Genomic DNA, 115,343 nt, shown 5'->3' on the forward strand with positions numbered 1-115,343 from the left:
GGTGGAACAATGTCTTTGTCTGTTTCTGGTGACTCGCGCAATCCCTTAACTCGTGCTTTTGCAGCTATAGAAGGTGATGAATTTTCTGGTTTCGAGATAGCGAGATTATCCAAAGGCGAAATCGTGGGAGAAACACCTTTTATCGATGGTCGTTTACCCTCTGCAACGGTCAAAACCCTTGAAGACTCATTTGTGTTGTCGATTTCCCGACAGCAATTAGCAGCAAAATTGCTGCAGGATGTCGGTTTTGCATCCCGCTTTTATCGAGTGATTGCAACTTTGCTTTCACATAGATTGCAAGGAATGCTCAGCAGCCTTGGTTATGGTAGGCGGGTTTATAGCAAAGGTCAGCCATTGGATGAAAATGTTGAATATGAGGATGAACTGGATGTCAGTGTTTTAGATAGTCTGGCGCTGGCTGGAACTAGATTTGATTGGATGCAGAGACGCTTAAGAGTCAGTTGAATTTCTCTGGATTGTCAAGCACCAAATGTGCAGATTTACAAAGTCGTGAATCAAAGGCGGCAGTAGGCGATCGCCACAGCGGTCATTTCTGCCACCTGTTTGCCAAATTTACTGAAAAAATCCCCTATCCCCTTCTCTAAGGCTACGAATTAGAGCATTAGCATTTGGGTGTACGCCAGTTCTAGCCTTGATTTGGGCACGTCTTTTTAAGATACTCTGATGGGTAGCAATAGCCTGTCGTCGTTTGACCTCTCGTTCCACTGCTTCAACCACAAGCTCATTGAATGACTCCCCGCCATCTTTAAGCTGTTTTGCTTGTTTTAGCAGAGCAATAGGAAACCGGATTGTGACTGCCTCACGTTCCATATTCACTTTTTTGCGATCATGTTGTGATATCAAGTGATGTAACCACTTTTACGGTAGCGTAAATTGTAGAGTTGTGAAAAAAGTCTGATGATTGCGGCAGTGGGCGAGGCTGTTGCCGCCTGCACTCTATCGCGGGGCGTGGTCATTTCTTAGCATCCCGATGCATGCAAATATACACCCAGTAGGCTGACTGCTTAGGACTATACAAATTCAGCTTTTACTACCTATATTTCAAGGCTGCTTTGGCAGCCTTTTTTGCGTTACCACAGTCCTAAGGAGGTATCAGCTACAAAAGTGGACTATACAATATTTCTTTTACTTCATCTCAGGATAATTTGCAGCAAAAAAAATGCGATTATTAAACTGAAAAAAATGCATTGTATCCAGAGTTTAGACTTCATACACTATTAAATGTAAAGCTTAATTCAAGGAGCCTTTCATATGTCCAACCAAACATCTCAACCACAAAGCAGACATGAATTTGAATCGAACCTAATTGCTAAAGCTTGGAAAGATGAAGCGTTCAAGCAGGAACTGATTGAGAACACTAAAGCAGTTTATGAAAGAGAGTTGGGTCAACAACTTCCCGAAAATCTTAAAATTCGAGTAATGGAAGAAACTTCAGATACTCTCTATCTAACGCTTCCTAAAACTCCCCAAGTTTCTGAAGAACTATCTGAAGAAGCCTTGGAAGCTGTAGCAGGAGGAAGAGGTCATGTTGTAACTCCTAGCTTCTTAGTAGGTTGGTAGATTAGCGCCAAAACGTATTAGTTTCGTTTGTAATCTACTACCACAATTAGAGTAGTTTTGTTCAAATCGGCAGGTGTTTATATAAGTTTCCTACTCCTGCCGTCTTTTTAAGACTAGTTCTCAGGTTGCTTTGATAATTAAGCAATAGTTACTATTTTCGTATTTACATCAAACAAAAATTTACATATTTATAGTTTCGTATAATTGTAAATTAGCTTAAAAATCATTGAAAATAAAGGGTTTTTCTTATGTCTAAACCAATTCAAAACTCTAGTGCAGAACTGGCAAATAGATTAATTACTCAAGTTATTCAAGCCTGTAAAAATAAGACATTGAAATTAGAACAACCAAACAATATTGAAACAGTCTGTGTCAGTCATATAAAACGTTTCATGGAGAGATGGACTGCAGATCCGGAATTTCAAAATCAGGTAGCTGTAGAACCATACAAGACTATCGCCCGTTACGGTCTAAAAGTGGATCCTGAAGAAATTAGACCGTTATGGGATCTAAAATTTCTTAAAGAAGTTGGTGAACGAGTTCCAATTTCTGCATCTTTGAGGCAATGGCACGAATTTTTTGATGAAAGCAGAGTATGTGAACTCATGCAGTCTATTGCCTCTTCTTCTAGTGAGCCACGCTTTAAAGCGTGGCGAGAGCGACAGATTGCTCGTACTAGGAGTCAGTTTAAAAAGTGGCTTCAAGATACACTAGTACATGCTCCTGTTTGTTTTGAACTGAGTAAGGGGTGCTCTGTAGGATGCTGGTTCTGTGGTGTCTCTGCACCTCGTTTGGGCGATATTTTTATTTACAACCAAGAAAACGCAAAATTGTGGTATGAAGTACTTGAATTAATGAAAGAGATACTTGGACCTGCGGCAGGTGCTGGCTTTTGCTACTGGGCATCAGATCCACTTGACAACCCAGACTACGAGAGATTCTGTAGTGATTTTCACGAAGTCCTGGGAATTTTTCCCCAAACCACTACAGCTCAACCCCTGAAAGATCCAGCTCGCATCCGAGCGCTTTTGAAACTATCAAGGAAGAAGGGATGCTTGCTCAATCGTTTTTCCATTCTCTCCCTAAAAATGCTGAATCAAGTGCATGAAGAATTCAGTGCTGAAGAGCTAACTTTAGTCAGCTTAGCACTCCAAAATAAGGAAGCTAACAAGATTAAAGCTAATGCCGGACGAGCAAGAGAGCGAAACCTCAACAAAGGAGAGGAAGATAACGAATTCCCTGAGCAAGGGACAATTGCCTGTGTATCAGGATTTTTATTCAACATGGTTGACCGGAGTGTTAAACTCATCAGTCCTTGCAATGCTAGTGACAGGTGGCCATTGGGCTACATAGTTTATGACGAAGGAACTTTCTCCGACGCTCATGATCTAAAGATTCTCCTTGAAAGGATGATAACCGATAATATGCCTCTCACAGTTAGACCGAATGATTTAATCAATTTCCGTCGCGACTTGAAGTACGAAAGCCTTACTGATGGTTTTCAACTCTCAACCAAATTCAAAACTTTTAAATTTCGCCATGAACCCTATTTAAAGGAGTTAGGTGAGGTTATACATAAGGGTGGCAAAACTGCTGAAGATATTGCTTCTATCTTTGAAAAGCATGGAGTCTCACCTGCTTATACATTTCACAATCTTAACCTTATGTTTGAGAGAGGGGTTTTAGACGATGAGCCAAAACCCAAGGTTGTCAAGTCTTAATTTAGAACCAATAAGTTCTAAACAGTCTAAACAGGTTTTGGTATAAGGTGTAGGTTATTGAGTTTAGCATAAAACCTCACACCTGATATTCATTACTTGAAACCCAATTTTCATATCAGTAACGTGAGCGTAAATGTTAGACCAAAAGCGCAGCCTATTCCGAAAAGAATCAATTGAGCGTTTATCTTCTCCTGAAAGACTAGACCAGCTGATGCAGGTGGTCAGTCCTAAAAGCTGGTTACCTCTAACCGCCTTAGGTTCCTTGGTGGCAGTTGCTATCGTTTGGAGTATTTACGGACGCATTCCCATCACCGTGGAAGGTCGAGGGGCACTGATTTATCCACGTACAGTTGTACCGCTGCACTCAAAAAGCGCAGGGCAATTACTGACTCTGAATGTCAATGTTGGGGATGTCGTCAAGAAGGGAGACGTACTGGCAACAGTTGACCAGGTTGATCTACGCAAGCAGTTACAATTAGCACGCGCCAAACTAGTCCAACTAGAAGAGCAGGATCGTAACGCTAGCTCGCTCCAAGTGCAGCGTCAGCAACTTGACAGAAAAGCAATCCAAGAGCAACGCTTGACTCTTGAGCAAAGACTAAAGATTGTGCAGGATTTGACACCTATCTTGAGAGAGAAAGGGCTTGTGTCAATCCAGCGCGAGCGTCAGAACTTACAACAACGCTTGCAAACACTCCGGGGGCTGCTCCCTACTTATAAAAAGAGATTGGACAACCGCCAGATGCTATTCAAACAGGGAGCGGTTGCCGATGATACTGTGCTACAGGCGCGGCAGCAATATGACGATGCCCGCGTAAACATTGATGAAGCTGAATCTCAGCTCAAGCAACTCGATGTTAAGGAAGCAGATGCACAACAGCAATACCTCTCGAACCTGAACGAAATCAAAAACATCCAGGCTCAGTTGCAAGAACAGAAAAGTAAGGAAGCCAATCTCGCTCAACAAGACCTACAAACTTTAACGACCCGGAAAAACGAGATTCAAGAAGTCAAGCGAGAGATTGCCAAACTCGAACAACAACTAGGCAATAACAGCCAGATTATCAGTCAACACAATGGACGCGTTCTAGAACTCACTGTGACTCCCGGACAGGTCATCAATGCGGGAACCCGCTTGGGGAGCATAGATGAGGAGAATTCATCCAAGAAGCTGGTTGGCATAACTTATTTTCCGGTTGCGGAGGGTAAGAAAATTCAACCGGGTATGACGATCCAAATTACCCCCCAAACCGTCAAGCGGGAACGCTTTGGCGGCATTGTGGGAACTATCACGACTGTCTCACCATTTCCAATTACAAGAGAAGCAGCCGCTAGTGTGGTGGGTAATCCAGAAGTGGTCGCAGGTTTGGTGGGTGAAAAGCAGGAGGGAGTTATGCAAGTCTTCGCTGACCTAGAGCCAGATTCCACGACCCGCAGCGGCTACAAGTGGTCTTCTTCCGCCGGACCACAACTGAAAATCTCTTCTGGAACTACCACTGTTGTTCGAGTCAAGGTGGAAGAACGCGCTCCCATCACCTTCGTTTTACCTATCTTGAGGTCTGTCAGTGGTATCAACTAATCCGACTTTAGTAACACCTATTAATCCTTTGCAGTACTTGCAAAAACTGCTGCAAAGTCGAGGTATGCGGGTAAAAACCCCCACTCTCCTACAAATGGAGGCAGTTGAATGTGGTGCTGCTGCTTTGGGAATTATTCTGGGTTACTACAAACGGATTGTGCCACTGCCAGAACTGCGTCAAGAGTGCGGAGTATCCCGCGATGGCAGCAAGGCTTCTAACGTGCTGAAAGCTGCCAGAAGCTACGGACTTCAGGCGAAAGGTTTTAAAAAGGAACTGAAGCAACTGCAAGATTTGCGCCCTCCGTATATTGTCTTCTGGAACTTCAACCACTTCCTTGTAGTAGAGGGATTTGGCAAAGAACGGGTTTATCTCAATGACCCCGGCACAGGACCGCGAACTGTATCCCAACAAGAATTTGACGAGGGGTATACTGGAGTGGTGCTGGTCATGGAACCAGGCACCGAGTTCACCAAAGGTGGTCGCAAACCCAGTATGGTAACAGCGCTGTGGGAACGGCTACAGGGCGCTGCTGGTGCTTTAGTTTACTGTTTAATTGCGGGTTTTTTCTTAACCGTTGTCGGGCTGGCGGTACCCGTATTTAGCCAAGTGTTTGTAGACGACATCTTGGTTGAGCAACGACAGCACTGGCTGCGTCCACTGCTTTTGGCAATGGCGATCGCAACCGTACTCCAAGGGTCGCTAACGCTACTGCGGTTACGCTACCTACGCCGCCTGAAAACTAAGCTAGCTGTCGGGATGTCTAGCCGTTTTCTCTGGCACATCCTGCGTTTACCTGTTGGTTTTTACGCTCAACGCTTTGCCGGAGAAATTACTAACCGCACCAGTCTCAACGACGAAGTTGCTGATGTCCTTTCGGGAAAGTTGGCGACTACTGTCATCGATGCGGTCATGGTCATTTTTTACGCCCTAGTTATGTGCCAATATGACTGGGTACTGACATTGATTGTGGTTAGCTTTGCTGCCGTGAATGTTTTAACGTTACAGTGGATTTCCCGTCAACGCGTAGACGCCAATCAACGATTGATACAAGAATATGGTAAAGCTGCTGGCGCGTCGATTGCCGCTCTTCAAAGTATAGAAACACTTAAAGCATCTGGGTTAGAGTCGGATTTCTTTTCTCGGTGGTCAGGTTACTACACCAAGGCTATCAATTCCCAGCAGGAACTAGGGGTAACAAATCAGACTTTTTCAGTTTTACCTACCCTCCTATCCGCCCTTTCTTCGATGCTCTTATTGATTGTAGGCGGTTTACGGGTGATGGATGGACACCTCAGCATCGGGATGCTCGTAGCCTTTCAAGGTCTGATGCACAGCTTCCAAGAGCCTGTGAACAATCTCGTCAACTTTGGCACTACCCTCCAAGAACTAGAAGGCAATTTGATTCGCCTGGATGATGTGCTGGACAACCCGATAGATTCGCAAGTAGAAAAGAGGAACAGCGCAGATGGGACAGTAACATTCTCCTCATCCCCCTCATCCTCCTCATCCTCCTCATCCTCCTCATCCTCCTCATCCCCCTCATCCCCCTCATCCTCCTCATCTTCCTCATCTTCCTCATCTCTTCTGCCAAGATTACAGGGCTATGTCGAGTTGCGAAACATCACATTTGGCTATAGCCGCCTAGACCCCCCCCTCATTGAAAACTTTAATCTCTCAATTAAACCCGGACAGCGAGTAGCGTTGGTAGGTGGAAGCGGCTCTGGTAAGTCTACTGTTGCCAAAATCGTCAGCGGGCTTTATGAACCTTGGGCGGGAGAAATTCTATTTGATGGTAAACCTAGAGAGCAGATTGCCCACCAGCTACTTACTAACTCTGTCGCAATGGTGGAACAAGATATTCTGCTGTTTGGCGGAACTGTGAGGGACAATTTGACCCTCTGGGATGCCACTATATCAGACAAAAACCTGATACGGGCTTGTGAAGATGCAGCGATCGCCGATGTGGTTCTCTCAATGTCTGGGGGGTTCGATGCAGAACTGATAGAAGGTGCTGCTAATTTAAGTGGAGGTCAGCGACAACGGCTGGAAATTGCTCGTGCTTTTGTGAACAACCCCTCTATACTCATCATGGATGAAGCTACCAGCGCCCTGGATGCAGAGACGGAAAAAATCATTGACGAGAATCTCCGGCGACGCGGATGCACTTGCATTATTGTCGCACACCGATTAAGCACGATTCGAGACTGTGATGAAATTATCGTCTTGGAACGCGGAAAGGTGGTACAACGAGGCACTCACCAAGAATTGTGGCAAGTTGAAGGTGTGTACTCGCGGTTGATCCGCACGGAAGGAGAAGCGCTCTAAAAATTCAAAATTCAAAATTCAAAAAAATAATTTTTAATTGGAGCAAAGCGACAATGCAGGGGCAACTTTATATAGTTAAGGGCAATGAGCCAATACTTCTGGATGACCCTTTTAAGGTTTGGGTGATCCAGTCTGGCTCTATGGCGTTGTTTGCCGTCACAGTTAAAAATGGTGTTATAGAAGGTACTCGCCGTTATCTATTCAGTATTAAGCAGGGGGAGGCACTTTTCGGAACTGCTGCTGCGTCTGGCAATCAGCAGCGCCTGATTTTGGCAGTGCCGATGGGAGAGACAGAATTGCTACAAGTAAATCAGGAATATTTCAGTGAGTTAGTAGCCAATGCAGATGCTAGGGCGATCGCCGCTTTGGAAGGTTGGCTTGAGCAACTCGGTACTGCACTCTCCCACTTTGCCACACCAGCGATTCAGGTGAGGGCTTCTGGACAAGCACGATTTTCTCTGAACAATGGTCAGACTTTCCAGCCTGAAACGGGTGTTGTCTGTTGGGTACACCTGACTCAAGGAACTGTTCGCTTGATGGGGTTTGAGGAACTCACCCTGACAAGTACAGCAGGAACTTTTCCCCTGAACGACAGAATTTGGCTAGAAGCTGTAGAGGGGGTTCAGCTTGTCACTCTTGCCACTTCAGAAATCCGCAACTCAGATACTATTCTTGCAGGGCTGTCCCAGCTTCATACTCAACTTTTGCACTACACTTACCTGTTGGATGAGCAAGAAGCGCAGGAAGAACTACAACGGTTGCGCGATCGCCAACGTCTCAATCGTCAAGTCACAGCGGAAGCTCTAGGGGAACTAGCATCGACCCTGAACTACCAAGACGGGGACTTTTTCCTAGAAGGTACACCTTTGTTGGTTGCTGCTGGTGCAGTGGGAAGGGCTATGGGTGTGAAAATTCGCCCTCCTGCTCGTTCAGAAAACCTCAAGCGGGTCAAGGAACCACTAGAGGCAATTGTGCGGGCTTCGCGCATCCGGATGCGGCGAGTGCTGTTACGGGACAACTGGTGGGAGAAAGATTCCGGTCCAATGGTAGCCTATACTCAGGAGGATAACCGTCCAGTGGCGCTGTTGAGCGTTTCTGCAACTTCCTATGAAATGTTTGACCCCATTGAGCAGACCCGCGTGAAAGTGGATGAGCAAATAGCTGTAACACTAGCTCCAGTTGCCTATATGTTTTATCGGTCTTTGCCCGATAAAGCACTCAAAGCTTGGGATCTAGTCCAGTTTGCACTTAAAGGACGTGGAAAGGAACTGCTTGCCATTTTAATTACAGGCATTGCCGTGACATTACTAGGGATGGTGACACCTCAAGCAACTGCAATTCTGATGGACAACGCGATTCCAGATAGCGACAGGGGCTTATTGCTGCAAGTTGGGCTGGGGCTGCTGGTTGCTGCTTTGGGGACGGCTCTATTTCAGCTAACTCAAGGGTTTGCTATCCTGCGGATGGAAACGGCTAGTGACGCTTCCACTCAAGCTGCTGTGTGGGATCGGCTGCTGAACCTACCTGTATCTTTTTTTCGTCAGTACACAACAGGCGACCTTCAGTCCCGCGTATCATCAATTAGTACGATCCGTCGTCAACTCAGTGGCAGGACGCTGATAAATCTCATTAGCAGTCTCTTTGCATTATTTTACTTGGGGCAGTTGTTTTACTACAATTTCAAATTAGCTCTAGTTGCTGTTGCTGTCGCTGTAGTAACGATCGCTATCACTACACTCTCTGGCACACTCCTCGTCCGTAAGGTTCGTCCACTGCTGGAATTGCAGGGAAATATTTTTGGACAAACGGTGCAGTTAATCAATGGGATTTCTAAACTGCATATTGCTGGCGCTGAGGATCGCGCCTTCGCCTCTTGGAGTAAAAACTACACTCGGCAAATTAAGCTTGAACTCAGCACGCAGCAAGTTGAAGATGTTGTTGCACTTTTCAATACAGTGATGCCCACACTAACTTCTGGAGTACTCTTCTGGTTTACCATCAGCCTGCTTGAGGAGGCTAAGACTTCAGGAGGTATCGGATTATCCCTTGGCACTTTTTTAGCTTTCAACACAGCCTTTGGCAACTTTATTAGGGGAACCACAGACTTAAGCAATACAGTTACTGAAGTTTTGCAAGTCATCCCTCAGTGGAAACGCACCCAGCCAATTTTGGCAACCGTACCGGAAGTGGATCTTAGTAAAGCTGATCCTGGCAAGCTTATAGGCAGAATTGTTGTGGATCATGTTACCTTCCGTTACCGGAATGATGGACCGCTGACGCTAGATGATGTGAGTATCTCTGCACAGCCTGGGGAGTTTATTGCTTTGGTAGGAGGCTCTGGAAGTGGTAAATCGACTATATTCCGATTACTACTGGGGTTTGAAACTCCAGAAGCTGGTACCATCTACTACGATGGTCAAGACTTGTCTGGGTTAGATGTTGACGCAGTGCGCCGACAGTTGGGTGTCGTCTTGCAGGGTGGTCAACTGACAGCAGCTTCCATTTTCGACAATATCGCTGGTGGTGCTCAGATTACACTAGATGAAGCTTGGGAAGCAGCTCGGATGTCTGGGTTTGCTGACGATGTTGCAGCCATGCCAATGGAAATGCATACTGTGATTAGTGAAGGAGGTGGGAATCTTTCTGGGGGACAACGACAACGGCTCCTCATTGCTCGGGCTTTGGCATTGAAACCCCGAATTTTGTTATTCGATGAGGCGACAAGTGCTTTAGATAACAGAACCCAAGCGATTGTCAGTGAAAGTTTGGAAAAGCTGCAAGTTACCCGGATAGCGATCGCCCACCGCCTCAGCACTATCCGGAACGCTCACCGCATATATGTTCTTCAAGCAGGTCGAGTCGTGCAACAAGGAAGTTTTGAGGAATTAGGTTCTCAACAAGGGCTGTTTGCCCAATTGATGGCTCGACAGATGGCTTAGACCGAAGTAGGGGTATCGCCAATTTAGCCGGACTTGATATGATTTGTTGGAACGCTTGACCGATACCTTGGGCTACGCCGCCTAAATGGATAAAGTCGAGATAAGGACGGGGCTTTAAACCCAATTTTTCGGTAAAATCATGCAGATGCACCAACAGTCGCTGGCTCAGGAGAAGCTGCAACTGTGCTAAACTTGTTTGCCGGACGGGGTAGTCCAAGATTCTCGCGTAGGGTTCGACCTTCATACTCTGTACGGAACAGTCTCCGGCGCTGTAGTTCGGGAATCACCAGTTCTACAAACTCATCCAAACCACCTGGTAAATAAGGCGGCATGATGTTGAACCCATCTGCCCCACCGTTGACAAACCAATCTTCAAGTTGGTCGGCAATCTGTTCTGGTGTTCCCAATATCGTTCGATGTCCACGCGCACCAGCGATCGCTAAATACAACTCCCGAATAGTTAAATTTTCTCTTCGGGCGAGGTCGGTCACCAGCTTCAAGCGGCTTTTTGCAAGTTCGGTTTCTGGTAGCTCTGGAAGCGGACCGTCTAGTGGGTAACCGGATAGATCAACTCCGCCTACCAGCCCTGAGAGTAGACCCAATCCAACCTGCGGATGGATCAATTCCTGAAGCTGTTCGTATTTGTCCTTGGCTTCCTGCTCAGTCCTGCCAATTACCGGGAACACACCGGGCATAATCTTAAGATGGTCGGGAGAACGTCCGTATTTAGCGAGTTTTCCCTTCACACCCGCATAGAAAGTCTGAGCTTCCGCAAGCGTTTGCTGGGCAGTAAAAATAACCTCCGCTGTCTGTGCTGCAAGTTCCTGCCCGTCATCAGAAGACCCGGCTTGAATGATAACCGGATACCCTTGGATTGGACGTGCTACATTCAGCGGACCGCGCACCGAAAAATGCTCGCCTTTGTGGTTCGGAATGTGCAGCTTGTCAGGATCGAAGTAAATCCCTGATTCCTTGTCGCGTAAAAAGGCATCATCTTCCCAACTATCCCAAAGCGCTGTCACCACATCCACAAACTCTTTGGCACGTTCATAGCGCAGTGTATGCTCCATGTGCTTTTCACGGCTGAAGTTTTTCGCTTCGGCAACGGTCGCGGAGGTCACGAGATTCCATCCGGCGCGACCACCACTCAGATAGTCGAGCGACGCAAACTTGCGGGCGAGATGAAAAGGTTCGTTGTATGTAGTTGATACCGTCGCCGTCAATCCAATGCGCTCGGTCACCACAGACAGAGCTGATAATAAAGTGAGAGGTTCAAAGTGTACGACCGAGTTGCGGCTCAAAGCTTCAGTTCCTTTACCACGGTCGCGCACAGCCACACCATCAGCGAAGAAAATCATGTCAAATTTTCCCCGTTCTGCCGTCTGCGCGATTTGCTTAAAATGCTGGAAGTTCAGGCCACCATCTGCTCGCGCATCTGGGTGTCGCCACGCCGCCACGTGATGACCAGAACTCATTAAAAATGCACCTAGTCTCAGTTGTCTTTTCGTACTCATTCTTTTATTTTAGAGATATGTCGAATGCTAACTAAATGAACTGTTTTACCTGGTAGTATGTCTGAATCGGTATTAAGCAGTGACCAAGCTTGGAATGTATGCTGAAGAATTCCCCTTGATTGCCTCACTATGTTTACCGTCAATGCCAACTGGGAGGTCGCCAGCGATAGTCACTCGCTGAACGTGGCGGGGTTGGTCGCCGTAATCGTAAATTGCATAATGTTGAGTAGCGCGGTTATCCCAGAATGCCACGTCACCAACTTGCCAACGCCAACGAACGGTGTTTTCAGGACGTGTCACATATGACTGCAACAGTCGCAGAATGTCGTCCGATTCAGTCGTTGATAGTCCGCGAATCTGGCGAACAAAACCACCAATGAATAGTCCCCGCTCTCCAGATTCTGGATGGACGCGCACTACTGGATGCAAAGTTTCATATACAGTCGATGTGAAGACTTTCCGGTAAGCCTTAGTCTCTTCAGAAAGTTCTACTGCGGCTTCTGCATAGTCATAGGCATTACTATGTACAGCCCAAAGCTCATCAGCGAGATTACGCAGATGCCTTGGTAAATCTTGGTATGCACTCACCGTGTTTGCCCAGATAGTATCGCCTCCTGATGGCGGAATAACAAGCGCCCTTAAAATAGAGCCGAGTGGCGGGCGGTCTACAAATGTAACATCAGTATGCCAGTTGTTTGCACGGGTAGCGGTTCGACCGTAATTCAGGTCAAGGACTTCTGGGTGTCCTGGAAACGATGGTACTGTGGGGTGAGCCGTGGTAACTTCACCAAATCGGCGAGCAAAAGCGACCTGCCCATTAGCATCGAGTTGCTGGTTACGGAAGAAGATTACCTTGTATTGAACTAGAGCCTTGCGGATTTCACTGATAACGTCATTGTTGAGGTTAGCACTCAAGTTAACACCTACAATCTCTGCACCGATGCGTCCTGCAACTGGTTGAATGTCAAAGTTTTTAGTACTCATGTGTTTATCTCTCCAAGGTAGAATGTGTGATCCAAAATTAAAAAAATGCAATTTATGGGTGCGACATCTGACAAAAAATAGCTACGGAGAATATTTGAAGAATTTGGCAGATTGTTCTGCTTGGGCTGCTGGGGTGCGTCCTCGTCCCCATCCCAACTTTTGGCGATAGGTTCCGAGCAATCCAGACTGGACTAACATCTCCTCATCGACCGCAACTGATTCGTCTGCCTGAGGGGCAACAAACAAAGCATCGACCGGACAATACAGTTCGCAAAGATAACAGGTTTGGCAATCACTTTTACGAGCGATTTTAGGGGGAGCATTGGGTACTTTGTCAAAGACGTTGGTTGGGCAAGCGGTTACACAAATATTGCACTTGATACAACGAGATTCACTGACCAGTTCAATCATTGTTTTACTAACTGCCTCACTGAAATATCTTGTTCAGGCTTGACCCAAACATGATCTAGTCCACCACTGATCAAACGATGATGTTGTTTGGCATCTAGTTGCGGATAGTTTTCGTGTTTGTGCATCCCGCGAGATTCTTTGCGTTCTAAAGCAGTGGCGTACATCCACCGTGCTGTTGCGACCATTGATGCAGCTTCCCTACCTTGTATTGCTTGCTGGTTTGACAGAAACGATGTGTTGCGAATTTCATTCCACAAATCGTGCAGTCGATCAAGTGATTCTGACAGACCTTGTTCTGTGCGGAACAGGTTGCGATTATAAGGAGTCACTTCTGCCTGCACTGCTCGAATCACTTCTATAGGGTCAAAGGTAGTGTTGCTGTCAGGATGGAGCGCTGCGCCATCAATTCTCTGCACTGAGCGCTGATTCACCCTATCCCCTAATTGACGAGCATAGGAAGCAGCTGCCTCGCCTGCCCAGTAACCAGAAGCAGTCGCCCATGCCGCATTCGGACTGCCACCTCCCGATCCACCACCGCAGATGAGTTCTCGCGTTGCGGCATCTCCAACCGCATAAAGACCGGGAACAGATGTGGCGCAAGTTTCATCAACAATCCGCAATCCACCTGTGCCGCGCACGGTTCCCTCGAAACGTAGTGTGACGGGGAATCGTTGCGTGAAGGGGTCAATCCCAACTCGTTCAAAGGGTAAGAAGAAGTTATGTTGAATTGTTCGCATCCAACTTTTTTCTTCTTCAGAGGCTTTATCGATACAAGCGTAAACAGGTTGGGTCAGCAATGTACGCGCAATAACTCGGCGATCGACGCTTGCGGCGCTGGCACCTGTGCAATCACCCTCAATGACAGTACCATCTTCATAAGTAAAAGTGGCATAGCGGTAATACGCGCCCTTCGTAACGGAGGCAAAGGCGGGAGTCAGGGCGTAGGCATTGGAAAACTCCATGCCCGATAATTGAGCACCCACCTCGGCAGCCATGAGATACCCATCTCCTGTGAGGACATTGCAGCCCAAGGCTTTGCTGAGGAAAGCACAACCCCCAGTAGCAAGAATCACCGCTGCCGCTCGGACTGTCCACAGTTCATCCGTTTGCCGAGAAATCCCCTTTGCTCCCGCCACGGCACCGTCTATATCCACCAGCAGTTCCAGTGCAGGGCTATGGTCAAGGATTTTCACCCCTGCCTTTTTCACCTGTTTTCGCATCAAGCGCATATACTCTGCACCTTGATGCAGTGAAGGAAGATAAACATCCCCATTGTCATCGTGGGAAAAGGGATAGCCCCACTCAACTAGCCGATTTAGGTTAATCCTGGTTTGATCCAAGACGCGATTCATCCAGTAGCGTTCAGAGAGGAACCCGCCTAACGTTTCTCGTCTGGACAACTCCGCCTCGCGGTTCGCTTCTTTTGAAATATACCAAACAGTTGTGCCAGCAGCAGCTGTGGCTCCGCTGGTTCCGCAATAGCCTTTATCTACGAGGATGACCTTCGCCCCTTGAGTTGCCGCACTCCAAGCTGCCCAAGTACCTGCGGGTCCACCTCCAATGACGAGGACGTCCGCTTCCAAATCTAGGTGAGAACTGGGAGTAGATGCTGGCTCTGAATGATGAGTACTCACGGTTGCTGATTCTGCTCCATAAAACTTATACAAATCGCTCAAGTCTGAGCAAATCGATGTTTACTTCCCGTTTTTACCAAGACAGTCGGCTGTTCCTTACAAAATACATAAACCAATAGGCTTACCGTATTTTATAGCAATCAAGGGAAAATGGCGTGATAGCAAGTCCGCTTAATGACTTATAACTCCTGCGTTACCTCACCCCAACCCTCTCCTTACTAAGGAGAGGGTGCCGCAGGCGGGTGAGGTTCTTCGTTTTTTATAAGTGTTCATTCGGACATGATATAATACATTGCTCTACACCATCCTTGAGTCCCAGTAGTGTCATAATGCTATTTTTGACTGATTGTTGGTGGAGTAATTGCTGCATATTGTTCCGACGTCAGCATGGCTTCCCGAACATTGAGAGGTTTGGGAAGCAAGCCATTTTTATAAAAGTAATCTGCAATCCGCTGTTGCTCCTTGATTAAATCTGGGGAAATGGCTCTCAATCCATAGCCGCGACGGCTGATGAACAACTCCATCACATCGGTCGGTAGTTTCTGATACGGTGCAATGAGTTTTGCAGTCTCTTTGGGATGTGTCTGTGCCCAGCGCTCGATTTTATCAATCTCCTCAATGACTATTCGCAGCAATTCCGGATTATTGATTGCAAACTGCTTTGCCCCAATGTAGTATCCACCAGGGGAATCAAGCCCTACGGCATTCTTGATGACCCTTGCCTTACCCAATTTTTCAGCGCGAGCTAGATGGGGATCGCCTGTCACCCAAACAGGAATTTTCCCTTCCAAAAATGCACTACTAGCATCTACATTAGGTATACTCAGGACTTGAATATCGCGCTTATTTAAACCCACTTGTTCCAAAGCTCTGAGGATAAAATAGTGAGATGCAGAAGCTTTTTGGAAGACCACTTTTTGTCCCTTAATGTCCTTGAGCGTCTTGATGGGAGAATTTGGCGGGACGGCGATCGCACTCCTTCTACCATCACTTCGCCGACCAACAACATAAGCGATTTGAGCGCCAGCCGCTTGGGCAAATATAGGAGGGGTTTCCCCAACATTACCCAAATCTATTTTGCCGACATTCATCGCTTCCATCAGCTGTGGACCTTGGGCAAATTGCGCCCACTCCACCTTAATACCCAAAGGTTCCAGACGCTTTTCCAATACTTTCGTTACCCTAACCAAATCCCCAGCTTGTTGATACCCCATGCGGAGGGCTTTAGTCTTAATTCTAGATGTTTGAGTGTCTGATACTTGGTTAGTAGAAGATTGGTTTTCTTGCGTACAACTGACTAATGTCAGCGAAGTTGCTATGGTTAACAATCCTGGCACTAAGTGCAGCGTAAAGCGGCGAAACATTTTGAGAGACTGAGGTTTGACTGCAGCAACCATAGCTTTTTTCTTAATTAAGAAGTATTGCAACTATCAATCGAAACTCCAAATATGAGGTGACTTTTGCGGGGGCATGCAAGACAATTGATCAAGGCAAAATTCAAAATTCTAAGAAGGAGTCAGGTGGACAATGCCCACCTAAACTCAAGTAGCCCTAATCGTTCGTAAAATCAAATAAATTTGTTCTCTTAGCGACCAACACTCGCCAGATATTCTTCTGCTTCTGTCTCAATTGCCGTACCTTTGAAGAAGTCACGATTGAGACTGGTGTACAACTCCAAGGGATGGATAGATAGGAAGTAGCGCAAGTCTTCTTCGCTGAGAATCCCGTTTTCGACCATGCTGTAAGCGTTGGACACAACAGCTGTAATATCAGGTACATCCCAGTGACCGGAATCAGAACCCAGGAATGCTTTGACTCTGTCGCCAAATGGATTCGCTTTTTGATAGAAGGCGTAGGCAACGCGAGTGTCGTCTGATTCTGTACCGAAGTAGAAATGATTCAAGAAGCGATCGCGTACATCTTCTGCTTTTGTAATCCCAGCAGCAGCAAATTCATTGAGATCACCAGGATCTTCAGGTGCAAAGTATTTTCCGTGGAAGCCCAAACCACTACCAAGTTGCTCAAAGCGGTCTTTGACTTCTGGACCAGCATAACGAGCGAACAGTTCGCGCAATTCCTCCCGGTTTACGTTACCAGGATGATTATTCTGGAGAATATCCGGATTGCGGGTTTCCCAGTGCCAAATAATATCAGCATAGAGGCTAGCACCCCAATCCGAACCACCTTCTAGAAAAGCAAACTTCAGGGTGGGGAAGCGATGGGTAACACCACCAAAGAAGAGGGCTTTGCAGAATGCTGCGGCTGCTGAAGCAAAATGACCAATGTGGTTGTATTGGTAATTGGAAATCGAGCGCCGCTGTGTCCAACCCATACTAACCGCGTGGGTAGTAGGGACAACTTTCAGTTCTACGCACTTTGCCCAGAAAGGATCGTAATCGTAGGCACTATCCAAAGCGAAGGTATCAATCCAGGTTGCTTCTCGCTTCACTTCGTCGGGGTAATTCTCAAAGGCAGGAATGACGCGGGTCACGTAAGCAGGAATTTGAAGAGCTTTTAATCCCAGTTCTTTCACCGCATATTCCAATTCCTCAATTCCTTCTTCTGGTGTGTGTAAGGGAATCGTAGCAACGGGAGCTAGGCGATCGCCATAAGCACGGAAAATATCTGCATGGTAAAGATTAGCTGCTCGACAAACAGCCCGCCGCATTTCTTCGTTCTTGATTTGCGGTGCCAAGGTTGCCAGGTTGGGGTATAATACAGCAAAGTCTGTCCCGGCTTCTTGCAAGCGCTCATGCAGTAGTTTTGGCAAGCTGACAGTGGCCAAACTCAAGGTATCCTTAGTGGGACGACCCCAGAAAGGAGCGCGGATAGTGCGATGAGTACGGCGTTCTTCCAAAGTTTGCTGATGTCCGCGAAACAAACCTGTTCCGGGTAGATGCTCCCGGAAGAGATCAACAATCTTAGAACCACCCACCTGCTCTAAATAATCGAGAAAAGCAGGTTCAAACTCCTGAGTATGCACGTCAGTGTCGATAACTGCATACCCCAATTTTTCGCGAATTTCTGCAGAGCGAGTCTTCTTTTTGGGACGTTCCAATGCAATGGTCATGAGAAAGTCTCCTTAAATTTGCAAAACCCTGATACTAAGAAGAATTATTAGCGACTAACTAGCGACCAACACTCGCCAAATATTCTTCTGCTTCTTTCTCAATTGCCGTACCTTTGAAGAAGTCACGATTGAGGCTGGTGTACAACTCCAAGGGATGGATAGAGAGGAAGTAGCGCAAATCTTCTTCGCTGAGAATGCCGCGTTCCACCATGCTGTAAGCGTTGGATGTAACGGCTGTAATATCCGGTACATCCCAGTGACCAGAATCGGAACCGAGGAATGCCTTAACGCGATCGCCAAATGGATTCGCCTTTTGATAGAAGGCATAAGCAACGCGAGTGTCGTCTGATTCTGTTCCGAAGTAGAAGTGATTCAAGAAGCGATCGCGCACATCAAGAGCTTTCGTAATCCCAGCCGCAGCGAATTCATTGATTTCACCAGGATCGTCGGGTGAGAGGTATTGACCGTGGAAGCCTAAACCACTACCAAATTGATCAGCACGACCTTGGAATTCTGCTCCACCGTAACGGCGGAAGAGTTCTGCCAATTCTTGGCGATCTAAATTAGCAGGATTGTTGTTTTGCAAAATCTCTGGGTTACGGGTTTCCCAATGCCAAATAATATCAGTATAGAGGCTAGCACCCCAAGCCGAACCACCTTCTAGAAAAGCAAACTTGAGGGTAGGGAAGCGATGGGTAACACCACCAAAGAAGAGTGCTTTGCAGAACGCTCCACCTGCTGAGGCAAAATGTCCAATGTGATTGTATTGGTAATTAGAAATTGAACGGCGAGCAGTCCAACCCATACCAGAAGCGTGGGTTGTGGGGACAACTTTCAGTTCTACACACTTTGCCCAAAAAGGGTCATAATCGTAGGCACTATCTAAGGCAAAGGTATCAATCCAAGTTGCTTCTCTTTGTACTTCTGAAGAATATTTCTCGAAGCCAGGGATGACACGGGTAACGTAAGCAGGAATTTGAATCGCTTTGAGTCCCAGTTCTTTGACCGCATATTCCAATTCTTCAATCCCTTCTTGGGGTGTATTCATTGGAATGGTGGCAATTGGGGTGAGGCGATCGCCATAAGGACGGAAGATATCTGCATGATAGAGGTTTGCTGCACGGCAAACAGCCCGACGCATTTCTTCGTTCTTGATTTGAGGTGCAAGGGTTGCCAGGTTGGGGTATAGTACAGCAAAGTCTGTCCCGGCTTCTTGCAAGCGCTCATGCAGTAGTTTTGGCAAACTGATAGTGGCAAGATTTAAGGTGTCCTTGGTGGGACGCCCCCAGAAGGGAGGACGAGCAGTACGATAAGCACGGCGTTCTTCCCATGTTTGCTGGAACCAACGAAAGCGACCAGCTCCAGGTAGATGCTCTTTGAAGCTATCGACAATCTTAGAACCACCTACTTGAGCTAGGTAGTCGAGAAAGGCAGGTTCAAATTCCTGGGTATGTACATCGGTGTCGATGATGGGATAACCTAGTTGCTCCCTAATTTGTGCTGAGCGAGTCTTCTTCTTGGGACGTTCAAGCGCAATTGTCATGATCGTTTCTCCATGGTTATGTCACTCGTTGACTTTCACAAGTCGTAAACCCTGATAAAAATCAAAGCTCCACGACGGAGTAGAAATCCAAATTTCAAACGTATAGCTCAATCTCAACCTCTGTTGCCCTGTGGTAAGGGCTAAGGCGAATTGCCTGTTGGAGTAAAACTCTAGTTTTCGCTCTTGTATGCCTGCTCTTTGACTGGCATTGCTTGTATGAGCTATCTGTACTTGACCCTCAACTTGCCTGAATGATTTCTCTATGTGGTGTTTACACCGGAGTCTCAAAAATACTACTGTTTCTTGACTGGTTTATCGATGATTTAATTTAGTAGTATTACATAGCCCCAGCTAAAACACAACTATTTAGCAAACAAACTTTATGTAATTCAAAATTTTAGATTAACTAATTATTAGCTAATCTAAATATACAATGAGCGTATGTGGCTATAAAAAAGCCACAATCTAAGTGAATTAAGTTGACCGAACAAGTTCTCTTTCGGGTGGGCATTGCTTGCTGATATCTCAAATGTCCATCAGGTAAGCTTTTATGAGCAATGCCCCGAAGTTCCCTAGGTTGGGAAACCCTTTCGGCAGTCGCCTGCTGCGGGAAACCCTCCCGCAGCGCTGCCTCACTGCAGGACTTCTCTCCACCTTACGATTTGTGGTCTAATCATCCCAAAAGCGCTGTAAGTTGACATCCTCTTAAGTCTGCTTTGCAACACCTCCATGACGGCGATGCCTAAAAATTCAGAGAGCTATAAATCTGAATATTACCGTTCTTGCTGAGTCGGTCGGATAAGAATTTCATTCACATTAACGTGCTGTGGTTGGGTGACAGCATAGATAATCGCCGCTGCAATATCCTCACTTTGCAGTGGTGTAATTGACTTGCGTCGTTCTTCACTGATTTGTTTTGCGACTGGGTCAGTAATATGATTGTTAATTTCCGTGTCCACCAAACCAGGCTCAATAATAGTAACGCGGATGTTATCTTTTAACATTTCCTGTCGTAATGCTTCGGAGAACGCATTCACGCCCCATTTGGTCGCATTGTAAATACCAACCCCCGCCCGTGCAATTCGACCAGCTACTGAGGAGATGTTGACAATGTGTCCCGATTGTTGCGCCTTAAGGATGGGTAGGACAGCGTGAGTCGTGTAAAGCACTCCCAAAACATTAACATCAAACATCCGTCGCCAGTCTGCGGTATTTCCACCATCAATATTACCAGTCAACGCCACACCTGCATTGTTGACGAGGATGTCCACTCGCCCCAACTCTTCGTTTGTCTTTTGCACCAGGTTGTTTGCCTGCGTTTCGTCAGTTACATCAGTAACGATGGGTAATGCCTTGCCACCACTGGCTTCAATACGTTTTGCTAGAGCTTCCAGACGTTCAGCACGCCTTGCAGCAATTGCTACTTGCGCCCCCTCTGCCGCCAAGGCAATTGCGGTAGCTTCACCAATACCTGACGAGGAGCCAGTAATAATTGCAACCTTTCCGTCTAATTTACCAGCCATATCTAACTCTTTTTGCAGATTTGTCAGAATTACTACATCTTCTAAAAGCTATAGCACTTCTCATTTAGATGAAGTAATTATTTATCTGTGTCCATCTGTGTCCATCTGTGGTTCTCCTAACTTGATGTATTGCAGTCAATTAAGAACCGCTATAATGCCATTACTCTATAGAGGTGTAGATATTCTAGCTATGCCCCAAGATGGGGTGAGGTTTGTAAGGTTCCTCAAGCAACTTTCGCTCATCATCAGAAAGTACTAAATCCACAGCCTCAACCGCATCCTTAAGATGCTCTATCTTACTAGCACCAATAATGGGTGCTGTTACGCCTGGTTGGTGTAACAACCAAGCTACAGCAATTTGTGCTGGTTTAACGCCGCGTTTTTGAGCCAAGTCTACGACGCGATCAACAATTTGAAAATCCGACTCTTGATAATAGAGATTATGGGCAAACTCATCAGTTTTTGCCCGCACAGTCTCACCATAGCCTTGCTTTTGTCGATTTCCAGCAAGAAAGCCACGCGCTAGAGGACTCCAGGGAATAATCCCAATTCCCTCAGCGCGAGATAATGGCAGTACCTCTCGCTCTTCTTCCCGATAGACTAGGTTGTAGTGATTTTGCATGGAAACAAAGCGAGTCCAACCGTATTTATCTGCCGTATAAAGGGCTTTAGCAAATTGCCAAGCGTACATACTTGAGGCACCAATGTATCTCACTTTACCAGATTTGATGACATCATGCAGTGCCTCCAAAGTTTCCTCAATAGGTGTCTCGTCATCCCAGCGATGAATTTGGTACAAATCTACGTAATCTGTTTGTAGCCGTCGCAATGAAGCATCGATGCTATCAAAAATATGTTTGCGAGAGAGTCCCCTGTCATTGGGTCCATCACCTACTTTATTGAAGACTTTAGTAGCAATAATGACCTGATCTCTTTTGGCAAAGTCTTTGAGTGCCTTTCCTACGATTTCTTCGCTGACTCCCAAGGAGTACACATCGGCTGTGTCAAAGAAATTAATTCCTAACTCCAAAGCAAGTTTGATAAAGGGGCGACTCTCTTCTTCTTCCAGCACCCATTCCCTCCACTGGCGAGAACCATAAGTCATAGTGCCAAGAGATAGGCGGGATACTTTTAGTCCAGTTTTGCCAAGATTGACGTACTTCATAAAGCTGATTTAAGGATATTTGCTTCGTACAAAACTACCAATTTGCCAAGAAAACAACAGATTGAGATACAGCTTTTTAAGGGTGATTGGGCTGCTTAAGTAACTCTGGCAACAATCTCATATCATTAAATACAATACATGCACCAGCTTCTCGTAGTTTTTCTGGGTTCATTAGTTCTGCATAACCAAATACTGTCATACCTGCGTCAACTCCAGCCTTGACACCCGTTGGTGTATCTTCAATAACCACACACTGTTCTGGAGAAAATCCCATTTTCTCAGCTGCATATAAAAACACATCTGGAGCTGGTTTGCTGCGTGCCACTTCTGTAGCACTAAATATTTTACCTAAAAAGTAGGGAAGTAAACTTGTTTTACTTAAAGCCTTCTGTAACCATTCATAATTGCTATTTGAGGCAACACAGTAAGAAAGTTTCAGCTGACTTAAAACATCATGTATTCCCTGTACGGGATGCAAGTCTATCATAAAAGCTTGTATCGTTCGTTGCCTAAATTCAATAGCAAAATTGTCTGGTACAGATTTACCAAACATATCTTTGATAATTTCTAAACATGTAGCCATGGATTTGCCAACACAAATATCAAATATCTCCTCTAAAGTCAGAGATAGTCCTATCTCGTTGAGCATTTCAGCAAAAATAGTATATGCAATTAGCTCGCTATCTACAAGAACACCATCACAATCAAAAATAACTAAATCGAATTGATCCATTTATTTCCAACCAACTCCTCAAACAAGTTACTCAATTAAGGATACTTACACTTTCGTCTGAAGTTCCTTTTGGAACAGTTCCTTAACTTTGACCCAGGCATCAGCAGCAGCTTCTGCATTATAACTACTACGATGGTTACAGAAAAAGCCGTGATCTGCAGGATAGCGAAAGACTTTATGAGGAATCTGGTATTTCTCTAACTCTGCTTCAATTTGCTGTGTTTGTTCTTGGGGAATTCCTGCATCTTGAGTGCCAAAGAAGGCGTAAAGAGGAGCCTTAATATCTGAGGTACGGGTAATAGTAGGCGCACCACCACCAAGAGTAGAGTTAGTGATACCACCACCGTAGAAGGAAGCTGTCGCTTTGATTTCAGGTAGCGTTGCTGCTAAATATACAACGTGTCCTCCAAAGCAGAAACCGATAGAACCAATTGCATCACCATTCACATTTGGCAGAGTTTTGAGATAGGCGATCGCTGCTTGAATATCGCTCAATAATTCATCTGCTTTGGTCTGTTCTTTATATTTTCTGCCAATCTGGATGTCTTCGGGGGTGTATCCAGCTTCAAAACCAGGAGCAATCCGTTGAAAGATTGCAGGTGCAATCGCCACATACCCCTCCTGGGCTAGTCTTTGTGTCACTTCCCGGATATGAATATTCACTCCAAAGATTTCCTGAATCACAATCACACCGGGAAAAGTTCCCTCAGCCAGAGGTTGGGCTAAGTAAGCATCTATTTGCAAATCGCCATTAGGGATAGTGATGTGAGCAGTGCGAATTGCTGTCTCTGTTGCTGTGTTTGTCATCTTCGTGATGCGTTGGGATATCTTTTTTAGTATACTACTGTATATCGACCGAATAACCGTCTTTAATCTGAGGCATTGTATGCCTCGAATCTCCGATTCGAGGAGAGGTTTTCTGAAGCAAAACCTCTGGGTATGTGCAGGCGATGCGGAAGCCGCCGTTAACGCGATGCTCCCAAAGGGAGCCGATACGCGATTGCCCTCGTGCTTCCCACCGCGCTGAGTCCCTTTGGGACACGCACTCGCGTATGCCTGCGGCACGCTTTGCGCGAACGCGCGATTGGCTTTGCCACTGCCCCTTGGGCAATCGCCAGTCTTGGTATTCTTGTTAGTTTATATTAAGCGTGCTAACTTTATGACTATCTAATTTTAAGCTTTTCAAAAAAATTAGAATCAGCGAAATCAGCGAACTTTTGCTCGGCAAGTTTGCGAAATCTCCCTAAAGGAAGATACTGATGCAACAAAGTAATCAAGAAAACTCTAAACCTGGCAAAGTATTGTTTGGTTTTTTGCAGATTCCACCTGCTCTTAAATCCTCGAATGTCTGTTGTTTCGTCATAGGAGAAAGTGTCTCTTTCTTTGGGTCTTGGATGACTCAAATTGCTTTGATATGGATGGTTTATCAACTAACTAATTCAGCCATATTAGTTGGTATCGCAGGATTTACCAATCAAGCAATAGGTTTAGTTATTACACCTTTAGTAGGAGTCTTACTTGATCGTTGGAACTTACGATATGTCTTACTAACTACCCAAGTAGTATCTATTTTGCTATCTTCTAGCCTCACTTTTCTCACTCTTAACGGTCACATTACCGTTACATGGATTATCATTATCGGAATGCTTCAGGGAATAGTAAAAGCTTTCGATCTACCAGCACGTCTAGTAATGATTCCTAGACTAGTAGAGCATAAAGCAGATACTTATAGTGCAATCTCTATCCACTCCTTCCTGATTAATACAGCTAAATTTGTCAGTCCTATGATTGGGGGATTACTACTGAGTCAATCCGGAGCAGGTGTCTGTTTTTTAGTAGATAGTATTAGTTATATACCTTTTATATCTGCTATTATCACTGCCAAAATAAAGCCGATTTTCAATATTCCCTCACCTCAAAAGTCTTCTTTTTGGAAAAACTTAAAGGAAGGCTTTACTTTTGCATATGAATCCTTACCTATCAAATATGTTTTGATGTTACAATGTTCAATTTGCTTTCTGGCAATGACTTATATAAATTTAATGCCAATTTTTACCAAACAAGTTTTGAATGGTAATGCTGAAATCATGGGATTTTTGATGACGGCTTCGGCATTTGGTTCTATCGTAGCAGGTCTTTATTTGCTGCTGCGGAAACAAGTCACAGGCTTGGATAAAATTATAGCCCGTTCTGCGATGATTCTCGGTTTAGGTTTGATAGTTTTTTCTCGATCAACCAGTTTAGAAATTTGCCTAGTGTTAATTTTTATTGTTGGCATGACTAATACTCTCACTCTCGCAGCTATTAGCAATTTTATTCAATTAATTCTTGTTGACGAAGATAAACGAGGTAGAGTCACAAGTATATTCACTACAGGTTTTTTAGGAATACTACCTTTTGGAAATTTATTTTTTGGTGGATTAGCAGGTCAAATTGGAGTTGCTAATGCTTTACTCTTTGGTGGTATTTCTTGCTTTATAGGAGCTTATTATTTTGCTAGAAAATTGCCTGAGATAAAAAAGAGAGTATGTCCCATATACAAAAATATGGGTTTAATTCCACAATCAAATAAAAGCTGATGAAGGAAAGTGATAATCTTACAGCAACAAATAAACTCAAAACACTAAGTAAAAAGAGGATAACATAATCATGTGGTTGGATGCGATCGCTCATATTCAGGTAACATACTCTGTGGAAGTAGAAGATGCAATGCTGTTTTTCTACAATAAAATCTTAGAATTGCCTGAAATAAACAAGCCTGAAGCCATCAAAGCTTATGGAGGTGCTTGGTATGTGATAGGAGATATTCAAATTCACCTCAGTATAGAGAAAAATCCAGATAACGCAGTATCTAGACGACATATTTGTTATTTAGTACAAAATTTACAGGAGTTCAAAAAACACCTGCAAAAACATGGAGTAGAAATACTCCCTGATCACAGACCAATACCAGGAGAAAATCGCTTCTTTCTGCGCGATCCTGCTGGGAATCGCATAGAAATAGCAGAAAAGGATACTGTATCTTCAAAAAAATTTGTCAGCCAAGTAAATGATTTTTAACCAAGCAGAATTTGACCTACGTTGTGAGTGGGGTGTAAAAGGAGTTTCTCAACTCGCACCCATCAGTGATGTCATTGTAATAGTCGATGTTTTATCTTTCTCAACTTCTGTAGAAATTGCTACAAACAATGGTGCTATCATTTATCCTTACCAATGGAGAGATGATTCTGCCCTTGATTATGCAAAGTCTGTCCAAGCAGAATTGTCAAGAGGTCGTTTATCTAAAGATGGCTATTCACTTTCCCCTGCATCTCTAACTAAAATTCCTGCAGGAACTAAGCTGGTTGTACCATCTCCCAACGGTTCTTCTCTAACATTACTGACTGGAAAGACTCCCACCGTAGCTGGTTGCTTGCGAAACTGTGAAGCTGTGGCAAAATTTGCCCAAAAATATGGTTCAAGAATTGCTGTAATTCCTGCAGGTGAAAAATGGGAAGATGATACATTACGACCAGCTATTGAAGATTTAATTGGTGCTGGAGCAATCCTCAGTTTCTTGAATGGTAGTCTATCACCAGAAGCAGAAATGGCTGTAGCAGCATTTCATTCTTTTGAGAAAGATTTGCTAGCAAAATTAAAAAAATGTAGTTCTGGAAAAGAGTTAATTACCAAAGGTTTTGAGTTAGACGTTGAATTAGCAGCAGCCTTCAATGTTAGTGATTGTGTACCCTTGTTTACTGAAAACGCTTACATCAATAGTAAGGATATTACTTCTTAGGTTTACATCCCAACCATTGAAATGCTCTAGCACAGTTACTGTTCATTGTTACAGCATCAAATTCATCAAATCTTACCTCTTCAAATCCTGATGTCAGGAATTCCATCCAAGTCCGATCATGATGTCGAAGAACAACACCTTCTGGTAATTCAAAAACACCATAGATTCCATACTTATTTTGGAAGCCATAATAGCGTTTCAAAAATGAATGGAGTAGAACGCCGGGCATTTATGAACAGGAACTATTCAATCTATGGCTAAACTTTTTGAATCCATCACTAAAGAACTGCTGCCACGCTATCACTCCAGCAATTATAAAAGTGACTATTGCAAAACTATCAGTACACATTATCATCAGCACTTTTAGAGCATTCATCTGATGAATATTCTTGATGCCCAGTATCCTTAAAGTTGCTAAAATTAAAAAGCTGATGCCCAAGCCGTAAAAGCCTCCGTAAACGCTGATCAACAACTGGACGAATGATGCTTTGATCTGGAAACACGAAGAATTCTGAGCAGTTTCTTTAGGAGCAATCTGTAACAAAGTTGAGATTGAATTACCGAAAGTGAACAGTACTGTAGCAAGCAACAATAGATAAGGCACAAGCTGATCGAACACAGAAGCTGGGGTGTGAAGCAGTAATACTGCACCCAACATTCCGCCAACGAGACTAACACTGCCAAATAACCAAGATAGCTGCTGCTGTGCCCACAATTCGTTACGATAGGCACTAATGCTGGCAATGTATCCAGGACATGAGGCAAGCGTACTTGTCGCGTTAGCGCTGATAGCTGGCAAACCAGTGACTATAAGCGCTGGAAAAATAATTAAGCCACCTCCCCCAGCAACAGAATTCAACACTCCACTCATCCAAGCGGCGAAAAAGAGAAAGCAAGCCTGCATGAAACTCATATTACGCGTTATGAAGATTTCCAGATAGCATCTTTCACTTGAAAGGTTTTTCGAATGAGTTTTTGAGTGTAGAACAAATCAACCACTTGCTGTTGTTCGCTCACAAATTCATCTTTGATATCGAATACACCGAAGTAAGGACGCCGCTTTAAAGCAAATTCCCATGCCTCTGGCTTGTATTTGGTTTGCTCTGCCAGCACTTTAGCAACCTCATTAGGATTTGCCTTTGCCCACTCTTCTACCTTGCGTTGCTCTTCCAAAATCACTTTGATCAGGTCAGGATGATTCTTGGTGAAATTTTGCGTAGCAATATAAAAGGCACGTTGAGGTGCCACATCCGAACCTCTGACTAACACACGCACAGTGTCATTTAACTCTTTAGAGGCGAGATAGGGATCCCCAATAGGTAAGGCATCAACATTGCCGCCTTCAAAAGCAGTAGTGCTATCCGGAATCGTCAGGTAAACAGGTTGAATATCCTTCAGCGTCAGTTTTGCACTCGCTAAGGCTTTCAGCGCAAAATACTGCAGCGCTGTTCCTTTTTGAATTGCTAATTTTTTCCCCTTCAAGTCAGCAAGGGTTTTAATTGGAGAATTTTTAGGCACAATAATTGCCTGAGCGCCTGCGTTAGAACCCGTCGCAGCAACATAGACTATCGGATTGCCCGCAGCCTGAGCGAAAACAGGTGGTAAGTTTCCTACGTTTCCAATATCAATACCACCGGCTGCCATTGCTTCCATCATAGGAGGACCGCCTTGGAAAGATATCCATTTGACCCGGATGCCCTGTGAGGCAAGTCGCTTTTCCAGCAGCCCCCGCGCCTTCAGTAAATTGAGACCGGGTGTACCGTTCTGATGACCAACATTAATCACCTCTAGCTTTGATGAACTACCAGAGGTTTGTGCAACCTGAGAACTATTGCTTTGTGAGCTATTTTGGGAGTTACAACCTGTTAGGGAAAGGAGCCACGTTAATAAGCAGGTAGCGATCGCCAGTAAGACATAGCTACGGGTTTTCATTTTTTCCAGTTTGGAATGCGACTTGGTACCAACCTGTCACCGATAAGCATTAAATTAAGCATTAATAAACAGATGCCAATACCTTATCTGCAGCCGCCCGAAATGCAGTAGCAGCACCAGCACTCATATCCCGTGGCGCACAGATACGATTTCTTACATAAGCAAGAGTGATGGCTCCGACAGCAGCAAAAATGGGATCAATGCTTTCTTTTCCACCTGTCCGTCCACCAGCTAGAGGCGCGCTATTCCCATTGATAAGATAGTCAGCTAGTAGTCTGAGGTGAAAATCAACAGCTTCTTTGACTGTTGCAATGTCATCATCTTTCGCTAATGCTTGCACTCCAGAATTTTTCAGGATATCTCCAATAGCAGCTTCCCGGTTATCACTCAGTCTCTCGGCGGCTTCTGCCCGGTATTGAGTGGACTGGCTGTCTGCTGCATCAAGAGGCAAGGGATTTCCGATTGGTTCCAAGCCGAATCTGCGACGCACGAGTAAATTGTTGGTAATGTCATCCGATTTGACCCTGTTATAGGCGGGACGCTGATTGAGTGCTTCAAACCAAGCATTGATACGGGGATACCGTGGATTTCCCTTGATGTGATAGCCCCGGTACACCGGTAAGTTAGCCGCCAATCTATCTAAATGAGGGCTATACATAATGTCTACCAAGCTAAAACTTGAGACAAAGTAGGGACCAGGATATTTTGCTAAAGCTTGCTCAAGTTCGTCTAATTTCGCTTCAAACGCTGTCTGTAATTTTGCTAGTTCATCAGCATCTACAGATGTTTCTCTCAGAAATTTGTAGCCAATATCTCTAAAACCATTGGTTTCAGCATCTTCAACCCACTGCCTAGCAATAGCGTTTTCCTCTGGATTTTCAGGGAGTAGTGGTGGACTACTAAATTGTTCTTCTAAAGCGTATAGAATATCTTTGGACTCATAGACTAACTTTCCCTCAATTTTTGCAGCAGGTACAAGGGTTGTGGGAACTCGGTCAGTATACCACTTAGGCTTGTTACTCAGATCAATAAACTCTGTCGCAAACGGAATTTCCTTTTCTTCTAAGGCGAACCAAACCCGTTCACAGAAAGGACACCAAGAGTTGGTATCTCGGTAAAGGAGGACTGGTGGTGTTGTATCAGGAGGTAGTTTCTCAAGACTACTTGGGATTGGCGCAGTAGAAGGGGATTGCCCTGGTCTACGCACCCGTCGAGCCGAGGTATTTTTCTGTGCGATCTCAAACAATTGCTCCCAACTGGATAGTGTGTTTTGAATAGACATTTTTTACCTCGCTTGACTTGGAACGCCGGAAAACACAAATAATTGTTGCTCTTTGGGGAGAGCCAAATTTTCACCAAGGTAACGATGAATGCCTACCCCCATGTCTCCTGTAGCAGTGAGTTTGAAGTTCACTTCTTCAAATCTAGATTCACGCAAAACTTTACGGACAGTCTCTGAGTAGGGGATACCATTAGAATGTCCGCGAGTCCAGATTGCAAAAGCACCTTGTTTACTCAGAAAACTCAGGTTCCCCAGGAAGCGACTAAGTTCAGCTTCATCAGCAAGATTGCCGAAGATACCACACACAATGACAATGTCTGCTGGTACTGCTCCTACATAGTTAGACCAGAGAGTTGCATCACCATTGATAAACTCAATTTGCTTTGTCAAACCCAATGATTCTATAGTTGCTCGTCCACGTTCAACTAGCTGCGGATTTAACTCAACGAGCCGTGCATAGACATCTTTTGCACGAGGGTGGTTTGCTAACGTCGAGAGTAAATCTCGTCCATCACCAGCGCAAAGACTAACTACACGAATTATTCCTGGTGGAGACACATCCAAGCTATAAGAAATGTATTCTCGCACGATTTCCAGGCGTTGCTGCAATTTTGGTTCAGTATTATAGAGGTCGTGCCATTCAAACCAATCTTTTGGCATAAGGGGCGATTCCCATTTTTCATGCAAACTTTGGCTTCGCAGAGTGACAAGCGCACTGTGCCGAACTAAACTACGGTTATTTTATCAGGTAATAGATATTTGCAAGTGAACGTAGGCTAACATAGAAATTCATACAAAATCAAGTGTTGTTCTTTAACATGATTCGCCAAAAAGTCCCCCAATATACCGCAGATTGATGGCGTTAATGCGATCTGCGCTTCTCCCAAGGGGAGACGCCCGCCGTAAGATGCCCGTAAGCGCAAAGCGCAGGCTCCGCCAACGCGTAGCGTCTCCTTTAGGAGAAGGGCTGTAGGGCAAACGGCGCAGCGCTAGCTCGCCTCTGGAAACCGTTACGCGTTAGCCCGATTCGTGCGCTTACGCGATCGCGCTCATTGTTTAGATAATCTAATAATTAGTTTTACATATTTTTTTGGGCAAAAGACTATATAATGATTTCAAGATAAATCACGAAAAGTTGACCGATTAAGTGTAGTATAGCTACGCTGGTCTTTAGATACCTAGCAGTTAGATTATTTGACCCCTACGAGTCAACTCAGTTCGTTTCTGAATTGGGCTGTCATTTGAGTCGCGCACTCCCCACACCCGAGTGTAACTCCAAAGAGTATGCAAAACAGTATGCGATCTGCGCTCCGGGCAGCAGCAAAGCGATCGCCCAAAAAACAGTGCGAGAAGGAGAAATTGTTTGGGAATATATCAATCCCTATTTTGGAAATCAAAATGCTCCTGGAGAATCGGCACTTGTAGCACGTAGCGAGCAAAATTCTGTGTTTAGAGCCTTCCGTTATGCACCTGAACAAGTACCTTGGCTCTAGTTGAGTGAGCTAACAATTGATTACGAGGAAATCATTGCATGAGTACCATACAACTTTACTTTGCCAAAGCCTCTACCTTCTCCCAACGCACCCGTGTTGTGTTCTTGGAAAAAGGAATTGATTTTACCCCCATAGAAATTGACTTACAAAACAAACCAGATGGATTCACGCAGATTTCACGCTATGGCAAAGTCCCTGCTATCAAACATGGAGATGTAAAAATCTACGAGTCTGCCATCATAAATGAATATCTGGATGAAGTTTTCCCGGAACCACCCTTGTTACCACGTGATCCTGGAACTCGTGCGAAGCTCAAAAGTAGGACACGGGGATGTGGAGATGGGGAGTGAGGGAAGAATGACTAACTCTTGACTATTGACCAACAATTCACCAAAATCCAAAATGGTATAACCTGTCAATAACTCCGCCCTAAAAGGGACGGAGCTTGTAAAGAGCAAACTTTACGTGTTTGACTAGCCCACCGAGACTAACTGCGGTTAAAACTTCCGGATACTTCCCCAGTTCGGACACACTTTAAGACCATTTGCTTGGTCGTTGGGTAATGCCCTTACGGGTTCGCCAGTTGCCTACGGAGGGAAACCCTCCTTCAGCACTGGTCTCACCAAGACATCTGTAGTTAGTTGGGCGAGGGGACTAAAAACTTTACTCGTAAGGATTATCTCCATGCAACGAGTTCCAGTATTAACACCATCAGGTAAGCCATTGATGCCAACAAAAGCCAGTAGGGCGCGTCGTTGGTTAAAACTTGGGAAAGCAAAAGTTGTTTATAACGACCTTGGGATCTTCCAAGTTCAATTAGTTAGGTGTCCCAGAGCAATAGACGCTCAACCAATTGCGGTTGGTATTGATCCGGGTAAATTATATAGTGGCGTAGCCATTCAATCTGCCAAGTTTACCTTGTGGACTGCTCACTTACAGTTACCCTTTGAAATCGTCACGCATCGGATGGAGCAACGCGCCATGATGCGGCGTGGTCGTAGAGGGCGACGAATCAATCGCAAACTACCTTACAATCAACGCGCTCACCGCGAGAAACGTTTTAATAATCGGCGTCAATCCAAGTTACCCCCTAGTATCCGAGCTAATCGCGAGCTAGAGTTACGAGTTCTTGACGAACTATCTCTGATTTACCCGATCACATATATTGCATACGAAATCGTTAAGGATTCGCCTTTAGTGCGCATCATAGCAGTGTCCGCGACTTTTACGACGAAGACGAAATACGTAACGTCTACTACCCGGAAGCTGAGCAATTATTAAAAGAGGTGACGGGTGCAACTAAGGTAGTGATATTTGACCACACCCTCCGTAATTTGCAACGGTTCAAGCAGGGTGAGAATGAGATTAAGGAACCAGTCAAGCGCGTACACAACGACTTCACCGCCAAATCCGGTTATATTCGTGCGCGTAAGGAGTTGGCGGCGCAAGAGATAGATGATATTGATACGCTACTACAACAACGGTTTGCCATAATCAACATTTGGCGGGCGATCGCCGCACCAGTTCAAGAGTCGCCATTGGCAGTATGTGACGCGCAAACTATTGCACCAACAGACGTTGTGGCTAGTGACCTCGTGTACCGCGATCGCGTCGGTGAAGTCTACGCAATCACGTACAACCCAGAACATCAGTGGTTCTACTTTCCGCAAATGCAAACGGACGAGGCACTATTTATCAAGTGTTTCGACTCCGCAGAGGACGGACGCGCACGTTTTGCAGCTCACACAGGGTTTGATGACCCAACAAGCCCACCGGACGCTCCTCCACGGGAGAGTATCGAACTGCGGACGTTCGTTTTTTATCCAGAATAGATAGATGTCGTCACAGAGGGGTGATAGCCGTGGATACAGCTATCGCTCCTGTTTAGAAGTCTCTTTTCATTTAGAAGTTAAACAATAATACTTACAAAAAATGTGATAGCAAAATCCAATGTTACTAAACTAGTCAATGACAGTTTTTACTACCCTCGAACCACAGCAACGTAAAAACCTTCTATTGCTCTTTGCAGTAGGTATACTGCTTTGGACTAGCCATAGTTCAATACTTGCAACCTTGCCTCTTTACATAAAGGATATAGGTGGTACACCGCAACAGGTTGGTTTTGTCATGGGGGCATTTGCTCTCGGGCTGATTTTGAGTCGTCCGTGGCTAGGAAATTTGGCAGATCGACGCAGTCGCAAGCTAGTTATGCTGATTGGCTTAGCGATCGCGTAGCGCGCCCTAGCCTCCAACCGCTCTCTGAGCGGTTGCCCTGTCCCTTCAGGACAGGGGGCGGGTTCCAAAAAGGAACCCGCCGAGGCTATACGGGCGATCGCAACCGCAGCACCTCTAGGTTACTTTTTTAACTCGATTCTATTATTATTCTTGATTCGAGCGTTTCATGGAATTGGTGTTGCTGCGTATGCTCCAGGCAACAATACTCTCATTGTAGATTGGTCGCCAATACGTCAACGAGGTGAAGTCATTGGTTATATGAGTTTGATTAATCCGATCGGCTTGACGATTGGACCTGTCATTGGAACCTTTCTTCAAGAGCAAGTAGGTTACGTTCCATTGTTTGTCTTCTCTGTTGGACTGGGGCTAATAGGTTTTTTATTTGCGTATCAGGTTAAAGATCCCTCTATTCTTCATCAACTTGACAGACAAAACTCAAACCTTAAATCTTCACCAGATTCAGTTGATGACCAAAAGAATCGATTTTGGAAGATGTTAGACAGTCCTCGCGTTTGGGTTCCCACTTTAGTACTACTACTTACAGGTTTGATTCGGGGGACAGTCACAACATTTATCGCCCTGTATCTTAAACAGACAGAGCTTGATTTGAATGTTGGGTGGTTTTATACAGCCACTGCTGTGTCGAGTGTTGGAATTCGTTTGCTCACTGGCTATGCTTCTGACCGTTATGGTCGAGGGTTATTTATTACAGTCAGTCTAGGTTGCTATGCTCTAGGGACATTACTACTTTCCCTTGCTCAAAATACTGGCGATTTTCTTCTGGCAGGTTTTTTTGAGGGTGCTGGTGGTGGAACACTGATTCCGTTGATGGTTGCCCTAATTTCTAACCGTTCTTATCCTCATGAACGAGGACGAGTCTTTTCTCTGTGTATAGGTGGTTTTGATTTAGGGCTGGCAATTTCCGGACCAGTGTTTGGTACTTTTGCTCAAAAATTGGGCTATCAAGGAATCTTTTCGCTCTGTCTTGGTTTTGCTTTGCTCGCTCTGATTATCTTCATGACGCGAAATGGTCAAAATTTACGCTATTCCCTACGATTTGCTACAGGTTTTGCACGGGATAGCTATGCTCTGCCTTCTGAGTTGAAAATAGAGAGTAGGGAGTAGGGAAAAGCCTATTTTTATGGGTTCTAATGTATAGAGTTTATGATGGCTACTTATAAAATTTAGGTTCAAAACTAAAACTCAATCAATCTGGAAACAATAACAGTTCAATTGATCGCCTGTTACGAAACTATTGCTACCTTAAAAGAACTTATTTTCACAGGAAGATATATTCCATGAGCAAAATACGTGCTATAGTCGTTGACCCTAACGTGCCAGGACGTTTAGCATTGCGTGAAGTCGCAGCACCGACCCCAGCCCCTGACGAGACACTGGTCAGGGTGAGTGCCATTTCCCTCAACCGGGGAGAAGTGCGGCGTTCTACTACTGCTGATGCAGGTTGGCAGCCTGGTTGGGACTTAACTGGTATAGTAGAAACTCCCGCCGCCGATGGTTCGGGACCTTCTCAAGGAGCGCGCGTGGTAGGCTTGCGCCGCTTTGGTGCTTGGGCGGAACTGGTATCCGTTCCTACCCATTCCTTAGCACAATTACCAACTAGTGTATCTTTTGCACAAGCTGCTACACTACCTGTCGCTGGTCTGACTGCCTATCACGCTTTACTCAAAGGTGGGTCACTTTTAGGTCGTTCAGTACTTATTACAGGTGCATCAGGTGGCGTTGGTCACTTCGCTATCCAGTTAGCACGGCTGAGTGGAGCGCAAGTCGTGGCACACATTCGTCAACCAGGCTATGAATCTCTGGTGAAAGAAGCAGGAGCACAATCAGTCGTTATTGGCGAAGATCTTCAACCGAATGAATACGCACCTTATCATTTGATTGTAGACTCAGTAGGGGGAAATACGCTCTCGGCAGCCCTTGGCTTAGTGGCACAAGATGGAGTCATTGTGCTGTTTGGAACGTCAGGAGGGTCTGAAGTCACATTTAATGCGCAGCGTTTTTACGGAACTGGTGGTGCAAGTTTATATGGTCTGATTCTGTTTCATGAATTGAAGCGGGAATCGGCATCTGTGGGCTTGCAACGACTTTTGCGTTTGGTAGAAGCAGGTCAATTGCGTCCTCACATAGATTTGGAAGCATCGTGGACAGAAGTGGCTGACATAGCGCAAAAACTGCTCGACAGGCGCTTTCCTGGTAAAGCTGTATTGCACATCGACAATTGAGCGCTAAATAATCAAACCTAGTAGTGAGGCAGTAGCTATGGAACTAGAACTATCTGGTAAAACAGCGATTGTGACAGGAGGTAGTGCTGGCATTGGGTTAGCCACTGCCAAAGCTCTTTATAGAGAAGGTGTGAGTGTGGCGATGTCTAACGACAAGCCGCTCCGCGTCTACGCCGCTCGCAATCCAGAACGACTTGAGCAAGCAGTCAGTGCCATCCAATCATTCTCCAATAGTGGTGGTAAAGTGATATCCATCAGTGCTGACCTGACTCAGGCAGAAGGTGTTGATAAGGTGGTCTCAACGGCGCTTGGACAATTTGGTCAAATTGATATCCTAATTAACAACGCTGGTTCAGCACGTGCTGGGACGTTTCTTGATCTCGGTGATGATGCATTTCTGGATGCTTGGAACTTAAAATTATTGGGCTACATTCGATTTGTCAGAGCCATTTTACCCCATCTGAAAAGTCGGCGCGATGGGCGGATTGTCAACATTATTGGAGGAGCCGGACGCACGCCTCGTCCCAATTTTCTACCAGGAGGTACAACGAATGCAGCCCTGTTAAACTTTACGCGGGGAATTTCTAAAGAGTTAGCCCAGTACAATATTCGCATTAATGCCATCTCCCCCGGTCTGACTGCAACTGAACGTGCCGAACAGTTAGCACAGCAGAATGCCCAAGCCCGTGGCGTTAGTGTAGATGAAATCAAAGCAGAATCCCTACAGGCAATTCCGTTAGGGAAAATCGTTAAGGCAGAAGAAATTGCCGCGCTAGCTCTATTTTTGGTTTCTGACCTTGCCTCTTCGATTACTGGTGCAGAGATTCTTGTTGATGGCGGACAGACCCCTGGTGTTTAAGGCCACAAAAAGGCAGAAATGACACCAACTCCCAAACCTAAGACTAACTATGATTGATCCGCAACCTTTAACTAATCGGCGTAAGTCCCCCACTATAACGGTACTCCGTGAGCGTGGCCGGTCTTGCGCCGGACAACGACGAGGGCATCTCCGACCTATGTTGACCGACGGTTTTAGCGCGAGGATATGTCCGAGGAGTTGTCAATTTTCAGGAACTTCCAATAAACAAAAAAAGTCTATAATTATAACAATAGAGCTATAATTGCTCCTCCTAAAAAACATTGGTGACGACCAACCACTTGACACAAACGGACTGGTAAAACAGGTGAACAGTGCAAACGTTGGGAAACGTAAAACAAACATAGAATACGCTCCGTAATTCGCTAGATACAAAGACTCCGTGGGGCGTCAGGAGTCTCTAAACTGCCTGTGGAGGTATCGTTGCCGGGGGTAACAAGATGCAAATCTCATTATCTAGGCGCGACCAATGAAGCAGGAAATTTTTACAGGGCGACTTGTAGAAGCCCCCACTGTACCGCTTGTGGTCAGTGGTGGGAGAACGTCACTGCTGGCAACTCTGGCGTTTCTAGGAATCAACAGCATTCACACCATGAATGCTTTTAAGACGTTTTTAGGGAGTTGCGTTAATGGGATTGCCATTATTCCCTTTATTTTTGCAGGTATCATTGCTTGGCCCCAAGCTGTTTTGATGGCTGTAGGTGGTTCTCTCGGTGGTTACTTGTGTGCTCACTATGCCCGTAGAGTCGAACCCCACTTAATTAGGAAAGTTGTTATGATTGTTGCTTTTGGCATGACCATCTACTTTTTTATTTATGGGTGACATACTCCGTCACCAAATCGAAGATTATGGTGAGGGCTTACGCATAGTCTACGAATTCTTGGCGTTCTTGGCGTTTTGGCAGTATGCCTCCGGCACGCTACGCGAACGAGAAATTGGGCTTGGGCTTTTTGGCATTTTTGCGTAAGTCCTGATGGTGTGGGGACTCCCGCCTGCCTAGTTAGATGATTGCCATCTTTGTCATTTGATACACAAAAAACTAAGTACAGCTTTGCATTAATTCGTAGCGTTTTGAAACGCAGAGGAACGCGCAGCGAAAAGTTCTGCAGGAGGGTTTCCCGACCTAGGAAACTTTTCAAGACAAAGTAACGCAGAGCCTTTCTGAAATTAATTCGTTACGAACTTGTGAAATCCTGTACTAAGCTTGTATCCCTACTATCAAAAAATTTACTAATTCTTCGGCAAACGCATCATCTAACGCTGCATGCTTTAGCAGTAACCGATACCAGATTGGACCATAAATCGCATCAATCACCAATTCCAAATTCAAATCTGGGCGTAGTTCACCTCGTGCAATACCCCGCTCCAAAATTGTGCGGGTCGCTGCTCTACGACATTTAATAAACAGCTCGCGAAACGCCTCAGCTAAAGAAGCATCCATTTGTGCCTCAGCAATCAGTCCTGTAACAGCAGTACCCGTTGTCGTTGTTGTCAGGATTGTAAATAGTTGCTGTAGAATCTGATACAGGTCTTGTTTAACCGAACCTGTATCGGGTGTAGGAATATTCTGCGTAGCTTTTTCGGAGTATGCTTCCATAACGACTGCTGCCTTAGAGGGCCACCAACGATAAATAGTTTGTTTGCCTACTCCTGCACGAGATGCGATCGCCTCAATACAAATATCGCGATAGCCTTTCTCTTCCAGTAACTCAGCAGTTGCTTTGAGAATTGCCTGATGGGAACGGTGATTTCGCCTGCGCATCACAGATGCTTCAGTAGGACATGGTTTTTGAGTAGTTTTGTTCTCAAGTAGTTGTGACATAGACAAAAGACTCCATCTGTGCAAAATTGTATAAATTACGACTTATGTGCTTTACAAATAGGCTCTTGTGTGGATAAGCCCCAGACATGGAATATATAAGCGATCTGCTGCCATTTTTGCCATTTCTATCCCCTAAGCGCATAAGTTGATTTTGCTGACACCCATAAAGAAGAGACGAAGGTTGGCTCTCCAAGCTTAGCTTCGGTTCACTAAACAGGTATGACTTTTTTTCACACCACTTTTGGCGTAACTTTTCTAGACGTTACGAACCGTATTGTTATCTATTGACAAGACGAGACGGTTCGTTATAATGTAATTAAAGATAATAAATTTGCTGAAATTAGCGACAGCAAAAATGCAGGAGTTGAATTATGAAAGGTCTAATTGTTGGTAGCTTATCGTTATTGCTTATATCTAGTGTTGGTACATCTGTAGTTCGAGCTGAGCCATCGGCATATAATCCTGCTGTTGTGGGAAAAACTCCGTCTTATATTGGGATTACACCTTTCAATCTCGTGAATTTGGCTTATCAAGGTCAGTTACAAGACCAAGGTATTCCCAGTTACCAAGACCTTATATTGGCTTACCAAGCAAAACAAATTAGTGCCGAAGATATTGTTCGCAGCGCGGTTCAGTCAAAAAGACTGCCATCACAACTTCTTTCTGACAAAGGATACCTCAACGCTGTAAAGACTCAGTTAGATAGTTTCAGAACGACTCAAAATTACTAGAAGTATATCTAGCTAATCACTTGAGCGTGAAATTATACATATGTGACCAGGCTTTATGGCAGGTGACCAAGTTTATAGTCGTGAAATGGTACATATTGCACATTACAAAAGGCTTTTTCATGGTATACGTTCCTGAGGTAACGACTAAACAATTTTGTTATCAATTGCTTGGTTACAGTTTGGCTTTTGGTTCATAGTTCCCAGGCTTTGAGAATTTATTACCTTGATCAATAGTGACAGCAGGGGGGGAGTTATTCCCTACGGGGGCTACTGCACTAGATCTTTTTGAAGATGATGTAGTCTTTGTTCGTGCTCAACACAGATGATAGTGTGTATAAAGTTTCTCCACCTGGGACTGTAATAAATTGATAGCGAGCGAACTTTTATTATACGGTAAATTGGTAGATTTATAGTACATTATTAATAATGATTGCATACATACCAATGAAAAGCAAGACCACAGTTGTAAAAGTTTAATTAATAGAGAGTCTGAGGGGCAATGAGTCTCGCACTATCACGGTACACCGGAAAGGCGGCGAGAGACATCGATTCCTCAAACAGTCAATTTGTATTGACACTCTCACGGCTGTGTGAATATCGCGCTATGCGCTGCGATGCCACCAAAAGCTGTGGGATTCTTCCTTGAACGGCAGAGGCAAAATGCCCGCTCATATTTCGACCTACAGCAACACTTGAGATTACTTTACCCGAAGCCGCGCATACACCGACTGCCCGACGGCGTTTTGACTCATAAATTTACCGAAACTCTTGTTATGACTCCCATATATGAGGACAAATGATTCAAGGAATTAGCCACATCACATTCATTGTCAGAGACTTGGAGAAAATGACCAAATTCCTCATATACATATTTGATGCCAAGGAGATTTATTCTAGTGGTGAGCAAACTTTCTCTATCTCAAAAGAAAAATTTTTTCTGATTAATGATTTATGGGTTGCCATTATGGAAGGCGAGGCTTTATCAGAAAAAACCTATAACCACGTGGCTTTTAAGGTAGCCGAAGAAGACTACGAACTCTATGCCGAAAGAGTTAAAAATCTGGGAGTGAATATAAGAGAAGCTCGAAGCCGTGTGGAAGGTGAAGGACGCTCTCTATATTTTTACGACTACGACAATCATTTGTTTGAGTTACACACCGGAACTTTGAATCAGCGCTTGCAAAAGTATCTAAGTGCAAGTCAATGCCCATAACTCAACTCGCATATCAGATGAACTGCATCAGGTAAAAGTTGCCTTTAATGCAGTTGCGATTTGCACAAAAACCTCACCAGCACCAGAGGTGGAATTGGTTATCGCAATCGGGTCTCCTGTATCACCACCGCTACAGATACGAGGATCTATGGGAATTTGTCCTAGTAGAGGTGCTTGCAATTCTGCTGCAAGTTGTTCACCACCACCACTCCCAAAAATTGGTATACGTGAGCCACAATCACTACAGATTAAATAACTCATATTTTCCACAATCCCCAGGACAGGAACACCCACTTGACGAAACATATGTATGTTACGACGCACATCCGAAATAGCAACTTGTTGGGGAGTCGTCACCAAAATAACTCCACATATTGGGCTTTCTTGCACAATTGTAATTTGGGCATCTCCTGTTCCTGGCGGCAAATCAATCAATAAATAATCCAATTCGCCCCACTCCACATCTTGCAGAAATTGAGTAATAATTTTGTGTAATACTGGTCCTCGCCATGCTAGAGGACGATTGGGTTCTGCAAGTAAACCCACTGACATGAGTTTAATTCCCTGGATTTCTAGGGGTAAAAATTTCTCACCGGTGGGAGTATGAATAACTTGGATATCTGCTTGTCCTAAACCCAACATTTGTGGAATATTAGGACCGTAGACATCAGCATCTAGCAAACCAACTTTTGCACCTTGTAATTTTAAAGCTGCTGCTATATTCACAGCTGTTGTAGATTTACCTACACCACCTTTGCCACTAGAAACAGCTAGAGTTATTTTGACTCCGGGAATTGTACAAATTTGAATATAAGTCTTCTTGCACCAGCTTAAATTTGATAGAACAGATTGAATTTGTTTGAATAAATCCTGCTGATGTGAGCCAATATAAAGGCGCAGGTAAGTATAGTCATCAACTATACGTAAATTCCGCACCATCCCCAAGTTAACAACATTGTTTTTGAGAATTGGTTCAATGACAGTTTTCAGGTAGCGAATCACTTCCTGTTGACGAGATGCTGTCAAGGGATTGAGGTGATCATTAGTCATGAGTCGATGATTTTATCGATTCTTGAATTTTTTTGATTGCTCTGAGTGACTGAATAGCAACTTCTTTATCTAGGTCATCTAATGATTGCTGGAGTGCATTTATAGCATCAGGATGACCTAAATCACCAAGAGCGATCGCAACTTCTTTTCTTACATCTGCAGATTCATCTGTTAATGCTTTAATTAATGCTGGCAGAACTTTTATATGTGGTATTTTTTGTAAAGTCTGTGCTGCTGATTTCCGCACTTGCCAATGCTCATCACCTAAAGCGATTTCTAATGCCGAAATTGCTTGGTCATTTTCATGAATAGCAAGAGATTTTGCTGCATTGCGACGGACTTGCCAATCGCTGTCACTTGTGAGTGCTTGATTAAGTATTGAAATAACTTCTGTGTCTTGTAAATACCCTAAAGTTAAAGCAGTTACCCGGCGCACAGTAGGATTAGAATCGAATATTAAGGCTAAAGCTTCGGGACATTTTTCAACTTGGTTAAGATAGCGGAGTGTTGTGATTGCGGCTTCTCTTAAATCCGCATTCTCGGAATTGAAAAATTGTATAATATATGGTAATGACTTAATATCATGAATTTTGCGAAGAAGAATTAGAATATTCAATTGTAAATAGATATTGTTGTGATTGAGACTATCTAGCAACAAGGATAAATGCTCAGTTGAAACTAAGTCATTTAAGGCAGATAATGCCTCACCGCGAATTTCTGTATCAGATGAGGCAAGACATTCTAGTAAAGCTGGTACAGCAATAGGGTTGGCAATTTCCCCAAGAGCATTTATCGCTATTTTTTGGATATTGAAATTTTCATCTTTGAGCGCCAAAATCAGGCTATCTATCGCTTCTTCATCACCAAGATGTTGTAAAGATTTGACAGCAACTAAGCGGTCAGAAACTTCTGGCGATCGCAGCATTTCGAGCCAATAATTGGCATTATTATGAGTGTCATTATACATTTTTTAAAACCGCACCAGACACAGAGAAAACAGAGTAATTATTTTTTCAAAAAATCTTTAGCGCAATAAGAATGGAATCTGTACAGTAATAGCATTTGTTGGACATTCTTTTTCGCAAGGCAGACAGAACCAGCACTCGTCATATTTCATGTAGGCTTTTCCTGTCTCTGGGTTTTTTGCTAGGACATCAAGGGGACAAACTTCAATACAAGCATTGCATTTTTCTAAACATTTTGATTCATCGACGATAACTGGGACATCAATTCTTTGATTTATTAAAGCCATAGTATCTAACTCTCTTTTACTATCTCGTCTTTTAGTTATCAAGCGTAGCACGGATAAAACGATAACCCACATCAATTTCTGTTAAATTTTCAATATCAGCATACTTTGCATCCCATTCCCCACTATTTAAATCTGCTGCGAGTAATTTCACTCCTTGCTTGACTAAATTCGGATCTGCTAAAGCGAAAGATGATATTCCAGCACGTACTTCTTGTTGAAGATATAACTTAGGACGCTTCCAAGCTGCAGCTGCAAATAAATCAGACAAATCATCGGGTAGTAAAAAAGGTATGCTTTCAACACGTCTTCCGGTACTTACATGAATGAGATGAGTAAGTTCGTTAAGTGGTAGAAATCGTAGAGCATCTTGCCACAAAAATGGAAAGTAATCATAAACCCATATCTTCTGAGCTAATCTGATATCAAATGTCAGCAAAACTATTGCTCCATTACTGACGACTCTATGCATTTCTTGAAATGATTTTTCTAAATTAGAAAAATGATGAATTGTGAGGATACTTATGACTGCATCAACAGAATTATCTGCTAAAGGTAAATCTTCTGCATACCCAGTGAACCACTTAATTTCTGGATGTTCTACTGCTTGTTTTTGCATGACTGGAGAAGGTTCAATGGCATTAATAGAAAATCCTTGGTTAGCTAGTGCTAAGCTATAACCACCAGTTCCCGCCCCAACATCAGCGATAATGCTACCTTTGGGTAAATTGATTAAGTCAATTAATGTATTAACAATGCGAGGATCAGGGACACGGGTTTTGGAGTATTCTTGACCAATTGAATTGTAGATAGCCATTGGTTTTTAGTAATCAAGTTGAATATTTAGAATTAAAATCTACATAACCTTTTGAAAGGTCACAACCCTACCAGTGCAGGCTAATCCTGAGATGATGAATAATGCTTTCATAATTGGCTATTAATACTCATCCTCGCTATCGTATTCAGAAGCATCTGGCTGTAAATGCGGTTGTGCCGCTAGAAATGCAGAATGACTCATACATTCTTCATAGATTTTGCGAATATTTGAATACGGCTCTAGAGAACATTTAAATCGCTCGGCATTGTAAACTTGAGGTACGAGGAATAGATCTGCGAGCGTTGGCTGATCGCCGTAACAAAAATTGCCGCGAAATTTACTCTTGGTAAGAAGTTCTTCTATCGCATTCAAACCCTCACTCACCCAATGGTGATACCAATTCATTTTTTCCGAATGATTAAGACCTATTGCTGAGGTTAGATATTTGCGGACTCTCATGATGTTTAAAGGATGAATATCGCAAGCTATCAAAAGCGCTATTTGGCGTACATAAGCTCGTGCTAAGGCATCCGTTGGCAAAAGTGCTCCTTGGGGATAGCGTTCTTCAAGATACTCAATGATAGCTAATGATTGACTGATACTAGACTCACCATCAATGAGGGTAGGAACCATTTTTTGAGGATTAAGTTTGCTGTAATTTGTTGTAAATTCTGGGTCGCCTTTTCTTAATTTGGATACACCTTTATGAAAGTAGGGGATTTGTTTAAGCTCTAGTGCAATTCGCACTCTGTACGAAGCTGTTGAACGATAATAGCTATAAAGTGTTAGCACATAACCACCTTTTTTCAAGAGAGTGAAATAAACATGATTAAGTCAATTAATGTATTAACGAAGATGAGTCATTAAATCAGTAGTCATGCAACTCAAGGCGAACGTAAGTGCGATCGTCAAATGATTCTCTACCAGGTGCAACCCCTCTTTGTCCTAGATGAATGCTATAGCATAAAGGGTCTTGAGTTAGAATTTGTGTGAGAATTTTCTCACTTTCCGCAAGGCTTGCTCTTAAGTCTGGATAACCATCACTGGCAAGCACAATAGACTTAACTTGCTCTGGAATTTTAATGACTTCAAGATATCGCTCAGGTACTCTTGTACCATCGATCACACCATAACCAAAAGGTTCTTCAGGATGATTGCGTAAGGCTGTTTGCAGTCTATAGAAAGGTACTAAGAGATTCTGACTGGGATCATCTTTTAATAAGTCTTCTATTGTTTTACCTTGGGCAAGGTGAGAACGCACAATTAAAGAACGTAACTGACTCGTAATTTGATCTACCTGGATGATGGGATTATAAGCTTCTCCATCTAATAAATATTGACAATCTCCTACCCGCCAGATTTCCCGACGTGCAGCAGAAAAGACTACTATTGCAAAGCAAGGGGTATGATTTGGATTCTTATCTGGTTTGACTTCCAGCAGGGCTTCTCTCACTGCTTGAGTTATTTTTTCTACAGCTACTGTTGCATGACTATCAGGAGCAAGACTTTCTAGAGCCTGAGCGCCTATTTTTACCACAAATTGACCGGAAGAAAGACCGTTATAATGAGCACCTGACGCCTCCGTAGCACCATCAAGAACAGCCACAAAGTTTGAGGTGATGACAAGGCGATCGTCACCCAATTCCGGCTCTCCATACTTCGAGCGACTCAAAGACTCAACCACAGTGAAACTTGGGTTTGGGTTCATGTTTACTGTTTTACCTCCTACTTTGCTGAAAAAGCCTGCCATCAATGGCTGTAAGTCCTATCAAGATAAATGCCATACCTGCAAAAGCAGTCCAATCTAATCTTTCACCCAAGATAAATACACCGAGTAGGAGCGCACTAATGGGAATCAAGAAAGTAACCAGTGAGAGGTTGGTTGCACCTGCGACAGAAAGTATACGGAAATAGATTAAGTAGGCGATCGCGGTATTACACAGCCCTAATATTAATAAAGCCCCCCAAGTGATAGTACTCGGTCTTAAAGTCCAGGGTTGTTCTAAGATAAGTGCTAGCGGCAGTATCATTACTGTCGTACTAGCAAGTATTCCTGCTGAAACAACAACGGGTGACAACTCCTGGAAACGTCGCCCGTAGATTCCAGCACAGCTATAGGAAAAAGCAGCACCAATAATCGCAAACAGTCCAAGACTTCGTAATTTTATTCCATGCAGGACTTCTGGTCCAACCAACACAACTACACCACATAACCCAATTAGCACTCCGAACAAGCGATTAATTGTCAAACGTTCATCATGGGTGAGCAAATGTGCAAGCACTACTGTAAACAATGGGGTTGTGGCATTGAGAATAGCGGCAAGGCTGCTATCGATCTGCGTCTGCCCCCACACGATAAGACTAAACGGAATAAGATTGTTGAGAGCACCCATCGCTAAAAACGCTCTCCACATTCGAGGTGAAACTGGTATTTGCCGTCCGCTGAGGTAGACGAAGGAAATAAGGGCGATCGCCGCAAAGCTAACACGACCTAACACCACTGTAAACGGCTGAAGATCCCTTAGAACAATCTTGGTGAAAAAGAAAGAACCACCCCACAACAAAGATAGAATCAACAGAAGTATCCATTCTTTCGCCCTCATTCTTGGATTCTTCATAGGTAAGCTACTTTGCCCAAATCAAATTCAGCGAACCGTCACATTATAAACTTCTTTTGCGACATCAACCTCCACTACATAAGGCTCAACAGGACGCTTAAACAGCACCATTTCCCCTGATTCATCTTTCTTTAAGTTGACATGGCAAAACCACTCATCATCGTTCTTTTCTGGATAATCCAATCGGTAATGATAAAGACCCCAGCGACTTTCTTGACGATATAATGATGCTCTGGCTGCCATTTCTGCACAGTCCCGAATAAAATGAACTTCCATACAGCGCATCAATTCATGGGGATCGCGAGCGCCCATGAAATCTAATGTTTCTTGATACTGGACAAAATGCCTCAAGCCAATCTCTATTTTGTTTCCCGCTTTCGGTGGTTGCAGATAATCATTAACTAAGCGCCGTAATTTATATTCAACCTGGGTGTGAGGAATACCATTTTGTCGAGTTAAAGGCGCATAAATTCGTAATTTTTCAGATTCTAAAAAATCTGCATCTGGTTCAATAAAATCTAAATCCTGGATATACTCAATGGCATGAGTTCCTGCTAGACGACCAAAGACAAATGCCCCAATCATATAATTATGAGGAACGCTTGCCATGTCTCCGGCAGCATACAAACCTGGAATAGTTGTTTCAGCTTTTTCATTCACCCAAACACCAGAAGCACTATGACCGCTACACAAGCCAATTTCTGATATGTTCATTTCAACGCCGTGGGTGCGATAGTCTTCGCCTCTACCTTGATGAAAGCGTTCGCGGCTTGGTCGTTCATTCGACCAAAGGATGGATTCTATTTCAGAAATTGTATCTTCATCAAGATGGGTCATTTTGAGTTGAACTGGTCCCTTACCGCAGTTTAATTCTTTCCAAATTTCCAGCATCATTTGACCACTCCAGTAATCGCAACTGATGAAGCGATTTCCTTCAGCGTTAGCAGTATGAGCACCGAAAGGTCCAGCAACATAGGCGCAAGCAGGACCGTTATAATCTTTAATTAAAGGATTGATTTGAAAGCACTCAATATTGCTGAGTTCTGCTCCAGCATGATAAGCCATTGAGTAGCCATCCCCGGCATTAGTAGGATTTTCATAAGTGCCGTAGAGATAACCAGAAGCAGGTAATCCTAAACGTCCACATGCTCCTGTACATAGGATGACTGCTTTGGCTTGAATGACAATAAAGTCACCGTTTCTAACATCAAATCCTACAGCACCAATAGCACGTTTTTCTCCTACTAAAACGCGGGTTGCCATGACGCGATTGGTAACTTTGACTTTGTGGCGTTTGACTTGTCGGGTCAGAATTGGCTTGAGGTCTTTGCCTTCTGGCATGGGTAGAACATATTTCCCAACACGATGCACTTGTTTTAAGTCGTAGTTACCTTGAGCATCTTTCTGAAATTTCACACCCCAGCTTTCTAGTTCTTGGATGACTTCGTAGCCTAATTTGCCCGTTTGATAAACGGCTTTTTGATTGAGAATGCCATCGTTGGCAAGGGTGACTTCACGAACGTATTTTTCTGGGGTAGAATGACCGGGAATGACAGCAGTATTAACGCCATCCATACCCATTGCGATCGCCCCACTCCGACGAATGTTAGCCTTTTCTAAAATCAGCACGTCAGCATCAGGATTGGCTTGCTTGGCTTTAATAGCAGCCATTGTCCCTGCTGTCCCGCCACCAATAACCAGTACATCAGTTTTTATCCACTGGGTAGTCGCATTCGTCACCATAACGTTTGAAAGTCCCAATACAAAACAGTATTAAATTAGAAACGATTTTTTATCTTTTATCCTTCACCCTTCACTTATTGCCTTTCCAAACGATTTCCTTTATCTGGATTTGCTTGGGAAGCAGCTTGATTTTTTGGAAGGTATCAGCAACTTCTTGTTGTTTAGCAATGACTTCCTCTGTCAAGGGTAAAACACCATACTCTCGCCGTTTCTCTGCAAGTTCCAGCACCGCCGCTTTGATGCCTAATTGTGGTTCTAAAAACTTCGCAACTTCTGCTGGATTACTTGCCGCCCATTTGTCTACTTTACTGACTTCATCCAAAATTGTTTTCAAAACATCAGGATGTTCTTCCACAAATGATTTGCGGGCAAGGTAATAACCCCGATTTGGTGCTAAATTTGTTGCATCTGTTATGGTTCTAGCCCCTGTTGCTTCTTGCGCTGCTGCTAGATAGGGGTCCCAAATTGCCCAGGCATCAACGTTACCACCTTCAAAGGCAGCACGAGCATCTGCTGGTGTAAGAAAAACTGGTTGAATATCACTGTAGTTTAATCCGGCAGATTCTAAGGCTTTGACAACAAGATAGTTGGTATTTGAACCTTTGGCAAAGGCAACTTTTTTGCCTTTAAGTTCAGCCACAGTTTTTATTGGTGAATTTTTCTGTACGATAATCGCTTCTGCCTTCGGTCCCCAAGGATCGTAAGCGACGTAAACTAAAGGATTACCTGCAGCTTGGGCAAAGATGGGCGGTGATTCACCTGTGTAACCAAAGTCAATACTACCTGCGTTCATGGCTTCCAGCATGGGTGGACCTGCGGGGAATTCAGTCCACTTTACAGTTCCACCAGAAGGTGCTAAAGCTTGCTCTAGGCTGCTTTTGCTCTTTAGGGCATTGAGGATAGTTGCCGCCTTTTGAAAGCCAATGTTAACTGTAACGCTGCTAGTCACATTTTGATTGCTAGTAGGCGAAGTGACTGCTTCTGGTTTGGTGGCGTTGGAAGAACAAGCAGACACGACTAGGCTTAAGCCTAGCCCTACGGCAAATAGTACAGATAAGGAACGGATTTTACGTTGCCGAAAATTTGAGTATAAAAGTTGCCAAGTACACAAAATCCTAGCTTTTAATAATTTCATCAACCATAGATGCATATAATCAAGTATTTCTGGAATAGCCTTACTGGTGAGCACACTATCTTTTTAAGTATTTACATTGCCTTACCACATAATAAAGTGTTATTTATTACTTAATAAAGCGAAGAAGAAAAACTTGTACTCAAATTTGATTTTTCAATTGAGCTCTAAAGATTGTCCTATATCTTACTCTAGTTCATAATAACTACTATTTGTTTACCAATTTACCGTATTTAACACTTGTATCGGTTGATAATGACATAGATTGCTGCAATAGGCAAGCCAAATATACGGTGATTTTGTAACAATCTTTTACTTGCTTTTGACGGTTGTTTGTGAGATATTGTTGACTTAACAGCTAAAATATACGCTTAATCTATAGATATACAGTACATTTGCTGATTTTTGAAAGATAGTGGCTTTAGCTGTACTATCGTTTGAAAAAGCGATGTCGAATGATTTTTAGCTACTCAAAATCAGCACTGATAAATCAACGAGCGGTAAATGCCATCAATGCTTTGTTGATTAATTACGAGAGCATTGAGAACGACACCTAAGTCATTCTCACAATAGTTAAAGCAAGTCTAATTTGTGCGTAAAAACGCACCATGACTTACTGTTAGACATTGCTACAGCTTATACATCTGCTTTCATGTATAAGCACAATTGCTATGCAGTAAAACCGTAGCAATAGGTACAGCTATTAGGAGTCATTCCTGCGTACTTAAAGTTGTCTTGCAATAGTACAACCCTCCATATCACTTTCTAGTTTTGGAGAAAATCTCATGTCACTCGAACCAACCTCTGATCAACCTTCTCAAGAGAATATACAACAGCAAAGCAAAAAGACAAATCCCAATCAAAATGTCCCTAGTGCCAGCAGCAGACACTTATTAATTAGTCGAGTCGGTAGACGGGGATTTCTTGGTCGTGCTGGTTTGTTGACTGCTACTGCCACTGGTGTTGTTACGGGAGTCATAAGTTCACCCTTCTCGTCTAAAAAAAGAGGAGATATTGTCCAGGCACAGGATATTGTTGATCAGTTCAACTTTGACTATGCAGGATTTAGCCAGAAAGCGTATCAAGTGCGTGTTCAAGCAGCGCAACTTGAGTTGGAGATAGGTGTTCCGCCTCATCCGACTAATGGCGATGAAGAACGCTATCCTAATAAAATTGCTACCGACACCAGGGGATTACCACACGACGAGCGAGGCGAAGTCAAGCCGGAAGCTTATAAATCTTTAATCAAAGCACTCTCATCGCGTAACCCTGATGACTTTGAAAATATTATCTTGGGTGGTGGGCGGAAGTTGGTTAATCCTCAAGGACCATTGGCAGTGAGCTTGGAAGGGATAAACGCAGCTCAAATAGTCACTCCACCACCACCAACTCTAGATAGTGCAGAACAGGCTGGCGAGGCAGTTGAACTCTACTGGCAAGCTTTACTGCGGGAAGTCCCTCTTAACAAGTTGCAAAACAACACTGACGATCCAAAAGTCCTAGCAGCTATTGAAGAGCTGAACAAACTTTCAGAATTTCAAGGACCAAAACAGGGTGGTGCAGTCACTCCTCAAACTCTGTTTCGTGGCAGTGTCACTTATGTCGATAAGAATGACGGCAAGACAGCACAACACTTTGTTCCACCTGGAGTAACGGACGGTCCTTACATTTCACAGTTTCTGTTGCAGGATATTCCTTTAAATACCCAGTTTATCTCGCCTCTGATTCGTACTGCCCTTCCTGGCAATGATTTCCTCACCGATTACCAGGAATGGTTGACCGTCCAGAATGGAGGCAGTTCTGGCAAGTCTCTTAGATACGATCCAACACGTCGTTACATATCTACTGTTCGCGATCTAGCTGAGTATGCCCATATTGGTGGTGCTTTGTTCTATGGAGCTCTGTTAATTCTAAGTAGTGGTATTAGCGCTCCCTTGAATCCAGGCAATCCCTATGTCAACTCGAAAACTCAACTAGGTTCTGCTGCGACATTTGCAGCAGCACATTATCAAGCCTTACTCCTGTTGGCTCCCTCGCGGGCAATCAGAGCCTCCTACTGGCAGAAGTATTATGTACATCGTCGTCTGCGACCGGAAGCATATGGTGGGCTGATTTACAACAACTTGGTCAACAAAACTGACTATCCAATCAATTCCGAGGTCTTAAATTCCAGAGCTTTAGCTCAGACTCATAGCACCTTTGGAACCTATTTGTTACCTCATGCGTACCCAGAAGCAGCACCGTTCCATCCCTCTTACACTGGTGGTGCAGCCTCTATCGCCGGTGTCTCAGTCACACTGTTAAAAGCGTTCTTTGACGAGAACTTTGTCATCCCCAATCCTGTAGTACCTGACCCCAATGATCCCACAAAAGTGATTCCTTATAGCGGCGAGCAGCTGACAGTGGGTGGAGAATTGAACAAGCTGGCAACTAATTATGCTATTGGTCGCAGCCTTGGCGGTATCCATTGGCGTTCGGATGGTGCAGTTGGCTTGGCTTTGGGAGAAGAGGTTGCCATTAGCATTCTCAGAGACGAAAGGCTGGGGTACAACGAAAAATTCAACGGCTTCAGCTTTACCAAGTTTGATGGGACAAAAGTTATTGTTTAGAACACAATACGGTTCAGTTAAGGTTGATGTGTAAAAAATCATGTGTGTAGAGACGCGCCACCTCTCGTCTCTACATTGTGTTCCTGATAAAGGTTCTGGTCTTATCTGAACCTTATTGTTCTGTAAATTGTGAAGCGAGGAAAGCCATATAGCAATCCGTGCAGGATTCGTGAAAAACAAGATCCTCGACTTCTTTAAGAAGTCGGGGATCTGAAGGGTAGTCAATTTTCATAAATGTGCGGAGGATTGCTATATCACGTTTCTACAACTATCACAAATTTAAAAACCAAAATAGGTTGAACTTTTTCTTTGAAGTATCGTTATTATGTTCTTTTTTTGGCAATTCCCATATATCTTGTCTCGCCTGTTGTTGCTCGACTAATGACTGAAGATGAGGTGGTAATTTGGGCTGCTGCCCAAGTAACCAAGGTTCTCCATCAAATAATTCTCTTTCAAATGGTTGATTAAACATCTTACATTTTTAATTTTTATTTAATTTTTAATTCTTAACGCTGATTTCCCTAAAGACAAACAAATCACATCATTCTGTGGTGTATGAATACGGCTACAAAGAACATCAGGGTAATGTCTTTCCAGAGGATTATTTCTAGATAAACCTGGATTACCAATCAGTTCTAGTCCAATTTCAACGGCGCGAATGGCGTTATTTGTTGCAAGATATTTCACCGTTTGCGCTTGCAAACTCACATTGGTATCGTATTCACCTTTATCTATGTCAGCCGCTAAGCTATAAATCAATCGCTGGTTGGCATATAACAATGCTTCAATTTCACCAACAGCAGTTTGAAAGCGAGGCAAAGTTGCCAAAGTTGCACCCAAATTAGTCGGCGATCGCCCGTATGATGAAATCACCCCAGCTTTGTACAATGTGTCCGCTACTTTTTGCTGAGAAGCGATCGCGGAGCGCGTCCTATGCCCCAACAAAGCTCCACTTTGTTGCCACGAATCTCCGATTCGAGGGAAGGGTTTCTGGAGGAAACCCTTCGAGCATATACAGACGCTCGCCTCATTTGAGATAGGAAGCAACTGAGAACGACGCTGTTCTAATCCTTCTTTTTCATCTTGATAGACGATAGATTCATCAACGTTAATAGCAGCAGCATAGTTTCGCGACCATTCCTTAACATTGGTGTTACGCCATACTTGTGACTTCTTGATGCGACACAAGGCTACCTCTGGGTAGACACGTGAAGTTTTCCTTTTACTCCAACAAATCTGGTTCCTCGCGTACAACCCTCTCATAGATTGGTTGAAAACTAAACCAGCCACGTCCGTGTGTTCCAACTTGGCTCTGTGCTAGACTGGCATTCTCAGGGTCAATCGGAAAAGGTTTGCCTGCTGCTTCTGCTAAAAGTTGAGCTTGACAAGAACGTTCAAAGCTGATATACCACCAGGCAGCTTCATCAACAGTATGACCTACTGTCAAGTGACCGTGGTTACGCAAGATGACAGCTTTTTTATCGCCCAAAGCATCAGCAATGCGCTTGCCTTCCTTGGTGTCCAATACTACACCTTTGTAGTCATCAAACAGCGCGTGGTCTTCATAAAAAGCACAGGCATCTTGAGTTATGGGGTCAAGCAAACGACCGAGACTAGACCAGGATTTGCCATACAGTGAATGAGCGTGTGCAGCGGCTACAATATCAGGTCGAGCCTCATGAACTTGAGAATGGATAGCAAAAGCTGCTCTATTAACAGGCTGTGAACCCTTGACGACTTCGCCCTCTCTATCAACCAAAATCAGGTCAGAAACTCGAATGTGACCGAAGTACATCCCAAAAGGGTTTACCCAGAAGTGGTCTGTAAACTCCGGATCGCGAGCTGTGATATGACCTGCTGTTCCGTTCCATTTTTACTAACATTTGAAGAGCAAAAACTTCCTGTTTCAACCGAGACTGTCGGCAGCACCTCGTCCACAAGCAGACACGACGGAACTCGCCGCGTATTTCGATATGTTGATTGCCGCGTTCAGATCGCGGTCAATTTCAAAATCACATGAATGACAGTGGTAGACTCGCTCCCTTAGACTAAGCGAATCTTTTACATTGCCACAGCAAGAACAGGTTTTACTGCTAGGTGCAAATCGGTCAATAACAACCAGTTTGCTGCCGTATAGTTGACACTTGTATTCCAACTGACGGCGAAACTCGTAAAATCCCATGTCTCCTATTGCTTTAGCCAAACAGCGATTAGCCATCATCCCAGACACGTTCAAGTCTTCAATCCCTATTACCGCGTGGTTTTTGCTTAAATAAGTGGTGACTTTATGAAGAACGTCTTTACGAATGTTGGCAACCCGTCTATGTGCTTTAGCTACCAGCAACACTGCTTTATTCCAATTAGCAGAACCTTTGACCTTACGACTGAGATTGCGTTGTAGCCGTTTTAATCTACGTTCTGCTTGACGATACGATTTAGCACCGTCGAACACAACACCTGTGGATAGTGTTGCTAGCGCTTTAATACCTAGATCGACACCGACAATATCGCAAACTTTTGGTGTTTGTTCAATAGGAACATCAATTTTAAACGAGATAAACCACCTGTCTGCTTGGCGGCTAATTGTCACTGACTTAGGCTCTACACCCTGTGGTAATCTCTCAAAGGTTTTCAACCATCCAATCACCGGAACCTTGACCCGCTTGTGGTCAACATGAATTGAACCATCAAGAGTAAAAGAGTCGTCTCTTCCTTTCTTCTTGAACTTTGGAAAGCCTTTGACTTTCTTAAAAAAAGATTTAAATGCATCGCTCAAATGCCGTAATGCATATTGAGGGGAGCATTTACTAACTTCGTAGTACCAAGGGTTTTCCGGCTTAATTGAAGCCACCAACCACTTGTGTAAGTCAATCGAGGAAGGAAACTTAATTTTGTCATCAGGGTTGGCACGGTTATGTGCTAACACCTGCTGACATAAGGCAAGACCCTGATTCCAAGCATGACGTGCTACACCAGCGTGTTTAGCCAGCATCAATCGTTGCACTTTGTTAATTTTGAGTTCTGTCTTAAATCCTAGTAGCATAGTTGTATTGTACAGCATTTGACGTACAAATACTATGAGTAAACGATTAGACATTCGACTTCCTGACGAGTACCACGAAATCCTTGAACAGTATTGCAAGCAAACAGGAGCAACAAAGACTGGAGCAATAAAAATGCTACTTCTCGTACTTAAAGATGAGCAATTGTTAGCAATTGTAAGGAAATCAATCACTGTTGATTAGCCCCCTTTTTTTTATTGGGTTTGAGAAATGAATCATTTAACGCTAAGTTTTGCCGTTGGACATAAAGCAGCAGCAATGTCTACACGTTGAGGAATAATCTTTTGCTCAAGCATCCAGTCAGCAGTTTTCTGGAGATTGGCGATATCTTCTGAATTGGGAAATGTGACTGATTCTGGACCTCGGTTTTTGGTGGCTTGTTTTGCTACGGTCGAGGAAACTTTTAGTTCCTTGACCATAAATTCCGCAGCAGATGAGGGATTTTGATTCAGCCATTCGGCATTTTTGCCAAGAGCAACCAGGGCAGCTTTTACACCTTGTGGATTTTCAGTAGCTGCACCACGCCGCACGACCATAATGCCGTAAGTAGGGGCTGGATGGGTGGTGGTAATTCTCCTCGCCCTATGTTCTAATTCAGCAATGGAAATATATGGTTCCCAGACTGCCCAAGCATCAACAGAATTTTGATAGAGGGCGGGTGCTGCATCATTTGGCGATAAGTAAACCCGTTGGACTTTCTCTTTCGGAATATTTTCTTTTTCCAAAACTTTTAGTAACAGATATTCGCCTGCACCACCTTGATTCACAGCAACTTTTTTACCAATTAAATCAGTAGCTTTACGTATCGAAGAATCACCGCGTACTAAGATGGCATTGCCTAAAGAATCTGGTTTGGGAGGCTGTACGGCTCCTATGCAAAGAGGCTGTCCCGCAGCAATACCAGATATAGATGGAATGTCACCGCACCCACCAATGTCAGCTCGATTTCCATTGAGGGCTTGCAGCAAAGTTGCACAACGGTCAAACGGACCACTCCATTCCACTTTGATGTTTTGTGCTTTCAGTTCTTGCTCTAACTCACCGCGTTGTCGTGCGATGGGAATAATCCCTCCTTTTTGATATCCTAAACGAATGACATTGGTGTTTGTGAAATTTTGTTTACTAATTGCTGTGTTATTACTCGTTTCCTTTGCGACAACCAGCAGTTTGTGGCGTGCAACCAGCAGCTATGAAACCAATACAGGAACAAACAATGAAGACTCTGCCAAGTCTCTGGGTACTCAGGGTTTCTCTATACCGACAGATGTATTGTTTTCGATGAATATGCACAATACACTCCTTAATCTCAAGGGCTAGGAGTTGAAGTCGCAGCTATTTGGGCGTCATACCAGTTTTTGCAAATATCTATAAATTTACCGGATTACCGTATTTTATAACCATATTAAATCACATCATACAAAATTCCGAAAGTTCTGAACTTGGGTTTTTAAAAGACAGCAGGCTCACTTTTTTCCGTTTTACCAACTTTAGATGATTGAGCATCGGGGAAGGTATCCAGGGCAGACATACGGCGAAACTCGACGGAACAAGGGGTAGCGTTACCCGCAGTATGCCAGATTTTGAGCGTTTTACCAGCTTACGGTTAAAAGTTGGGATTTTAGTTCTGACTGTCTTAACTAGTAACTATGTACTGGCTACTTGTAGCCTTCTTATGTTTGGGAAAAACGGGAGAGGCAAAAAAACTCTTAAGTAAACAAAATTCTCCTATATATTCACTTATAATTTATTATGTATTAATTTTTCCTCCAAAAGAAGTTTAGTATTTTTTGATAAAAGAATTTTAAGTATGGATGTAACGGTTTTGACTTCCTTCCTTGCTCCTTTTCTACCTTTTTTAGTCAAATCAAGCGAAGCTGCTGCCAAAGAAGCTGGTAAGCAATTCGGGTCTGATGCTTGGATACGAGCCAAAAGTATATGGACTAAGCTTTTACCTAAGATGCAAGCGAAAGAAGCTGCTAGAGAAGCGTTTGAAGATCTGGCAGAAGAACCGCAGAATGAGACTCTGAAAACTATCTTTCGTCTGCAATTAGAAAAACTATTAAAAACAGATGAAGCCTTAGCAAAGACAATTTCTCAACTGATAGATGAGGATTCTGAATCAGTTGCAAATGTGATTAGAATTAGTCAAACTGTAAGCGGCGAGAAAAATGTAACGATTGGACAGCAAACAGGAGGAAACTTCACTTTAAATAATTAAAGAAAATCATTGGAGATAGAAAAAGTCTTCTTAAGAAGAAAGTCTAGAGTTATGCTAAAAAGATTTTTTACCGACCTTTTTAGATGGGCTTTAAAAAAAATTTCAAGATTTGCACGTATTTTTAAAATAAATACTCAAGCTTTGAAGTCTGAAGTTCGCTCAGATTATAGACAAGAAAATAGACAAGAAATAAATGGGAATAAAAACGCTACTTTCGGAATAGTCAAAGGAGGAAAGATAACCATCAATTATGATTATAATGCTCCTCTCCACACTACAGAAGAAAATTTTCAAATAGTTTCACTTACTATTATTGAGCGAAAGCCATTTCCAGTTATTGATGTAAAACTCTTAAATAGAGATAAAGATCCTATCTTAATACATAAAATAGAGCTTGTTATACTGTCAAGCCAGACATATTTCGATGAGATTAAAACATCTCCAGTACTTGCCTCATCACATGTCTATCATATTTTGCTCGATCCAGCAGAAGTAAAATCGGTTGTTCGGGAAGCATCATTTGTTGTGAATCAACATTCTGCTGATAGGTTTCATGTTGTAGTAGGAACAGGTCATTCTTCTCGTGATGGAAAAGTAGAACTTCAAGGTCAATTGCGACTGTATTACAATAAAAATCAGACTAGAGACTCAGAAATATTTAATATTTCAGTATATATTGACCACCACTTCAGCCCTGCGAAAGCTTCAGATATTTTGAATACACAGTCATATTTTCAGAAAGTTTCTGAAAATATCGATGTCTTAAAAAATATTGATCCGGAGGAGATAGAACATCTTGGAAGATCGTATTTGGGAGCAGATGGCAAGTGGAATTTTGTCAAAAATCCTAATATTTTGAGAGATTTAAATACAGAGGAAATTGATATTCTTACTCAGCTTAATCTAAAAGCAAAAAATAAGTTGGAAGCAGAAAAACTGTGTCTGAATATCCTGCATAAAGGAAATGATATACCAACATTAGTTCAAGCATCTATATCTCTGATGCGACTTGGTAATTCTATAGGACTAGAATGGCTTATAAACGCTGTTTCCGAAAACGAACCAATTTTGTGGAAGAGAATTATTGCAGTTAGACATCTTATTTACAATCGGTATTTGGAAAGATCTACATATATTGAAATAATAAGAGGAAGCAACATTGCGATGAAGCTCGAAGTTATTAGAGTTTTGGGTTTCCTTCGTGATAACTCTGTCGTTCCAGAATTGAGTGAGCTTATTAGAGATATTGATAATGTGATTGAAAATAGTCTAAAGGTATATTTTTCTGAAAACGCTAAGTCATTTTTAAACCAATTAGGAATACTTGATGCAAGACGCAATTATGAGCTAGAGGAAATTGTTCGTGCATTAGGGTATATCGGTGATCAAAGAGGAATTAGCTTAATCGAACCGATCATCAACTCTGAATCAACTTACAAAGAGCTTTCGTACAATCTTTTGGTAGCCTGTATTGAAGCACTTGGAAATATTGGAGGTGCTGAAGCAATTAAACAACTTGAAGCAATGCACCAAAGGCTTTCTAACTTAATCTATCCATCTAGTAAAGTTAAACAGGCAATCATATCCTCATTAGATACAGCTAGAAACAATAAGCAGCCCCAAACAATCTATGGAATCGAGGTAGGTTTAGGAAGAGATTTTTCAAATTTGGTATTTGCACGAGAAAAAGATGACTTTCCTATAAATTGGGTTGGTTCTGGACTAGAGACTCTGCTCCGTAGTGATTCAATTGATGAAAAAATAACAGAATGGTTCAGGGGAGATGATTGCTTCTCTTGCATTATGGAGTTTATGAATACATATCAATATAGTAATGCAAGTAGTGTTAATGGTGTTCATAACGTTCATTTTCACAATAAATTACCAGATCTTATTATCCCTGGCAAATGGAGGAAACATCCACTTTTGCAAAATAAATTTCACCCTGACTATCCTGATGATATTCAAGTCATTGTTCATGAGGGCGGCCCAAGAGTTAGTAAACAAAGACCTGAGCTAATGTGGGTAAGTATAATTGCACAACAAGATGATGTTTATGTAGGTATTTTACTTAACAAACCACACAATTTAACTACAGTTAAACAAGGAGAGAAAATCCTGTTTCTAGTTTCTGAAACTAGCGAATATCCCTTCCGGATAACGGAAAAATATCTTGCTGAACGTAATAGTTGGGAGATGGTCTATCCATGCAATAAATGTGGCTTTTCTGAGTTGTTTGATCCCCCATCTGAACTATTTGAAAAAGTTTTTCCAAGCCAGAATGTACGACTTTCTGATATTCCTAAAGATGCGACAGTTGTAGCTAAGGTTTTTACTGCCTTATGTCCGATATGTGGTGGAATACAATGTATAAATATGGAGGTTAAGGCACATTAGGGTAATGAATTTGTTAAGTTAGAATCTGTTTTTCAAAACGGAGAAAATGCAAGATGTAAAAGTAGTGTTTAGAAAGCTGTACGTATGAATCGAAAAAATTTCTCGTGGTAGTTATGAGCGCCGTCACCAACCTTGGGTATTTTCCCAACAATGGGTCATAAGTTGGTATTTGAGTTATAACTATCTTAATTAGTAATTCTGTACTAATACTGATTAACATCACTTCCTTCCTCCTCTCTCTTTCTGGTGCGTACTCTGCGGTTCATTCATAAGTATCATTTCTGCGGTACGAGTCAACTCTCCTTGAATTATGAACTACACGCGACCCGCCTTCGGCGCTCGGTCGCGGTTTCTGACGCTTCATCTGAGCAACTTGCTTGAAGCTTCCGCACTCCTGTTGAGGTTGACTCATCTGCATCTGTAGAGGCACGTTCCATACCCCTTGCATAGTTGAGCATTACCATTGCTGCGGCTACATCCCTATCACATTGATAATCGCATTTTTCGCAATGATGTACTCTTTCTGTTAATGTTTTCTTTTTCTGATAACCGCAATTAGGGCAAGTTTGAGAAGGTTTAACTTTGACTGTCGGAATCTCAATGTAGAAGCCTCCAGCTTCGGTAACTTTATATTTAATCAGGTCTTTAAGATTACCTATTCCCACGTCAAGCAAAGACTTATTAAGTCCTGACTTTTGACGTTTTCTTTTGCCTTTAGATTTGCGAGTCATCCCTTTAAGGTTTAACTTCTCAGTCGCTACCAAGCTATTACAGCTAACTATTTGTGTAGAGAGTTTATGTTGCCAGTCTTGTCTTTGACGCGCAACTTTGGATTGTATTTTGGCTACTGCTTGCGAAGCTTTTCTCCAACGTCGTGAAGGTTTAACACCTCTGTTTGGTGGTCTTTTTCTACGACTGGTTTTAGCTATTTTATTGATTTTGGTTTGAGCAGCTTTAACAAATCTGGGATTCTCAATCACATTGCCATTAGAATGTGCAATAGCATGGTGAGTACCAAAGTCTAAGCCAATAGCACCTGTATCTGTTTGATAACGAGATGGAACACAATCAACAGTGATTGAAGCATACCATTTCCCTTGCTTAAACATGATTGTGCAAGTTTTAGGCTTACCCCAATCTCTAGCCTGACCGCACATTTTTAAGTTACCTAAATTAGATATTTTTAGATAACCATTCTTGCCGTTCGTGCAAGCTTTCCACCCAGATATACAAGGATAAGTCCATCCTTTATAATGGCGACTTGATTTAAACTTTGGGTACCCAGACTTGAGTTTAAAGAATCGCTTGAATGCAAAATCAACTCTTTTTACGGTGTCTTGTAAAGCATGACTACCAAGCTCTTTATACTCTGACCAACACTCTTTAAACTCAGGTAGACAATTTTGTTGGTCGAAATAATCTACTGATTTATTGAACTTTTTATATGAAGTTTTACGATGCTCAATACAAGCATTGTACAAATCTTTATGAAGTCGTCTCCAATAGTGCATTTTATCGGCTTGTATCTTTGAAGGATAAAGCCTGAAAGTAATTCGCTTGGTAGCCATAACATCTCGACCTATCTGTTATATTAGCTATTGTAGTTATGCGGCTATACCTTGTCAATATGCAACCTAGAAAAGGTTTTCATAGTGTTTTTAGCGTACGACTACACTTTGTGTTTGTAACTCATTACCGACGTAAAGCGCTAAACGCAAAAATGCTCGACCGATTAAAAGAAATGGTCGAGCAAGTATCAAACAAAATGGATTGTCAGTTAATTGAGTTTAATGGTGAATCAGACCATGTACACATCCTGTTAGATTTCCATCCTAGAAACTCGATTGCAGCAGTAGTAGGAAGTTTAAAAAGTTCTACTGCAAGAATGTTAAAAAAAGAATTTCCTGAAGAAGTAAAAAAGTATTATTGGGGTAAAGTTTCGTTTTGGTCTAATTCCTACTACGTTTCCTCTTGTGGTGGTGCGCCAATAGAAGTCCTAAAGAAATACATCCAAAATCAAGCTCGAAGATAGAAGCGAAGCACCTTCCCTACCCCGCCTTCGGCGCTCGGGTAGGGAAGGATAGCGCAATACGTTCAAAAAGCCCCCCTAGAAAGGGGGGGTGAAAGAGGAGAACACGTTTTCTAAATTTTTCTACTCGGTAACGCTCACCAACTTCGGAAGTTGAGAAACGGGGATGTCCAAAAAGTAAGCAAGCACCTCTCGCCGCCATGCATCGTAAATCACTGGTAATCCTTCAATTTCTGCACCCGTGGCGCGGTGAATAATTCCCCAATACTCCTTGAGGTAAGCATTGCGTCGCCGCTGTCCTTCTTCGTCCAGTTCAAGGAGTCGTGCTGCAATTTCCTGTTTCTGTGTGGGTGATGCTTGCTCATACTTACGTTGCCACCAAGCTAAGACCCCCAAACGGTGGTATGCTTCATCAGGGAGAATTTTCTCAACACCAAATTTTCCTGTTTCTGGGTCGTTGATTTTTGTTGTGCGGCTATTCAAAATTAACTGAGCAACGATATGCAATTCATAGTGCAACTCAAACGCCATGAACCCTAACCAGTTACGATGAGGCAAATCTCCCATAAAGTCCCAGTGCTTTTGCACTCTCTGCTGTATCTGGGCGATGGGATCGTGTCCTGTTAATTCCCACACTCGTTGACGGGTATGTTGAGCGTGTGCGCCATCATCGCCAATTTGGCGGCTCAAAAATAGTTGCAGTTCTGGGTCAGGAATTTGGTCTATAACCTTACCACAAACTTGCACTATATACAAGTCGTGAGCTGCACCACCAATACGAAAGTGGCAGAAATTCTCTATTTCTTCTTGGGTGATAGGTTGTCGTGGTGTTGCAGCGCGAGTTGTGGGAAAGTGAGGAGCATACCGAGCAATGAGTTTGTCGATAATTTCAATTTCCAACTCAGGTGTCCAAGTCGGACGAGTCAAGGTTGCAGTCATATAAGCCTTCAGTAATGAGAATCAAAAATCCTACTGTTGTTGGGTGTCAAGTTACAAGTTCTAGTGAGCGCACTCGCGGCATCACCTCTTGGGAGAAGCGTTTCATCTCCGTAGGAAAAGGTTGAAATTGCAGCATAAAAGTATCAATGCCTACTTCGATAAAATTAGCTATCCGTGCAGCTACAGTATCATAGCTGCCAACTAAGCCTGCTGCTGTACCGCCGTTACTCCCCACACCAGGATATTTCGCCATATTTTTGAACATCACCACTTCCGGTTCAACACCTTTTAAGAGTTCGCTTCTGTCGTCCTGTTTGGTGAGTTCTAGCAAATATTCATATTCTGCCTGTGCCTGCGCGTCAGTTGATCGGGCAATCACAAAAGCTGACAGCGCAAAGCGTAGCGGTTTGGATTGTGTGCGTGTCCGGTTTCTCAGGGAGGCGATCGCTTCGCGCACGACATGCAAAGGACGACCATTCAGGAAAAATACATCTGCTTCGAGTGCTGCTAACTCTTTGGCTGCTTCTGACTCACCACCCACATACACGCGGGGATGCGGTTGTGCTACTGAACGCGGACGCAAACACAAATCATTGATCGCAAAGTATTTTCCTTGAAAATTGACCCGTTCTCCACTCCACAGCGCTTTAACCACCTTAATCCACTCTTGAGAATAGCGGTAGCGCTCATCGTGGGGTAGGAAAGGTATGCCGGACTTTTGTAGTTCCGGCATAAACCACGCGCTAACGACGTTAACGGCAAAACGCCCGCCGCTGATGGCATCAATGCCTAATGCCATCTTGGCTAGCACAACTGGATGAAACAGCAAAGGCTTTACAGCAGCGATGATTTCAATTGATTTAGTTGCTTCAGCCAGGGCTGCTGCTGTTGTCCAAGTCTCTAACTGCTCAAATTCTTGATTCCTTGGATTAATGATGTGTTCAGCGATGAGAGTAGTCGTAAACCCGCACTCTTCTGCTAGCTGGATGAGTGTCTTTGCTCTTAAGTAGCTTGCGTCACGAGGTTCAAGTGGATGGTTCATCGCGCCACAATTGCCGTAAACGGGAATCCAAATCCCGTAACGTGGTTGAGACATAACTGCTATGTTTGCTTGAAAACAAAGTTTTCCGAAGTCTAGGCGCTTAAACTACTAAATTTAGTTTACTATTATTTGATAAGTTTACCGTAGTATTAGTATATAACTATCAGGCTGCAAACGGAAGGATGAGAACCCCTTTTCTTTAGAAAGGGGATGAAATCCGACACGGCGGGTTTTAACCCGACGTTTCTCTTTTTCCGGAATGTATGGACAAAATAATGTATGCTATTACAAGTGGTCAATGAACCACAGATTAAAGGTATCTCAACCTTGTTTGGGCTTGTCGAGACAAATATCACCCGTGAACATGTAATGGTGACGCGACCTGTAATACAAAGCAATTAGAAATTGCAGAGAAACAGACCCATAAAATTCAGATCCATCGGGGGAGGGACGCTTCCTGGATGTAAAAATAAAACGCTTGCGGAGACGGTCTGACGGGGGCTAAGTCATGGGACAAAGCCTAGTTAAGAGTCAATGAAACAGGAAGAAGAAGTGCTGCCAAGTATTGCTTTAGCTTTCGGAGTAGCAACCTTTAAGAATCCCTGCGCATTTATGCCTGGGAGTACGTCAATTCACAAATGAAGAGAAAAAGCAAGGAACTGATGTGAACAAATGTTTACAGCTATTTTCAGTTAATTGAACCACAGATTTTCGTAGGGGCAAAGGCTACTTTGCCCCTACCCCGTGGTTTATTTACTTGAAAAGCGGTGTAAGTCATTGAACTCTCCGTGCTTTGAAAAGACACGGATTCTGAACGTTGTTGCTCCGTCCCTCCCACTTTGTTTTGATAGGCGAGAAAAAATACAAGAGCGCTTCAGCGCAACAACGAACTAGGACTTAACCTTTTCCACATAGTGCAGCGGTCCTAGTCGGCGTAGTTCTGGTAACAGCAAGGCAATAACTAACACAACTAGAATCGTGCCAATTCCGCCGCCTACCACAGCAAGAGTCGGTCCAAATAATGCGGCTGCTAAACCAGATTCAAAGCTGCCTAACTCGTTTGATGTACCAATAAATACGCTGTTGACAGCAGAAACACGACCGCGCAGTTCATCTGGAGTACGCACTTGCACCAGTGTATGACGGATGACGACGCTGATGTTGTCAAAAGCTCCACTTAATGCCAACATCACTAGGGATAACTCGAAGGAACGCGATAAGCCAAAGATAATCGTCACTGCACCAAAACCGATGACTGACCATATTAGCGCTTTTCCGGCTCTTTTCATCGGTGGCAGATGCGCCAAGGTGACAGCCATCACCAATGCACCAATTGCTGGTGCAGCGCGTAACCATCCCAACCCAGTAGGACCGACTTGCAAAATGTCTTTAGCAAAGATGGGTAATAATGCCGTAGCACCACCTAACAAGACTGCAAACATATCGAGAGCGATCGCACCAAAAATGACTTTGTTGTGCCAAACAAAATTCATTCCGGCAACTAAGGTTTTTAAAGAGGGTGTTTTATTTGACAAACGTACAGTTTTGTTGTAGTGAATAGCGGCAATTAAACCCGTACAGATCATGATCAGTGCCCCATCAATAACATAAACCCTGGTGGCACTTTTTTGTACCGCGATCATCCACCCACCTAATGCAGGACCAAGTACTGCGGCTAGTTGGAAAGCGCTACTATTCCAAGTTGCTGCATTACTAAATACTTCTAAAGGAATGAGTTGAGGTAGTAAAGCATTGCTGGCTGGGCTGTTAAAAGCTTTGGCTACACCACCTAAAAACAGACAGGTATAGACGAGGAAAATAGAGCCGTGGGTGTAGGATAGTACTGCTAAACCAAAGGAACACAAGGCAAGCATCAAGTCAGTTAAGAATACGATCCGCTGACGGTTCCATTGATCTGCAACATGACCAGCAGGTAATGTCAATAAAATGACTGGAATAACCTGTACCAAACCCACACCACCTAAGATGAGGGCTGAACTTGTGCGTTCGTAGAGTTCCCATCCAATAGCGACACTTTGCATCTGGGAACCCAACATTAAAAGATTACGGGCAATGGCAAATAAAGTATAATTACGGTAGCGCCATGCAGCATAGGGATCGTGCCGTTGATCAGACATCAAGGTTGGTAAATTTGTAGATTTTAGTAGCCAGTTTAGTAGCCAGTATGTTTATCCACGATATTACGCAAAGGCAAGCCTTTACGATAACGTGTTAAATTATCAAGAAATAACGCCACGATGCGATCGTAAAGTTGTGGTGTCAGTCCTGAACAGTGAGGGGTTATAAATACGTTAGGTAAAGACCAAAAAGGACTTTCCGGGGGTAATGGTTCCACAGCAAAAGTGTCTAATCCAGCACCAGCAATCCAACCCTCACGTAGAGCAGTGAGTAAGGCATTTTCATCGACGATCGCACCACGAGCAATATTAATCAAGTAAGCACTCGGACGCATCAACCGCAATGCCTCTGCATCAATTAAGCCTCTGGTTTGAGGTGTCAGAGGTGTGGCAATAACTACATAGTCAGCCTCTGGAAGAAGCGATCGCCATTCATCCGCACCCACTATTTTGTCAAAATTTGGTAATGGTTCTGGGTGGCGACGACTGCCAAAAATATTCATCCCAAAGGCTTTAGCACGAATGGCAATTTCTTGACCAATATTTCCCGCACCAATAATCAGTAAAGTCTTATTGTATAACTCTTCTAGCTCTAACCACTTGATCCAATGGTGATCAGCTTGTAAAGAGTGCAATTTGTGGACATTTTTGGCGTGATAAAGCAGGAAAGTAATTACAAATTCCGCGATGGGAATGGCATAAACTCCTGATCCGTTAGTCAGAAGTATATCGTGTTCTAAAAAAATGGGTGTGAGAATGTGATTCACACCAGAACTTGGTGTATGCTGCCAACGAATTTTAGGGGAAGCTGCTAATACTTTATGGAGAGTTGTATTTTTTAACTTAAACCCGTTGAAGTAAACTTCAGCATCCTGTGGATCGCCTTCAAAATTACCTTCACTATCTACACGTACAAATGTAATATCTGGTGGTAAAAGCGGCTCGATTTTCGCAGCCAGTTCTACTGGTAGAATGAGTTTCATACTAGTTATGCAAGATATTTAAATAAAATTTAACAATAAACTTCTTGCAAAAGTCGAAAAAAAAGAATAATTAACCACAGATGGACAAGGCAGTGCGTTGCGGAGAGAAGTTGCAAGGAGGGTTTCCCTCCGGGCAAACTTCGGGGGGTTCCCCCCGTTGAAGCAACTGCCGTACAGATGGACACAGATGGAACTCACATTCCGCAAGAGCTTAATAACGAGCATTTATATCGACGACATTACTTAGAGGCTTGCCATCACGGTAGCTTGTTAAATTATTGAGAAATAGGGCTAGAGAACGCTCTTTTACCCTTGAGGAATGAGCACAACAATGAGGTGTGATAAAAATGTTTGGTAACAACCACAATAGACTTTCTGACGGCAGCGGTTCTGTGAATACTGTGTCTAAAGCAGCACCTGCAATCCAACCTTCTTGCAATGCCTTCACGAGTGCAGATTCATCCACAATTGCACCACGAGCAATATTGATTAGGTAAGCATTGGGACGCATTAGCCGTAGGACTCTAGTTTGCCTGCTACTAAGGCTTCATTCAAGTTGGGACCGTTGGGAAACGAAACCGTTTGCACTTCTTTGATTCCCAGTTTTTGTAGTTCTGGCAGAAATTTGCCTTGATTGATTGCCCAACCAATGGGTTCTGTAAGGATTTTAGTACTTTTGACACTTATAATACCCAAGCGCAGGGTGGAGGTGTTTAGTTGTTTTTGAGTGGGCGATCCTGCTTGGGAGACAGTTTGACCGTCACTAGAACCAGTGCTGAACAGTAGGAGGAATGCGGTTAGCGTGGAGAAAAGAGGTTTTGAGTGGGTAGAATGAGTCATATTGAATGAACCGCATCAGGCAGGAGAGTACGCACCAGAAAGAGAGAACAAAAGGGGTGATTGTTCTATTTGAAGTATTTGAGTAGTTGGTAAGTCGAATCTTCTTGGGCTGTGTTAGTTTGTCCGCGTCCCCAACCTACATTTCTGCGATAGCTTCCTAAGAGTCTGGCTTCAGTCAGAGACTTTTCGTCTACTTCTGCGAGCGGTTCGACTTGTGGTGCTACGTACAGAGCATCTACTGGACAGTACAATTCGCACATAAAGCAGGTTTGACAGTCATTTTGTCTGGAAATGGTGGGCGGTGCGTCTGGTACTTTATCAAAGACGTTTGTTGGGCAAACGTTAACGCAGATATTACATTGAATACAGCGAGATTCACTGACTAGCTCAATCATATCAAGTTGTTTTGAACTGGGGATTGGGGATTAGGGATTAGGGATTAGGGACTGGGAGGATTATGGACGGGGATTCAAACCCCGCCCAAATCCTGTAATATCAAATCCGGTAGCATTTGAATAATCAAAAAACCGCAGAGACGCTGAGAGCGCACAGGGAGAGGAAGGAGAAATAATTCCGGTGCCAAGGGATTTGATATAAGAACATTTTCCCATTCTCATTTTGAGATCATCATGCTGCCACTTCTACTTTGACCCTCGTCTGTTGTACAGGGGCAGTTTTTACCCAGACACGATCCAAACCACCACTAATTAAATAATGTTGTTGATTAACATCCTGTTGCGGATAGTCCGTATGTTTGTGCATCCCCCGAGTTTCTTTACGTTCCAAGGCACTGTTATACATCCACCGAGATGTGGCTACCATTGCGGCGGCTTCCCGCACACGAAGAATGTTGTTATCATCTGCTTGAGTTGTGCGAATTTCTTGCCAGAGGTGATTTAATCTCTGTAATGATTCGGTTAGTCCTGTTTCGCTGCGGAAGTAATTGCGATCGTAGGGGAAAACTTCTGCCTGGGTGGCTTGAATGATTTCTATGGTGTTCTGCCCAGCAACGCTTACGGTTTGTGAATGTTGATGACTGGATGTAAATCCTGCCTCACCTACAGCTTCGACTCGTCGTTGGTTTGCTTGTGTGCCTAAATCACGAGCATAAACAGCCGCAGATTGTCCCGCCCAGTAACCTGAAGATAACGCCCAAGCAGCATTGTGACTGCCTCCGCCCGTGAATCCACCACAGATAAGTTCTCGCGTTGCGGCATCGCCTGCAGCGTATAACCCTGGTACCGAAGTAGCGCAAGTATCATCGACAATCCGGATGCCACCTGTACCGCGTACAGTTCCCTCTAGGCGGAGGGTGACGGGGAAACGTTGTGTAAAGGGGTCTATACCTGCACGATCAAAGGGTAAGAAGAAGTTGGGTTGTGCTTTTCGCATATGTGTCCGCATTTCTTCCGTAGCTTGATCCAAGATGGCGTAAACAGGCTGCGTTAATAAAGTTTTGGCAATGACAGAACGCCCTCTTTGTGAGCCAGCTCCAGGGATTGGTGTACCATCTTCGTAAGTGAAAGTTGCCCAGTTGTAAAACAGAGTTTTAGTGACAGAGGAAAAGGCGGGAGAGATGCCGTAAGCGTTGGAAAACTCCATCCCCGACATCTCAGCACCCGCTTCGGCTGCCATTAAATAACCATCCCCTGTGAGGACATTGCAACCAAGTGCCTTACTTAAGAAAGCACAGCCACCTGTTGCAATGATGATTGCGCCTGCACGCACAAGCCATTTGTTTCCAGTTTGGCGGTTGACTCCCGTCGCACCTGCAACTCTTCGGTCTCTATCCACTAGCAGTTGCAAAGCTGGACTATGGTCTAATATTTTTACCCCCGCCCGTTTGATTTGCTTTCGCATCAAGTGCATGTACTCTGGACCTTGCAGACTCCGCCTGTAAGGTTTACCTTCGTCGTCTGTTGGGAAAGGATAACCCCACTGAGCCAACAAATTAACATTGGCATAGGTTTGATTTAGAACCCGTTGCATCCAGTTGCGGTTGGCTAAAAATCCTCCTAAAGTCTCCCGAGAAGCCATTGCCGCTTCCCGCGCTTCCGCATCAGGTGGTACGTACCACACACCGTTACCCGATGCCGCTGCACAGCCACTCGTACCACAATATCCTTTATCAACAAGAACGACATTCGCACCTTTGGAAGCCGCACTCCAAGCCGCCCAAGTGCCTGCTGGTCCACCCCCTATAACCAGAACATCACAGAGCAAGTTTGGTTCAAATTCAGTGGTAGATACTTCCCCTGTCCACAATAGATTCTTACTCATGAGAAGCCCCGCTTCAACAGTTTAGAACTTATGTACAAACAAAGACACAAGATAAGCGACAACACAAAAATGCCAGTCGCTTGTCAAACGAAGTTAAAATAATGAAAAATTACGAGAACTGCGTCAAACTATACCTTGTGACTAAAGTTGTTTGATAAACTCTTATTTTTCCAATCTAAAGTACGGTAAATTGGTAGGTAAAAAGTAGTATTGGAATATAGTAACATCCTTGCACAGTTGGTTAAAAAAATCAAGAACAAACTTTATGGGCAGAAAATAATCTGGAACACAGACACATTGTAATCTTTCTCTGGGTAATCTTTCTCTGGATGCGATCGCGAAGCGGGCACTCCGTGCCATCGCCCTTCCCTACAGTTCCTAAGTTATTTAGCCTCGATACAATGTTTCATAATATACAATAAGTCTATCGCCTTACCGGAGCTAATATTAACTTTACATTATTAGATATTTACTATATTAAGTAGACAATATAGTTTGATTAACAAAACTTATAGCAAAATGTAATCTAAAAGACTTTCTTGGTTACAGTTTTTGTGAAATGCTCCTATCTAGTAGAATCAAAATACTTTAAATTGACGTATTTGCCGTATTTTATATCAAAATTCATTGTGTTCGTTCCAAATAAGTAGTTTTTGCTGTGAATTGCAGCGAGAAGTCTGTAGACACAGAGCGGTGAGACAGCGCTGCAGGAGGGTTTCCCGACAGCAGGCGACTGCAAACCCGAAGGGCTTTCCGTAGGGGTGCGGAGGTTTCCTCCTTTGCAGGAGGCAAACGAGCAACGCTTGCCAGAACTTCCTTTGTTGTAGCCACTACAGTTTGTAGTAGTGATGAGCAGTAGCAACGCGAGTTGAGAATTTTTAGATAACTCACGCAATATTTGGTTAACACTGAAGACTTCCATTTTATCCGGCTGGTTTCTGTGGGGATACAGAGCATGATGTGCCAGACCGACTTGAGTGACAATAGCAAAATGAAAAAAACTTTGTGGGATTTATTACTGACTCTACCGATATTTATGGCGCTGGTTTTATTAGTAGCCAATGCAAAAGCTTTTGGACAAGAAACACCTTCAGATTTTCATCCTGATATTCGTGCTCCAGAATTACTTAAGTCATTTGACTCTTCAATAAAAGAGTCAAAAATAGTACGAAAAAATCAGTTAATCTCGCAAAATTTACCACAGACAACACCTACTGCGCCTACACAACCATCATCAAAGCCATCAATCCCATCTGTTTCTGAGCTTTCTGATGTGCAACCCACAGATTGGGCATTTCAAGCACTCCAGTCCTTGGTTGAGCGCTATGGTTGTATTGTAGGCTACCCTAACAGCACCTATCGCGGAAATCGTACCTTAACACGCTATGAATTTGCGGCGGCTTTGAATGCGTGCTTAGACCAAATTAATACACTGATTGCGTCATCGACAGCAGATTTGGCAACTAAGGAAGATTTAGCTACGATACAGCGACTAAAGGAGGAATTTCGTCCAGAACTTGCCAAATTAGCAGGAAGAATAGATAACTTAGAAGCCAAGACAGCACAAGTCGAGGCAAATCAGTTTTCAACGACGACTAAACTGGTAGGTAATGCAATTTTCGTAGTGGCTGATACTTTTGGAGATCGCCCGAACAACACCCCCGCGAATGATACAAATGATCCTACTAACGCCTTATTTGCTTACCTTAGTAGGCTTTCGCTTCAAAACAGCTTTACTGGTAAAGACCAACTAGTAGCTACATTACGAGCAGACAATATTCCTAATTTGACATCAAGTACGGGAACCAGTATGACCCGCTTTGCCTTGGATGCATCGACTTTTGGGAATAGTGACCTGTATGTGGAAAACTTATACTATCGTTTTCCAATTGGTCAAAAACTCACTGTTTGGATAGGTCCAAGGACACTGAATTTCCCAGTTTATGTCCCGACGTTAAACTCCTTGAATGGTAATCCATATCAGGGTGGTTTTTCCCGGTTTGGACAGTTTAACCCGACTGTGTACCGACCAGGTTTTGATGGTGCGGGTGGAGCTGTTGCATATAAATTTAGCGATCAATTACAAGCACACGTAGCTTACATAGCAGATGACCCTCAGGCTAATAGACCTGAGAGTGGACTTTTCAAAAGTTCCTTTGCGGCGATCGCCCAACTCACCTTTTCACCCAGTAAAGAATTAGATATTGGTCTAACCTATACACGCAAATACCTGACGACAAATTCTGGTAATAATCTTACTGGCGGAACAGGTAGCGCTTTTGCGCGAAATCCTTTTGGGCAAAATGCTACCACATCCAATAATTTTGGACTGGAATTTAGCTGGAAAGTTAGCCAGCGCTTTACTTTAGGTGGATGGTTTGGTTACACGCTAGCGCATCAAGAAGTTGGCGGTGACAATGATGCGACTATTATCAATGGTGCGCTAGCTTTGTCCTTTCCAGATTTATTTAAGAAAGGGAATCTGGGTGGCATTAATATTGGTATTCCGCCGAAAGTTACCAGTAATGATTTCAGATTAGCTGGACAACAACGAGAAGACCCTGACACATCTTTACACATCGAAACTTTCTATACTTTTCGGGTAAGTAACAACATCAGAATTACGCCAATTGTTTACCTGATTACCAAGCCAGAACATAATGGCAACAATGACCCAATTTTGGTAGGTGTCCTTCGTACAAGTTTTACTTTCTAAATACCACCAATCACAACAAAATTATTAAGGAGTCAAATGATATGCAGAATTTAGTAAAGTGGATATCATCACTAAAATTCCGATTCTTCAACCGTCATAGTCATACAAAGCTCTTCTCTATCATTCCTGTTTCTATTGCCGGAGCATTTCTGGCTGGTGTCTGCCTCAGCTTGTTATTTGCAGCTTGCATTTCACCGATTTTTACAAATACTCATCTAGCCAATGCTTCTATTCCTACTAGCCAGCTAATTGCACAAAAAGCCTCGGTTTTGAGATTTGGTTATCAAAAATCAGCGATTCTCATCAAAGCAAAAGGTGTTTTAGAAAAACGTTTAAAGCCAGAGGGAGTGGACGTTAAGTGGATAGAATTTCAAGCAGGACCCCAATTATTAGAAGCTATGAACGTAGGGAGTATTGACTTTGGTCATGCGGGGGAATCTCCACCAATTTTTGCCCAAGCAGCAGGAGCAAATATCACTTACATCGCAGGAATCGCACCTACTCCAGTCGGTTCAGCAGTTCTAGTCCCTAAGAATTCTCCCATCAAATCAGTTACTGACCTAAAAGGTAAAAAAATTGCTTTTCAAAAAGGTTCTAGCGCCCATTATTTACTCCTGAAAATTTTAGAAACATCTGGATTGAAATACAGTGATATTCAACCTGTGTATTTACCACCAGCAGATGCACGCGCTGCTTTTGTCAGAGGTAGTTTAGATGCATGGGTGATTTGGGACCCCTTTTATGCAGCCGCAGAAAAATCTGCCAATGCTCGTGTTTTAATTGATGGGGCAAAAATTACTAACCAAGGAGGATATTATCTAGCGAGTCGGACATTTGCCACTGAGAATCCACAAACGATTAAGTCAGTACTAGAAGAAATTAAAAAGCTAGATGACTGGTCAAACAAGAATAAAGACCAAGTAGCAGCAACTCTAGCCCCAGTTTTAGGAATAGATTTAGATATTATGAAAAGGGCAACTCAGAGGAAAAAGTTTGGTGTTGTGCCGATTAATGAAAACTTGATTGCGGCACAACAAAAAGTTGCTGATACATTTTATCAGTTAAAACTTATACCCAAACAAATTAACGTGCGGAATGCCATGCTGACACCAGAACAATACGCTGCTTTTTCCCCAAAAATATAAATAGTGAGTGTTAAGAAGAACGCAGAAAACAGAACACAGTAATCAGAATATCCCCACAAGGAGAATCCGGGGGAAATAAGTGCCGAAAAAGTTTGTTAGTCTCCAAAGGATTTATCCGGGGGCATAAGATCAATACTCAGAACCAGAACTCTTAATTCACGACGAGAAAAGCGCGTTTAATATTCTGACTTCTGAGTTCCTACTCTGCGGTTTTTCTTGGTGAGTTGTTATTTTAAAAAGGTGCTTTGATTTCTACTCAATCACTTATGACTAATCCTACTGAGTTACTCAAACAGCGCTACGGAGTTGATGCTTTTGATCCAGAGATTTTTTGGAGTGAGTGTATCAGTACTTTACTCTCCCACCGTTCTGTGCGTGCTTATAGAGACAAACCTTTACCTCCAGGAACTCTAGAAACTTTAGTGGCGGCGGCGCAGTCGGCGGCGACTTCTTCTAATTTACAAACTTGGAGTGTAGTAGCTGTTGAAGAACTACAACGCAAGGAAAAACTAGCACAACTGGCGAATAATCAAGTACACATTCGTCAGTGTCCTCTGTTTTTGGTATGGTTGGCTGATTTGGCGCGACTGACATATATTGCTGAAAGTCGCGGATTACCCCATGAAGGTTTGGATTATTTGGAAATGTTTTTGATGGCGGTGGTAGATGCAGCCTTAGCAGCACAAAACGCAGTGATTGCAGCTGAGTCTCTCGGTTTAGGAACGGTGTATATTGGTGCGATGCGGAATCGTCCAGAGGAAGTAGCACAAGTACTTGGTTTACCTCCTCATGTTTTTGCCGTTTTTGGACTGTGCGTCGGATATCCTGATCCAACAGCAAATATTGTAGTTAAGCCACGTTTACCACAATCAGTTGTTTTGCATCGAGAAACATATCATTTGGCAGAACAAGAGAACGGAATTGCCTTTTATAACCAACTCATGCAAGACTTTTATAATTCACAGCAGATGAATGTTCCCAGTGACAGTGACTGGTCAGAGCATTCTGTCAAACGAGTTGCTTCTGCGGGCTCCCTATCGGGACGGGATAGATTGCGCGAGGCGTTACAGAACCTTGGCTTTTTACTTGATTGACGCTCCCATCAGCTAAAAGCCGACGGGATTCTTGCTAAGCCCTATGCCCAGAGGACATAGGGTTTAGGTCATACCCGTGTATAGTGAGTCGTGGCGTATGCATAAGGCGACACGAGCGGTTCTTTGTATTTCAAGGGTAGGCGGGATGCCTACTCCACAAGAATTATTCGCTTTATTATGCAACGCCAAAATATACAAGTTCATTTGCAGTTTTTTGTAGTAAAAAATACGATTAATTTTGCCGTTATAGCAATTTTTTTTTACCGAAGAAGAACTCAGGAGTCAGTCGTCATCCGTCAGAATGACTCCTGTACGACTGGCGATACGGTGAGGGTTTAAAGCCCCTGCTTTCAAGTATGGAGGAATAGAAATGCGGGGCGCATCGTATCTGAAACCCCCGGTACAGAGCGTGGGGTATTCTGACCAATGTATTCTGAATTCTGACTCCTTCTCATAAAATGTACTTGCTTTTTCCCTGCAACTATGTCAAGATACAAAAAATAAATTACTGTAAATTGACTGAATTACCGTATTTTATTTCCAGAATTAGACAGAAGGAGTTTAATCAAGTTTAAATCCTTGTATCTCTAAGTTTTTAAACAATTGATATTTCAGTAGGGCGAAGTAGTATCTGTAGCTGCATAAAAAATTTAGTTTTAGAAGTGTAGTTGCCCTGAAACCAACAAGTTGTGTTTACTTAACTCTAAGAGAAAATCATTTATATCTATTTTTTTACTCATAACTCAGTAGTAGTAATACTGACGTGATGATTGTAAACTCTTTGTTCTGGAGGTTTTTGACATGAAATCTGAACAGCGTGGAATGCATTTAAGACTCGAAGGGCTAACGAAGTCCTTCGGAAGAAAAACAGTCTTGCACGGCATTGATTTGGACGTATTGCCAGGAGAATTTGTAGCAGTTGTCGGTCGCAGTGGATGCGGTAAAAGTACGATGCTACGCCTGATTGCTGGACTAGATGTGCCGAGTGGCGGCGGAGTGTTTTTGAATGGCGAGTCCCATCATCGGATTAATCCGGCGGTACGGATGATGTTTCAAGACGCACGTCTGTTACCTTGGCAGCGAGTTCTGGCAAATGTAGAGTTGGGTTTGGTAGGTTCCAGCTCGAAAGTGTACACCAAGCAAACTGCTTTGCAAGTTTTGCGTGAAGTTGGTTTAGAAGAGCGATCGCATGAATGGCCCGCCGTCCTTTCTGGGGGACAACGTCAACGGGTGGCGTTGGCAAGAGCCTTAGCGAGTAAGCCTTCTTTGTTGCTTTTAGATGAACCACTTGGAGCCTTGGACGCATTGACTCGCATTGAGATGCAGCAATTAGTTGAGCGTTTATGGCAGGAGCAGGGTTTTACTGCAATATTAATTACCCATGATGTGGAAGAAGCAGTAGTACTTGCAGACCGAGTGGTTTTGATTGAAGACGGTCAAATTGGCATGGATGTTGACATTTCTCTGCCACGTCCACGAGTTAGAGGAGATGCGGTATTTGCTCGGATTGTGGAAAGGATTTTAGACAGGGTGATGGGTAAACAGCAAGGTAAACAGCAAAACAATCAGGAATTGGTAGAGACTGTTCATTAGTTCTTTAGCTAGTAACTATAGCAATCCTAAATCATGCGTAAAATTCTCTGTTCTCTCTTTTCTTGGCGCTCTTAGCGTCTTGGCGGTTGATAATTTTTACAACTCAAATAGGACTGCTATATTAACTTGGAGAAAACATTATCACAGAAAGCGGAGCCTGAGCGCACGCGGACACTGATGTATATACCCAGGAATTTCCCCCACCTTCTTGGATGATCTAGAGTCAGTAGGTGGGACTGAGATTGTTGATCGCTTTCATTAGCAAGAAACCTTCTGTTCTTTCTTGCTCTGTGTTCTGGTGCACCTCTGGGGTTCGTTAATTTAAATAATCTGACAATTCCCTAGCATAAGTAAACATGGCAACAAATAGGCCAATTTATGCAAACTTTAAAAGCAAGATTTGAAATCTGGAAAAACCCACGCATCACTCGTCGTTACTTATTATTTGCTATTGGTTACAGCATTGTACTATCTACCTTGTTTGGTTGTAACAAACCAGCAAGTGAAATTCAGCAGCAAGAGCAAGCCGCCGCATCGAATACGAACCAAACGCAACCTGTCAAAAAAGTAGTACGAATTGTGCGTTCTAAACAATTAACTGCACTTGCAGTTTTAGAAAAACAAGGTACTCTCGAAAAAAGATTAGAATCCCTTGGATATAGGCTAGAATGGCCCGAATTTGCGGCTGGACCACAACAGCTAGAAGCTCTAAATGCAGGTGGACTTGATATTGCATCTACAGCCGAATCACCTCCTATTTTTTCACAAGCAGCTGGAGCACCCTTAGTTTATCTAGCAACGACTTCTGCTAACGCTAGATCAATTTCGCTTTTAGTTTCCGTCAACTCTCCTATTAAGACTGTTAAAGATTTAAAGGGCAAAAAAGTTGCTTTTCAAAAGGCATCTATAGGTCATTACCTCTTACTTAAAGCCTTAGAAAAGGAAGGTTTGAAACTGAGTGATGTTTCATCAGTTTACCTACCACCACCAGATGCCAATGTAGCCTTTAGTCAAGGAAAAGTAGATGCTTGGTTTATTTGGGAACCATTTGTAACCAGAACTGAACAGAAGAAAATAGGTCGTGTTTTGATAGATGGTGCGAATCTAAGAGATACTGGAAACTTCTACTCGACAACAAGGCAGTTTTATCAACAGCACCCAGAAGTCATCAAACTTTTTTTAGAAGAACTCCAAAAAGCAGAAATCTGGGGTAAGAATAACCCGAAGGAAGTTGCACAATTACTTACTTCATTAACACAAATAGATGCACCGACACTAGAAAAAATGCATAGTAAATACGATTGGGATTTACGACCAATTACTGATAAAGTTATTACTAAGCAACAAGAAGTGGCAGATAAATGGTACACCTTGGGACTAATTCCCAAGAAAGTGAATGTGAGAGATGGGTTTTTGACTCCCTCACAATATGCCGAAATTACTCCTAAGGAAGTGCTTGCTAAAAAGTAGTGGTTCATGGCATGAACTTTGATGAACCGCAAGATTCCCGACTTCTTCAAGAAATCGGGAATCTGACCAACCTAACCCCTTAGAATTCATGCAAAAAACTAGTAGACATTTTGCTAAAACAAGGCAAAATAAAAAACATTTCATGAATCCTGATTTTCCCACATACCATTTTTAACTAAAATAAAATTATGTCTACTTTAACTTTGACTGAATTTAAAATCACTCCTCTTAATGCACCTTTGGGAGCCGTAATTACGGGACTTGATGCTAGCCAATTAGTTGCACCGTTCGTCATCTTACAGTTAAAGCAAGCACTACGCGACTACCACATCTTAATCTTTAAAAATCAAAAGCTTACTGAAGAGCAGTTATTGAATTTTGCCTTCTATTTTGGTTCTTTGTTTGTCCCACCAGATGACATTCCAGTGCTAGCTTCTCAACCAGGAGTCACTCCGGTAGTCATTCCTATTTCTAATGTTGATGGTGGTTATACAGGGACTGGAGAACTGGGTTTCCATTCCGATCACAAGTGGACTCCCTACCCTTCTAGTGGTTCGCTACTTTACGCTTTAGAAGTCCCTACTCAAGGCGGAGATACTTATTGGTTGAATCTTAATTTGGCATACGAGACGTTAGATGATGCAACTAAACAGCGCATTGCTGATTTACAGTTGATTACTTACAATCCGTTTTTGCGAGACAGAAACGCGCCGCGCTCTAAGTATCGTTTGGATAAAAGTATTCCCCTTATTAGTCCTGTCTTCCCTCATCCTTTGGTACGGACGCATCCTGAAAGTGGCAAAAAGATTTTATACCTAGACTATGACACAGAAGTGGAAGTAGTGGGTTTAGAACCACAAGAAGGAGCAGAATTAATCGAACAGTTGCGTCAGCACCTCAATCAACCCCAGTTCTATTACAAACACAAATGGTCTGTGGGTGACATTGTCTACTGGGATAATCAGGCGACATTACATTATCGGGAAGCATTTGATCCGAATCAGCGCCGAGTTATGAGGCGGGTGAGTTTAGCTGGAAGCCGTCCGTTTTGAGGTGGGAGCAAAATGATTGCAATTACAGGTTTACCTCGGGAACCCCAACACTCTCATCCTCTGCCCTTGAAACCCTCCTATGTCCTGCGGACACGCACACGGTTCACTACTGGATTCCTCACGCGCTGGCTCATAGTTACTCAAATTCAAGCGATCGCTATCATTTACAGCTTACTTACTGCTTAAAGATGCTGTTTGGACTCCATAACCTTAAAAACTTAAGAAAATGTGATTTGGAACTGACAAAATGACAACAATTCCTGCCTACGATCCAACATTATTTCAAGGTGCAGCTTGGCATTACGCTCGTTACAGACCTAAATATCCCCCTGTTTTATTTGATTTGCTGACACAGAAGTTTCAACTCAATGGTCAAGGGAGACTGCTAGACTTGGGCTGTGGTGCTGGTTTGATTGCGATTCCTTTACGCGATCGCTTTACTGAAGTTATCGGTCTCGATCCCGATCCAAATATGCTTCAAGAAGCTCAACGACAAGCAGCAGCAGTAGGAGCAACAAATATTAGTTGGGTACAAGACACGGCAGAAAATATTTCTCTAGCTGTAGGTAAATTTCGTCTAGTAACTATTGGACGTGCTTTTCATTGGATGCAGCGAGAGCTAGTCGTGGAACGCATATATAACTTACTCACTAACGACGGTGGTCTTGCAATTCTCAAAACCTACGAAGACCCTTGGAATAGTGATCATCCTTGGAAAAAAACAGCAATTTCCGTTGTCAAACGCTGGTTAGGTGAACAGCGACGCACAGGTCAAGCTGGCAAAGGTCTTTGGCAACCACTAGAAGTTTCGCATGAGGAAATCTTAGCTAACTCACCTTTCCTCCGTCAAGCCAAGTATGAAGTCAAATACCAACAATCTTGGACAATAGACACATATCTTGGCTATCTCTACTCTACGGCTTTCTGTCTACCATCTTTTCTAGGAGAAAACCGTGAGAAATTTGAGGCTGATTTAAGAGAGTCTCTTCTATCGGTCGAACCCTCTGGAAAGTTTAGCGAAGAGCTACCTATCACTGTACTTGCTGCTTGGAAACAGTTTTAAAATAGGTGTTGCACAATGAAATTTCATCTCAAATCAGCACTTCGTCAAGTTTTGCAAAAATTCGTCAAGTCTTCTGCACTGACGCATGTTATTTGTCTACTTGAAAGAAGGCGATCAAGTCGCTGAATTCATTTTCCCACGCTTACCGTTACAAAATATCCCAAATACATCGCCTCTTTTGAACCCTTTCTCAGATTTTAATAGCAAATCCGATTTGTCTTAACCACAACTAAGAATTTCATAAAAAATAAGAATGTTGACAAAAACATATGAAAATTATCTTCTCTACTTCTAGCTCTTTTCGAGCAAAGCATACGATGAAAAAAAACGAAGCCCTCTTGAAATTCTATAAGAATCGTCAAGTTCAGTCACTGATTCCTTGGATAGTACCTATATTAATAATCATCTTATGGCAGTTGTTCTCTTCTATTGGCTTAATTCCTACTAGAATCTTACCTGCACCTTTAAGTGTTCTTGGTGCTGCCATTCATCTAGCTGAAACAGGCGAACTATTTAGAAATATCGGTATCAGTGCAACACGAGCAGTAACTGGTTTTTTAGTCGGAGGGAGTATTGGATTTAGTTTAGGGCTACTTAATGGGATTTCTCCCATAGCTGAAAAATTGTTAGATACGTCTCTACAAATGCTCCGTAATATTCCCAATTTAGCATTAATTCCCTTAGTGATTTTGTGGTTTGGGATTGGAGATGAAGCCAGATTATTTCTTGTCTCTTTAGGTGTCATGTTTCCCATTTATTTAAATACTTTCCACGGAATTCGTAGCGTCGATCCGGGATTGATTGAGATGGGAAGAATCTACGGTTTAAATGCTTGGGGTTTGTTTTGGCAGATTATTCTACCAGGAGCAATGTCTTCTATTTTGGTAGGTGTGCGTTTTTCCTTAGGGATTATGTGGCTAACACTCATCGTTGCTGAAACTATTGCAGCTGATTCTGGTATTGGTTATATGGCAATGAACGCCAGAGAATTTATGCAAACCGATGTGGTAGTTCTGAGCATCTTGCTATATGCTCTATTTGGCAAGCTAGCAGATATCATTGCTAGAGCCTTAGAAAACTACTGGTTGCAGTGGAATCCTAGCTATTTGAAGAGTTAGGAAGTCATCTCAATTCTCGCTAGCGTTTCTCCAATTTACCGACTCGCGCCTCTAACTGATTGACTTGCTGCTTGAGTTCTATTACCAGAGTAGCTAGTCTATCAAACATCTGATCTCGTTGTTGCGGTGATACAGTTCTTCTAGAACCCGACGATGATGGCGGTGTCGCTGGTACGCCAGAAGGTACCCGACCGCTTTGACCGAGTCGCGCCTCAATCTGGTTAACCCGCGCTTCCAAACGATTAAAGTCCGCTTCTAAGTTGTAGAAGCGTGATTCTACTGGCTGTTGAGATAAGACGGTGTTTGAAAAGACTCCGCCCCAAAACATAATTACTAAAAACAGGGCTAATGCTACCAGCCCAATACGTTTCATCGCTTTGCTCCAACTATGAGGTTAAGCGTAGGGTGCGTTAACACAGTGTAACGCACCGCCATTACTTACGGCGTTACGGCACATAAACAGTAATGGCATAAAAGACGACTAAGATGATGCATCTAACGTACCCTACCGTAAGTTTGGTTGCAGTTGAGAAAATAGCTTTTGCCAGTCAATAGAACTAGCGGTATTTTCTCCCTCTTTCACCTCAAACGTGACGTTACACGCTGTCTTTTGTTGTAGCGCTTCTACGCATAGCTTGGCGACATCCTCGCGGCTGATTTTTCCCCTGATATTGTCGCCTTGCTCACAAATAAATTCCTTGCCCCCTGGTTCCTCAGTCAGCGCACATGGTCTGATAATCGTGTAAGGGATTCCACTTTCTCTTAAACTATCTTCTCCCTTCAACTTCCACGTTAAAATTCCTCCCAACTGGTCATTTAATTTGACTGCTGGCGGTTCTTCATCCAAATTAATTCCGGGGCGTCCGGGACGAGTCACACCTGCTGAACTCACTAAGACAAACTGTGGTAAATTTGTCCCACCATAAGCTTGAATTGATTCCACTTGCAAAGCGAAACCACCAGGAGAAAATTTGGGATTTAATTCGCCGTCATATTCAAACTTGCTCAACATCAGTTGAAATGAGCAAATTTTGCTAGCATCAATTGACGAGCCATCTTTTAATGTTTTGGCACGAAATACCGGAACCATCTCAGCAAAGGGAATGCGGACATTTATCCAGGTATTCGCCTCCGTATCAAAAGAATAACTATAGGCAACACCATCCCATTGTGCCTCTGTACGCAGAAGGAATTTGTAACGCTTCCCGTCACCTCTTAAGCGCAGTTCCACACCTTCGTAACCGGACAAATTGAAAGGAGGAGTGAAATTTCTCGTTCTTACAGAAGCAAATCCTCCAGAGTTGGCGGTTGAGACATTACCAGCAAACAAAGCTGTCTCTTCCACCAATTGAATATTACTTTGACTGACGCCACCCATCACAACATCATCCACCGCACCCCAAGTATTCTGCAATTCTGTTGATGGTTTTGTGAAATCAAATAATAGTTGTTTACCTGCTTTCGGCAGATATTGAGCAGCAGCTTCTACTAAGTTTTTCACCCCCTGATATTCTACATTTTCAGGAGTGTCGCCAACAATTTCTGGTTGGTAAAATTTGATGCCTTGATAGTATTTGCCGCGTTCTGGGGTATCTCCTTCTACTGGTTGCACGCGCACCGCTGTCGCGCAGATCACAGCTTGGATATCAGCCATGACTAAGGAAGTCAGAGTTTCGGGTTTGGTAATATCTGCGACAACTAATTCAACGTCATTACCAAGAATTGACCGTGCTTTGTCGATGTCTCGCACAAGCGCACGTACTTTATAGTCCTGTTCCAGCAGTCGTCGTACCACTCGCTGACCGACTCCACCCGTTGCACCTGCTACTAATATTACACCCATTTGTTTTGCTCCATCAGGTATATCGCTGCTACTATGAGAACGACCTTGGATAAAATCCTGTATCCAGTTGAGAAAAGGGATGACCTCAAAATAGGTGAGGGTTTGGATGAATCTGCCTAAGTCCCATTGAGAGCGATTGTTGTTAGCCACAATTCATTGCTTACGCTTATCCAGTGCAAAATTATTATGACGATGGTTCTTCATAAGTTCACCATCATATAGACTGATTTTTTCCCTCTGAGTCTTATCTAGTTTTTTTATTGCGTAAAAGCAAGCTCTCAAAAGTGTAGAAAACAGCAGGAAATATCAAAAGAATCAAATTAAATTGTGTTAAACCTTGGGTGTACAACTTGTTTGGAAACAGGAGAATGAAACCACAGATAAAAAACACAATAATTAACAATATATCTTGACGCTGAAATAAATTTGGACGTACAAATGGTAAAGCTGATAAAAAGAGTGCTACGCTTATTAAAATAATGCCTAAAGAATTGATTTGATGATTGAGCATATTTGAGGTTTATGATAGTTTCAAAGTTGAACACAAAAAGTTAACCGCCAACTGATGAGTGATTTGTTGGAGTTCATGGTAAGCACCTCAAAATAATCAAGCAAATTGTTTCTTACCTCCCACGTAAACGAATACATTCAGCGACAGAAAAAACTCCTGCCCCAGCTAGCAAAGATTGACCAATTGGTATTTCTTGAGTGCCATAGAACCGAGAATCTTGAAATAAAAGAAGTATCCCAGACAGGCAAAACACAACAGCAAAAATGGCATCGTAATCTCGCCCTAATCTAGGATACCAAGAGCGTAGAAAAAATAGTCCTGCTCCAAAAGCTACCAGAACAACACCTAGTAATATTAGCCAGGTAGCAGCTTTAAATAAAAATAATCCAAATGCACCGATAAAGGGTAAGAATCTTACCACAGACAGAGTTGGATTGAGCCAAGTAGGTGATTGTGGCAATCGAGAGTCGGTCGTTGTACCATAAACAGGTACTGACGATAGTTGTTGGGATGCTGCAACAGGTATATTGCAAGGAGGCGCAGCGTTATATATGTATGTAGGCGGAATCCATAGTTGCGTTGCTAGTAGGGGATTTGTGAGTTGCTGCAAGTCTTGCAATACTTCTGTGGCTGACTGGTAGCGATCGCGGTAATGGTAGCATACCATCCTCTGCATAATCGCCCCCAATCCCGGAGAAACCTGCGTCTGATTTTGCCAAACAATTTCTCCTGTTTCCTGGTTTTCCTGTAATTGAGTTGGTAACAATCCCGTCAGCGCTTGGATGGCAATCATACCTAGCGCGTAAATATCGCTATTATGTCGTGGCTTACCTTGGGCTTGTTCTGCTGGCATATAGCCAGGAGTACCAATAGCAACAGTAGCAGTTATAAGGCTCGGAGATGCTACGAGTTGAGAGCACATTTGTTTAACTGCGCCAAAATCAATTAAAACTAATTTGCTGTCTTTGTCACGTCTGATTAAATTATCTGGCTTAATGTCGCGATGAATAACACCATAGCTATGTACAAACTCCAAGACACCCAAAACATCTTCTAGCATTTGGATAACTTGGCTTTCAGTCCAAGGTTGACTAGCTTGCATTTCCGTGCTGAGTGGACGCCCTACAATCAACTCTTGTACCAAAAAAAAATCTTCATTTTCTTCAAAATAAGCTAAAAGGCGGGGGATTTGGTCATGATTGCCCAATTGTTCCAATATTTCGGCTTCGCTATGAAATAAACGTCTAGCAACTTCCAAGTAGTACGCGTCAGAACTCGCACGTTTCAGCAGCTTGAGAACACACTTGGGATTTCCTGGACGGCGTGTATCTTCAGCAACGTAAGTCTTACCAAATCCTCCAGCCCTGAGGACTTGGACAACTTTGTAACGCCCATCTAGTAACTTTCCTAACATTGTATAGCTTATGCGAGTGCTTTTACTACATGATCTTGCCACAAGATCACAAAAGGACTTATGTACTGAGGTTTCTGGTAGAGGGGATTGGGGATTAGGGATTGGGGATTAAGGGGTACAACGCGAAAAATTATGCCGGGGAAATATGCCCTCCCAAAGAAAGGAAATTTTTCTCTACACCCTACACCCTGTCGTCTCGAATAACTCTATTTCCAAGCTAAGGGAAAATTGAACAAAGAAGAGTTTAAACTTTATTCATGATGCTCCAGTTTCAACCCCCTGGCTTTGGACAAAAAATCATCAACACCTCCTTGGGGTTGATGGTTTACTATACCCAAACGAATGCACCTTGGTTGATTGCTGAAACTGAAGATTTACCTCCCCTTGTCTTCCTCCATAATTTTGGTGGCGGGGCTTCTGCTTATGAATGGTCTAAAGTTTATCCTGCTTTTGCCCCTACGCACAAGGTGCTAGCCCCAGATTTAATCGGTTGGGGTGAATCTGCACATCCTGTGCGAGATTACCAAATTAGCGATTACTTGACGACGATCGCAGAATTTATCAGACATACTTGTCGTCCACCTGTGACGGTGGTTGCGTCTTCATTAACAGCTGGTTTGATAATTCGCCTTGCTATTGCCCATCCTTTTTTATTCCAAGCACTGTTTTTGGTGTGTCCCTCTGGATTTGATGATTTTGGGCAAGGTGTTGGACGTAGACTTCCTCTTCAATTAATCAATACACCAATGTTGGACAATCTCATTTATGCTCTGGGCGCAGAAAATGAATTGGCGGTACGCAACTTTTTGCAAAGCTTTCTGTTTGCCAAACCCGAACGAGTTTCCGAAGAAATGGTACAGGCTTACTTAGCCTCTGCACAACAGCCCAATGCTAAATTTGCCGCCTTGGCATTTTTACGGGGTGACCTTTATTTTGACTTAAGTTTGTATATTCAACAACTGACCATCCCTACAGTAATATTTTGGGGTAAGGAGGCACAATTTACCAGTGTTAAGCTAGGACAGCGTTTAGCAAAGTTCAATCTTAGTGCTATCCGAGATTTTCATGCAATTCCAGATGCAGGAGTTCTGCCCCATTTGGAAACACCAGAGATCATAATTGGTTTATTACAACGCTATCTATCGCCGAGTTCCTCTACTTGAGAAACATCTAAACCCGTTAACCTGGCGACTTGTTCCACTGTCATTCCTGTCTGAAGTGAAGTACCTACACTGACCTTCGGTACAGTGTAGGCTTCCCGTCTCACTCGCCGTTGCCTCGTTAAACCCGTGTTTAATTTGGTCTTACACCGCGTCTCTAGTCTTTCGACCTTTATCTCCTCAAGGGAGAACCCGGGCAGCCGCCCATCTTCCATAGGCAGTTAATTTCTTTTTCGTGCATTCCTGTTTGGTGTATCTTTTACAGCCTATGGGCGCGAGCCAGTGACCGGAATCTTTTCCCCTTTCTCACGCTAGTTACTGACGCCGCGCGTATAACCGCTACTTCGTGTTGTGGTCAGCCGTGTGGTGAGGGAGCAAACCAATATTATTATACACTATTTACTCGTGAATTTTCGGAAATCTTTGGCGATTTCTCAACCACCCCACTCCCTAATCAATCTAATAATTAATATTGGTCGGGGATGGTTTCGTCATCGCCCAACAATTCATCTCACGCTCCCCTATGCCTTCGGCACGCTACGCGAACGGGTGAGACGTGAGCCTTCTTGTTGAGTTAGGTAAATTTCGTACCGTTTGCTGCAACTGCGACTGCACTTGTTCGGCGCGTTGATGTTCCTGTTCGGCGCGTTGATGTTCCTGTTCAGCGCGTTGGCGTTCCTGTTCAGCACGTTGGCGTTCCTGTTCAGCACGTTGGCGTTCCTGCTGTGCAATCTCCGCAGCAGTAGGTAACAGTTCTCCGTCCAATGTCGCCCAACGTAACCAAACGGTTTCCACTCCTCTATAGTTACCTTGCGATCGCTGCAATCCTAACCCTAATGACTGACTCACCAACTGATTTCGCTCATTGGGAACCAAGGGCTGGTAAACTCCTTGTTGAATGGAGAAACCTGCCCAATCATCAGGATTAAACGGGTCAAACCAGAAATATTGTGGCACACGCATTTGATTTTGATAAATCAGCTTTTTCTCGTTCTTATCTGCTGAGGCGGTACTTTCAGATAGCAACTCAATCACTACATCCGGTGCTTTACCCTCTTCCCAAACAACCCAACTGCGGCGTTCTCCCTTTGGAACACCCAACACAACAAAAAAGTCTGGTCCTTTAAAATCTTTATTCCGTACCTGCGCCACACTGTAGTAGACAAACATATTGCCACTGACAAACCCATCCTCACGTTGTCCTAACCACAACTCTAAGGTTTCAATCAGCAAGTCCATCTGATATTTGTGCCTTTGGGTTTCCATTGGAATACCATCATCACAAGGAAGTTCTGCCTGAGTTGGCGGTAGTGTTACGTATGGTGCAGCTATATCGGACATGGCTTTTCACCTGTTGCGTAGCCATTGCGGACTCTTTCTATGTTACTTGATTGCACCTTGGAAGGGCGATCGCATATCTTCACTTAGACCACGAGTAAATTTATGATGTCAAGCATGAGGTGATTGTCGCATGGAAAAACTAGCAAAATATCGTCAACTTGTGCAGCAGATATTACTACATTACGGCAAGCAAAAACCAGCTTACGGGAATATTGAAGTTGAGAAGATTTTTGATACAGAACGCGACCACTATCAAATTGTTCACGTAGGCTGGGAAGGTGATAATTGGGTGCATTGCTGTATCATTCACATAGACATTAAGGGTGAAAAAATTTGGCTTCAATGGAACGGTACAGAAGATGATATTGCCGCAGATTTGGTTACAGCAGGAGTTCCCAAGGAAGATATTGTGCTAGGATTTCAGTCTCCATTTATGCGGCAATTTACTGAGTATGCTGTGGGTTAATAAGCTTTATAGGTGAGTGTGTTGGGTTTCCTTGATCAACTCAACCTACAAACTTACTCTTGTGTAAGTTGAATTGTTGTTAAAATTAATGCGTTGGCTTTGAGATTTGTTCAAATTTGATATAAATGAGTCAATTTATTCAGCCAATAAACTTGCAAATATCACCGGATTCCTTAAATCAAGGTGAACAGGCTATCCGTCAGGAATTAGCCCTACAGCTATACGCGCAAAATATTTTTACCTTTAGTCAAGCGCGTCACCTAGCTAAGTTGTCTGTATGGGAATTTCAGAAACTTTTGGGGCAAAACAAAATTGAACGTCATTACAATGAAGCAGATTTAGCCCAGGATATTGAGATAATTGAAGCAGGTTTTTAGAAATTGTGACGGTTGTTTGTAATGCTACGCCATTGATAAATTTTGCAGCTATTAATCGCCTTGATATTTTAGAGACTGCATTTTGTCAAATTGTTATTCCCCAAGCTGTCTATCATGAAACAACTGTTGCAGGGTTTCCAGGATCACAATTTGTGTTGCAAGCAATTGCTTCAAAATGGTTGCAAGTTCGCTCAGTTTCAGCCATAACGCCTAATATACCGGTACAATTAGATGACGGTGAACGCGAAGCAATTGCTTTAGCACTCTTAACTGGTGAACAGCGAATTCTATTGGATGAACGTGAAGCACGCCAAGTAGCTCAAAGTTTGGGATTACAAGTAATCGGTACTTTAGGTATTCTCTTGTTGGCAAAAAATAGAGAGATAATTACACAAGTGCAACCCCTGCTTGATGCCATGATTGATACTGCCTAATATTGGGTGAGTGGCACTCTTTATCAACAGGTCTTACGACAAGCGGGAGAATTAATTGAGTAGGCAAAAGATGTGAACTATTCCACTCTAAAAATACCAGTAAACATTAGAAGTCCAAACTCAATATCCAAATATACGATTTGGCCATGCGACAGCAGTTTCAAAGAAATCTGGGGCATTGCGATGTAGGTTAAGATTATGACCCAATACGGTTCAGTTAAGGTTTATGTGTAAAAAATCACGTGGTGTAGAGACGCGCCATCCGAGAGTTCTACATTGTGTTTTTGATAAGGGTTTTGGTCTTATCTGAACCGTATTGGTCTATGGCTGGTTATTAGGACATTGGTCGGTAAGGCTGTTAATGTTTCAAGCTGCAACCAGTGCTGAAATTCCACCGTTGCGTCTAAGTTTTACAGGAACATTACGGGTTATTCGTCGTGCGCTTCCTAAATTTCAACGCTTGCAACCAGAAGAACTACCCCTTTTTTCGATTGGTTGACTGTAGAAATTCTTGATCAACTTTTACCTGAACGAGTTCATCGATGTAATCCCAGGGTTGTGAAAAAACCTGTATCAAAATTTCGCTCCAAAAAACCAAAACACAGAGGTACTGGACAACGAATTGATACTCCTGTTTTCCGCATCCTCAGTACAGCCTAGCCTTAACTGAACCGTATTGAACTATAATCTTGCCATTTCTGCCCGACCAAAACGGTTTATTTTCATAGAACAGAGTTTACACTGGGAAATGTTTGGGTGACATCTGTCTACTCCTCTAATAGGCGCTGAATCTCTTCCTCTGTAAAAGGATTTTTACCAGCGCGGAGAGCATCAACCCAACCTTGCCTTTGTACTTTTAATTGCTTATCATAAGTCGATTTGATCAATGTCTCAAAATCTTCAATCGCTCCTTGAGTATTCCCAGTCAGCGCCCTAGCAACACCTCGACTCTTCCGAATATCTGCATCTTCAGGTTCAAGCGCCACCGCTTTTTCACAGGCAAACATTACATCTGCGGCATATCCCCTCAAACTGCCATACCAACAGAGGAAGTCCCAAGAAATAGCTGTAATTTTTAAATTGGAATCAAAGTTTTGTGCTTCTGTGTGGGCAGCAAGGGCTTCTTTGACTTTACCATCTTTGACGAGCTTCTCTGCTTGAGTAACAAGACCAGGGGCAGCTAAATGTCTTAGTTCTGTTTTGCTAGGGATAGCTACATTAGAATCCCATTTTCGGGCTTGATTAAACTTAGCTTCCGCAGTTTTGGTATCTCCATCTGCCTTTGCTATGGCTTGACCTTGCTTAACCAGAAATTGAGCTTTTTCGGTGTTGCTCCAGTCAGCATAATCTAGACAGGTTATCGCTGCGGCTTTTGCATCTTCGGTTTTAGCTTCCAGAAGTGTAGGATGCTCGTGTAATCCATCGCACCCCACTGTTAGCCAACCTTGCCAATTACCGATCCACAACCGTAGGGTGTTGTCACTACTGCCACTGACAATGTACTTGCCATCGGGACTGAACCCCAGCGCCGTGACATCATTTGTATGACCGTTGAGGGTGACAAGCAACTTGCCTTTTGTGTCCCACAACCGTAGCGTGTTGTCATTACTGCCACTGACAATGTACTTGCCATCGGGACTGAACGCCAGCGCCGTGACATCATTTGTATGACCGTTGAGGGTATGGAGCAACTTGTCGTTTGTATCCCACAACCGTAGGGTGTTGTCATCACTGACACTGACAATGTACTTGGTATCGGGACTGAACGCCAGCCACCTGACAGTATCTGTATGACCGTTGAGGGTATGGAGCAACTTGCCGTTTGTATCCCACAACCGTAGGGTGTTGTCATCACTGCCACTGACAATGTACTTGCCATCGGGACTGAACGCCAGCGCTGTGACATCACTTGTATGACCGTTAAGGGTATGGAGCAACTTGCCCGAAGTATCCCACAACCGCAGCGTGTTGTCACGACTGCCACTGACAATGTACTTGGTATCGGGACTGAACTTTATTAGTTTCCCATTCATGGGCTGCTGCCTTAATTCTGCGCTCAATGCGAATTGCATCACGGTTTTCGCGCACCCAAGAACCTAGTCTTGACCAATGGCGAATCAATGCTTCATGGGCTACATCCACCACTGTTACTGTCTTTTCACTTTCTCCTCGTGCTTGTAGTTTAGATGTCACTACTAATCTGGCTTCTGTCAACTTCATCAGCACTCGTTCTACTACTTTTGCTGATTGTTGAGCGTTGACTAAATCTGTTTTCAACACCTGTCTGCGGGTGTCCTCTGTTCCCTCGCCCAAGTGGGTTAACTCAATAAATATCCGTTTGGCAGCCAGCTGTTCTGTTTTTGGATCGAGAGCTTCATAAACTTCATCTGCCCGTTTTTGCAGTGTGCCTTTGACTCCACCGAGCCTAGTGTATTCTGGTAAGGCTAAGCGATTGACCTCACGCTTCTTCCACAATTCAGTTAGAGTATATTGTAACAGAGGTAAACTACCCGGACCTTCTACATCTGCCAGCATTTGTTCTATCAATTCCCTTTGTACTTCCAAACCAACTAGATCGGCTGGTTTAGTAATCGCTTCTCTCAACTCCTGGTCATTCATTGGGGTGACAGTGACCAGATTTTCTTGAATTTTCTGTGCTAGTCCTGCATATTCTTGTTCAGCACATTTATCACGAAAATCTTCCCGCATGGTTATCACTACCGTCAACTGCGACTTATTCAATGCTCCCAATACGCACTTAATAAACTTTTGTCGGTCCTGTTCATTCTGGCAGAGAGTAAAAATTTCTTCAAATTGATCGATGACGAGAATTAGGCGATGGGAAACAGGGGTTTGTAAGTCAACAGTTTTGTTTAACTTTTCCAGGGGATGTTCTCCGGGGCGAAAAATCTTTATTACCCATTGTTCGCTTCCTCCCAATCTTTGCCCCAACTTTAACTGATGCAGTAAACCTGCCTTCACCACGCTAGACTTACCACTTCCAGAAGCCCCCACCACCGCCACAAAATTCGATAGCCTTACTTTGTCTAAAAGCGTATCAGTTAAAGCAGTGCGCCCATAGAAATATTTGGGATCTTCATCATTAAACTCAAAAGCCGCTAATCCCTTATAAGGACATACTTGTGCCATTAAAACAGCACGGTCAATTTTTTCTTTTTGTCCGGTAAGGATAATTTCTCCCCCAGTGTTGTGAAAAATAGGATGCTGAGAGGCTGTTTTTAGCTGTTGGTTGATTGAGTCAACAAGGGAGTAATTTGTTACCCAACTTTCAGCATGGTTTTCGGGCTTAAGTGCTGATAACAATGCCTCACTCAAAACCCCGTGTTTCCCATTAGACTTTTCACGAGCTAATTCAGAACTACGGCAAGCAGCAATTAAACATCTATCCCGAGCATTTGCAATCCCTGGATCTGCTTCTTGGAAATTGAGCAATTCACCGCTATAACAACAATCTAACCAAACAATTTGCTGTCGAACTGGGGAAGATTGTAAGACTTTGCGTAACCAATCTAGGGAAAGTCCCCAATCTCCCCCACGAGGATAAGCATCACTCGTAGCTAAAAAACTTTCACTGACTCCTCCCTGATCTTTACGTAATCCATGCCCAGCGAAGAAGATTAACGCTGTATCAGGAATATACGGTTCAGAGGGATTGAAAAGTTGGTCGATGGCTCTTTCCAAGTCCATCTTTTTTACACTGCCTGAAGGATCGACATAACAAACCCCATCTGAATTGTAAGCTGGTGGTAAACGCTTGACACGGAAATTGCCGTAAGTTTCCAGAATTTGGGCTATGGCTTCTGCGTCAGTTGCTGGCGCTTCGAGATTTTGAGCGGGATCGTCTGACTTCTCTTTCAGGACAGGGTAGCGATTAATGCCGATTACCACTGCTTCTCTTGCCAACCTTAAATCTATCTGGAAAATTTTATTCTGATTGGATACGATTATTTTATTATAGACACAAAATATTTTGGGCTTATAGCCAAAGTCGTCTGTTAAAAAGTTCTCTGCAAGCTTATTTCAGCAAAATCCAATCTAGTAGTGATTCGATTGAACAAGTTAGAAATAAAGACAGTGAATTAAATACACTGCATCAAATGCTAATAAATGTGCAAAATCTACTTAATGAATATACAAAAGAATTAACTATATTAGACTTTCAAGGTAGCACGATAGATATTAATTTAAGCAATTATGAAAAACGATTAGATAGAATCAAACAGAAAGCAACCAGAATTATAGTAAATTTAGAAACGGAATTAAAGTTTTTAACAGAATTTAGTCTCTTAGTTAAAGATAAATATCGGCTGCAAATAACTAAAGACTCAGAAAATCTAGAGCGAGGTTTAAAATTACTATCGGATACTATTAACGCTGTTCGTAGTCGAGTTGAAGTAGAAAAAGCCGAACGCGATCGCTACTTTCAAAATTTCGTTACCCTGTTAGCTGGAGGATGGGCTTTTGGCTCGTTTGTTGCCGCTCTACCAGGATTAGGTGAAAAAAATAATAACCCCGTTAGGTCTTCCCTGATAAAGTTATCCAATTTAAAGCTAAGTACGACACTACAGACAACCCCACAAGAACCTTGGTGGTTAATGCCAATAACTAAGGGTATATATACTCTGGGTGGATTTATTATTGCTATTTTAGTGCTTTTAATTTGGAGGCGTTTATGGAGGCGATACCGTTCACCTATAAGGTAGGTAATCAATTCAAAATTAATGTTTTACTCAGCTTTTGCTTTGTTAGCAAAATTTTCACCCTCTGTAGAATGCCTGCGAAATCCCATTTCAACATTAGCCCTTGTGCTTTGAATTATAATTTGAGAAAAATTCTGAACCATAAACCGAGCACGCTTGTAACGCCAATTCAAGCTTTCTAGTCAAAAGCAAAATCAAACTCTGCATCAAAATATGAGCGAAAGTTTATTTTCTGAACCATAATGTAAATCTGAGTTGAAAAAACTGGTTTAACTAAGGCTGACTACTTAGAAGAAATTGTGCGGAAAAATACTCTACCAAGTATCACACGAGATGAATCACAAAATCTACCATGTAATACACGGAAAACCGAACCCTTCAACCGTGTATTATACCGGACAAGGGGTATCAAAAAAGGTCAGCCACCTTACTACCTCAACTGGAAGCACTTGAAACTTTACGCGATCACATTTTGTTTGAACTGAAGTTAGGTAAGCAAGCCACTGGATACAAAACGGCACTTAAAGCTCTTAATCGTTTCATTGCTGAATTAACTAACCGAGTATAGCCGTTTCCGAATTCGCCAACAGTGTCATTTAGCTATGAAACAAAATATTGCAAAAATCTAAAAAATACAATCTTTGTGGCTTTGCGCCTTTGCGCGAAACAAAATTCATACTCTTACAGCTATTTTCAGTTAATTGAACCACAGATTTTCGTAGGGGCACCGCATTGCCGTGCCCCTACCACGTGGTTTATTTACTTGAAAAGCGCTGTAATCAGCAACGCCAAATTTAGAGTGGGCATCGCCCACCCTCCTTACTTAAGATTCAATCACCTCTGCTGTCTTCTGCTTATCCAACTTGAGAATCAATACTCCCAAGGGTGGCAGACATAAATCCAGCGAATAGGGATGATTGTGCAATGACCAATTGTCCGTCCACTTACCACCTAAGTTGCCCATGTTGCTACCGCCATACTGACGAGCATCGCTGTTGAACAACTCAGTATAAAATCCTGGCTGAGGTACACCGATGCGATAGTGGGAATGGGGTTGGGGTGTGAAGTTGCAAACCACAACAACGAAATCATCAGAATCTTTGTCGCGACGGATAAAAGAAACGACGCTGTGGCGGTTGTCGCTACAGTCAATCCACTCAAACCCTTCGCGTGCAAAATCCTGGGTGTACAAAGCTGGTTGGGAGCGGTAAAGATGGTTTAGTTCTTTGAAAAACTCTTTGAGCTGTTGGTGGGGCTCATACTGGAATAGCTGCCATTCTAAGTCACCCCAGACATTCCACTCACTCCACTGCCCAAACTCCATGCCCATAAACATGGTTTTCTTACCTGGGTGAGTGAACATAAAGGCGAACAAACAACGCACATTTGCCAACTTCTGCCATCTATCCCCAGGCATTTTGCCGATGATATGGCTCTTACCATGCACCACTTCATCGTGAGACAGGGCAAGCATGTAGTTCTCGCTGTGGTGATACCACATACTAAAGGTGATATTGTTTTGGTGGAACTGGCGGAACCATGGGTCCATGCTGAAGTAATCCAGCATATCGTGCATCCAGCCCATGTTCCACTTCAAGTTAAAGCCCAGTCCTCCAGTGTAGGTGGGCCAAGATACCATCGGCCATGCGGTGGATTCTTCGGCAATTGAGACAACGCCAGGGAAATAGCTGAAGATACTGTGATTCACCTGACGCAGGAAGTCCGCTGCTTCTAAGTTTTCTCTGCCGCCGTACTGGTTGGGAAGCCATTCTCCATTTTCGCGGCAATAGTCGAGATAAAGCATGGAGGCGACAGCATCGACACGAATGCCGTCAATGTGGAATTTGTCAAACCAGAACAGGGCATTTGCTACCAGGAAATTCCGGACTTCGTTGCGGGAGTAATTGAACACGAGAGTCCCCCATTCCTTGTGTTCGCCTTTGCGGGGATCGGCGTGTTCGTAAAGATGGGTGCCATCAAAGAATGCTAAACCATGACCATCTTTGGGGAAGTGACCGGGAACCCAATCTACAATCACCCCAATACCATTTTTGTGGCACTGGTCAACGAAATACATAAAGTCTTCTGGGCGACCAAAACGCGAGGTGGGGGCGTAGTACCCAGTGACTTGATAACCCCAGGAGCCATCAAAGGGATGCTCGGCAACGGGCAGCACTTCAATGTGAGTGTATCCCAAATCTTTGACGTAGGGAATGAGCCGTTCTGCCAATTCCCGGTATGTAAGGAAACGTGCGCCTGGATTAAGTTCTGAAACAGTAACGACAGGTTCGGTTTCACCGTTGGGCAATTTGGGTGGTTCTGCACTAGAGCCGTGTAACCAAGAGCCTAAATGTAGTTCGTAAACTGAAAGGGGTTGAGTGAGGGGATCGGTGTGACGCCGTTTTTCCAGCCAGTCTTCGTCACTCCAGGTGTAGGCATCCAAATCGGTTACAATGGATGCGGTTTTGGGGCGAGGTTCTTGTTGAAAACCGTAAGGATCAGATTTTTCGTAAATGTGTCCTTCGTAGTTTTTGATTTCGTATTTGTAATGCTCTCCTACACCAAGTTCGGGAATGAACAATTCCCAAATGCCAGTGTGTCCTTTTCGCATTTGGTGTTTGCGCCCGTCCCAGTTATTGAAATCTCCCAGGATTGAAACATTACGGGCGTTGGGTGCCCAGACGGCAAAATAAACGCCTTTAACACCGTTGATTTCTGTCGGGTGCGCTCCCAGTTTCTCGTAAATCCGGTGATGGTTACCTTCGGCAAACAGGTGCAAATCAAATTCAGTCAGCCGGGGAGAAGGGAAAGCGTAAGGATCATACATGACTCGCTCGTGTTCCCCTTCTTTTATCCGTAACTGGTAGTTTGCCAGTTCTTTTATTTCTATAGTGCATTCAAAAAAGTGGGGATCATGCACCGTTTCCATTGGGTATTCCTTCCGTTCTTCAGGAAGAATGACCCAAGCCGCACTCGCATTTGGTAGGTAGGCTCGCACAGCCCAGACGTTTTTGCCATTCTGTTCTATGGGGTGGGCACCGAGTACTTCAAACGGATCTTGATGTTGATTCCAAATGATGCGGTTAACCTGTTCGGGGGCGATCGTGGTCATAGACATGCAGCTAGCTACGTTGACTAAAGTGGGTAAGTAAATTTGCTTTGTAAAACATATATATATATTCTTTACATTTATTTGCAATTTTGTCGCCAGAGTCATCGTACCTTAGAGGGAGTCCTTTTGGAGGAGTGCGCTTTACCTTGCGTAAGGTACGGAGTCTGAAATGTAGTAAATTCTTTGATTCATACACGCTTCAAATATTGAGAAAGGGGAAAAGCTGAAGCAAGGTTTTACGGAGTCGCAGCAGAAAAACTTGATCCTGAATTCGGGGATCAAGTGTTGGGGGTGGGCTTTTTTGCAACTGAGCCTGCAATTGAGCGTATTCGGCAGCGTTCAAAGGCTTACCATCAACAGGCGATCGCGCTGTTGTAATAATCTCGGTTCGCAATATTTCTTCTGGTATCTCTTCTTGTGGCGGTAATGCCATGACCAATGCCCCCCAATGACTGCTTAGCTCCACCAATATGCTAGTACAGACTGTTAAAACCAGAAATCTTATCACCCTTGTCATTTTCTCTCTCCCCCCAGTCATGAGTCATCAGTCATTAGTCATTAGTCATTTGTCATTTGTCATTTGTCAACAGTCCAAAATTATTCTCCCCTGCTCAAGAGCTCCCCATCTCCCTCACCTGCCCAATAGCTTAGCTATAAAGAAACCCGGTTTCACAGAGAAACCGGGTTTCTTGGGTAAGTTGCTGTGAAGATCTGGCAAGCTCAAGGTTGCTACCAGATCACTTTTGCAGACGAGAAACCGAGTACAGGGAATTGTCAAGACAAAGTGTCAGTGAGCGTGACTAATTTATGCACTCTCAAAACTCAGCCATCTACTTTGTGGAAATTTGGGAGGATCAACTCAACCAATGTAGTGAGACGCGCTGCAACAACCTGTTTTGGCTGTTTTGAGACTGCTATTTAGGGGGACTTGGTTGGAGTGGCGGCAGGACTAGCTGCGCCACCAGCACCCGCACCAGCACCAGGGGTAGCTGTGGTGCCACCAGCACCAGGGCTAGCTGCACCACCAGCGGGAGGGGTAGTGCCAGTATCTGCTGGTTCAGCAGGTGAAGTAGCGGCACCTCCAGCACCCCCAGCGCCCCCAGCGCCTCCAGGAGCTTCGCCGCCGCCACCACCACTATCACAGGCTCCGAGAGCTGCTGCCAGACCCAAAATTAAAGCAAAACTAAGGATTTTTATTTTCATAACTCCTCTTTCACCAATTGCGGCAAGTACAATTTTAGCCTGTTGACTACGATACCTTATTTGTTGCTTTTTTTTAAGCAACTTGAGATGACAGATTTAAGCAAAATGTTTTCGCTTCTTGTAAAGTCACTCAATCGTTCAGGGTAGTATTAGCAAATTAAGTCACTAAGGGCGATATCATAGCAAAAATTGTGTTTTTTTTTCACGCCTCTTGCTTATAGTAGCAATGCATTGCCATACTTTATAAATGCGATACCTGAACACCTTGAGTGTTCAGTGGCAATTCTATTCATTGCCAATAAATCTGATTTCTTCTGTGAAACTAAGTTTCTTGGGAATGGGAAGATTGGTGCGCCTACCTATCAGAATATATTGATTGGGTGTAGGGTGTATTTGTTGGTTATTGCCCGAAAGGCAATAATAACGAGAGTAAAAACAGACAATCATCTAGAATAAAGTATTTTCTATCCAAAAAATTATGGCTGTTGCTCGCAAATCAGATGTTTCTGCAACGGGCAGTGGGTTCCGGACAGGAGTGAGAAGTAGCAGAAAACGTCGCTCTGCTCCCCGACAAAAAGAGTCCACTCAACCACCAGAAAATGCTCCACAGACACCGCAGTTCAGAACTCGCCAAGCCGTTCTGCCTGCCTTGTCTACATCAGTATCCTCTAGAAAACAAAGGCATTCGTCCAAAAATTTATCAGTTTCTGCACGGCAGATGGCAAGGGAAGCATCCAGCGCCAAGACACAAACAACATCCGTGCCAGATCCCAGCAAACAAAAAGCCTCAAGCGTCCCTGTGATGCCATCTGCTGAGTCTGTCCCTTCGTGGTTGCTGCGCCTTTTCGCCTTACATCGTCATTCTTCAATTATGGCGTTTTTGTTAGTCGCTACGACGCTTGTGGTTTATGGTTGGACTGTATATTCCCAACAACTGTGGAGTCAGGCATCCCGCAAGCTGCAAAACTTGTACCGTCATGAGCGCCAATTGATGACAGCCAACGAGGTGCTAAAAAACCAAATGGCGAAAGAAGCAGAACGCCCACCAGCTAAACTGGTATCGCCAACTCCCGCAGGGATGCTTTTCTTGAAGAGAGCACCTGTTGAGCCTAACCCAGTACTTAACAAAACGCCAAATTCAGAAATACAACAGCAAACCTCCAATCCAGTGGGGTATTAGTCAAAAGTCAAAAGTGAAGGTAACAAGTCAAAAGCCAAAAATAATAACTTTAGACTGTTGACTTTTCACTTTGGACTCCGCAGAGCGGTGGACAAAGGACTATATTCATGCAAAAGTCACCAAGCAGAACAAAATTTAGAAAGTTTAAATTTCCCAAACCAGAATTTACCAGGCGACAGCAAAAGGGTTCGAGACAACAGTTCAACACCAAACCTGACCAGACTCAAGAGCAAGGACCCAACACCAAATTCAGACTGTTTATTGTTTGGAGCTTTCTGATTGCGGCTGGCGTAGGGCTGGGTGTTAACTTGTACAACCTGCAAATCGTGCGCGGACCAAAGCTCACACAAAAGGCGCGAAACCAGCAAATGGTGAATTTGCGACCTTTTGTGCCCCGTCGCCCAGTGGTCGATCGCAATAAGGATTTGCTGGCAATTGACCGTCCTGTGTATACTTTGTACGCCCATCCCAAACTCTTTGAAAAGTCTAATCACCAGATGGCAGAACAGCTTGCGCCAATACTGGCTCAAGACGCTGCTGAGTTAGAAAAAAAGTTTGAAAGTAAAAAAAGCGGGATCACACTTGCCTCGGCATTACCAGAAGAAATTGCCGATCGCGTTTCTTCATTCCAGCTCAATGGCTTAGAGTTAATTCAAAAATACTCGCGATTCTACCCACAGCAGGATTTGGTTGCAGAAGTGGTAGGCTATGTGAATCTTGACCGTCGCGGTCAGGCTGGTGTGGAATACAGCCAAGAAAAGCTGCTAGAACGTACTATGCAGACGGTACGGCTCAGCCGCGCGGGTAACGGGGCGCTGATGCCAGATTATGCTCCAGAGGGTTTTCTTAATTCTGATGATATGCGGCTGCAACTCACTATAGATAACCGCCTGCAAAGAGTTGCCCGCTTTGCCCTTAAAGAACAAATGCAAAAGTACCGGGCAAAGCGAGGAGCAGTCATTGTTATGGACGCGTGGGATGGTTCCCTACTCGCCTTAGTTTCTCAGCCCACTTATAACCCAAATGAATATTCTAAAGCCGATATCTCTCTATTTAAAAACTGGACGGTAGCAGATCTGTATGAACCAGGTTCAACGTTCAAACCTTTAAATGTGGCGATCGCTTTGGAAGCTGGCGTCATTAAACCTGAAGATGTGTTTAATGACCCCGGTTACATTCAAGTAACTGACCGAACAATCAGGAATGCTGAAAACAAACGTTACGGGCGGATCAACATCGCTCAAATTCTGCAACACTCGAGCAACATAGGCATGGTGCAAATCATCCAAAGATTGCAGCCTTCAGTCTACTACGGTTGGCTGGAACGCTTGGGGCTAGGGCAAAGCGTTGATGATACCGATTTACCCTTCACTGTAAGCAGTCAGCTAAAACGTCAGGAAGAATTTCTTGCCACGCCAGTTGAACCAGCAACAACCTCCTTTGGTCAAGGCTTTTCACTGACACCGTTGCAACTGGTACAAATGCACGGAGCTTTAGCCAATGGGGGCAAATTGGTCACACCTCACGTAGTCCAGGCGCTGATAGACACTAAAGGGCAGGTTCACTATTCACCCAATCGAGCTATTCCCCGCCAAATATTCTCACCCACAACCACCCTAAAGGTGGTAGAGATGATGGAAAGCGTAGTCGATGACGGCACAGGAAGAGCATCGCAAATTCCTGGGTATCGCATTGCAGGCAAAACCGGCACAGCCGAAAAAGCCAGTCGCGCTGGTGGTTATATCAACGGAGCTAAAATCACCAGCTTCGTCGGTATCTTACCTGTAGAATCGCCCCGCTACGTCGTATTAGCATTGGTTGATAACCCAAAAGGAGAAAATGCCTATGGTAGTACTGTAGCCGCACCCATTGCTAAGTCAGTCATGGAAGCACTGATTACCATTGAACAGATTCCACCGAGTAAACCAATAACTCAAACACCTGCCAGTCCGCAGCCGTGAGGAGCAGGGGAGCAGGGGAAATCAATTCGCTCATTCACGCATTCCCTCCCTCCCTCCTCTCCCTCCCTCCCTGTGCGTCTGTGGACTGAAATCTTTAATCAATAAGTTAATTTTTCTTTATCACCAACGGGAGATGTACTTAAATTTGCTTAATGGAAATCTAAATAGTATAGGTGGAAACAGTTTCACGCCTGCGTTTAGTAACCAAGTATTCCATGCACAGCAATTTAGTGATGTCTCCTCTCCCCGAGGTTGAAACAAAGAGTAAGCAGATAAAAGAAAATATAGATATAAACTACGAGCGTGCTGAGCAGCAATTTATAGAACTGCTTGCAACAGAGAATTTGGACAAACAACTAGATGCAGAGCCTGCATTAAACAGTGAGTTTGAACGCGCACTCTCTGTGGCAATTCCTGATGCTTATCGAAATGGTGCTGGTGATGGTGCCGCTCACCGCTTTCTCCAGCGCATACTATATCGCATCAATCGGTTAAATCTGTTTTGGTACGATGACCTACGCCACTACGTCAACGAGCGTTCTCCTTACTTGTATAAGGTGCGCGACCAAATTGAGACGGCTTGGCAAGAGTGGGAACTCGCACAAATTGATGTCGCTGCATTGCAACAATTGGATGTTAAGCAAGCTCTCATTGATCGTTGTGCTGAGGATTTAGATCCGCCTTTGTCGGAAAACAGTCGTTACATCCAGGAGGAAATGAGTGAGGTTGGCTACCGTCACTTGCTAGCTATTGGCTCATTTGAAGGCTTGGTGGAAAGCAGTCACCTTCCGCGCATTCTGGGTGGCGCTGCTAATGCAGTACAGTGTACGCTGATGCGAGTCTTTCAGGAAGAGTACGGGAACGGTCGCTTATCTCGCAAGCATTCTACGTTTTTTGCTCAAATGCTCAACGAGTTTGGGATGAACACCGAACCAGAGGGATACTTCGATTTCATCCCTTGGGAACTTCTGGCTTGTTCCAATAATAGCTATCTGATAAGTGAACGCAAGCGCTATTTCCTGCGTTACAACGGTGGATTGACGTATTTCGAGTTATCAGTACCAGCGGCTTTCAGAAGTTATGTTGCAGCAGCAAAGCGCTTGGGACTCTCTAACGCGGCAATGAGTTATTGGGAAGTGCACATCAGGGAAGACGAACGCCACGGACGTTGGATGTTGGATGATGTGGCTTTACCTTTGGCTCAAATGTATCCCAATGATGCCTGGGAACTGGTGTTGGGGTACGACCAGGAGAAGCTCATGGGCGATCGCGCGGCTCTTGCTGTTGTGCAGTCGATACGTGAAGCAGAACAAGCCACATTAAGTTATTCATAATTCAAAGTTCACAATGGTAGACCAACAGCATTCGTAATTTTGCATTTCTAATCTACTGGTAATTCACATAGCCATTTATTCCTTTAGTAACAGATGACTTGCTAAAGGAACGGTTTTTTATTGCCTTTTTAAGGGTAGCTGCTAGGGTGCGCACTGCCTGCCTTTGTTCAAAAATATTGGAATTAATGATAATCAAATGAAAAAGATCTTCTTTTGCCCTGAGGAATCCAATTTTTACTCAAACTGCTTGGAAAATTTGGTTCTGAGAAATTGTCAAGAATCTGAATGTGTCGTTGAGTTTGGCTCAGGAGATGGCAGCCCTGTTATTAATTCATTACTCAGAAACAAGTTTGATGGTGTCATACATGGATTTGAATTAAATACTTCTGCTTGGAAAACCGCAAATTTAACAATCGATGAATATAATCTTGGTCATAAATACATAATTCATAATTCATGTTTGTTTGAGTCTTCTCAACCAGAAGCTGAGTATCTAGTTGCTAATCCTCCTTATCTCCCCGCCCCCGATAAGGAAATTTATATGCCATTGTTATTTGGTGGCATAGATGGCGCAACAGTTACCAACGAACTCTTATCATTAGGTTATGACAATGTATTACTTTTAATCTCCAGTTTTTCTAACCCAGAAAGTACAATTCATCATGCAATATCTAACGGTTACCGTGTGACAAATTTTATAGTTTTACCTTTAAAATTTGGTTACTATAGCTCCGAGCCAAAAGTTAAAAACCACATAGAGGAATTACGAAAAAACAAAATGGCTTTTTATTCTGGCGATTATTACTTTTTAGCTGGTGTTTTATTTCAACAGTCTCAAGATAAGAGCGTGGATTTATCTAATGAGTTAGCTCAAGTTATGACAAGTTTGTAAATTAACTCATCCCCCGGCTATAAAAACACGAATATCGCTCGTTTTTATAAAAAGCCAGGGGGAGATCCAAGTCCATTCGTCCTTTTGAGCAGTCGTTGCAATACGCTTGTTGGTAATTTCACCAAGAAAGAATCATTCGTCAGAATATTGAAGAAGAAGTCAGAAGACAGAATTCAGAATTCAGAATCAATTGGATCGGTGCAGCACCAAACCAATTGTAGACACCCTGCTGTTGTCGTTATTTAAACCCCTTTACTCATCCGCCAGTCGTACAGGAGCCATTCTGACTCCTGAGTTCTGAGTTCTTTTGTTAAACGCGCTTTTCTCGTCGTGAATTAAGAGTACAGACGCCCTAATTAGGGCGTCTGTACTGAGTATTGGTATAAAGCCCCCGGATAAATCCTTTGGAGACCAACGCGCGTTTTTCCGCACTTATTTCCCCCGGATTCATCAGTGGGGTATTCTGATTACTGTGTTCTGTGTTCTCTTGTTCTTCTTAAACCCTTATTGATGGAAAGCCTTATTTCTTAAGATTTTATACTTACTCAGTCAAAATATTTACAAAAATTGAAAGTTGTTTAAAAATGATTATATAAATTAATATTGCCCATAAACAACACTCACAACTCAAACTCTATCTCAAAGTAGATGTAAAATATTTAGGGCTTTTACAAAATGTCTTGAGTATGATTTGCTACAATTTGCTTTGGGTACTAGATCCGCAATGAGTAATCATTGGAGCTGGTTTTTAAGACGAGATGAGTGTAACTGCTTTAGCAGCAAGTAATAATATCTTTCAAAAACTCTCTTTGCGTCGCTCACTCCCTATATCCGGTGTGCCTGCCATAAGCGATTATTTTTCGGTTAACAGATTAGTAGATTGAGTGTTCCTCACTCGTTAAAAAGCAGACACTACAGGATACTAATTAAGAAGAACGACCTGTTGTTGAGTTAAGAAGGTGCGTCTCCATGTTATTTGCTCTATCAAACCAGCTTTCAGAGGTTTAGCAAAAAGATGAACCCACAACCGCCACTGCCTGACAATGAAATAGCTAGGCTCAATGCACTTAGCCAGTATCAAATTCTGGACACTCCTGCCGAAAAAGTCTTCGACGATTTTACCTTCTTAGCTGCACAAATTTGTCGTACCCCAATTGCGATTATTAGCCTTGTCGATGGAAATCGGCAGTGGTTTAAATCGAAAGTGGGTTTAGCAGCACCTGAAACAAGCCGGGATCTCGCATTCTGCGCTTATACGATTTTGCAACAAAAACCATTAGTTGTCAGGAATGCGTTAGCAGACTCTAGGTTTGCAAACAACGCTTTGGTACTCTCCGATCCCAACATTCGTTTTTACGCTGGCGCACCCCTGATTACACCGGAGGGATTTGGGATTGGAAGCATATGCGTGATTGACATAGTGCCCCGAGATTTGAGTCTCGAACAGATAGAAGCACTACGAGTATTGAGTGATCAGGTGATAGCACAACTTGAGTTGCGGCGTAATGCTATAACTCTATCACGCACTATCATCGAACGACAGCAGGCGGCAGCACAGCTTCGTAGTCAGTACGATGTGGTCGAAGTGTTTTATCGCCGAGGAGAGGAAAAGGCTCGAAAAGGAGATTACCAAGGAGCCATTGCAGAGTTTAACGAGTTCCTGCGGCTCAATCCCAATGGTTTTAAGGCTTACTATCAGCGAGGGCTTGCCCGTCAAAAGCTAGGAGACTACAAAGGTGCAATGATAGACTTTGATATGTACCTACAGTTTAATCCTAACGATGTCGAAGCTCGCTGCAATCGGGGGCTGCTCCGCTTTGAACTTGGAGACTACAAGGGAGCGATCGCGGATTACAGCAGTAGTATGCAGATTAATCCTGACTATACCATTCCTAATGACATTCGGTTTATCAACCCTGGGCTTGACAAAAGAGAAGCAATTGTGGACTACACCCACTCCTTAGGGCTTAATCCCAATTACGCTGAGACTGAGATCAATATCAGCCAGGCTCATACTGAATCTGAGTTGGAAGATTATAACGACGAAATTGAGAATACCACCCAGTTTTTGCCCGTTAACTCTAACGATGACGAAGTTTACGTTACCATAGAGAATGGTCAGTATGAGCTTGAAGATAGCACCCAATTGCGGCTAAATTCTGATAATGCCAAAGCATACATTAACCGGGGTAATGCCCGTTGCGATTTGGAAGATTACAGTGGTGCAATTGAAGATTACACACAATCTTTAAGGATGAATCCTCAGGATGCACAAGCTTATATCAGCCGGGGTAATGCTTGCTTAATGGTCAAAGATTACATTGGTGCAATCAATGATTATACTCGGTACCTGCGGATGAATCCTAAGGATGCCAAAGCTTATATTAGCCGAGGCAATGCTTATTGTGAGTTGGAAGATTACAGTAGTGCAATTGAAGATTACACTTGGTCTATAGAGCTGAATCCCAACGATGGTGAAGCTTATATCAATCGAGCTAATGCTCGCTCTAAGCGAAAAGACTACAGCGGCGCAATTGAAGATTACACGCAGTTTCTGCGGATTCATCCCAACGATGCTAAAGCTTATATCAGCCGGGGTAATGCCCGATCTAAACTAAAAGACTACAGTGGTGCAATTGAAGATTACAAAAGAGTGTGGTCAAAAGCAATTGAGCAGTTACCTAAACTATCCAGTGAGGACGGCTGATGAGAAATTACGTTTAGATATTTCATTTCCCTGTGGAGTTTTTGACTCTTGGCTAGAGTTCTTACAAAAATCTCTAATTTGATAATTTAGAATCAAAAATCTATAGAGATGGACATAAATAGCTTGCGTTTATCTATGTCGATCTCTGAAAATTGACTGTTATCTCATTGTTCTTATAGATACAAGGCACTTATGATATAGCAATCCTATCTGATTTGTGAAAATTGGGCATACTTAGATTCCCGACTTCTTTAAGAAGTCGGGAATCTTGTTGTTCACGTAGCCGAAGGCAGCCCGTAGGGCTTATAATTTAGGATTGCTATAGACAAGGCTAGACTGACGGTAGGCTAATCTGTGTCGCAAATAAACTTTGTAACCGATGCATTTGAGCGCCAATGAGGTAGAGTAAATCGCCTTTACCTAATAAGCGAGCAGCGGCTGTTTGTTTTCCTCCCAAGATAATTGCTGAGTCTGCTTCACTGGCAGTTCGGAGTGCAACGCGTCCTGGTAAGTTAGAGCGTATAATTGGGGTAACAATACCTGCTTCAGGACGTTGGGTAGCAATAATGAGATGAATTCCAGCTGCTCTTGCCATTGCACCCAGACGTTTAATGCTTTGTTCTAACGCCGTACGAGTTTCTTTTTCTGCCATGAAATCAGCGTATTCATCAAAAATGCAGACAATGCGAGGCAAAAGCTGTTGAGAACGTTGATTGTAAGTACTCAAATCAGCACACCCAGCTTTTTCAAATCGCTGATAGCGCGACTCCATTTCTGTGACTAATTCTTCCATCAGTTCAATAGCGCGATCGCTATCTTTAACGACTGGCGAGTACAACCACCGCATCCGCTCAAATTCGGGAAAGGTAACTCGTTTGGGATCAACTAAGGCAATCTGTAGATGTTGCGGCGAATGACGAACGAGTAGACTTAGAAGGAGCGATCGCAAAAACTCACTCTTTCCACTCCCAGTTGTACCCCCAACCAAAAAGTGACAGGTATTTGGATCGGACAAATCAGCCTCTACCAACTGTCCCTCTAAATTCACCCCTATGGCAATTTTTACAGGTGCGGTTGCTGGTAAAGGTTGCGACTTTATATAATCCTCAAATCTAGCAACTTGCCTGTCTGGACGAGGTAAGTCAACACTGACATATCCAGCCTGAGGAGAAATCAGAGGCGAATTTGCTAACCCCAACTGCACTTGCAAATCAGCCGATAACTTCAGCAAAGAGTTCACTTTCACACCAAGCTGGGGTTTGAGTTTCACCCGGATAAAAGCTGGACCAACAGCAGCCCCGTGGTAATCTACACCAATACCAAAAGATTGCAACGTGGCAACCAATTCTTCACCTATGGCATCAGCATTGGGAGTTACCTCCTCATCTCTTGTGGGGTGGAGAGAAGTTGCGTGCGGGGGTTCCCCCCGTTGAGCAAACTTCGGAGCATCTTGCCCGCCCTCTTCTACAGGCAGGCGAGACGCCTGCCCCACAAAACACTGACTGTTATCAACTACAAAATAAGCCTGACACTTTTGCTGCTGTGGACAAATTTCGCACAGATAAGGCTGGGTTGTAGGCGGTGGGGGATTGGGATTTGGTGGTTCCCAACTCAGCCATTGCTGCATCTGTTGTAACTTATAGGGAATCAGCTGATGCACCGTATTTTCTAGCTGTTCCCAGGTATACTGATACTCTTTGAACTCAGGCAAAACACAGTAAACCGCCGAGTCAACAGCTACTTTTTTCTTTTGCCATAGCATATAACTATAAAGCGCAACCTGGGCTAATTGCGCTGATGCATCAGCAGGCTGATAGGTTTTAAATTCCACCACACATAGGCGCTTGAGTTCAAAGTTGTAGACTAAGCAATCAAATTCTCCTCCTACCCGTTGTTGCGTTCCATCTGGGAGATTAAAGTAATACTCAAGGCTGCGTTCTTCTGTGATAAAAGTCTTACGAATAACTGTTTCTGCATCGCAATAGCGGCGATTAACTACCAGCAATTCAGCAAAGCGTTTGATCAGTCGTTGTAATCCCTGCCAAACTTGTAGCATTGCTTGTGCTTGGTTAGCATCTTTTTTAACAACTTGTTGTAGGTAAGGATAGAACTTTACTTCATAAAAAAGCTGTTGCATACCAGAGGCAATTTCCTCTACCTGCAATTGGGCAGCAGATGGTTGAAACAAATCTTGAAATCGTGGTTCATGAGTAGCTAAACTCACAAATTCATCAGCTAATAGATGGAATGCCTTGCCAATTCCATTCTGGGTATTTCGTGGTAAAAATAAGGTGTTTCCCCCGAAATGCTGATTTAAATAAAAAAGGCGGGGAGACTCAAAGGCAACTCTGACTTTAGTAACAGTTAAAGATGATTTTTCAGATTTTTCTGTTGGTTTTTTTAAACTATTAGATGTAGATGCCATATCAAAAATATTATTTATAATATTGGGATGAGAAATTTCTAATAAGCGGCGATGCACAGCAGCCAAATAAACTGTATCCATTGCCGCGTATTGTAGCTGCTTTCCGCTAAGGGGACGTTTTCCCCAGTCGCTTGCTTGTTCTTCTTTATTTACATTAGAAAATCCACAGAGTTCTGCTGCTAATGTTTTAAGTTGTAAGTTGGATACTTGCAAAACTTCGCGGGTAATCTTTCTGGCTAGCTTGAGCGTACAGGTAACATTTTGGGCTAGCTGTCCACCCAGGTATTTCAAATCAAAGCTGGCGTTGTGGAATACCTTTTCTATATTAGGATTAACCATGATTTGGTTAATAAAATATGCTGCTAAATCAGGTTTATGTAACACATCGAGAATATAAACAGATTCACCCGCAGAATCTGTGGGGTTAGCCAACACCTGAATGAGCGATAATTTGGGATAGGGAGTATTCCAGTCAGCGATTTCTGTATCTAGCCATAGTGTTTTAGCCAAGGATAATTTGGTGATTTGCGATCTGATTTCATTGGCTTCTGAAAGATATTGCATGAGCTCATTTCGCCTAAATTCAATTCCAAAAATTAACTTTTAGGGACTAGACAAATCAATTGAGCTTCTGGTTTAGCTTTCTGGTCAAGAATTTGAACAAGCTTTTCTTGACACATCTGCTGTATTAATTGATTGATTTGCAATTCAGTCAACATAGGAAACTGACTGCGAGCATTTTGGATAAGTTGCTGTCGTCCCATAAATTTTTGAGTTGTCATTAAGTCCAACAAAAATTCTTTTGCTGTTAACAATTCTTTGGGTGTTGTGACTGGCATAATTATCTTAAATTGCTTTACTTTTGTCTTAGCATCGTCATCTCTTTTTTGGCTTGTGTCGCTATTTTGTTTAACTATCCCCAAATCTTGTAATAATGGACAATCATCCAAAAGTTTAGATTCACGAATGAGAGATTGTAAATTCTTCAAATTAATGGTTTTTCCAGCAATGACCAAATCTCCCTCACGAGCATCTTTCACTAAGCTATGATAGGTGGCTATGTAGTGAACAGAGGAAAGATTTGGCGTAATGCGACTATGGGGAGAACCTGTGAAAATTTCTGTATAGCGTTTGTAGCCTTTATTGCTTGAGCTACCCACTTCTTCTGCACGAATCAACCGCAGCTTTAAGGAAGGATTTTTTTCAATTGCTTTGCCGCAAGCTTCCATGACATGGAAGAAAGTAGTCATTTTACCATCTTCTGTCCAAATAACACCTACTCGTGCAGCTTGAGAAGGAAATTTATAGCCTAGTGAATAACTGGCAAACTTTGTGCCGGTGAACAGTGGAGTTTTAATATCCTCTATTTGCAAAGCAGCTAAAGCTTCTTGTAGCATCTGAATAAGTTCGGGTGAGGATAAGTGGCGAAGTTTCGTGATTCGCTGTTGAACTTTGCTCAATTCCTCACGCCATTTCAATTTTACAGCAGCTATCAATTTTGAATGCTCATCTTCGTCTCCTGCAGTCCTTCGTTTAAATTCATCCTTATTGGTACGAGAAGCTAACCATTCTTTGTAATCTTGAAATATATCTCGTCCAAGCATAAGTGCGTTTCTGGGATTAGTTTTGCCACCTGGAAATTCTTCCTCTATGTATTGACGAGTTAAAGGATAAATAAAGGAAGCTGGCTCAGGATTTGCTTGACGGTGCAGAAAGTAAAGACGAGATGCCAAAAGTGATTCTGCTTGGTTTAAATTGATAAGTCTTAAAGAAACTTTTCTGTCTATACGAGCTTTGTGTGATAGGTCAATTCGGGTAGCATTTTGTTGCCAGGTATTCGTAGTGATGCTAATAATGATCAAAAAGTTGTTATCTTCGTCGTGAATTTTGGTATTGATGCTAAATAAAGTCTGTAAATCTAGAGAACCATCTGGTAACCGAGCAATACTTTCTAGCTGATCGAAGCACAGCACAATTGGCTGGGTGTCAGCAGCAATTCGACTAAAGTTGGCTAGAGTTTCCCGTGCTGCTTCTTCTGTATCAATAGAGCTTCCTACCCGTAGAGCTTTGAGAGACTCTTCACTTAAGTCATTTCCTCGTAACCACTCGCAAGCTAAGGTATTTAGTTCTGAATTAGTAAGGTCATGCAGTACTCCAAAAAAATTGTCGGCATTATAGATACCTGCTTGCTTGTATGTACTTTTGAGTTTGTTGATAAATTTTCGGCGATCGCTTCGCCACAAACTGAAAATATCATCTTGGAAAATGCGTTCTTTTATACTGCGTTGCTTGATGACAGATAACAAACTCTCAAGCCAAAGCAGCAACTGAGTATCTTGTTGTCCCTCTGGAACTTGTACTAAGCTATCAACTGTGTAGCGCAAGATATGTCTCCAGATGCCATCACTTTGAGGAAATGGAGGTATGTAGACAAAAAAAGCTTTATGATTAAATGCTTTTTTCAGCCGACCTAACAGATAAGTCTTTCCAGAACCATTATCGCCGTCCAATACCACAGTGCGTGTCCGATGGTCTCGAATAACTTGATCAAGAATTGCTTCTACTGACGTGATCGCTTCTTGATGGATAGAGTCAACCCTGGGTTCTGGCTGTTGCTGTTTGTGCCAAAAGTTGACAGAGCGAAAGTTATCGAAGGGGTTGGTACTTCTCAGAATAATTTCATCTATGGATGCCATAAGGCTGCTCTTTAATTAACGGTAACTTTAAGAAAAAACAGAGGACTGCCTGAACGCTGGCTAATGCCAGCGTTGACTTGATCTGGGGTGTATTCTTGGGCGTGTACAAGCGCTCTTAACTCAATTTGGTCATTTGCTTCCAGACGATACAGTGCCTTATCTAATTCTTCCCGTGATAGCGGCGGTTGTAACTTTTGCCGCAGATGAAAAATTGGCAAATAATTGTCAGTTCCCAGTTCCCGATCCAATCTCCGGATAGTTTGTAAAATTTCTTCGTCCGTAAGATTAATAATAGTTACAGCAGCCGACTCTTCCTTGGTAGGTGCTGAAGTAGCTACTTGCTCAGGCTTAGCATGTAAAGATTTCCGCAAAAAGCGCAGGTAATTATTCAGCAAATCCAAGCTAATGTTTGCAGCACCCTTTGGACTGTAGTCATCCCGCAAATACTCAATTCCGCGTTCGGTAAGCCATACCTCAGCTTTAGTCTTCTTAATCTTGATTTCAGCGTCAATTAATCCCTTTTCATGGAAGCTTTGCAAGATGGCGTCTCGCTCCTCTGACTTCACAGATTTGACATTAATTTTGCTTGGCGTGATTTTTCCTGAAGCCTTGCTGATACTCTCCAGTACCTTCAATTCATTAGGCTTGAGCGGCAACTGATCTGTGTCAGTTTTTAGCAGAGCTTGACCAGGCGGTAAAATCTTAACTGCGGCAATCTCGCGGGAATAGTCTACCAGTTCGCGATCGCCCAAACTTTGACAAATTTTCTCTTTACCTTTAAAAGCTTTGAAACTACTAGAACTAAGGCTTGACCGATAATCGGAACATCCTAGTAACTTTAATAAGAACTTTAACTCATTGGTATCCATGCGGGTATTCTTGCTTAAATATAAATCAGCACCACTCTAGCTCGAACTGCAATAATTTACACTCCTTTTTATCGTAGCTAGATTTAGTGTGTTCAAGCAGCCTAAATGTTCCCAAACAAACATAAAATTAGATATTCGGTTTCGTACCTTAACCCAACTTACCCTCTATCCTCTTTCTTTGCGCCTTTGCGACTTTGCGCGAACCATTTCTTACCCCTTCACCCGTCTTACCAAACCAAACGCCCAAGGACGCAACCCCACAGGTAACAGCGACAACCCTAACCCAGTCCACGCCTTAGCAGAAGAAAAAGACTTCCCTGCCAAAACTAACTCTCTTCCTTTTTGCGTTTCACCCTTTTCAATTAACCGTAACCCTAACAATAACTGTGTCTCTGCAAGACGCTTTTGCCTAATTTCCTCCAGCTTGTCCGATGGAAATTTATAACTTCCTAAATACTGCAATTTATCAGTTAAATAAGGAATTGCCCGATCAATACCTTGCTGTTGGTCATGAAAGCGATATTCCATTAACAACTCTGGTAAGTAATAGCCTTTCTTTCCTGCCAAAGCCAACCGCACAAATAAATCATTATCCTCGCAATTTTGCCAATTGGGCTGCATAAATCCCAACTCTTGCAAGGTGGAACGGCGAAATAAGGTTGCGCCTATTTGAAAGCTTTGGTTAACAAACACAACTTCTAACAAATTATCAATAATACCTGCTTGTAAATTCGCCCTACCCCAGCGGCGAGAATTTTCTTGCGTTTTCGCTTCATCTCGGACGTTGTTAATATCAATCACCCAGTGGTCAGTTCCAACAAAATCAATGCTAGAGTCTTTATCAAGAATCGCTGCGGTACGTGTTAGGAAATTTGGTGTTAACTTATCATCATCATCAAATTTCATAAAATATTCGCCCATTGCGGCATCAAAGCCAGAGCGCATATTATTACTTTTACCAATATTTTCTGGATGACGGATATATTTGATGCGGTTGTCTGTGTACTGCAAAATAAGTTCAGGTGTCCCATCCTGAGAACCATCATCACAGATAATCAATTCAAAGTCTTGATAAGTTTGTTGTAGTACACTTTCAATAGCGAAAGGTAGCAGCTTCACACGATTGAAAGTTGGAATGCAAACACTTATTTTAGGCATATTTTTTGAGTTATAAGAAGCAAGAATAGTAGAATTATGTCATTTTTTTAATTCTTAATTTTAAAAAAATATTGATATAGCAATCCGGTTTTATTTTTGAAAAATTTTAAGTATTTTTCGGGTGGGCAATGCCCACTATATCTGGGTTATATCTGGGTTTTGGTAAGCATTGCCCACCCTACGTGTATTTCAAAAATCTGCGGAGGAATCCTATACTTTTACAAATAATTACGTACAAATACTGAAATATTTGCTTGGAAAAAAATTATTATGTGTATATCATCGCTGTAGTTCCCTCTTTTTGCTACTCGGTACACTATGAGAATTTTAATGCTCTCTTCGACATTTCCCTATCCGCCTACACGAGGTGGAACGCAGGTGAGGACGTTTAATTTGCTTAAGTATCTCAGTCAACACCATGCTATCACCCTGGTTACTCAACGAGAGCCTGATGTTACAGATGCAGAAATACTAGGATTACGGGATTGTGTTGACAACTTAATTCTTTTTAATCGCCCAAAAGACTCCGGTAAATACGGAGGGATACTGAAGAAAATTCAGCGCTTCATGGCTTTTATACGACAAGGGACACCGCCAAGTGTGTTAAACCGCTACTCAGATGAAATGCAAATCTGGGTTGATAACTTTATACAGGCGGGGAAATGTGATGTCATTACGTGCGAACATAGCGTGAATGAAATTTATGTGCGATCGCACTTACAAAAACATATCAGAACTGTAGTCAACGTTCATAGTTCTGTCTACGGTACCTGTCGCAACCAGTTAGACACTGGTATTTCTGAAAATAGATTTCGAGATAGACTTTATCTACCACTTTTGCGTCGTTACGAGCAACGCTACAGCTCTAAATTCTCGGCAATTGTGGTAACAACAGAAGAAGATAGGGTTCAGATGCAAGAATTTAACCCTAATAGTGAAATTGTAGTCATTCCCAATGGCGTAGATTTGGTTTCGTTTCCCAACCGCACCACTGATCCAGGGGGACACCGCTTAATTTTCATCGGTGCAATGGATAATTTAGCAAATATCGATGCTGTGTGCTTTTTCAGCAACGAAGTTTTACCAGAAATTCAAAAACTTTACCCTGATACGACTTTCGATATTGTTGGTTCTCGTCCTGCACCAGAAGTTTTAGCACTTAAAGAAAAACCTGGTATTACTGTAACAGGGCGTGTGCCTTCAATGGTAGAGTATTTGCACAAAGCGACTGTCTGCGTTGTGCCGATGCGGACGGGATTTGGTATTAAAAATAAAACTTTAGAGGCGATCGCTGCGGGTGTACCAGTCGTCGCAAGCGATCGCGGTTTAGAAGGACTGGCTGTAGATGGTGCAAATGTACCACTGATTGCCTTACGAGCAAATCAGCCTACAGAATATGTGACTGCTGTTTGTCAATTATTTGAAAATCCGCAATTGCGAGCAGAATTGTCTCGTAACGGTAGACAATTGGTAGAAATAGAATTCACTTGGGATAGCGCTGGTAAACGCTATGAGGAAGTCCTTACAGGTGGTGGGTGCTGAGTCAAAACTCAGCATTTATAGCTATTCTCGCAACAATAGCTGGGGCGCAAGGATGGGAAGACATTGAGAATTATGGCATGAGTAAAAAATAGTGGTTAAAAGAGTTTTTGGCATTACCCAACAGTATTCCCATGCCTGCGGCACGCTAAGCGCAAAGCGCACGCACTCGCGTTTGCCCTGAGATGACACATTTCTATCGCCTTAAAAGGGAATATTTGTGCAGCTGTCACTCCACTGACTTCCAGCTAAGCGCCCTTTCTCCTGAAAACGTTCTTTATTTATAGCAACAGCCAAGGTGGTTAGGACATCAACAAATGATAAAACCTAGACACAAAAAGACTCTTCACCCAATCCCCAGTCCCTAGTCCCTAGTCCCTTGCTATAAATAAAGTCAGTAGACCGAAAAGATTTCTAGAAAGCTTACCATCCGTTCATTTGACGGATTGCATACAATCCGCCAGAATGCCCGTATCATCTGCTTTTTGAGCAATAGGGTTGTAGATCAGTTCTCTAGCCCAGGTAAGCGATTGCCCAAGGGGCACTGCGCTCCGCGCAATCGCTCTCCTGGGTCTCAGAAGCGTCGCCTGAAACCCTTATTCTTTCGTGAACTTACAAAAGTTTTCGGTCTACTGAAAGTAGTTGATGTCACTCCACTGACTTCCAGTTAAGCGCCCAGGGCAAACGCATCTAAATATTGATGAGCATGGATAAAAGTAGAATGCACTATAAGCTAGACCTCATAGTACTTTCAGAAAATTAAACATCTCTTTTCAAATAATGATAATCATTATGAGGAGTGGATTAGAGGCAACCGACGGTTGCCACTAATGCTCCACAGAATTTTGCAATTCTCAGACATATTGCAGTCAATCTTTTAACTCAAGAGAAGCGTGTCAAACGTGGAATCAAAAATAAACAGTTTCTCGCGGCGATGGATAACAAATATTTACTAAGTATTTTAGCGTTAGCTTAAAATTTATTCCGCCGCTGCAACGACTTGTTGGGCTGCTGCCCCCGACCGCTGGCTTCGCGGTGTCAGTGATCTAAAAACCATAGAAGAACCTTTATGCATACAAAAACTTTTTTCTTGATCCCTCAGCAAGTATTACTACCCAAAGTGGCGTACAGTATAAGAATATCCAAATGATTTAACTATTACGATTTAGTTTTTCAGAGCTTGAAGTCGCTCGGCAATCATTCTCGGCAGTCTGTTGTTGAGACTTCTTTGACTGCGCGATCGTGTGCTGTAGGGGTGAAGCGCCTCACTCTT

The 115,343-nt window shown here is 43.2% G+C and carries 97 protein-coding genes and 7 pseudogenes (1 of these 104 only partly in view); 47 read left to right on the plus strand and 57 right to left on the minus strand.

Going from position 1 to position 115,343, the window contains the following annotated elements:
* On the plus strand, window positions 1-465 hold the final stretch of the coding sequence (locus ACM0OZ_RS03840; protein ID WP_414581505.1) for a cyclic nucleotide-binding domain-containing protein. 630 nt of this gene lie to the left of the window's left edge; the window shows 465 of its 1,095 coding nt (coding positions 631-1,095); its start codon lies off the left edge, out of view; the stop codon is at window positions 463-465.
* A 108-nt stretch (window positions 466-573) separates the two neighbouring features.
* Here the strand turns inward: ACM0OZ_RS03840 and ACM0OZ_RS03845 are convergent, their stop codons facing one another.
* Window positions 574-831 carry a YlcI/YnfO family protein gene (locus ACM0OZ_RS03845; protein WP_414581628.1) on the minus strand — a complete coding sequence of 86 codons (258 nt, stop codon included), beginning with the start codon at window positions 829-831 and terminating at the stop codon, window positions 574-576.
* Window positions 832-1,272: 441 nt separating this feature from the next.
* Here ACM0OZ_RS03845 and ACM0OZ_RS03850 point away from each other — a divergent pair, with 441 nt between their 5' ends.
* The 5 genes from ACM0OZ_RS03850 (at window position 1,273) to ACM0OZ_RS03870 (ending at window position 10,146) form a co-directional block, all read left to right on the plus strand.
* A complete protein-coding gene (locus ACM0OZ_RS03850) occupies window positions 1,273-1,581 on the plus strand; it encodes an NHLP leader peptide family RiPP precursor (RefSeq protein WP_414581506.1) in 309 nt (102 codons plus the stop codon).
* Window positions 1,582-1,829: 248 nt separating this feature from the next.
* Entirely contained in the window at window positions 1,830-3,302 is a 1,473-nt protein-coding gene (locus ACM0OZ_RS03855; RefSeq protein ID WP_414581507.1) for a radical SAM family RiPP maturation amino acid epimerase, read from the plus strand.
* A 133-nt stretch (window positions 3,303-3,435) separates the two neighbouring features.
* Entirely contained in the window at window positions 3,436-4,881 is a 1,446-nt protein-coding gene (locus ACM0OZ_RS03860) for an NHLP bacteriocin system secretion protein (RefSeq protein ID WP_414581508.1), read from the plus strand.
* Window positions 4,868-7,207: an NHLP family bacteriocin export ABC transporter peptidase/permease/ATPase subunit gene (locus ACM0OZ_RS03865; protein WP_414581509.1), complete on the plus strand. Its 2,340-nt coding sequence runs from the start codon at window positions 4,868-4,870 to the stop codon at window positions 7,205-7,207. The genes ACM0OZ_RS03860 and ACM0OZ_RS03865 overlap by 14 nt, the downstream gene beginning before the upstream one ends.
* Before the next feature lie 53 nt (window positions 7,208-7,260).
* Window positions 7,261-10,146 (plus strand): NHLP bacteriocin export ABC transporter permease/ATPase subunit, encoded by a 2,886-nt coding sequence (locus tag ACM0OZ_RS03870; RefSeq protein ID WP_414581510.1) that lies wholly within the window; start codon window positions 7,261-7,263, stop codon window positions 10,144-10,146.
* Between the two features lie 137 nt (window positions 10,147-10,283).
* Here the strand turns inward: ACM0OZ_RS03870 and ACM0OZ_RS03875 are convergent, their stop codons facing one another.
* From ACM0OZ_RS03875 to ACM0OZ_RS03930, 12 genes are all read right to left on the minus strand, one after another.
* Window positions 10,284-11,660, minus strand: a complete 1,377-nt coding sequence (locus tag ACM0OZ_RS03875) for an LLM class flavin-dependent oxidoreductase (RefSeq protein ID WP_414581511.1) — start codon at window positions 11,658-11,660, stop codon at window positions 10,284-10,286.
* A gap of 72 nt (window positions 11,661-11,732) precedes the next feature.
* Window positions 11,733-12,644 (minus strand): TauD/TfdA dioxygenase family protein, encoded by a 912-nt coding sequence (locus ACM0OZ_RS03880; protein WP_414581512.1) that lies wholly within the window; start codon window positions 12,642-12,644, stop codon window positions 11,733-11,735.
* 81 nt (window positions 12,645-12,725) lie between these two features.
* Window positions 12,726-13,055, minus strand: a complete 330-nt coding sequence (locus ACM0OZ_RS03885) for a ferredoxin family protein (protein WP_332995083.1) — start codon at window positions 13,053-13,055, stop codon at window positions 12,726-12,728.
* Complete coding sequence (locus tag ACM0OZ_RS03890) at window positions 13,052-14,689, minus strand: FAD-dependent oxidoreductase (protein ID WP_414581513.1); 1,638 nt, start codon at window positions 14,687-14,689, stop codon at window positions 13,052-13,054. The genes ACM0OZ_RS03885 and ACM0OZ_RS03890 overlap by 4 nt, the downstream gene beginning before the upstream one ends.
* Before the next feature lie 332 nt (window positions 14,690-15,021).
* Window positions 15,022-16,086, minus strand: coding sequence for an aliphatic sulfonate ABC transporter substrate-binding protein (locus tag ACM0OZ_RS03895; RefSeq protein WP_414581514.1), 1,065 nt, complete (start codon window positions 16,084-16,086; stop codon window positions 15,022-15,024).
* A gap of 188 nt (window positions 16,087-16,274) precedes the next feature.
* The gene (locus ACM0OZ_RS03900; RefSeq protein ID WP_414581515.1) at window positions 16,275-17,759 is read right to left on the minus strand and encodes an amidohydrolase family protein; all 1,485 of its coding nucleotides are present in this window, start codon (window positions 17,757-17,759) and stop codon (window positions 16,275-16,277) included.
* A gap of 58 nt (window positions 17,760-17,817) precedes the next feature.
* On the minus strand, window positions 17,818-19,302 hold the full coding sequence (locus tag ACM0OZ_RS03905) for an amidohydrolase family protein (RefSeq protein WP_414581516.1): 1,485 nt from the start codon (window positions 19,300-19,302) through the stop codon (window positions 17,818-17,820).
* Window positions 19,303-20,075: 773 nt separating this feature from the next.
* A complete protein-coding gene (locus tag ACM0OZ_RS03910) occupies window positions 20,076-20,825 on the minus strand; it encodes an SDR family oxidoreductase (protein ID WP_414581517.1) in 750 nt (249 codons plus the stop codon).
* Between the two features lie 184 nt (window positions 20,826-21,009).
* Window positions 21,010-21,990: an aldo/keto reductase gene (locus ACM0OZ_RS03915; protein ID WP_414581518.1), complete on the minus strand. Its 981-nt coding sequence runs from the start codon at window positions 21,988-21,990 to the stop codon at window positions 21,010-21,012.
* A 76-nt stretch (window positions 21,991-22,066) separates the two neighbouring features.
* On the minus strand, window positions 22,067-22,723 hold the full coding sequence (locus ACM0OZ_RS03920) for an HAD family hydrolase (protein WP_414581519.1): 657 nt from the start codon (window positions 22,721-22,723) through the stop codon (window positions 22,067-22,069).
* A 45-nt stretch (window positions 22,724-22,768) separates the two neighbouring features.
* Window positions 22,769-23,530 carry a dienelactone hydrolase family protein gene (locus ACM0OZ_RS03925; protein ID WP_414581520.1) on the minus strand — a complete coding sequence of 254 codons (762 nt, stop codon included), beginning with the start codon at window positions 23,528-23,530 and terminating at the stop codon, window positions 22,769-22,771.
* Window positions 23,531-23,564: 34 nt separating this feature from the next.
* Window positions 23,565-23,765: a hypothetical protein gene (locus ACM0OZ_RS03930; protein ID WP_414581521.1), complete on the minus strand. Its 201-nt coding sequence runs from the start codon at window positions 23,763-23,765 to the stop codon at window positions 23,565-23,567.
* Between the two features lie 217 nt (window positions 23,766-23,982).
* On the opposite strand from ACM0OZ_RS03930, the gene ACM0OZ_RS03935 reads away from it, so the two are divergent.
* The 3 genes from ACM0OZ_RS03935 to ACM0OZ_RS03945 all read left to right on the plus strand — a co-directional run bounded on the left by ACM0OZ_RS03935 (window position 23,983) and on the right by ACM0OZ_RS03945 (window position 26,501).
* Entirely contained in the window at window positions 23,983-25,302 is a 1,320-nt protein-coding gene (locus tag ACM0OZ_RS03935) for an MFS transporter (protein ID WP_414581522.1), read from the plus strand.
* A gap of 112 nt (window positions 25,303-25,414) precedes the next feature.
* Window positions 25,415-25,783 (plus strand): VOC family protein, encoded by a 369-nt coding sequence (locus ACM0OZ_RS03940; protein ID WP_414581523.1) that lies wholly within the window; start codon window positions 25,415-25,417, stop codon window positions 25,781-25,783.
* Window positions 25,773-26,501, plus strand: coding sequence for a 2-phosphosulfolactate phosphatase (locus ACM0OZ_RS03945; protein WP_414581524.1), 729 nt, complete (start codon window positions 25,773-25,775; stop codon window positions 26,499-26,501). Before ACM0OZ_RS03940 ends, ACM0OZ_RS03945 begins: the two co-directional genes overlap by 11 nt.
* A 229-nt stretch (window positions 26,502-26,730) precedes the next feature.
* On the opposite strand, the gene ACM0OZ_RS03950 is transcribed toward ACM0OZ_RS03945, so the two are convergent.
* The 4 genes from ACM0OZ_RS03950 to ACM0OZ_RS03965 all read right to left on the minus strand — a co-directional run bounded on the left by ACM0OZ_RS03950 (window position 26,731) and on the right by ACM0OZ_RS03965 (window position 30,375).
* Window positions 26,731-27,414: a sulfite exporter TauE/SafE family protein gene (locus ACM0OZ_RS03950; protein WP_414581525.1), complete on the minus strand. Its 684-nt coding sequence runs from the start codon at window positions 27,412-27,414 to the stop codon at window positions 26,731-26,733.
* A gap of 8 nt (window positions 27,415-27,422) precedes the next feature.
* A complete protein-coding gene (locus ACM0OZ_RS03955) occupies window positions 27,423-28,433 on the minus strand; it encodes an aliphatic sulfonate ABC transporter substrate-binding protein (protein ID WP_414581526.1) in 1,011 nt (336 codons plus the stop codon).
* A gap of 61 nt (window positions 28,434-28,494) precedes the next feature.
* The gene (locus ACM0OZ_RS03960) at window positions 28,495-29,715 is read right to left on the minus strand and encodes a glutathione S-transferase family protein (RefSeq protein WP_414581527.1); all 1,221 of its coding nucleotides are present in this window, start codon (window positions 29,713-29,715) and stop codon (window positions 28,495-28,497) included.
* Between the two features lie 3 nt (window positions 29,716-29,718).
* On the minus strand, window positions 29,719-30,375 hold the full coding sequence (locus ACM0OZ_RS03965) for a class I SAM-dependent methyltransferase family protein (RefSeq protein ID WP_414581528.1): 657 nt from the start codon (window positions 30,373-30,375) through the stop codon (window positions 29,719-29,721).
* Window positions 30,376-30,956: 581 nt separating this feature from the next.
* Between ACM0OZ_RS03965 and ACM0OZ_RS03970 the strand changes: the two genes are divergently transcribed.
* The 9 genes and pseudogenes from ACM0OZ_RS03970 (at window position 30,957) to ACM0OZ_RS04010 (ending at window position 37,531) form a co-directional block, all read left to right on the plus strand.
* The gene (locus ACM0OZ_RS03970; protein ID WP_414581529.1) at window positions 30,957-31,208 is read left to right on the plus strand and encodes a hypothetical protein; all 252 of its coding nucleotides are present in this window, start codon (window positions 30,957-30,959) and stop codon (window positions 31,206-31,208) included.
* A 38-nt stretch (window positions 31,209-31,246) separates the two neighbouring features.
* Window positions 31,247-31,516: pseudogene (locus ACM0OZ_RS03975) on the plus strand (glutathione S-transferase family protein); the annotation flags it as partial.
* Between the two features lie 418 nt (window positions 31,517-31,934).
* The gene (locus ACM0OZ_RS03980; protein WP_414581629.1) at window positions 31,935-32,489 is read left to right on the plus strand and encodes an RRXRR domain-containing protein; all 555 of its coding nucleotides are present in this window, start codon (window positions 31,935-31,937) and stop codon (window positions 32,487-32,489) included.
* A pseudogene (locus ACM0OZ_RS03985) lies at window positions 32,393-33,040 on the plus strand (CmcJ/NvfI family oxidoreductase); the annotation flags it as partial. The gene ACM0OZ_RS03980 and the pseudogene ACM0OZ_RS03985, both read left to right, overlap by 97 nt.
* Window positions 33,041-33,176: 136 nt before the next feature.
* Window positions 33,177-34,568: pseudogene (locus ACM0OZ_RS03990) on the plus strand (MFS transporter).
* Between the two features lie 173 nt (window positions 34,569-34,741).
* Window positions 34,742-35,686 (plus strand): zinc-binding dehydrogenase, encoded by a 945-nt coding sequence (locus ACM0OZ_RS03995; protein WP_414581530.1) that lies wholly within the window; start codon window positions 34,742-34,744, stop codon window positions 35,684-35,686.
* Window positions 35,687-35,723: 37 nt separating this feature from the next.
* Entirely contained in the window at window positions 35,724-36,545 is an 822-nt protein-coding gene (locus ACM0OZ_RS04000; protein WP_414581531.1) for an SDR family oxidoreductase, read from the plus strand.
* A 487-nt stretch (window positions 36,546-37,032) separates the two neighbouring features.
* Window positions 37,033-37,386, plus strand: coding sequence for a TSUP family transporter (locus ACM0OZ_RS04005; protein ID WP_414581532.1), 354 nt, complete (start codon window positions 37,033-37,035; stop codon window positions 37,384-37,386).
* Window positions 37,379-37,531 carry a hypothetical protein gene (locus ACM0OZ_RS04010; protein WP_414581533.1) on the plus strand — a complete coding sequence of 51 codons (153 nt, stop codon included), beginning with the start codon at window positions 37,379-37,381 and terminating at the stop codon, window positions 37,529-37,531. Before ACM0OZ_RS04005 ends, ACM0OZ_RS04010 begins: the two co-directional genes overlap by 8 nt.
* A 231-nt stretch (window positions 37,532-37,762) precedes the next feature.
* Here the strand turns inward: ACM0OZ_RS04010 and ACM0OZ_RS04015 are convergent, their stop codons facing one another.
* On the minus strand, window positions 37,763-38,386 hold the full coding sequence (locus ACM0OZ_RS04015) for a TetR/AcrR family transcriptional regulator (RefSeq protein ID WP_414581534.1): 624 nt from the start codon (window positions 38,384-38,386) through the stop codon (window positions 37,763-37,765).
* Window positions 38,387-38,757: 371 nt separating this feature from the next.
* Between ACM0OZ_RS04015 and ACM0OZ_RS04020 the strand changes: the two genes are divergently transcribed.
* Window positions 38,758-39,117 carry a hypothetical protein gene (locus ACM0OZ_RS04020; protein ID WP_069348194.1) on the plus strand — a complete coding sequence of 120 codons (360 nt, stop codon included), beginning with the start codon at window positions 38,758-38,760 and terminating at the stop codon, window positions 39,115-39,117.
* 796 nt (window positions 39,118-39,913) lie between these two features.
* Window positions 39,914-40,330 (plus strand): FosX/FosE/FosI family fosfomycin resistance hydrolase, encoded by a 417-nt coding sequence (gene fosX, locus ACM0OZ_RS04025; protein ID WP_414581535.1) that lies wholly within the window; start codon window positions 39,914-39,916, stop codon window positions 40,328-40,330.
* A 27-nt stretch (window positions 40,331-40,357) separates the two neighbouring features.
* Here the strand turns inward: fosX and ACM0OZ_RS04030 are convergent, their stop codons facing one another.
* From ACM0OZ_RS04030 to ACM0OZ_RS04070, 9 genes are all read right to left on the minus strand, one after another.
* On the minus strand, window positions 40,358-41,380 hold the full coding sequence (locus ACM0OZ_RS04030; RefSeq protein WP_414581536.1) for a P-loop NTPase: 1,023 nt from the start codon (window positions 41,378-41,380) through the stop codon (window positions 40,358-40,360).
* Entirely contained in the window at window positions 41,373-42,347 is a 975-nt protein-coding gene (locus ACM0OZ_RS04035; protein WP_414581537.1) for a HEAT repeat domain-containing protein, read from the minus strand. The genes ACM0OZ_RS04030 and ACM0OZ_RS04035 overlap by 8 nt, the downstream gene beginning before the upstream one ends.
* A 57-nt stretch (window positions 42,348-42,404) precedes the next feature.
* Window positions 42,405-42,632, minus strand: coding sequence for a ferredoxin family protein (locus tag ACM0OZ_RS04040; RefSeq protein WP_069348199.1), 228 nt, complete (start codon window positions 42,630-42,632; stop codon window positions 42,405-42,407).
* A gap of 31 nt (window positions 42,633-42,663) precedes the next feature.
* Window positions 42,664-43,446, minus strand: coding sequence for a class I SAM-dependent methyltransferase (locus ACM0OZ_RS04045; protein WP_414581538.1), 783 nt, complete (start codon window positions 43,444-43,446; stop codon window positions 42,664-42,666).
* A gap of 120 nt (window positions 43,447-43,566) precedes the next feature.
* Window positions 43,567-44,238 (minus strand): maleylacetoacetate isomerase, encoded by a 672-nt coding sequence (maiA, locus tag ACM0OZ_RS04050; RefSeq protein ID WP_414581539.1) that lies wholly within the window; start codon window positions 44,236-44,238, stop codon window positions 43,567-43,569.
* Window positions 44,239-44,314: 76 nt separating this feature from the next.
* A complete protein-coding gene (locus tag ACM0OZ_RS04055) occupies window positions 44,315-45,154 on the minus strand; it encodes a hypothetical protein (RefSeq protein WP_414581540.1) in 840 nt (279 codons plus the stop codon).
* 10 nt (window positions 45,155-45,164) lie between these two features.
* Window positions 45,165-46,064 (minus strand): DMT family transporter, encoded by a 900-nt coding sequence (locus tag ACM0OZ_RS04060; protein WP_414581541.1) that lies wholly within the window; start codon window positions 46,062-46,064, stop codon window positions 45,165-45,167.
* Window positions 46,065-46,091: 27 nt separating this feature from the next.
* Window positions 46,092-47,807 carry a fumarate reductase/succinate dehydrogenase flavoprotein subunit gene (locus tag ACM0OZ_RS04065; protein ID WP_414581542.1) on the minus strand — a complete coding sequence of 572 codons (1,716 nt, stop codon included), beginning with the start codon at window positions 47,805-47,807 and terminating at the stop codon, window positions 46,092-46,094.
* 70 nt (window positions 47,808-47,877) lie between these two features.
* Complete coding sequence (locus tag ACM0OZ_RS04070) at window positions 47,878-48,942, minus strand: sulfonate ABC transporter substrate-binding protein (protein ID WP_414581630.1); 1,065 nt, start codon at window positions 48,940-48,942, stop codon at window positions 47,878-47,880.
* A 782-nt stretch (window positions 48,943-49,724) separates the two neighbouring features.
* Here ACM0OZ_RS04070 and ACM0OZ_RS04075 point away from each other — a divergent pair.
* Window positions 49,725-51,548, plus strand: coding sequence for a vanadium-dependent haloperoxidase (locus ACM0OZ_RS04075; RefSeq protein WP_414581543.1), 1,824 nt, complete (start codon window positions 49,725-49,727; stop codon window positions 51,546-51,548).
* 271 nt (window positions 51,549-51,819) lie between these two features.
* Here ACM0OZ_RS04075 and ACM0OZ_RS04080 read toward each other — a convergent pair whose 3' ends face one another.
* The 4 genes and pseudogenes from ACM0OZ_RS04080 to ACM0OZ_RS04095 form a co-directional block, all read right to left on the minus strand.
* Window positions 51,820-52,020 (minus strand): hypothetical protein, encoded by a 201-nt coding sequence (locus ACM0OZ_RS04080; protein ID WP_414581544.1) that lies wholly within the window; start codon window positions 52,018-52,020, stop codon window positions 51,820-51,822.
* A gap of 20 nt (window positions 52,021-52,040) precedes the next feature.
* Complete coding sequence (locus ACM0OZ_RS04085; RefSeq protein WP_414581545.1) at window positions 52,041-52,736, minus strand: acyl-CoA dehydrogenase family protein; 696 nt, start codon at window positions 52,734-52,736, stop codon at window positions 52,041-52,043.
* Between the two features lie 34 nt (window positions 52,737-52,770).
* Window positions 52,771-53,412, minus strand: a pseudogene (locus ACM0OZ_RS04090) (class II aldolase/adducin family protein); the annotation flags it as partial.
* A gap of 42 nt (window positions 53,413-53,454) precedes the next feature.
* A complete protein-coding gene (locus ACM0OZ_RS04095) occupies window positions 53,455-54,591 on the minus strand; it encodes an RNA-guided endonuclease InsQ/TnpB family protein (protein ID WP_414581631.1) in 1,137 nt (378 codons plus the stop codon).
* Between the two features lie 34 nt (window positions 54,592-54,625).
* On the opposite strand from ACM0OZ_RS04095, the gene ACM0OZ_RS04100 reads away from it, so the two are divergent.
* Window positions 54,626-54,793: a CopG family transcriptional regulator gene (locus ACM0OZ_RS04100; protein ID WP_157679219.1), complete on the plus strand. Its 168-nt coding sequence runs from the start codon at window positions 54,626-54,628 to the stop codon at window positions 54,791-54,793.
* 32 nt (window positions 54,794-54,825) lie between these two features.
* Here ACM0OZ_RS04100 and ACM0OZ_RS04105 read toward each other — a convergent pair whose 3' ends face one another.
* Window positions 54,826-55,797, minus strand: a complete 972-nt coding sequence (locus ACM0OZ_RS04105) for an aliphatic sulfonate ABC transporter substrate-binding protein (protein ID WP_414581632.1) — start codon at window positions 55,795-55,797, stop codon at window positions 54,826-54,828.
* A 620-nt stretch (window positions 55,798-56,417) separates the two neighbouring features.
* Between ACM0OZ_RS04105 and ACM0OZ_RS04110 the strand changes: the two genes are divergently transcribed.
* Window positions 56,418-56,828, plus strand: coding sequence for a hypothetical protein (locus tag ACM0OZ_RS04110; protein ID WP_414581546.1), 411 nt, complete (start codon window positions 56,418-56,420; stop codon window positions 56,826-56,828).
* A 9-nt stretch (window positions 56,829-56,837) separates the two neighbouring features.
* Entirely contained in the window at window positions 56,838-59,225 is a 2,388-nt protein-coding gene (locus tag ACM0OZ_RS04115; protein WP_414581547.1) for a hypothetical protein, read from the plus strand.
* Between the two features lie 308 nt (window positions 59,226-59,533).
* Here ACM0OZ_RS04115 and ACM0OZ_RS04120 read toward each other — a convergent pair whose 3' ends face one another.
* Window positions 59,534-60,793 carry an RNA-guided endonuclease InsQ/TnpB family protein gene (locus tag ACM0OZ_RS04120; protein WP_414581548.1) on the minus strand — a complete coding sequence of 420 codons (1,260 nt, stop codon included), beginning with the start codon at window positions 60,791-60,793 and terminating at the stop codon, window positions 59,534-59,536.
* A 59-nt stretch (window positions 60,794-60,852) separates the two neighbouring features.
* On the opposite strand from ACM0OZ_RS04120, the gene tnpA reads away from it, so the two are divergent.
* Window positions 60,853-61,257: an IS200/IS605 family transposase gene (gene tnpA, locus ACM0OZ_RS04125; RefSeq protein WP_414581549.1), complete on the plus strand. Its 405-nt coding sequence runs from the start codon at window positions 60,853-60,855 to the stop codon at window positions 61,255-61,257.
* Between the two features lie 120 nt (window positions 61,258-61,377).
* On the opposite strand, the gene ACM0OZ_RS04130 is transcribed toward tnpA, so the two are convergent.
* The 9 genes and pseudogenes from ACM0OZ_RS04130 to ACM0OZ_RS04170 all read right to left on the minus strand — a co-directional run bounded on the left by ACM0OZ_RS04130 (window position 61,378) and on the right by ACM0OZ_RS04170 (window position 70,307).
* Entirely contained in the window at window positions 61,378-62,193 is an 816-nt protein-coding gene (locus tag ACM0OZ_RS04130) for a hypothetical protein (RefSeq protein ID WP_414581550.1), read from the minus strand.
* A 46-nt stretch (window positions 62,194-62,239) separates the two neighbouring features.
* On the minus strand, window positions 62,240-63,289 hold the full coding sequence (locus tag ACM0OZ_RS04135; RefSeq protein WP_414581551.1) for an LLM class flavin-dependent oxidoreductase: 1,050 nt from the start codon (window positions 63,287-63,289) through the stop codon (window positions 62,240-62,242).
* Window positions 63,290-64,125: 836 nt separating this feature from the next.
* Complete coding sequence (locus ACM0OZ_RS04140; RefSeq protein ID WP_414581552.1) at window positions 64,126-65,373, minus strand: MFS transporter; 1,248 nt, start codon at window positions 65,371-65,373, stop codon at window positions 64,126-64,128.
* Between the two features lie 35 nt (window positions 65,374-65,408).
* Window positions 65,409-66,356, minus strand: coding sequence for a D-2-hydroxyacid dehydrogenase (locus ACM0OZ_RS04145; protein WP_414581553.1), 948 nt, complete (start codon window positions 66,354-66,356; stop codon window positions 65,409-65,411).
* Between the two features lie 211 nt (window positions 66,357-66,567).
* Window positions 66,568-66,876, minus strand: a pseudogene (locus ACM0OZ_RS04150) (NAD(P)-dependent oxidoreductase); the annotation flags it as partial.
* Window positions 66,867-67,196: a hypothetical protein gene (locus tag ACM0OZ_RS04155; RefSeq protein ID WP_414581554.1), complete on the minus strand. Its 330-nt coding sequence runs from the start codon at window positions 67,194-67,196 to the stop codon at window positions 66,867-66,869. The pseudogene ACM0OZ_RS04150 and the gene ACM0OZ_RS04155, both read right to left, overlap by 10 nt.
* Window positions 67,197-67,261: 65 nt before the next feature.
* Window positions 67,262-67,591 (minus strand): 4Fe-4S binding protein, encoded by a 330-nt coding sequence (locus tag ACM0OZ_RS04160; RefSeq protein ID WP_414581555.1) that lies wholly within the window; start codon window positions 67,589-67,591, stop codon window positions 67,262-67,264.
* A gap of 232 nt (window positions 67,592-67,823) precedes the next feature.
* Window positions 67,824-69,476: an FAD-dependent oxidoreductase gene (locus ACM0OZ_RS04165; RefSeq protein ID WP_414581556.1), complete on the minus strand. Its 1,653-nt coding sequence runs from the start codon at window positions 69,474-69,476 to the stop codon at window positions 67,824-67,826.
* A 624-nt stretch (window positions 69,477-70,100) separates the two neighbouring features.
* On the minus strand, window positions 70,101-70,307 hold the full coding sequence (locus ACM0OZ_RS04170) for a hypothetical protein (RefSeq protein ID WP_414581557.1): 207 nt from the start codon (window positions 70,305-70,307) through the stop codon (window positions 70,101-70,103).
* Between the two features lie 160 nt (window positions 70,308-70,467).
* On the opposite strand from ACM0OZ_RS04170, the gene ACM0OZ_RS04175 reads away from it, so the two are divergent.
* The 9 genes from ACM0OZ_RS04175 to ssuC all read left to right on the plus strand — a co-directional run bounded on the left by ACM0OZ_RS04175 (window position 70,468) and on the right by ssuC (window position 80,727).
* Window positions 70,468-72,192 carry an iron uptake porin gene (locus tag ACM0OZ_RS04175; RefSeq protein WP_414581558.1) on the plus strand — a complete coding sequence of 575 codons (1,725 nt, stop codon included), beginning with the start codon at window positions 70,468-70,470 and terminating at the stop codon, window positions 72,190-72,192.
* A 41-nt stretch (window positions 72,193-72,233) separates the two neighbouring features.
* The gene (locus ACM0OZ_RS04180) at window positions 72,234-73,337 is read left to right on the plus strand and encodes a sulfonate ABC transporter substrate-binding protein (RefSeq protein WP_414581559.1); all 1,104 of its coding nucleotides are present in this window, start codon (window positions 72,234-72,236) and stop codon (window positions 73,335-73,337) included.
* A gap of 266 nt (window positions 73,338-73,603) precedes the next feature.
* Window positions 73,604-74,431 (plus strand): NADPH-dependent oxidoreductase, encoded by an 828-nt coding sequence (locus ACM0OZ_RS04185; protein ID WP_414581560.1) that lies wholly within the window; start codon window positions 73,604-73,606, stop codon window positions 74,429-74,431.
* Window positions 74,432-75,232: 801 nt separating this feature from the next.
* On the plus strand, window positions 75,233-76,024 hold the full coding sequence (locus tag ACM0OZ_RS04190) for an ATP-binding cassette domain-containing protein (protein WP_414581561.1): 792 nt from the start codon (window positions 75,233-75,235) through the stop codon (window positions 76,022-76,024).
* A 378-nt stretch (window positions 76,025-76,402) separates the two neighbouring features.
* A complete protein-coding gene (locus ACM0OZ_RS04195; protein ID WP_414581562.1) occupies window positions 76,403-77,494 on the plus strand; it encodes an aliphatic sulfonate ABC transporter substrate-binding protein in 1,092 nt (363 codons plus the stop codon).
* Window positions 77,495-77,682: 188 nt separating this feature from the next.
* Window positions 77,683-78,546: a TauD/TfdA dioxygenase family protein gene (locus ACM0OZ_RS04200; RefSeq protein WP_414581563.1), complete on the plus strand. Its 864-nt coding sequence runs from the start codon at window positions 77,683-77,685 to the stop codon at window positions 78,544-78,546.
* A 12-nt stretch (window positions 78,547-78,558) separates the two neighbouring features.
* Entirely contained in the window at window positions 78,559-78,732 is a 174-nt protein-coding gene (locus tag ACM0OZ_RS04205) for a hypothetical protein (protein WP_414581564.1), read from the plus strand.
* Window positions 78,733-78,793: 61 nt separating this feature from the next.
* Window positions 78,794-79,609 carry a class I SAM-dependent methyltransferase gene (locus ACM0OZ_RS04210; protein ID WP_414581565.1) on the plus strand — a complete coding sequence of 272 codons (816 nt, stop codon included), beginning with the start codon at window positions 78,794-78,796 and terminating at the stop codon, window positions 79,607-79,609.
* Between the two features lie 317 nt (window positions 79,610-79,926).
* Window positions 79,927-80,727, plus strand: a complete 801-nt coding sequence (gene ssuC / locus ACM0OZ_RS04215) for an aliphatic sulfonate ABC transporter permease SsuC (protein ID WP_414581566.1) — start codon at window positions 79,927-79,929, stop codon at window positions 80,725-80,727.
* A gap of 19 nt (window positions 80,728-80,746) precedes the next feature.
* Here ssuC and ACM0OZ_RS04220 read toward each other — a convergent pair whose 3' ends face one another.
* From ACM0OZ_RS04220 to ACM0OZ_RS04235, 4 genes are all read right to left on the minus strand, one after another.
* Window positions 80,747-81,100 carry a hypothetical protein gene (locus ACM0OZ_RS04220; protein WP_414581567.1) on the minus strand — a complete coding sequence of 118 codons (354 nt, stop codon included), beginning with the start codon at window positions 81,098-81,100 and terminating at the stop codon, window positions 80,747-80,749.
* Window positions 81,101-81,232: 132 nt separating this feature from the next.
* Entirely contained in the window at window positions 81,233-82,720 is a 1,488-nt protein-coding gene (locus ACM0OZ_RS04225) for a CIA30 family protein (RefSeq protein WP_414581568.1), read from the minus strand.
* A gap of 94 nt (window positions 82,721-82,814) precedes the next feature.
* Window positions 82,815-83,081 (minus strand): Ycf66 family protein, encoded by a 267-nt coding sequence (locus tag ACM0OZ_RS04230; protein ID WP_073632598.1) that lies wholly within the window; start codon window positions 83,079-83,081, stop codon window positions 82,815-82,817.
* 112 nt (window positions 83,082-83,193) lie between these two features.
* Complete coding sequence (locus ACM0OZ_RS04235) at window positions 83,194-84,495, minus strand: protein kinase domain-containing protein (RefSeq protein WP_414581569.1); 1,302 nt, start codon at window positions 84,493-84,495, stop codon at window positions 83,194-83,196.
* 260 nt (window positions 84,496-84,755) lie between these two features.
* Here ACM0OZ_RS04235 and ACM0OZ_RS04240 point away from each other — a divergent pair, with 260 nt between their 5' ends.
* Window positions 84,756-85,658 (plus strand): alpha/beta fold hydrolase, encoded by a 903-nt coding sequence (locus ACM0OZ_RS04240; protein ID WP_414581633.1) that lies wholly within the window; start codon window positions 84,756-84,758, stop codon window positions 85,656-85,658.
* Here the strand turns inward: ACM0OZ_RS04240 and ACM0OZ_RS04245 are convergent.
* Window positions 85,631-85,870, minus strand: a complete 240-nt coding sequence (locus tag ACM0OZ_RS04245) for a hypothetical protein (RefSeq protein ID WP_414581570.1) — start codon at window positions 85,868-85,870, stop codon at window positions 85,631-85,633. The genes ACM0OZ_RS04240 and ACM0OZ_RS04245 overlap by 28 nt on opposite strands.
* A gap of 322 nt (window positions 85,871-86,192) precedes the next feature.
* The gene (locus ACM0OZ_RS04250; protein WP_414581571.1) at window positions 86,193-86,996 is read right to left on the minus strand and encodes a Uma2 family endonuclease; all 804 of its coding nucleotides are present in this window, start codon (window positions 86,994-86,996) and stop codon (window positions 86,193-86,195) included.
* Between the two features lie 130 nt (window positions 86,997-87,126).
* On the opposite strand from ACM0OZ_RS04250, the gene ACM0OZ_RS04255 reads away from it, so the two are divergent.
* The 4 genes and pseudogenes from ACM0OZ_RS04255 to ACM0OZ_RS04270 all read left to right on the plus strand — a co-directional run.
* Window positions 87,127-87,462: a XisI protein gene (locus ACM0OZ_RS04255; RefSeq protein ID WP_414581572.1), complete on the plus strand. Its 336-nt coding sequence runs from the start codon at window positions 87,127-87,129 to the stop codon at window positions 87,460-87,462.
* A gap of 125 nt (window positions 87,463-87,587) precedes the next feature.
* The gene (locus ACM0OZ_RS04260) at window positions 87,588-87,839 is read left to right on the plus strand and encodes a UPF0175 family protein (RefSeq protein ID WP_414581573.1); all 252 of its coding nucleotides are present in this window, start codon (window positions 87,588-87,590) and stop codon (window positions 87,837-87,839) included.
* A gap of 5 nt (window positions 87,840-87,844) precedes the next feature.
* Window positions 87,845-88,273 (plus strand): DUF3368 domain-containing protein, encoded by a 429-nt coding sequence (locus tag ACM0OZ_RS04265; RefSeq protein WP_414581574.1) that lies wholly within the window; start codon window positions 87,845-87,847, stop codon window positions 88,271-88,273.
* 319 nt (window positions 88,274-88,592) lie between these two features.
* Window positions 88,593-88,772, plus strand: a pseudogene (locus tag ACM0OZ_RS04270) (IS4 family transposase); the annotation flags it as partial.
* Between the two features lie 268 nt (window positions 88,773-89,040).
* Here the strand turns inward: ACM0OZ_RS04270 and ACM0OZ_RS04275 are convergent.
* Together ACM0OZ_RS04275 and ACM0OZ_RS04280 are read right to left on the minus strand one after the other, a co-directional pair.
* Window positions 89,041-90,306 (minus strand): hypothetical protein, encoded by a 1,266-nt coding sequence (locus tag ACM0OZ_RS04275; protein WP_414581575.1) that lies wholly within the window; start codon window positions 90,304-90,306, stop codon window positions 89,041-89,043.
* A complete protein-coding gene (locus ACM0OZ_RS04280) occupies window positions 90,245-92,182 on the minus strand; it encodes a caspase family protein (RefSeq protein ID WP_414581576.1) in 1,938 nt (645 codons plus the stop codon). Before ACM0OZ_RS04280 ends, ACM0OZ_RS04275 begins: the two co-directional genes overlap by 62 nt.
* 8 nt (window positions 92,183-92,190) lie before the next feature.
* Here ACM0OZ_RS04280 and ACM0OZ_RS04285 point away from each other — a divergent pair, with 8 nt between their 5' ends.
* The gene (locus ACM0OZ_RS04285) at window positions 92,191-92,997 is read left to right on the plus strand and encodes a hypothetical protein (protein WP_414581577.1); all 807 of its coding nucleotides are present in this window, start codon (window positions 92,191-92,193) and stop codon (window positions 92,995-92,997) included.
* 820 nt (window positions 92,998-93,817) lie between these two features.
* On the opposite strand, the gene glgB is transcribed toward ACM0OZ_RS04285, so the two are convergent.
* The 3 genes from glgB to ACM0OZ_RS04300 all read right to left on the minus strand — a co-directional run bounded on the left by glgB (window position 93,818) and on the right by ACM0OZ_RS04300 (window position 97,309).
* On the minus strand, window positions 93,818-96,106 hold the full coding sequence (glgB, locus tag ACM0OZ_RS04290; RefSeq protein WP_414581634.1) for a 1,4-alpha-glucan branching enzyme: 2,289 nt from the start codon (window positions 96,104-96,106) through the stop codon (window positions 93,818-93,820).
* A 199-nt stretch (window positions 96,107-96,305) separates the two neighbouring features.
* The gene (locus ACM0OZ_RS04295) at window positions 96,306-96,623 is read right to left on the minus strand and encodes a hypothetical protein (RefSeq protein WP_414581578.1); all 318 of its coding nucleotides are present in this window, start codon (window positions 96,621-96,623) and stop codon (window positions 96,306-96,308) included.
* Between the two features lie 401 nt (window positions 96,624-97,024).
* Window positions 97,025-97,309, minus strand: coding sequence for a hypothetical protein (locus ACM0OZ_RS04300; protein ID WP_414581579.1), 285 nt, complete (start codon window positions 97,307-97,309; stop codon window positions 97,025-97,027).
* 478 nt (window positions 97,310-97,787) lie between these two features.
* Between ACM0OZ_RS04300 and ACM0OZ_RS04305 the strand changes: the two genes are divergently transcribed.
* The 5 genes from ACM0OZ_RS04305 to ACM0OZ_RS04325 all read left to right on the plus strand — a co-directional run bounded on the left by ACM0OZ_RS04305 (window position 97,788) and on the right by ACM0OZ_RS04325 (window position 105,383).
* Window positions 97,788-98,489 (plus strand): hypothetical protein, encoded by a 702-nt coding sequence (locus ACM0OZ_RS04305; RefSeq protein ID WP_414581580.1) that lies wholly within the window; start codon window positions 97,788-97,790, stop codon window positions 98,487-98,489.
* A 107-nt stretch (window positions 98,490-98,596) separates the two neighbouring features.
* Window positions 98,597-100,450, plus strand: coding sequence for a peptidoglycan D,D-transpeptidase FtsI family protein (locus tag ACM0OZ_RS04310; protein ID WP_414581581.1), 1,854 nt, complete (start codon window positions 98,597-98,599; stop codon window positions 100,448-100,450).
* A gap of 215 nt (window positions 100,451-100,665) precedes the next feature.
* The gene (locus ACM0OZ_RS04315) at window positions 100,666-101,784 is read left to right on the plus strand and encodes an iron-containing redox enzyme family protein (protein ID WP_414581635.1); all 1,119 of its coding nucleotides are present in this window, start codon (window positions 100,666-100,668) and stop codon (window positions 101,782-101,784) included.
* Window positions 101,785-101,980: 196 nt separating this feature from the next.
* On the plus strand, window positions 101,981-102,676 hold the full coding sequence (locus ACM0OZ_RS04320) for an SAM-dependent methyltransferase (protein WP_414581582.1): 696 nt from the start codon (window positions 101,981-101,983) through the stop codon (window positions 102,674-102,676).
* A 1,015-nt stretch (window positions 102,677-103,691) separates the two neighbouring features.
* Entirely contained in the window at window positions 103,692-105,383 is a 1,692-nt protein-coding gene (locus ACM0OZ_RS04325; RefSeq protein WP_414581583.1) for a tetratricopeptide repeat protein, read from the plus strand.
* Window positions 105,384-105,714: 331 nt separating this feature from the next.
* On the opposite strand, the gene ACM0OZ_RS04330 is transcribed toward ACM0OZ_RS04325, so the two are convergent.
* The 4 genes from ACM0OZ_RS04330 to ACM0OZ_RS04345 form a co-directional block, all read right to left on the minus strand.
* Window positions 105,715-108,372, minus strand: coding sequence for a DNA translocase FtsK (locus ACM0OZ_RS04330; protein ID WP_414581584.1), 2,658 nt, complete (start codon window positions 108,370-108,372; stop codon window positions 105,715-105,717).
* 32 nt (window positions 108,373-108,404) lie between these two features.
* The gene (locus ACM0OZ_RS04335; RefSeq protein WP_414581585.1) at window positions 108,405-110,504 is read right to left on the minus strand and encodes an AAA family ATPase; all 2,100 of its coding nucleotides are present in this window, start codon (window positions 110,502-110,504) and stop codon (window positions 108,405-108,407) included.
* A gap of 11 nt (window positions 110,505-110,515) precedes the next feature.
* A complete protein-coding gene (locus ACM0OZ_RS04340; RefSeq protein WP_414581586.1) occupies window positions 110,516-111,373 on the minus strand; it encodes a transcription factor RcaD in 858 nt (285 codons plus the stop codon).
* A gap of 210 nt (window positions 111,374-111,583) precedes the next feature.
* Window positions 111,584-112,531 carry a glycosyltransferase family 2 protein gene (locus ACM0OZ_RS04345; RefSeq protein ID WP_414581587.1) on the minus strand — a complete coding sequence of 316 codons (948 nt, stop codon included), beginning with the start codon at window positions 112,529-112,531 and terminating at the stop codon, window positions 111,584-111,586.
* A gap of 318 nt (window positions 112,532-112,849) precedes the next feature.
* Between ACM0OZ_RS04345 and ACM0OZ_RS04350 the strand changes: the two genes are divergently transcribed.
* Together ACM0OZ_RS04350 and ACM0OZ_RS04355 are read left to right on the plus strand one after the other, a co-directional pair.
* On the plus strand, window positions 112,850-114,073 hold the full coding sequence (locus tag ACM0OZ_RS04350; protein WP_414581588.1) for a glycosyltransferase family 4 protein: 1,224 nt from the start codon (window positions 112,850-112,852) through the stop codon (window positions 114,071-114,073).
* An 826-nt stretch (window positions 114,074-114,899) separates the two neighbouring features.
* Window positions 114,900-115,046: pseudogene (locus ACM0OZ_RS04355) on the plus strand (ISAs1 family transposase); the annotation flags it as partial.
* Window positions 115,047-115,343 lie beyond the last annotated feature (297 nt).

The sequence above is a fragment of the Scytonema sp. PCC 10023 genome, from assembly GCF_963920835.1.
Classification (GTDB): Bacteria; Cyanobacteriota; Cyanobacteriia; order Cyanobacteriales; family Nostocaceae; genus Kalymmatonema.

Excerpts from the sequence above, each read along its gene's own strand:
- ACM0OZ_RS03845 (WP_414581628.1), bottom strand. The coding sequence starts at position 831 with ATGGAACGTGAGGCAGTCACAATCCGGTTTCCTATTGCTCTGCTAAAA.
- ACM0OZ_RS03850 (WP_414581506.1), top strand. The coding sequence starts at position 1,273 with ATGTCCAACCAAACATCTCAACCACAAAGCAGACATGAATTTGAATCG.
- ACM0OZ_RS03855 (WP_414581507.1), top strand. The coding sequence starts at position 1,830 with ATGTCTAAACCAATTCAAAACTCTAGTGCAGAACTGGCAAATAGATTA.
- ACM0OZ_RS03860 (WP_414581508.1), top strand. The coding sequence starts at position 3,436 with ATGTTAGACCAAAAGCGCAGCCTATTCCGAAAAGAATCAATTGAGCGT.
- ACM0OZ_RS03870 (WP_414581510.1), top strand. The coding sequence starts at position 7,261 with ATGCAGGGGCAACTTTATATAGTTAAGGGCAATGAGCCAATACTTCTG.
- ACM0OZ_RS03875 (WP_414581511.1), bottom strand. The coding sequence starts at position 11,660 with ATGAGTACGAAAAGACAACTGAGACTAGGTGCATTTTTAATGAGTTCT.
- ACM0OZ_RS03880 (WP_414581512.1), bottom strand. The coding sequence starts at position 12,644 with ATGAGTACTAAAAACTTTGACATTCAACCAGTTGCAGGACGCATCGGT.
- ACM0OZ_RS03885 (WP_332995083.1), bottom strand. The coding sequence starts at position 13,055 with ATGATTGAACTGGTCAGTGAATCTCGTTGTATCAAGTGCAATATTTGT.
- ACM0OZ_RS03895 (WP_414581514.1), bottom strand. The coding sequence starts at position 16,086 with ATGGTTGCTGCAGTCAAACCTCAGTCTCTCAAAATGTTTCGCCGCTTT.
- ACM0OZ_RS03900 (WP_414581515.1), bottom strand. The coding sequence starts at position 17,759 with ATGACCATTGCATTGGAACGTCCCAAAAAGAAGACTCGCTCTGCAGAA.
- ACM0OZ_RS03905 (WP_414581516.1), bottom strand. The coding sequence starts at position 19,302 with ATGACAATTGCGCTTGAACGTCCCAAGAAGAAGACTCGCTCAGCACAA.
- ACM0OZ_RS03910 (WP_414581517.1), bottom strand. The coding sequence starts at position 20,825 with ATGGCTGGTAAATTAGACGGAAAGGTTGCAATTATTACTGGCTCCTCG.
- ACM0OZ_RS03915 (WP_414581518.1), bottom strand. The coding sequence starts at position 21,990 with ATGAAGTACGTCAATCTTGGCAAAACTGGACTAAAAGTATCCCGCCTA.
- ACM0OZ_RS03920 (WP_414581519.1), bottom strand. The coding sequence starts at position 22,723 with ATGGATCAATTCGATTTAGTTATTTTTGATTGTGATGGTGTTCTTGTA.
- ACM0OZ_RS03925 (WP_414581520.1), bottom strand. The coding sequence starts at position 23,530 with ATGACAAACACAGCAACAGAGACAGCAATTCGCACTGCTCACATCACT.
- ACM0OZ_RS03935 (WP_414581522.1), top strand. The coding sequence starts at position 23,983 with ATGCAACAAAGTAATCAAGAAAACTCTAAACCTGGCAAAGTATTGTTT.
- ACM0OZ_RS03945 (WP_414581524.1), top strand. The coding sequence starts at position 25,773 with ATGATTTTTAACCAAGCAGAATTTGACCTACGTTGTGAGTGGGGTGTA.
- ACM0OZ_RS03950 (WP_414581525.1), bottom strand. The coding sequence starts at position 27,414 with ATGAGTTTCATGCAGGCTTGCTTTCTCTTTTTCGCCGCTTGGATGAGT.
- ACM0OZ_RS03955 (WP_414581526.1), bottom strand. The coding sequence starts at position 28,433 with ATGAAAACCCGTAGCTATGTCTTACTGGCGATCGCTACCTGCTTATTA.
- ACM0OZ_RS03960 (WP_414581527.1), bottom strand. The coding sequence starts at position 29,715 with ATGTCTATTCAAAACACACTATCCAGTTGGGAGCAATTGTTTGAGATC.
- ACM0OZ_RS03965 (WP_414581528.1), bottom strand. The coding sequence starts at position 30,375 with ATGCCAAAAGATTGGTTTGAATGGCACGACCTCTATAATACTGAACCA.
- ACM0OZ_RS03980 (WP_414581629.1), top strand. The coding sequence starts at position 31,935 with ATGCCAACAAAAGCCAGTAGGGCGCGTCGTTGGTTAAAACTTGGGAAA.
- ACM0OZ_RS03995 (WP_414581530.1), top strand. The coding sequence starts at position 34,742 with ATGAGCAAAATACGTGCTATAGTCGTTGACCCTAACGTGCCAGGACGT.
- ACM0OZ_RS04000 (WP_414581531.1), top strand. The coding sequence starts at position 35,724 with ATGGAACTAGAACTATCTGGTAAAACAGCGATTGTGACAGGAGGTAGT.
- ACM0OZ_RS04005 (WP_414581532.1), top strand. The coding sequence starts at position 37,033 with ATGAAGCAGGAAATTTTTACAGGGCGACTTGTAGAAGCCCCCACTGTA.
- ACM0OZ_RS04010 (WP_414581533.1), top strand. The coding sequence starts at position 37,379 with ATGGGTGACATACTCCGTCACCAAATCGAAGATTATGGTGAGGGCTTA.
- ACM0OZ_RS04015 (WP_414581534.1), bottom strand. The coding sequence starts at position 38,386 with ATGTCACAACTACTTGAGAACAAAACTACTCAAAAACCATGTCCTACT.
- ACM0OZ_RS04020 (WP_069348194.1), top strand. The coding sequence starts at position 38,758 with ATGAAAGGTCTAATTGTTGGTAGCTTATCGTTATTGCTTATATCTAGT.
- fosX (WP_414581535.1), top strand. The coding sequence starts at position 39,914 with ATGATTCAAGGAATTAGCCACATCACATTCATTGTCAGAGACTTGGAG.
- ACM0OZ_RS04030 (WP_414581536.1), bottom strand. The coding sequence starts at position 41,380 with ATGACTAATGATCACCTCAATCCCTTGACAGCATCTCGTCAACAGGAA.
- ACM0OZ_RS04035 (WP_414581537.1), bottom strand. The coding sequence starts at position 42,347 with ATGTATAATGACACTCATAATAATGCCAATTATTGGCTCGAAATGCTG.
- ACM0OZ_RS04040 (WP_069348199.1), bottom strand. The coding sequence starts at position 42,632 with ATGGCTTTAATAAATCAAAGAATTGATGTCCCAGTTATCGTCGATGAA.
- ACM0OZ_RS04045 (WP_414581538.1), bottom strand. The coding sequence starts at position 43,446 with ATGGCTATCTACAATTCAATTGGTCAAGAATACTCCAAAACCCGTGTC.
- ACM0OZ_RS04055 (WP_414581540.1), bottom strand. The coding sequence starts at position 45,154 with ATGAACCCAAACCCAAGTTTCACTGTGGTTGAGTCTTTGAGTCGCTCG.
- ACM0OZ_RS04060 (WP_414581541.1), bottom strand. The coding sequence starts at position 46,064 with ATGAAGAATCCAAGAATGAGGGCGAAAGAATGGATACTTCTGTTGATT.
- ACM0OZ_RS04065 (WP_414581542.1), bottom strand. The coding sequence starts at position 47,807 with ATGGTGACGAATGCGACTACCCAGTGGATAAAAACTGATGTACTGGTT.
- ACM0OZ_RS04070 (WP_414581630.1), bottom strand. The coding sequence starts at position 48,942 with ATGAAATTATTAAAAGCTAGGATTTTGTGTACTTGGCAACTTTTATAC.
- ACM0OZ_RS04075 (WP_414581543.1), top strand. The coding sequence starts at position 49,725 with ATGTCACTCGAACCAACCTCTGATCAACCTTCTCAAGAGAATATACAA.
- ACM0OZ_RS04080 (WP_414581544.1), bottom strand. The coding sequence starts at position 52,020 with ATGTTTAATCAACCATTTGAAAGAGAATTATTTGATGGAGAACCTTGG.
- ACM0OZ_RS04095 (WP_414581631.1), bottom strand. The coding sequence starts at position 54,591 with ATGCTACTAGGATTTAAGACAGAACTCAAAATTAACAAAGTGCAACGA.
- ACM0OZ_RS04100 (WP_157679219.1), top strand. The coding sequence starts at position 54,626 with ATGAGTAAACGATTAGACATTCGACTTCCTGACGAGTACCACGAAATC.
- ACM0OZ_RS04110 (WP_414581546.1), top strand. The coding sequence starts at position 56,418 with ATGGATGTAACGGTTTTGACTTCCTTCCTTGCTCCTTTTCTACCTTTT.
- ACM0OZ_RS04120 (WP_414581548.1), bottom strand. The coding sequence starts at position 60,793 with ATGGCTACCAAGCGAATTACTTTCAGGCTTTATCCTTCAAAGATACAA.
- tnpA (WP_414581549.1), top strand. The coding sequence starts at position 60,853 with ATGCAACCTAGAAAAGGTTTTCATAGTGTTTTTAGCGTACGACTACAC.
- ACM0OZ_RS04130 (WP_414581550.1), bottom strand. The coding sequence starts at position 62,193 with ATGACTGCAACCTTGACTCGTCCGACTTGGACACCTGAGTTGGAAATT.
- ACM0OZ_RS04135 (WP_414581551.1), bottom strand. The coding sequence starts at position 63,289 with ATGTCTCAACCACGTTACGGGATTTGGATTCCCGTTTACGGCAATTGT.
- ACM0OZ_RS04140 (WP_414581552.1), bottom strand. The coding sequence starts at position 65,373 with ATGTCTGATCAACGGCACGATCCCTATGCTGCATGGCGCTACCGTAAT.
- ACM0OZ_RS04145 (WP_414581553.1), bottom strand. The coding sequence starts at position 66,356 with ATGAAACTCATTCTACCAGTAGAACTGGCTGCGAAAATCGAGCCGCTT.
- ACM0OZ_RS04155 (WP_414581554.1), bottom strand. The coding sequence starts at position 67,196 with ATGACTCATTCTACCCACTCAAAACCTCTTTTCTCCACGCTAACCGCA.
- ACM0OZ_RS04160 (WP_414581555.1), bottom strand. The coding sequence starts at position 67,591 with ATGATTGAGCTAGTCAGTGAATCTCGCTGTATTCAATGTAATATCTGC.
- ACM0OZ_RS04165 (WP_414581556.1), bottom strand. The coding sequence starts at position 69,476 with ATGAGTAAGAATCTATTGTGGACAGGGGAAGTATCTACCACTGAATTT.
- ACM0OZ_RS04175 (WP_414581558.1), top strand. The coding sequence starts at position 70,468 with ATGAAAAAAACTTTGTGGGATTTATTACTGACTCTACCGATATTTATG.
- ACM0OZ_RS04180 (WP_414581559.1), top strand. The coding sequence starts at position 72,234 with ATGCAGAATTTAGTAAAGTGGATATCATCACTAAAATTCCGATTCTTC.
- ACM0OZ_RS04185 (WP_414581560.1), top strand. The coding sequence starts at position 73,604 with ATGACTAATCCTACTGAGTTACTCAAACAGCGCTACGGAGTTGATGCT.
- ACM0OZ_RS04190 (WP_414581561.1), top strand. The coding sequence starts at position 75,233 with ATGAAATCTGAACAGCGTGGAATGCATTTAAGACTCGAAGGGCTAACG.
- ACM0OZ_RS04195 (WP_414581562.1), top strand. The coding sequence starts at position 76,403 with ATGCAAACTTTAAAAGCAAGATTTGAAATCTGGAAAAACCCACGCATC.
- ACM0OZ_RS04200 (WP_414581563.1), top strand. The coding sequence starts at position 77,683 with ATGTCTACTTTAACTTTGACTGAATTTAAAATCACTCCTCTTAATGCA.
- ACM0OZ_RS04205 (WP_414581564.1), top strand. The coding sequence starts at position 78,559 with ATGATTGCAATTACAGGTTTACCTCGGGAACCCCAACACTCTCATCCT.
- ACM0OZ_RS04210 (WP_414581565.1), top strand. The coding sequence starts at position 78,794 with ATGACAACAATTCCTGCCTACGATCCAACATTATTTCAAGGTGCAGCT.
- ssuC (WP_414581566.1), top strand. The coding sequence starts at position 79,927 with ATGAAAAAAAACGAAGCCCTCTTGAAATTCTATAAGAATCGTCAAGTT.
- ACM0OZ_RS04220 (WP_414581567.1), bottom strand. The coding sequence starts at position 81,100 with ATGAAACGTATTGGGCTGGTAGCATTAGCCCTGTTTTTAGTAATTATG.
- ACM0OZ_RS04230 (WP_073632598.1), bottom strand. The coding sequence starts at position 83,081 with ATGCTCAATCATCAAATCAATTCTTTAGGCATTATTTTAATAAGCGTA.
- ACM0OZ_RS04235 (WP_414581569.1), bottom strand. The coding sequence starts at position 84,495 with ATGTTAGGAAAGTTACTAGATGGGCGTTACAAAGTTGTCCAAGTCCTC.
- ACM0OZ_RS04240 (WP_414581633.1), top strand. The coding sequence starts at position 84,756 with ATGCTCCAGTTTCAACCCCCTGGCTTTGGACAAAAAATCATCAACACC.
- ACM0OZ_RS04245 (WP_414581570.1), bottom strand. The coding sequence starts at position 85,870 with ATGGAAGATGGGCGGCTGCCCGGGTTCTCCCTTGAGGAGATAAAGGTC.
- ACM0OZ_RS04250 (WP_414581571.1), bottom strand. The coding sequence starts at position 86,996 with ATGTCCGATATAGCTGCACCATACGTAACACTACCGCCAACTCAGGCA.
- ACM0OZ_RS04255 (WP_414581572.1), top strand. The coding sequence starts at position 87,127 with ATGGAAAAACTAGCAAAATATCGTCAACTTGTGCAGCAGATATTACTA.
- ACM0OZ_RS04260 (WP_414581573.1), top strand. The coding sequence starts at position 87,588 with ATGAGTCAATTTATTCAGCCAATAAACTTGCAAATATCACCGGATTCC.
- ACM0OZ_RS04275 (WP_414581575.1), bottom strand. The coding sequence starts at position 90,306 with ATGAATGGGAAACTAATAAAGTTCAGTCCCGATACCAAGTACATTGTC.
- glgB (WP_414581634.1), bottom strand. The coding sequence starts at position 96,106 with ATGACCACGATCGCCCCCGAACAGGTTAACCGCATCATTTGGAATCAA.
- ACM0OZ_RS04295 (WP_414581578.1), bottom strand. The coding sequence starts at position 96,623 with ATGACAAGGGTGATAAGATTTCTGGTTTTAACAGTCTGTACTAGCATA.
- ACM0OZ_RS04300 (WP_414581579.1), bottom strand. The coding sequence starts at position 97,309 with ATGAAAATAAAAATCCTTAGTTTTGCTTTAATTTTGGGTCTGGCAGCA.
- ACM0OZ_RS04305 (WP_414581580.1), top strand. The coding sequence starts at position 97,788 with ATGGCTGTTGCTCGCAAATCAGATGTTTCTGCAACGGGCAGTGGGTTC.
- ACM0OZ_RS04310 (WP_414581581.1), top strand. The coding sequence starts at position 98,597 with ATGCAAAAGTCACCAAGCAGAACAAAATTTAGAAAGTTTAAATTTCCC.
- ACM0OZ_RS04315 (WP_414581635.1), top strand. The coding sequence starts at position 100,666 with ATGCACAGCAATTTAGTGATGTCTCCTCTCCCCGAGGTTGAAACAAAG.
- ACM0OZ_RS04320 (WP_414581582.1), top strand. The coding sequence starts at position 101,981 with ATGAAAAAGATCTTCTTTTGCCCTGAGGAATCCAATTTTTACTCAAAC.
- ACM0OZ_RS04325 (WP_414581583.1), top strand. The coding sequence starts at position 103,692 with ATGAACCCACAACCGCCACTGCCTGACAATGAAATAGCTAGGCTCAAT.
- ACM0OZ_RS04330 (WP_414581584.1), bottom strand. The coding sequence starts at position 108,372 with ATGCAATATCTTTCAGAAGCCAATGAAATCAGATCGCAAATCACCAAA.
- ACM0OZ_RS04335 (WP_414581585.1), bottom strand. The coding sequence starts at position 110,504 with ATGGCATCCATAGATGAAATTATTCTGAGAAGTACCAACCCCTTCGAT.
- ACM0OZ_RS04340 (WP_414581586.1), bottom strand. The coding sequence starts at position 111,373 with ATGGATACCAATGAGTTAAAGTTCTTATTAAAGTTACTAGGATGTTCC.
- ACM0OZ_RS04345 (WP_414581587.1), bottom strand. The coding sequence starts at position 112,531 with ATGCCTAAAATAAGTGTTTGCATTCCAACTTTCAATCGTGTGAAGCTG.
- ACM0OZ_RS04350 (WP_414581588.1), top strand. The coding sequence starts at position 112,850 with ATGAGAATTTTAATGCTCTCTTCGACATTTCCCTATCCGCCTACACGA.